At 67.1% G+C, this 90141-nt stretch carries 88 protein-coding genes and 1 riboswitch; of the genes, 27 read left to right on the top strand and 61 right to left on the bottom strand.

Annotated features, from left to right (window positions below; translation table 11 throughout):
* Positions 1-184: 184 nt before the first annotated feature.
* The 3 genes from UU7_RS15715 to pdxH are packed head-to-tail and all read right to left on the bottom strand — an operon-like array spanning position 185 to position 2023.
* Positions 185-994: a cobalamin-binding protein gene (locus UU7_RS15715; protein WP_007810022.1), complete on the bottom strand. Its 810-nt coding sequence runs from the start codon at positions 992-994 to the stop codon at positions 185-187.
* A gap of 4 nt (positions 995-998) precedes the next feature.
* A complete protein-coding gene (locus tag UU7_RS15720; protein ID WP_007810023.1) occupies positions 999-1439 on the bottom strand; it encodes a secondary thiamine-phosphate synthase enzyme YjbQ in 441 nt (146 codons plus the stop codon).
* On the bottom strand, positions 1436-2023 hold the full coding sequence (gene pdxH / locus UU7_RS15725; RefSeq protein WP_040673604.1) for a pyridoxamine 5'-phosphate oxidase: 588 nt from the start codon (positions 2021-2023) through the stop codon (positions 1436-1438). The genes UU7_RS15720 and pdxH overlap by 4 nt, the downstream gene beginning before the upstream one ends.
* 232 nt (positions 2024-2255) lie before the next feature.
* Between pdxH and UU7_RS15730 the strand changes: the two genes are divergently transcribed.
* The gene (locus UU7_RS15730; protein ID WP_007810025.1) at positions 2256-3086 is read left to right on the top strand and encodes a hypothetical protein; all 831 of its coding nucleotides are present in this window, start codon (positions 2256-2258) and stop codon (positions 3084-3086) included.
* A gap of 72 nt (positions 3087-3158) precedes the next feature.
* Here the strand turns inward: UU7_RS15730 and UU7_RS15735 are convergent, their stop codons facing one another.
* The 3 genes from UU7_RS15735 to UU7_RS15745 form a co-directional block, all read right to left on the bottom strand.
* A complete protein-coding gene (locus tag UU7_RS15735; RefSeq protein WP_007810026.1) occupies positions 3159-3362 on the bottom strand; it encodes a dodecin family protein in 204 nt (67 codons plus the stop codon).
* Between the two features lie 111 nt (positions 3363-3473).
* Entirely contained in the window at positions 3474-3818 is a 345-nt protein-coding gene (locus tag UU7_RS15740) for a YbjQ family protein (protein ID WP_007810027.1), read from the bottom strand.
* Between the two features lie 17 nt (positions 3819-3835).
* On the bottom strand, positions 3836-4669 hold the full coding sequence (locus UU7_RS15745; protein WP_007810029.1) for an SDR family oxidoreductase: 834 nt from the start codon (positions 4667-4669) through the stop codon (positions 3836-3838).
* A 134-nt stretch (positions 4670-4803) separates the two neighbouring features.
* Here UU7_RS15745 and UU7_RS15750 point away from each other — a divergent pair, with 134 nt between their 5' ends.
* From UU7_RS15750 to UU7_RS15775, 6 genes are all read left to right on the top strand, one after another.
* A complete protein-coding gene (locus UU7_RS15750) occupies positions 4804-5358 on the top strand; it encodes a shikimate kinase (protein ID WP_007810031.1) in 555 nt (184 codons plus the stop codon).
* Positions 5355-6443, top strand: a complete 1089-nt coding sequence (gene aroB, locus UU7_RS15755; RefSeq protein WP_007810033.1) for a 3-dehydroquinate synthase — start codon at positions 5355-5357, stop codon at positions 6441-6443. The genes UU7_RS15750 and aroB overlap by 4 nt, the downstream gene beginning before the upstream one ends.
* Before the next feature lie 123 nt (positions 6444-6566).
* Positions 6567-6827: a WGR domain-containing protein gene (locus tag UU7_RS15760; RefSeq protein ID WP_007810035.1), complete on the top strand. Its 261-nt coding sequence runs from the start codon at positions 6567-6569 to the stop codon at positions 6825-6827.
* 1 nt (position 6828) lies between these two features.
* Positions 6829-7896, top strand: a complete 1068-nt coding sequence (gene hemE / locus UU7_RS15765) for a uroporphyrinogen decarboxylase (RefSeq protein WP_007810037.1) — start codon at positions 6829-6831, stop codon at positions 7894-7896.
* A 23-nt stretch (positions 7897-7919) separates the two neighbouring features.
* Positions 7920-8270, top strand: coding sequence for a DUF3147 family protein (locus tag UU7_RS15770; RefSeq protein ID WP_007810040.1), 351 nt, complete (start codon positions 7920-7922; stop codon positions 8268-8270).
* 105 nt (positions 8271-8375) lie between these two features.
* Positions 8376-11231 carry a valine--tRNA ligase gene (locus UU7_RS15775; RefSeq protein ID WP_007810042.1) on the top strand — a complete coding sequence of 952 codons (2856 nt, stop codon included), beginning with the start codon at positions 8376-8378 and terminating at the stop codon, positions 11229-11231.
* A gap of 96 nt (positions 11232-11327) precedes the next feature.
* Here the strand turns inward: UU7_RS15775 and rimI are convergent, their stop codons facing one another.
* The 3 genes from rimI to UU7_RS15790 are packed head-to-tail and all read right to left on the bottom strand — an operon-like array spanning position 11328 to position 13080.
* Positions 11328-11810, bottom strand: a complete 483-nt coding sequence (rimI, locus tag UU7_RS15780; protein ID WP_040673594.1) for a ribosomal protein S18-alanine N-acetyltransferase — start codon at positions 11808-11810, stop codon at positions 11328-11330.
* Between the two features lie 2 nt (positions 11811-11812).
* Positions 11813-12304 (bottom strand): hypothetical protein, encoded by a 492-nt coding sequence (locus UU7_RS15785; RefSeq protein WP_007810046.1) that lies wholly within the window; start codon positions 12302-12304, stop codon positions 11813-11815.
* Positions 12301-13080, bottom strand: a complete 780-nt coding sequence (locus UU7_RS15790) for a CDP-alcohol phosphatidyltransferase family protein (protein WP_007810047.1) — start codon at positions 13078-13080, stop codon at positions 12301-12303. Before UU7_RS15790 ends, UU7_RS15785 begins: the two co-directional genes overlap by 4 nt.
* A gap of 111 nt (positions 13081-13191) precedes the next feature.
* On the opposite strand from UU7_RS15790, the gene UU7_RS15795 reads away from it, so the two are divergent.
* The 3 genes from UU7_RS15795 (at position 13192) to UU7_RS15805 (ending at position 16018) form a co-directional block, all read left to right on the top strand.
* On the top strand, positions 13192-13614 hold the full coding sequence (locus UU7_RS15795; protein ID WP_040673605.1) for a DUF4124 domain-containing protein: 423 nt from the start codon (positions 13192-13194) through the stop codon (positions 13612-13614).
* A 112-nt stretch (positions 13615-13726) separates the two neighbouring features.
* On the top strand, positions 13727-15424 hold the full coding sequence (locus tag UU7_RS15800) for a proline--tRNA ligase (RefSeq protein ID WP_007810051.1): 1698 nt from the start codon (positions 13727-13729) through the stop codon (positions 15422-15424).
* A gap of 270 nt (positions 15425-15694) precedes the next feature.
* A complete protein-coding gene (locus UU7_RS15805) occupies positions 15695-16018 on the top strand; it encodes an H-NS histone family protein (RefSeq protein WP_007810053.1) in 324 nt (107 codons plus the stop codon).
* A 281-nt stretch (positions 16019-16299) separates the two neighbouring features.
* Here UU7_RS15805 and UU7_RS15810 read toward each other — a convergent pair whose 3' ends face one another.
* The 28 genes from UU7_RS15810 to UU7_RS15945 all read right to left on the bottom strand — a co-directional run bounded on the left by UU7_RS15810 (position 16300) and on the right by UU7_RS15945 (position 50077).
* Entirely contained in the window at positions 16300-17583 is a 1284-nt protein-coding gene (locus UU7_RS15810) for a threonine/serine exporter family protein (RefSeq protein WP_007810055.1), read from the bottom strand.
* A complete protein-coding gene (locus UU7_RS15815) occupies positions 17580-18026 on the bottom strand; it encodes an NfeD family protein (RefSeq protein ID WP_007810057.1) in 447 nt (148 codons plus the stop codon). Before UU7_RS15815 ends, UU7_RS15810 begins: the two co-directional genes overlap by 4 nt.
* A gap of 10 nt (positions 18027-18036) precedes the next feature.
* A complete protein-coding gene (locus UU7_RS15820) occupies positions 18037-18987 on the bottom strand; it encodes an SPFH domain-containing protein (RefSeq protein WP_007810059.1) in 951 nt (316 codons plus the stop codon).
* A 100-nt stretch (positions 18988-19087) separates the two neighbouring features.
* Complete coding sequence (locus UU7_RS15825; protein WP_007810061.1) at positions 19088-22192, bottom strand: efflux RND transporter permease subunit; 3105 nt, start codon at positions 22190-22192, stop codon at positions 19088-19090.
* Complete coding sequence (locus UU7_RS15830) at positions 22192-23289, bottom strand: efflux RND transporter periplasmic adaptor subunit (protein WP_007810063.1); 1098 nt, start codon at positions 23287-23289, stop codon at positions 22192-22194. The genes UU7_RS15825 and UU7_RS15830 overlap by 1 nt, the downstream gene beginning before the upstream one ends.
* On the bottom strand, positions 23286-24437 hold the full coding sequence (locus UU7_RS15835) for a TolC family protein (protein ID WP_007810065.1): 1152 nt from the start codon (positions 24435-24437) through the stop codon (positions 23286-23288). Before UU7_RS15835 ends, UU7_RS15830 begins: the two co-directional genes overlap by 4 nt.
* Positions 24438-24643: 206 nt before the next feature.
* Positions 24644-25030 (bottom strand): hypothetical protein, encoded by a 387-nt coding sequence (locus UU7_RS15840; protein WP_040673596.1) that lies wholly within the window; start codon positions 25028-25030, stop codon positions 24644-24646.
* A gap of 224 nt (positions 25031-25254) precedes the next feature.
* Positions 25255-26640 carry a sensor histidine kinase gene (locus UU7_RS15845; protein ID WP_007810067.1) on the bottom strand — a complete coding sequence of 462 codons (1386 nt, stop codon included), beginning with the start codon at positions 26638-26640 and terminating at the stop codon, positions 25255-25257.
* A gap of 31 nt (positions 26641-26671) precedes the next feature.
* A complete protein-coding gene (locus tag UU7_RS15850; protein WP_007810068.1) occupies positions 26672-27001 on the bottom strand; it encodes a hypothetical protein in 330 nt (109 codons plus the stop codon).
* 135 nt (positions 27002-27136) lie between these two features.
* Entirely contained in the window at positions 27137-28483 is a 1347-nt protein-coding gene (locus UU7_RS15855) for a sigma-54-dependent transcriptional regulator (RefSeq protein WP_007810069.1), read from the bottom strand.
* An 85-nt stretch (positions 28484-28568) separates the two neighbouring features.
* Positions 28569-29804, bottom strand: a complete 1236-nt coding sequence (locus UU7_RS15860; protein WP_007810070.1) for an ABC transporter permease — start codon at positions 29802-29804, stop codon at positions 28569-28571.
* Between the two features lie 15 nt (positions 29805-29819).
* Positions 29820-31139 (bottom strand): ABC transporter permease, encoded by a 1320-nt coding sequence (locus UU7_RS15865; RefSeq protein WP_007810071.1) that lies wholly within the window; start codon positions 31137-31139, stop codon positions 29820-29822.
* Positions 31140-31200: 61 nt separating this feature from the next.
* Complete coding sequence (locus UU7_RS15870) at positions 31201-32433, bottom strand: ABC transporter permease (protein WP_007810072.1); 1233 nt, start codon at positions 32431-32433, stop codon at positions 31201-31203.
* Positions 32434-32444: 11 nt separating this feature from the next.
* The gene (locus tag UU7_RS15875) at positions 32445-33758 is read right to left on the bottom strand and encodes an ABC transporter permease (protein WP_007810073.1); all 1314 of its coding nucleotides are present in this window, start codon (positions 33756-33758) and stop codon (positions 32445-32447) included.
* A 58-nt stretch (positions 33759-33816) separates the two neighbouring features.
* Positions 33817-35010, bottom strand: a complete 1194-nt coding sequence (locus tag UU7_RS15880; protein WP_007810074.1) for an alpha/beta fold hydrolase — start codon at positions 35008-35010, stop codon at positions 33817-33819.
* A gap of 107 nt (positions 35011-35117) precedes the next feature.
* The gene (locus UU7_RS15885; RefSeq protein ID WP_007810076.1) at positions 35118-36332 is read right to left on the bottom strand and encodes an ABC transporter permease; all 1215 of its coding nucleotides are present in this window, start codon (positions 36330-36332) and stop codon (positions 35118-35120) included.
* An 85-nt stretch (positions 36333-36417) separates the two neighbouring features.
* A complete protein-coding gene (locus UU7_RS15890; RefSeq protein ID WP_007810078.1) occupies positions 36418-37737 on the bottom strand; it encodes an ABC transporter permease in 1320 nt (439 codons plus the stop codon).
* Between the two features lie 107 nt (positions 37738-37844).
* Positions 37845-39068 (bottom strand): ABC transporter permease, encoded by a 1224-nt coding sequence (locus UU7_RS15895; protein ID WP_007810080.1) that lies wholly within the window; start codon positions 39066-39068, stop codon positions 37845-37847.
* Position 39069: 1 nt separating this feature from the next.
* Positions 39070-40368, bottom strand: a complete 1299-nt coding sequence (locus tag UU7_RS15900; RefSeq protein WP_007810082.1) for an ABC transporter permease — start codon at positions 40366-40368, stop codon at positions 39070-39072.
* 128 nt (positions 40369-40496) lie between these two features.
* Positions 40497-41756 carry an ABC transporter permease gene (locus UU7_RS15905; protein ID WP_007810084.1) on the bottom strand — a complete coding sequence of 420 codons (1260 nt, stop codon included), beginning with the start codon at positions 41754-41756 and terminating at the stop codon, positions 40497-40499.
* Between the two features lie 13 nt (positions 41757-41769).
* Positions 41770-43092, bottom strand: a complete 1323-nt coding sequence (locus UU7_RS15910) for an ABC transporter permease (RefSeq protein ID WP_007810085.1) — start codon at positions 43090-43092, stop codon at positions 41770-41772.
* Between the two features lie 55 nt (positions 43093-43147).
* On the bottom strand, positions 43148-44386 hold the full coding sequence (locus UU7_RS15915) for an ABC transporter permease (protein ID WP_007810087.1): 1239 nt from the start codon (positions 44384-44386) through the stop codon (positions 43148-43150).
* Between the two features lie 5 nt (positions 44387-44391).
* The gene (locus tag UU7_RS15920; protein ID WP_007810090.1) at positions 44392-45705 is read right to left on the bottom strand and encodes an ABC transporter permease; all 1314 of its coding nucleotides are present in this window, start codon (positions 45703-45705) and stop codon (positions 44392-44394) included.
* Between the two features lie 100 nt (positions 45706-45805).
* A complete protein-coding gene (locus UU7_RS15925) occupies positions 45806-46525 on the bottom strand; it encodes an ABC transporter ATP-binding protein (protein ID WP_007810092.1) in 720 nt (239 codons plus the stop codon).
* 148 nt (positions 46526-46673) lie between these two features.
* A complete protein-coding gene (locus UU7_RS15930; RefSeq protein ID WP_007810095.1) occupies positions 46674-47945 on the bottom strand; it encodes an efflux RND transporter periplasmic adaptor subunit in 1272 nt (423 codons plus the stop codon).
* A gap of 185 nt (positions 47946-48130) precedes the next feature.
* A complete protein-coding gene (locus UU7_RS15935) occupies positions 48131-48712 on the bottom strand; it encodes a hypothetical protein (RefSeq protein ID WP_007810097.1) in 582 nt (193 codons plus the stop codon).
* 99 nt (positions 48713-48811) lie between these two features.
* Positions 48812-49018 (bottom strand): hemin uptake protein HemP, encoded by a 207-nt coding sequence (gene hemP, locus UU7_RS15940; RefSeq protein ID WP_040673598.1) that lies wholly within the window; start codon positions 49016-49018, stop codon positions 48812-48814.
* Between the two features lie 84 nt (positions 49019-49102).
* The gene (locus tag UU7_RS15945) at positions 49103-50077 is read right to left on the bottom strand and encodes a potassium channel beta subunit family protein (RefSeq protein ID WP_007810101.1); all 975 of its coding nucleotides are present in this window, start codon (positions 50075-50077) and stop codon (positions 49103-49105) included.
* Positions 50078-50262: 185 nt separating this feature from the next.
* On the opposite strand from UU7_RS15945, the gene UU7_RS18695 reads away from it, so the two are divergent.
* From UU7_RS18695 to UU7_RS15965, 4 genes are read left to right on the top strand one after another with little or no spacing between them, the layout of a single operon-like run.
* The gene (locus UU7_RS18695; protein ID WP_007810103.1) at positions 50263-50766 is read left to right on the top strand and encodes a hypothetical protein; all 504 of its coding nucleotides are present in this window, start codon (positions 50263-50265) and stop codon (positions 50764-50766) included.
* Positions 50767-50807: 41 nt separating this feature from the next.
* Entirely contained in the window at positions 50808-51479 is a 672-nt protein-coding gene (locus UU7_RS15955; protein ID WP_007810104.1) for a PspA/IM30 family protein, read from the top strand.
* A complete protein-coding gene (locus UU7_RS15960) occupies positions 51476-52093 on the top strand; it encodes an OB-fold-containig protein (RefSeq protein ID WP_007810106.1) in 618 nt (205 codons plus the stop codon). Before UU7_RS15955 ends, UU7_RS15960 begins: the two co-directional genes overlap by 4 nt.
* 33 nt (positions 52094-52126) lie before the next feature.
* Positions 52127-53806, top strand: coding sequence for a flotillin family protein (locus UU7_RS15965; protein ID WP_007810108.1), 1680 nt, complete (start codon positions 52127-52129; stop codon positions 53804-53806).
* Between the two features lie 67 nt (positions 53807-53873).
* Here UU7_RS15965 and UU7_RS15970 read toward each other — a convergent pair whose 3' ends face one another.
* The 12 genes from UU7_RS15970 to glyA form a co-directional block, all read right to left on the bottom strand.
* Complete coding sequence (locus tag UU7_RS15970; protein ID WP_007810109.1) at positions 53874-54380, bottom strand: phosphatidylglycerophosphatase A family protein; 507 nt, start codon at positions 54378-54380, stop codon at positions 53874-53876.
* On the bottom strand, positions 54377-55345 hold the full coding sequence (gene thiL, locus UU7_RS15975; protein ID WP_007810111.1) for a thiamine-phosphate kinase: 969 nt from the start codon (positions 55343-55345) through the stop codon (positions 54377-54379). The genes UU7_RS15970 and thiL overlap by 4 nt, the downstream gene beginning before the upstream one ends.
* Before the next feature lie 20 nt (positions 55346-55365).
* The gene (gene nusB / locus UU7_RS15980) at positions 55366-55809 is read right to left on the bottom strand and encodes a transcription antitermination factor NusB (RefSeq protein WP_007810113.1); all 444 of its coding nucleotides are present in this window, start codon (positions 55807-55809) and stop codon (positions 55366-55368) included.
* Positions 55806-56270: a 6,7-dimethyl-8-ribityllumazine synthase gene (ribH, locus tag UU7_RS15985; protein ID WP_007810115.1), complete on the bottom strand. Its 465-nt coding sequence runs from the start codon at positions 56268-56270 to the stop codon at positions 55806-55808. Before ribH ends, nusB begins: the two co-directional genes overlap by 4 nt.
* Positions 56271-56385: 115 nt before the next feature.
* A complete protein-coding gene (ldcA, locus tag UU7_RS15990; RefSeq protein ID WP_007810117.1) occupies positions 56386-57315 on the bottom strand; it encodes a muramoyltetrapeptide carboxypeptidase in 930 nt (309 codons plus the stop codon).
* Positions 57316-57390: 75 nt separating this feature from the next.
* Positions 57391-58482: a bifunctional 3,4-dihydroxy-2-butanone-4-phosphate synthase/GTP cyclohydrolase II gene (gene ribBA / locus UU7_RS15995; protein WP_007810119.1), complete on the bottom strand. Its 1092-nt coding sequence runs from the start codon at positions 58480-58482 to the stop codon at positions 57391-57393.
* A gap of 39 nt (positions 58483-58521) precedes the next feature.
* Positions 58522-58965: a hypothetical protein gene (locus UU7_RS16000; RefSeq protein WP_040673600.1), complete on the bottom strand. Its 444-nt coding sequence runs from the start codon at positions 58963-58965 to the stop codon at positions 58522-58524.
* A gap of 4 nt (positions 58966-58969) precedes the next feature.
* Positions 58970-59611, bottom strand: coding sequence for a riboflavin synthase (locus UU7_RS16005; RefSeq protein ID WP_007810123.1), 642 nt, complete (start codon positions 59609-59611; stop codon positions 58970-58972).
* Between the two features lie 131 nt (positions 59612-59742).
* A riboswitch (FMN riboswitch) is annotated at positions 59743-59911 on the bottom strand.
* Positions 59912-60019: 108 nt separating this feature from the next.
* Entirely contained in the window at positions 60020-61081 is a 1062-nt protein-coding gene (gene ribD, locus UU7_RS16010; RefSeq protein ID WP_007810125.1) for a bifunctional diaminohydroxyphosphoribosylaminopyrimidine deaminase/5-amino-6-(5-phosphoribosylamino)uracil reductase RibD, read from the bottom strand.
* 32 nt (positions 61082-61113) lie between these two features.
* Entirely contained in the window at positions 61114-61626 is a 513-nt protein-coding gene (gene nrdR / locus UU7_RS16015; RefSeq protein WP_007810127.1) for a transcriptional regulator NrdR, read from the bottom strand.
* The gene (locus tag UU7_RS17790) at positions 61626-62048 is read right to left on the bottom strand and encodes a four helix bundle protein (RefSeq protein WP_157582376.1); all 423 of its coding nucleotides are present in this window, start codon (positions 62046-62048) and stop codon (positions 61626-61628) included. The genes nrdR and UU7_RS17790 overlap by 1 nt, the downstream gene beginning before the upstream one ends.
* A gap of 30 nt (positions 62049-62078) precedes the next feature.
* Positions 62079-63332 carry a serine hydroxymethyltransferase gene (glyA, locus tag UU7_RS16020; RefSeq protein WP_007810131.1) on the bottom strand — a complete coding sequence of 418 codons (1254 nt, stop codon included), beginning with the start codon at positions 63330-63332 and terminating at the stop codon, positions 62079-62081.
* 271 nt (positions 63333-63603) lie between these two features.
* On the opposite strand from glyA, the gene UU7_RS16025 reads away from it, so the two are divergent.
* From UU7_RS16025 to pyrF, 4 genes are all read left to right on the top strand, one after another.
* Positions 63604-64500 (top strand): NmrA family NAD(P)-binding protein, encoded by an 897-nt coding sequence (locus UU7_RS16025; protein ID WP_007810133.1) that lies wholly within the window; start codon positions 63604-63606, stop codon positions 64498-64500.
* Positions 64497-65105, top strand: a complete 609-nt coding sequence (locus tag UU7_RS16030) for a TetR/AcrR family transcriptional regulator (RefSeq protein ID WP_007810135.1) — start codon at positions 64497-64499, stop codon at positions 65103-65105. Before UU7_RS16025 ends, UU7_RS16030 begins: the two co-directional genes overlap by 4 nt.
* A 145-nt stretch (positions 65106-65250) precedes the next feature.
* Positions 65251-66918 (top strand): energy-dependent translational throttle protein EttA, encoded by a 1668-nt coding sequence (gene ettA, locus UU7_RS16035; RefSeq protein ID WP_007810137.1) that lies wholly within the window; start codon positions 65251-65253, stop codon positions 66916-66918.
* A gap of 141 nt (positions 66919-67059) precedes the next feature.
* On the top strand, positions 67060-67878 hold the full coding sequence (gene pyrF / locus UU7_RS16040) for an orotidine-5'-phosphate decarboxylase (protein ID WP_007810139.1): 819 nt from the start codon (positions 67060-67062) through the stop codon (positions 67876-67878).
* Between the two features lie 35 nt (positions 67879-67913).
* Here pyrF and UU7_RS16045 read toward each other — a convergent pair whose 3' ends face one another.
* Positions 67914-68147 (bottom strand): hypothetical protein, encoded by a 234-nt coding sequence (locus tag UU7_RS16045; RefSeq protein ID WP_007810141.1) that lies wholly within the window; start codon positions 68145-68147, stop codon positions 67914-67916.
* Positions 68148-68341: 194 nt separating this feature from the next.
* Between UU7_RS16045 and UU7_RS16050 the strand changes: the two genes are divergently transcribed.
* Positions 68342-69091 (top strand): hypothetical protein, encoded by a 750-nt coding sequence (locus UU7_RS16050; protein WP_007810143.1) that lies wholly within the window; start codon positions 68342-68344, stop codon positions 69089-69091.
* A 46-nt stretch (positions 69092-69137) separates the two neighbouring features.
* Here the strand turns inward: UU7_RS16050 and UU7_RS16055 are convergent, their stop codons facing one another.
* From UU7_RS16055 to UU7_RS16075, 5 genes are all read right to left on the bottom strand, one after another.
* Positions 69138-69506: a hypothetical protein gene (locus UU7_RS16055; protein ID WP_007810145.1), complete on the bottom strand. Its 369-nt coding sequence runs from the start codon at positions 69504-69506 to the stop codon at positions 69138-69140.
* Positions 69507-69780: 274 nt separating this feature from the next.
* Positions 69781-70974 carry an acyltransferase family protein gene (locus UU7_RS16060; RefSeq protein WP_007810147.1) on the bottom strand — a complete coding sequence of 398 codons (1194 nt, stop codon included), beginning with the start codon at positions 70972-70974 and terminating at the stop codon, positions 69781-69783.
* Between the two features lie 64 nt (positions 70975-71038).
* Positions 71039-71320 carry a DUF427 domain-containing protein gene (locus tag UU7_RS16065; RefSeq protein WP_007810148.1) on the bottom strand — a complete coding sequence of 94 codons (282 nt, stop codon included), beginning with the start codon at positions 71318-71320 and terminating at the stop codon, positions 71039-71041.
* Positions 71320-71856 carry a peptide deformylase gene (gene def, locus UU7_RS16070; RefSeq protein ID WP_007810150.1) on the bottom strand — a complete coding sequence of 179 codons (537 nt, stop codon included), beginning with the start codon at positions 71854-71856 and terminating at the stop codon, positions 71320-71322. Before def ends, UU7_RS16065 begins: the two co-directional genes overlap by 1 nt.
* A 133-nt stretch (positions 71857-71989) precedes the next feature.
* Positions 71990-72784, bottom strand: coding sequence for a DUF4197 domain-containing protein (locus UU7_RS16075; RefSeq protein WP_007810152.1), 795 nt, complete (start codon positions 72782-72784; stop codon positions 71990-71992).
* Positions 72785-72957: 173 nt separating this feature from the next.
* Here UU7_RS16075 and UU7_RS16080 point away from each other — a divergent pair, with 173 nt between their 5' ends.
* From UU7_RS16080 to UU7_RS16095, 5 genes are all read left to right on the top strand, one after another.
* Complete coding sequence (locus UU7_RS16080) at positions 72958-75033, top strand: carbon starvation CstA family protein (RefSeq protein ID WP_007810153.1); 2076 nt, start codon at positions 72958-72960, stop codon at positions 75031-75033.
* A gap of 1 nt (position 75034) precedes the next feature.
* Positions 75035-75229, top strand: coding sequence for a YbdD/YjiX family protein (locus tag UU7_RS16085; protein ID WP_007810154.1), 195 nt, complete (start codon positions 75035-75037; stop codon positions 75227-75229).
* 106 nt (positions 75230-75335) lie between these two features.
* Complete coding sequence (locus UU7_RS16090) at positions 75336-75824, top strand: DUF2127 domain-containing protein (protein WP_007810157.1); 489 nt, start codon at positions 75336-75338, stop codon at positions 75822-75824.
* 477 nt (positions 75825-76301) lie between these two features.
* Positions 76302-77333 carry an RHS repeat-associated core domain-containing protein gene (locus tag UU7_RS17795; RefSeq protein ID WP_083846017.1) on the top strand — a complete coding sequence of 344 codons (1032 nt, stop codon included), beginning with the start codon at positions 76302-76304 and terminating at the stop codon, positions 77331-77333.
* Positions 77330-77842, top strand: coding sequence for a hypothetical protein (locus UU7_RS16095; protein WP_157582379.1), 513 nt, complete (start codon positions 77330-77332; stop codon positions 77840-77842). The genes UU7_RS17795 and UU7_RS16095 overlap by 4 nt, the downstream gene beginning before the upstream one ends.
* Before the next feature lie 484 nt (positions 77843-78326).
* Here UU7_RS16095 and UU7_RS16100 read toward each other — a convergent pair whose 3' ends face one another.
* The 6 genes from UU7_RS16100 to xerD all read right to left on the bottom strand — a co-directional run bounded on the left by UU7_RS16100 (position 78327) and on the right by xerD (position 87235).
* Positions 78327-79235, bottom strand: a complete 909-nt coding sequence (locus tag UU7_RS16100; RefSeq protein ID WP_007810164.1) for a DMT family transporter — start codon at positions 79233-79235, stop codon at positions 78327-78329.
* Between the two features lie 61 nt (positions 79236-79296).
* A complete protein-coding gene (locus tag UU7_RS16105) occupies positions 79297-80217 on the bottom strand; it encodes a glycosyltransferase family 2 protein (RefSeq protein WP_007810165.1) in 921 nt (306 codons plus the stop codon).
* Between the two features lie 67 nt (positions 80218-80284).
* Positions 80285-81025 (bottom strand): hypothetical protein, encoded by a 741-nt coding sequence (locus UU7_RS16110; protein ID WP_040673601.1) that lies wholly within the window; start codon positions 81023-81025, stop codon positions 80285-80287.
* Between the two features lie 29 nt (positions 81026-81054).
* Positions 81055-84972: a phosphoribosylformylglycinamidine synthase gene (gene purL, locus UU7_RS16115; protein WP_007810167.1), complete on the bottom strand. Its 3918-nt coding sequence runs from the start codon at positions 84970-84972 to the stop codon at positions 81055-81057.
* A 363-nt stretch (positions 84973-85335) separates the two neighbouring features.
* Positions 85336-86106 carry a DsbC family protein gene (locus UU7_RS16120; protein ID WP_193385091.1) on the bottom strand — a complete coding sequence of 257 codons (771 nt, stop codon included), beginning with the start codon at positions 86104-86106 and terminating at the stop codon, positions 85336-85338.
* 193 nt (positions 86107-86299) lie between these two features.
* Positions 86300-87235 (bottom strand): site-specific tyrosine recombinase XerD, encoded by a 936-nt coding sequence (gene xerD / locus UU7_RS16125; protein WP_157582382.1) that lies wholly within the window; start codon positions 87233-87235, stop codon positions 86300-86302.
* A gap of 31 nt (positions 87236-87266) precedes the next feature.
* Between xerD and UU7_RS16130 the strand changes: the two genes are divergently transcribed.
* From UU7_RS16130 to UU7_RS16140, 3 genes are all read left to right on the top strand, one after another.
* Positions 87267-87770, top strand: coding sequence for an RDD family protein (locus tag UU7_RS16130; RefSeq protein WP_040673611.1), 504 nt, complete (start codon positions 87267-87269; stop codon positions 87768-87770).
* Positions 87771-87825: 55 nt separating this feature from the next.
* The gene (locus UU7_RS16135; protein WP_007810176.1) at positions 87826-88593 is read left to right on the top strand and encodes a class I SAM-dependent methyltransferase; all 768 of its coding nucleotides are present in this window, start codon (positions 87826-87828) and stop codon (positions 88591-88593) included.
* 89 nt (positions 88594-88682) lie between these two features.
* Positions 88683-89936, top strand: coding sequence for a polyhydroxyalkanoate depolymerase (locus UU7_RS16140; protein ID WP_007810178.1), 1254 nt, complete (start codon positions 88683-88685; stop codon positions 89934-89936).
* Positions 89937-90141: the final 205 nt, after the last annotated feature.

The following is a 90141-nucleotide window of genomic DNA, read 5'->3' on the forward strand; positions in this document are numbered from 1 at the left end:
TGGGCCACGTTTCTCTGGCCAAACAGAGAAAGGTGGCTCGGCTGCCGTAGGCAGACGAAAGCTTTTCGCTCTGATGCACAAGGGCAGGTAAAAGCGTCCCTCGCAACAGCAAATGCAACCTTCGCGGACATGACAACCTGAACTGGCGGTCGTCGGCACCCACAGCCAGCAAACGGCGAAAAGCTCAGCGCAGCGCCCACGCGGCGATGATTCGATGGATCTCGTCCAGTCCGTCGAACAACGCCGCCGGTCCCGGCTGCAGGATGATCGGCGACTTGATCTCGTAAAGATCACCGTTGCGCACCGCGGGGATCGTGTCCCAGCCCGGTCGCGCCGCGACCTTCCCGGGGCGGAAGCGCTTGCCGCACCAGGAGCCCAGGATGATGTCCGGCGCCCGCCGCACCACTTCGTCGCCGTTAGGCAGGATGCGCTGCTTGGCCAGCGGTTCGCGGGCCAGTTCGGGGAAACAGTCGTCGCCACCGGCGATGCCGATGATCTCGTCGACCCAGCGGATGCCGGTGATGATCGGCTCGTCCCATTCCTCGAAATACACCTTCGGCCGCCGCGGCAGTTGCGCCACGGCGGCCCGGATGTCGGCAATGTGCCGCTCGGCGCGTTGCGCGTACGCCTCGGCCTTTTCATGCGCGCCGACCATCGCGCCCAGCCGCCGGATGTAGGCAAGGATGCCGTCGACGCTGCGATGGTTGCTGATCCAGACCTCCACGCCGCACTTGATCAGCTCGCGCGCGATGTCGGCCTGGATGTCCGAGAAGCCGATCGCCAGATCGGGTTCCAGTTTCATGATCTCGCCGATCTTCGCGCTGGTGAACGCGGAGACCTTCGGCTTCTCCTTGCGCGCGCGTGGTGGCCGCACGGTGAAGCCGGAGATACCGACGATGCGGTGCTCTTCACCCAGTGCGTACAGCACTTCGGTCGGCTCTTCGGTAAGGCAGACGATGCGCTGCGGGCAGTGGTCGGACACGCGGTGAACCATCCGTTCAATGCCCCAGCACGGTCACGGTGACCTTGCGCTGGTGCGGGTCGAGCCGGTGTTCCCACAGGTAGATGCCTTGCCAGGTACCCAGCTGCAGTTTGCCCCCGTGCACCGGCACGACCAGGCTGACCCCGGTGAGGATCGAGCGGACATGCGCCGGCATGTCGTCGGGGCCTTCCGCGTCATGTTCGAAGAGCGGGTCGCCATCGGGCACGGCGCGGGCGAACCAGCGCTCCAGGTCGCGGCCCACCGCCGGGTCGGCATTCTCGCCGAGCAGCAAGGAGCAACTGGTGTGGGCAGTGAAGACATGGGCGATGCCGAGCTGGACGTGGCTGGCCGCCAGCGCATCCGCCACCTGCGCGGTGATGTCGCTGAAACCGCGCCCGCGGGTATGCACGATGAAGCCACCCTGCGCCACGTGCTGCGCGGGCAGCGGCCGGCTCACGGATACAGCATCCGGCTGGTCCAGGTCTGGCCATGGCGGTCCCAGCGCACCCGCTCGTGCAGGCGGAACTCGGCGCCGTACCAGAACTCCAGCGTGTCCGGCTCGACCACGAAGCCGCCCCAGTGCGGCGGCCGGCTCACCTCGCGACCCTCGAACTGCTGCTCGTAGCGCGCCACGCGCTGCTCGAAGGTGTCGCGATCGGGCAGGGTCTGCGATTGCAGCGAGGCCCAGGCGCCGATCTGGCTGCCGCGCGGGCGGCTGGCGAAATAGGCATCGGACTCCTCTTCCTGCAGCTTGCGGGCGGCGCCTTCGACGCGAACCTGCACGCCTTCGCGCAGCTGCTTCCAGTGGAAGCACAGCGCCACCTGCGGGTGGGCGTCCAGCTGGTTGCCCTTGTCGCTCTGGTAGTTGGTGTAGAAGCGGAAGCCCCGCTCGTCGGCGCCCTTGAGCAGCACGATGCGCGAGGCGACCCGGCCGGAAGCGTCGACGGTGGAAAGGTTCATCGCCGTCGGCTCGCGGTCGCCGCTGGCCCTGGCTTCGTCCAGCAGGCGCAGGAAGGTGTCCAGAATCTCGGGTTTGAGCATGATGTCGAAACTTTCCTTTTGCATCGTGGCCGACACGCGCCATCATGGCGCGGATGAACCTGAGCGATGATAGTGCAATGTCCTGCCCCCCCAGTAGCTTTCCGGCCCGGCTGACGGCGCCGCCCTGCCCTTTCCGGCGTGAAGCAGGCAGGGACGCGCCCGTTTGGGGGATACTGGGCGATCACCGCCTGCCTGTGGCGGAAGTGCCTCCGGGAACCAAGGTATCTTGCGGATGATGTCCCACGCCGACCTGCACAACGAAGCCCTCGCCGGCCATCTGCTCGACCAGTACGCAGGGCGCATCGCCCGCTCGCGCCGCCCCTACATCCTTGGCCTTTCGGGCCTGCAGGGCAGCGGCAAGAGCACGCTGGCGCGGGTGATGAAGGCTCAGGCCGAGGCTCGCGGCTGGGCCACCGAGGTGCTGTCGCTGGACGATTTCTACTATGCCCGCAGCGAACGCGAGGCGCTGGCGCGCGAGGTTCATCCGCTGCTGCGCACGCGCGGCGTGCCGGGCACCCACGAAATCGAGTTGCTGATGTCGGTGCTGGCCGCGCTGCCGCATGCCTCGGAACGGTTGCCGGTGCTGCACCCGCGTTTCGACAAGGGCCGCGACACCCGCTTTCCGCCGTCGCGCTGGCCGCGGATCACCCGGCCGCCGAAGCTGGTGATCGTGGAGGGCTGGGCGCTGGGCATCCGTCCGCAGTTGCAGGCTGCGCTGGCCAAGCCGGTCAACGAGCTGGAGCGACGCGAGGACCCCGACGGCAGCTGGCGGCATTGGGTCAACAAGCAGTTGCGCGGCTACCAGCCGCTGTGGCGCAAGTTCGATGCCCTGATCGTGTTGCAGGCGCCAGGCTGGGAAATCGTGCGGCGCTGGCGTGGCGAGCAGGAGCAGGATCTGCTGGCGCGCCACGCGCCGCTGGCGATGGACGCCGCGGCGATGGAGCGGTTCCTCGCCCATTTCGAACGACTGAGCCGGCACGCGCTGGCCACCTTGCCGGTGCTGTCCGATACCTGCGTGGAGTACGACGACGACCGGCACGTGACGGGGTTGAGTCACGGCTGAGGCGGGAATCGGGAATCGGGAATCGGGAATCGGGGAAGCATCGCACTGCCCCGACCCTGATTCCCGCACCGATCAATCCACCACGAAGTTGATCTTCATGTTGACGCGCCACTCGGTCACCGTGCCGTCGTCTGCGGTGACCACCTTGATCTCGTTGATCCAGGCGCCCTTGATGTTCTTCACCGACTCGGCGGCTTTCTTCAGGCCGTGCTGAACGGCGTCTTCGACGCCCTTGGCGGACGAGGCGTTGATTTCGATGACCTTGGCTACTGACATGACGTCACTCTCCCATGGAGTCCGTGCGAGCGGCACGATGCGCTTCCCCTGTTCGAAGCGCCAGTCTGGACTGCCGTTGTCGGAAGGGACAAGCCGCAGTGCAAAATCACGTCACGTTGACGCCTCGACCTGCACGGCCGTGCCGTAGGCGAGCACCTCGGTCACGCCCTGGGCGACTTCATTGGCGTCGTAGCGCATCGCGATTACGCCATTGGCGCCCATCGCCGCGGCGTGTTGCAGCATCAGCTCGAACGCTTCCCCGCGGGCCTTCTCGCACAGCTCGGTATAGATCGAGATGTTGCCGCCGACGATGGTCTGCAGCGCCGCGCCGAGATTGCCCACCACGCTGCGCGAACGCACGGTGATGCCCCGCACGATGCCCAGCGAACGGACGATGCGGAAGCCGGGGATCTCGTTGGCGGTACTCACCTGATGGTGCGGAACGGTTCTGGCCATGATGGTGCTCCGTGGACTCAACTGTCGATCAGTGCGGCATAGCCTTCGCGCGAATCCGGCCACTGCGGCGCCCAGCCACTGGCACGCAGGCGGGCATTGCTCAGCCGCTTGCTGCCCACGCCCACCGGCGCGGCGCCTTCCTCGGGTGGTGGCGCATCGATCAGCGCGGCCAGGAAGTCGTACAACTCGTCCAGCGGCATCGGCGTGTCGTCGACGCCCAGGTACAGCGATTGCGGCGCCTCCAGCTGCAGCAGGTGGACGATGGCCGCGGCGGCATCGTCGACGTGGATGCGGTTGGCCCAGTGCGGCACTTCGCGGGGCACCCGCAGTTGCCCCGCGCGAAGCTTCTCCACCAGTTGCAGGCGCCCGGGCCCGTACAGGCCCGCCAGTCGCAGCACCACGCCGGGCACCGGCTGTTCCGCCAGCCACTGCTCGGCCTCGCACAGCACCGCACCATTGAAACCGAGCGGGCCGACGGAAGTGGCTTCATCCACCCAGTCGCCATCGTGCTCACCGTACACCGCGCTGGATGACACGAACAGGCATCGCTGCAGGCGACTGCCATCCAGCGCTTCGAGCAGATGACGCAGGCCATCCACGAAGACCGCCCGATAGCTGGCCCTGTCCCGCCCATCCGGCGCCGGCAGGTAGACCACGCGGGTGATGCCGCGAGGCAACACGCCGAGGCTGGCGGGATCAGTCAGGTCACCGCCCAGCCAGTGGACGCCCGACGCGCCGCGCGCCGGTGGATGCCGCCGCAACGCCCAGACGTCGTCGCCGCGCGCGCGCAGAAGCTGCGCCACGCGTTCGCCCAGGTCACCGCATCCGGCCAGCAGGATACGTTCGCTCACCACTACCCTCCCATGGATCTGTCGGGATGAATCGATCGGGCTGACTGGATCACGCCCGCGCTTGCGCACCGAGTATCGCAAATTGAAAGCGGCGGGCGAGTCGGACCCGCCGATCGGCCTGCTAGCATTCGGTCATGAATCCGTCGCACAACCTTTTCATCATCGGACCGACCGGCGCCGGCAAGACATCGATCGGGCGACGACTTGCCGCGCATTATGGCCTGACTTTCATCGATCTCGACCAGGAAATCGAGCGGCACTGCGGCGTCGACGTGAACACGGTTTTCGAGATCGAGGGCGAAGCGGGATTCCGCCAGCGCGAAAGCACGCTGCTGGAGGAAATCAGCGGCCGGCATGACGTGTTGCTGGCCACCGGCGCCGGCGCGGTGCTGGCCGAAGGCAATCGTCGCCAACTGGGCCAGCGCGGCTACGTGGTGTGGCTGCAGACCACGATCGCGCAGCAACTCGAACGGCTCGAACGCGACCATCGCCGTCCATTGCTGGCCGTGCCCGACCGGCAAGAGCGACTGCAGGCGATGGCCCGGGTACGCGAACCGCTCTACCGCGAACTGGCCGACCTGGCCGTTCCCGGCGAACATGGCAGCGTCGCCAGCGCCAGCGAACGCTGCATCGCGCTGATCGACCAGCACTGGCAACGTCCCTCCGCATTTCCCAGGCAGACCGCATGAACCCGGCAATCCAGCAGCTCCACGTCGCGCTGGGCCAGCGCAGCTATCCGGTGTGGATCGGCAGCGGCCTGCTCGACGACCACGCGCGCTGGCGCGCGACGCTGCGCGGCCGGCACGCGCTGGTGATCAGCAACACCACGGTGGCGCCGCTGTACCTGCCGCGGATCGAAGCGGGGCTGGACGGCATGCACTGGTCGTCCTTCCTGCTCGACGACGGCGAGGCGCACAAGACCTTTGCCAACGTCGGCCGCGCACTGGAAGCGTTGGGCCAGCTCGGTGCCACCCGCGATGCCTGCGTGATCGCGCTGGGCGGCGGCGTGGTCGGCGACCTGGCCGGCTTCAGCGCGGCGTGCTGGATGCGCGGCATCGACTTCATCCAGATGCCGACCACCTTGCTGGCCATGGTCGATTCCTCGGTCGGCGGCAAGACCGGCGTGAACCTGCCGGTGGGCAAGAACCTGGCCGGCGCGTTCCACCAGCCCCGCGCCGTGATCGCCGACATCGACACCCTGGCCACCCTGCCCGACCGCGAATACCGCGCCGGCCTGGCCGAGGTGATCAAGGGCGCGGCGATCGGCGACGAGCCGTTCTTCGCCTGGCTGGAGCAGCACGCCGACGCGCTGGCCGCCCGCGATCCCGCCACCGTGCAGGAGGCGATCGCGCGCAAGGTCGCCTACAAGGCCGGCGTGGTCGCCCGCGACGAAACCGAGCAGGGCGAACGCGCCCTGCTCAACCTCGGCCATACCTTCGGCCATGCGCTGGAAACCGCCGGCCACTACACCACCTTGCTGCATGGCGAAGGCGTGGCGGTCGGCATGCTGCTGGCCGCCCGCCTGTCCGAACGGCTGGACATGAGCGACGCGCACGACACCCGCCGCATGCTGCGCCTGCTGGAAACCCTCGGGCTGCCGGTGACGATTCCGCCCGGCATGGACCCGCAACAGCTGCTGGCGCTGATGCGGCTGGACAAGAAGAACAGCGCCGGCAGCCTGCGCCTGATCCTGTGGCGCGGCATCGGCCGGGCCGAGATCGTCGGCGGCGTGGACGAAGCCGACGTCATGGCGATCCTGACCGAAGCCGCTTAGGGCAGACGCCGTCCGCCCCCGCGTGTGACGACATGCCCCGGCCATCCGGCGGGTCCGCGGGCGCAAATCCTATAAACTGTGCCGTCCGGCTACGCGCCCGTTCGTGCTCGATCCCTGGAATCCATGCGCCTCTACCTGCAAACCGTGCCCGGCGCTGCCGAAGCACCCCGCTACGTCCAGATCACGCTGGAGCAGGACCTGCTCGGCGGCTGGACGCTGTATCGCGAGTCCGGCACCCAGGGCGGCCGCGCGACCATGAAACGCGAGCAGTTCCTGGAGCGCGACGAGGCCGTGAGCGCCTTCGAGAAAGCGCGCGATGCCCAGCTCAAGCGCGGTTTCCGCCTGATGTTTGCCCAGGGCCTCGAAGGCCCTTACGGACGTTGAAATGACCGAGTTGAAGAACGACCGCTTCCTGCGCGCACTGCGCCGGGAAGCCACCGACACCACGCCGATCTGGGTGATGCGCCAGGCGGGTCGCTACCTGCCCGAATACCGCGCCACCCGCGAGCGCGCCGGCAGCTTCATGGGCCTGGCGCAGAACCCCGAATACGCCTGCGAAGTCACCCTGCAGCCGCTGGAACGCTTCGACCTCGACGCGGCGATCCTGTTCTCCGACATCCTCACCATCCCCGATGCGATGGGTCTGGGCCTGTCGTTCGCCCAGGGCGAAGGCCCGCAGTTCGCGCGGCCGCTGCGCACCGCCGCCGACATCGCCAGACTCGCCGTGCCCGACATGGACGGCGAACTGCGCTACGTAATGGATGCGCTTCGGCTGATCCGTCGGGAGCTGCACGGCCGCGTGCCGCTGATCGGTTTCTCCGGCAGTCCGTGGACGCTGGCCTGCTACATGGTCGAGGGCCACGGCTCGCGCGATTTCGCCACGCTGAAGGCGATGTGCTGGAACGAACCGCAGCTCGCGCACCAGCTGCTCGACACATTGGCCCGCTCCGTCGCCGCCTACCTGATCGCCCAGGCCGAGGCCGGCGCCCAGGCGCTGATGATCTTCGACACCTGGGGCGGCCTGCTCGGCCCCGCGCCGTTCCGCGAATTCTCGCTGCGCTACATGACGCGCATCGTGACTGCGCTGAAAGCCGACCCTGCCGCGCGCGAGCTGCCGGTGATCCTGTTCTCCAAGGGCGCCGGCATGCATCTGGCCGAAATGGCCGACAGCGGCTGCGCCGCGCTCGGCGTCGACTGGACGATGGATCTGGCCGACGCCCGCCGCGCCGTGGCCGGCAAGGTCGCCCTGCAGGGCAACCTCGATCCGGCGATCCTGCGCGCCAGTCCCGAGGTGATCCGCCGCGAGGCCCGCGCCGTGCTGGACACCTACGGCAACCACCCCGGCCACGTGTTCAACCTCGGCCACGGCATCACGCCGGAGGTGAATCCGGAGCACGTGAAGGTGCTGGTGGACGAAGTGCACGCGTACGGGCGCACGCTGCGCGAAAGCTGAATCATGTTCCAGGGGGTGGACGGATGCTCTGGCTCGTCACGAAATACCTGATCACCGCAGCCGTCGTCGTGCTCGTCTCCGAAGTCGCCAAGCGCAGCGACCGCCTCGGCGGCCTGATCGCCGCGCTGCCGCTGGTCACCGTGCTGGCGCTGATCTGGCTGCAGGTGGAGCGCCAGCCGCAGGTAAAGATCGCCAACCACGCCTGGTACACGTTCTGGTACGTGGTGCCGACCCTGCCGATGTTCCTGGCCTTCCCCGTCCTGCTGCCGCGGATCGGCTTCTGGCCGACCCTTCTGGCCTGCGTGGTGATCACGCTGGCGTGCTTCTGGCTGTTCGCGCTGCTGGTGCGGCGGTTCGGGATCGAACTGCTGTAGCGGGACGCCCGAACGCGCTTGGGCCATCCGGCTCGCGCCCGTACAATGGCCCGTCCGTAGTCCATTCATACCGCGCGCCCCCGCGGCGCGCCATCGCGAGCCCCCATGGAAAAGAGCTTCGAACCCGCCCAGATCGAGTCCACCTGGTATGCCCGCTGGGAAGCCAGCGGCGCGTTCAAGCCGTCAGGCCAGGGCGAGCCGTACTGCATCCTGCTGCCGCCGCCGAACGTCACCGGCACGCTGCACATGGGCCATGCGTTCCAGCAGACGGTGATGGACATGCTGGTGCGCTACCAGCGCATGCGCGGGATGAACACGCTGTGGCAGGTCGGCACCGACCACGCCGGCATCGCCACCCAGAAGATCGTGGAAAACCAGCTGGCGGTCGAGCAGAAGACCCGCCATGACCTGGGCCGCGATGCATTCGTCGAGCGGGTATGGAAGTGGAAGGAGGAGTCCGGTTCCACCATCACCAACCAGATGCGCCGCATCGGCGCCGCCGCCGACTGGTCGCGCGAACGCTTCACCATGGACGAGGGCCTCTCTGCCGCGGTGCGCAAGGTGTTCATCGACTGGTATCGCGCGGGTTTGATCTACCGCGGCAACCGGCTGGTGAACTGGGACCCGGTGCTGGGCACGGCGGTGTCGGACCTCGAAGTGAACAACGTCGAGCGCGATGGCCACATGTGGTCGATCCGCTACATGACCGCCGACGGCGCCGCCTCCCTCGTGGTCGCCACCACGCGTCCGGAAACCATGTTGGGCGACGTGGCCGTGGCCGTGCATCCGGAGGACGAGCGCTACGCGCACCTGATCGGCCAGCTGCTGCACCTGCCGTTGACCGGCCGGCAGATCCCGGTAATCGCCGACGACTACGTCGACCGCGACTTCGGCACCGGCTGCGTGAAGATCACCCCGGCGCACGACTTCAACGACTACGCGATCGGCCAGCGCCACAAGCTGGCGCCGATCACCATCTTCACGCTGGATGCCAAGGTCAACGACAACGCCCCGGAGAAGTACCGCGGGCTCGATCGCTACGACGCGCGCAAGGCCGTGCTGGCCGACCTCGAAGCGTCCGGCCTGCTGGTCGAGACCAAGCCGCACAAGCTGCAGGTGCCGGTGAGCCAGCGTTCGGACGCGGTGATCGAGCCGATGCTGACCGACCAGTGGTTCGTCGACCTCACCTCGGATGTCCAGGCGGATGGACGTCCAGGCGGCCGCAAGGCGATCACCGAGCCGGCGCTGGATGCCGTGCGCAACGGCGACATCAAGTTCGTGCCGGAAAACTGGGCGACCACCTACACGCAGTGGCTGGACAACATCCAGGACTGGTGCATCAGCCGCCAGCTGTGGTGGGGCCACCGCATCCCGGCGTGGTACGACGAGGCCGGCAACATCTTCGTGGGCGAGGACGAGGCCGACGCGCGCGCCAGTGCCGCCACCGCGCCGGTCGGCGCGCTGCGCCAGGACGACGACGTGCTCGACACCTGGTTCTCCTCGGCGCTGTGGCCGTTCTCCACGCTCGGCTGGCCGGCCAACGGGCCGGTGCAGAACGAACGCGGCGACGTCGTGGCCAATTGGGAGCAGGACAAGATCTTCCTGCCCAGCGCGGTGCTGGTCACCGGCTTCGACATCATCTTCTTCTGGGTCGCCCGCATGGTGATGGCGACCAAGTATTTCACCGGGCAGATTCCGTTCCGCGAGGTCTACATCAACGCCATCGTGCGTGATGCGGAAGGCCAGAAAATGTCCAAGTCCAAGGGCAACACGCTGGACCCGCTGGACCTGATCGACGGCATCGCGCTGGAACCGCTGGTGGAGAAATCCACGAAGTCGCTGCTGATCCCGCAGGTACGCGCCAAGGTCGAGAAGCGCATCCGCAAGGATTACCCCGACGGCATCCCCGCGATCGGCACCGACGCGCTGCGCTTCACCTTCGCCGCGCTGGCCAGCTACAGCCGCACGATCAACTTCGACATCAAGCGCGCCGAAGGCTACAAGGCGTTCTGCAACAAGTTGTGGAATGCCTCACGCTTCGTATTGATGAATGTTGATCAAGTTGAACCGGACCAACGGAAGTGGAACAACGCGCGCTCGAATTTCTCGGATGGCGGACTCTTGATCAACCGTTGGATTCTGAGTCGGTTGCAGGCCACCATCAGAGAGGTCGAAGAACATTTTCGGTCCTATCGCTTCGATCTTGCAGCGCAGACCTTGTACGAATTTGTGTGGAACGAGTATTGCGATTGGTACATCGAACTATGTAAACCCTACTTTTCTGGTGACAAAGAAGGCAACAAGGACTTCGTCTCACAGACGGCCCTGCAGGTCTTGGAGCACACACTCAGGCTTCTCCATCCGATCATTCCCTTCATTACGGAAGAGATCTGGCAGCAAGTCGCGCCAAGGCTCGGTTTTGAAACACTGTCGATCTTTGATCAGCCATATCCAATTGCCGAGCTTCGTTTGGACAGCATTGAGGCAGACAGAGAAGTCAGCTGGCTCAAAGCTACCGTAAGCAAGGTGCGTCAGATCCGCTCGGAAATGAACATCTCGCCCGGCAAGACGATTCCCTTGCTGTTCGCCGACGGTGATGACGGCGATCGCGCGCGGGTGGCCAAGTTCGCCGCGCAGATCAGCTTCCTGGCCCGCACCGAAGCGCCGCAGTGGATCGAGGCCGGCGCCGACGAACCGGCGGCGGCCGCGGCGGTGGTCGGCACACTGCGGGTGATGATCCCGCTGGCCGGGCTGATCGACGTGGCCGCGGAAAAGGCCCGCCTGACCAAGGAGATCGCCCGCATCGAGGTCGAGATCAGGAAGTGCGAAGGCAAGCTCGGCAATGCCAGCTTCGTTGCCAACGCGCCGGCCGAGGTGGTGGCGCAGGAGCGCCAGCGCATCGCCGACTGGAATACCACGCTGGGGGCGTTGCGCGAGCAGGCGGGGAAGCTGCAGAAATGAGTCGCCAGGGAGAGCGGCGTCCGCGCTGACGGATCGGAGAAGCAGGCTTGGTGCCCGCCCTACGCGACTTCACGCATCTGGCGGACGTGCCCTCGTCTATTTCTCAATATCGTCCTTGACGATATTGAGCGCCATCACGATCGCATCCTCGCGTCCGTCGCGGGCCGGGTAATAGCGCGGGCGCCGGCCGATCTCGCTGAAGCCCACCGACTCGTACAGCGCCTTCGCCAGCGGATTGGACGGCCGCACTTCCAGGAAGACCCGCTCGGCACCATTCCAGCGAGCGATGTCCAGCAGCCGACCCAGCAGGTGCCGGCCCAGTCCGCGGCCGCGCCAGTCCGGTCCGATGCAGAGGTTCAGCACGTGCGCCTCGCCGGCGCCCATCGACAGGATGCCGTAGCCGGCGATCACCCCGTCCACGCACAGCACCCAGCACGGGTGACCGGCCTTGACGCAGTCGCCGAAGATGCCCGGCGACCAGGGGAATTCGTAGGAGGCCTGTTCCAGCGCACTGACCGTGTCCAGGTCGTCCAGGCGCATGCCACGCACCTGGATCGCCGGCTTGATCACCGCCACCACGATCAGTGCTCCGCCATGGCCAGCGCGCGGCGCACGCTGCGCAGCGCATTCCACAGCCGGCGCTTCGCGTCGGCACGACCCAGCACCAGGGCCGGTTCGTCCGCCAGCACGATCTGCGCGCGATTCATCACCGCGGCGGGCAGCGCCCGTCCCAGCGCATGCGCCTGCGCCTCGCCGAACACCAGATAGGCCTGCGCCTCGGGTACGTCCGCGGCGAGTTGCCCGTCGCTGACGACCAGGCGCGCGGCGCGCCCCAGCACGGCGCCGCAGGTATTCAGCGCGCGCCCGATCAGGTCCAGCTCACGCGTGTCGCAGCCCTGAGGCAGGATCACCACGCACGCCACCGGGCCGACCGGGGAACCCGCCTGCGCCGCTTCGGGCATCGGCACGGCAGCCGCAGGCATCGCCTTGCGCACCCACGGTGTCACGCCCAGCGCCCGCAGCACGCGGTCGCGATGGCTGGCGTCGACCGGCTGTTGCGCCAGGCCACTCATGCCGCGTTGCGCCTTGCGCGTCGATGCGTGGCCAGCCCCCAGATCGTCCACACCGGGCCCGACAACAGGTAGATCGTGAAGCCGGCGAACAGCACGCGCGCCGTGTCCAGGATCAGCAGGGCAATCAGCAGCACGGCAACCACCATCCAGGCGAACGGCACCAGCTGGTGCTTGCCCATCGGCAGCGACTTGAAGCTGAAATAGCGGAACCGGCTGACCATCAGCAGGCCGACCACGACCGCGATCACCGGCGTGACGAAACAGAAATCGCTGCCGGCCAGGCCGAACTTGTCCACGCTCCACACGAAGGACATGCACACCGCCGCCGCGGCCGGGCTGGCCAGCCCCTGGAAATAGCGCTTGTCGGCCACGCCCACCTGGGTGTTGAAGCGGGCCAGCCGCAGCGCGGCGCAGGCGGCATACACGAACGCCGCGGCCCAGCCCAGCTTGCCCCACAGCGGGCCAAACTCGCGCAGCGCCGACAGCGACCACGTATACATCACCAGCGAAGGCGCCAGTCCGAAGCTGACCAGGTCCGACAGCGAGTCGTACTGCACGCCGAACTCGGTCTGGGTGCCGGTCATCCGCGCGACGCGGCCGTCCAGGCCATCCAGCAGCGCGGCGACGAACACGGCGACGGCGGCCTCGGTGTAACGGCCGCCGATGCTGGCGATGATCGCGTAGAAACCCGCGAACATCGCCCCGGTGGTGAACAGGTTCGGCAGCAGGTAAATACCCCGGTGGCGGGGTGGCCGGACGGGCGAAAGCTCGCTCATGAATCAGGACCGTGACAGGATGCGCGCAGTGTAAACCATCGGGTGCTTGAGTCCGGACCGGTGGAGTGTTAACAAGGTAAACCTGATTATTCCCTGGAAATGGAGAACACCATGCGTCGTTCGCTGATTGCCGTGGCGCTGTTGCTGCTGGCACCACTGGCCACCGCTCAGGTCTACAAATGGACCGATGCCAGCGGCACCGTGCATTACTCCGAAGCACCGCCGGCGCAGGGCACCAGGTTCGAAAAGGTGACCACCACCGGCACCGCGCAGCCGCTGGCTCCGCCACCGACCAGCGAAACGGCCGGTGCGCGCGAAGCCCCGACGCAGCCCGCCCAGCCGGTGGCCGATACCCCGGAAAACCGGGCCAGCCTGTGCACCACGCTGAAATCCAACATCAGCGCACTGCAGGGCGGCGGCCCGGTGGTGATGCAGCAGAACGGCAAGTCGGTGGCGCTGGATGATGCCCAGCGCAAGCAGCAGGTCGCCTCGGCCCAGGCGCAGTACGACCAGTTCTGCCAGCAGGCCCGCTGAGCCGTGGTCGGCCCGGCGCCGCGAATCGGCGGCCGGGCCGGCATGACGCCTCGGGCGTGACTGGCGGCCGGCCGCTACACTAGGCGTTTCCACCACGCCGGAACCACCCGTCATGCGCCTCAGCCAATTCCATCTGGCCACCGTCAAGGAAGTCCCTGCCGACGCCGAAATCGCCAGCCACCAGCTGATGCTGCGCGCCGGCATGATCCGCAAGCTCGCCTCCGGCCTGTACACCTGGAGCCCGCTGGGTCTGCGCGTGCTGCGCAAGGTCGAGCGCATCGTGCGCGAGGAAATGGATCGCGCCGGGGCGCTCGAATTGCTGATGCCGACCATCCAGCCCCGCGAGTTGTGGGAGGAAACCGGCCGCTGGGCGAAGTTCGGTCCGCAGTTGCTGAAGATCCGGGATCGCAAGGAGCAGGAATTCTGCTACGCGCCCACCGCCGAGGAAGTGATCACCGATTACGCCCGCAACGAGCTGAAAAGCTACAAGCAGCTGCCGGTGAACTTCTACCAGATCCAGACCAAGTTCCGCGACGAGATCCGCCCCCGTTTCGGCGTGATGCGCGCGCGCGAATTCCTGATGAAGGACGCCTACTCCTTCCATCTCACCCAGGAGTCGCTGGCCGAAACCTACGCGGCGATGTACCAGGCGTATTCGCGCGTGTTCACCCGCCTCGGCCTGACCTTCCGCGCGGTGCAGGCCGATACCGGTGCGATCGGCGGCAACGCCAGCCATGAATTCCAGGTGCTGGCCGATTCGGGCGAGGATGCCATCGCGTTTTCCGACGGCTCCGATTACGCGGCCAACCTGGAGAAGGCCGAGGCGCTGGCGCCCGCCGCAGCGCGCCCTGCTGCAGCGGCCACGCTGCAGCGCGTGGACACGCCGACCCAGAAGACCATCGACGACGTCTCCGCCTTCCTCAAGGTCAGCCCGCGGCAATGCGTGAAGACCTTGCTGGTGCGCGGTCGCGACGGCCTGGTCGCGCTGTGCCTGCGCGGCGATCACGAGATCAACGAGGTCAAGGCCGGCAAGCTGGCCGAGCTGCCCGATGAGTCCGTGCTGGCCAGCGAGGAGGAAATCCTCGCCGCCACCGGTACGCGCCCCGGCTTCATCGGCCCGGTCGGCCTGCCCGAATCCATCCCCGTCATCGTCGATCGCGACGCCGCCGTGCTGGCCGACTTCGTCTGCGGCGGCAATGCCGATCGCACGCATTACAGCGGCGCCAACTGGGAACGCGATGCCCGCATTACCCGCATCGCCGACCTGCGCAACGTGGTCGAGGGCGACCTGTCGCCCGACGGTCATGGCGTGCTGCACATCGCCCGCGGCATCGAGGTCGGCCACGTGTTCCAGCTGGGCACGAAGTACGCCGAGGCGCTGGACGCCAGCGTGGTCGATGAAACCGGCAAGCTGCAGGTGATGACCATGGGCTGCTACGGCATCGGCGTCAGCCGCATCGTCGCCGCGGCGATCGAGCAGCGTCACGACGACGCCGGCATCGTCTGGCCTGAGGCGATGGCGCCGTGGCGCGTCGCCGTCTGCGTGATCAACCCGAAGCATTCGCCCGCCGTCAGCGCGGCCGCCGAAGCGCTGTATCAGGCGCTGGGCGAACGCGGCATCGAGGCCGTGCTCGACGATCGCGGCGTGCGCGCCGGCAGCATGTTTGCCGACATGGAGCTGATCGGCATTCCGCATCGGGTGGTCGTCAGCGAGCGCGGGCTGGCTGCCGGCACGCTGGAATATCGCGGTCGCGAGGACAGCGAAAGCCGTTCGCTGGGCGAAGACGAACTGTTTGCCCTGCTCGCCTGACCACGGCACGGGTACACCGACCGGAACGGCCGCCTTGCGCGGCCGTTTCCTTGTGCGCAACGGTGAAACGGGTCGCAAATCGCTTATTCGAGTGCGGCACGATTAACCGGTTAATGTGAAGGACGTTTCACAAAGCCGCGCGCTTTACAAGGATTCGGCGAATAAGCGAGAATAAGAATTGCAACAATTTCAAGTCACGCCGACGCATTCCCCATAATGCGTTCGGCACATAACCAGATCATTATTCACAAGCTCAACCGGGAGTCACTCATGGCCGTCGATATCAAGAACCTCAATCACAACCAGCTGAATGACCTCATTTCCAAGGCGCAGGTCCGCCAGAACGAGCTGCGCAAGGAAAAGGTGGTCAAGCTGCGCGAGAAAGTGCACGCGATGATCAAGGCCGAGGGTTATTCCTTCGAAGACATTTTCGGCAGCCCGCGCGGCAAGGCCAAGCGCAGCACCGGCACGGTCGCCCCGAAGTATCGCAACCCGGCCAATCCGGCGCAGACCTGGTCCGGCCGTGGCAAGCGTCCGCACTGGTTCAACGACGCGCTGAAGGCCGGCAAGAAGGAAAAGGATCTGGCGATCTGATCGCCGGTTTCAGCGGTAATCGAAACGCCGGCCTTGGGCCGGCGTTTTTTTGTGCTGAACAATGCGGTGTCGATTCACCACGCGGGGCATATCCGCGGTCCCTCCCCCTGCAACGCGGGGGAGGTCAGGAGGGGGCGTTCTTGATCTTGCTTGAGCCAGCAAGAGCTACCCCACCTCAATCCTCCCCTGCTCGCAGGGGAGGAGGCGATCGTGCCGTGCGGGTTTGTCTTCGGGGTGGGTCGCAGGCATTTCGATGTTTGCGACTTCGATCGACTTTTGATTTATAGGGAGCGTCTTGGCGAGATCAGCAGGTCGCCGAACATCAGTCCCGCCACCAGCGATACCAGCAGGGTGATCAGCAGCAGGCCGGTGTCGAGGCTCAGCGTGGTATCGCGCTCCATCAGGAACGACACGCTGCGGAAGCCCACGCTGCCGGGTACCAGCAGCAGGATGCCGGGCTCGCGGATGACCGCGCCCGGCCGCTGCGCGTAACGGGCGTAGACGTTGGCCATCGCGCCCAGCAGCAGGCCGCCCAGGAACACACCCACCGGCGCGCCGGACAGCGAGCTTGAGATCTGGCCGCCCCAGCGCGTGGCCAGGTAGCCGACCACCACCGCCACGATCACCACCGGCCAGTCGCGTTTGGCCGCCCGGAACAGGATCGCGAAGGCGATCGCCGCCACCAGCAGGGCCGGGTAATCGGTCCACGTCGGCAGCGCCGGCAAGGCGAAGTCGCGCGCCTTGATGCCGAACGCGGCGCACAACTGGGTCGCCGCGATGGTGCCGAAGGTGAGCTTGAGCAGGGTCGACATCGCGCCCCCCATGCGCGCCATGCCGGAGACCAGGTGCTGGCTGGAGATCTCGCGCACCGCGGTGGTCAGCGACATGCCCGGCACCAGGATGATCAGGCTGGCCAGCACCACCGACTTGATCGCCAGCGGCACCACGAAGGCGCTCACCACGATCGCCACCGTGGTCGCCACCAGGGCGCAGATGGCGTCGCTGGCCACCGCCAGTTGCGGCCGGCTGCCGGCCAGCAGGGTGATGCATCCGATGATCACGCCGATCACCGCCGCCACCACCAGATCGACCCAGGAACTGTGCAGGAACAGCGCCGCGATGCTGGCCGCCGACAGGCCGTAACTGACGATCGAGCCGATCTTCTCGCGCCGCGTGTCCGGCCGGCCCAGCTCGCGCATCAGGCGAAATCCCTCGCGCAGGTCCAGCTCGCCGGCGATCGCCCGATCGGCGATGTCGTCGGCCTGGCACAGCCGTTCCAGGTTCACCTCGCCCGGCGCCAGCCGCATCACCTGGGTGGTCTGGGCCACGCCTTCCTCGCCGCCCTGGGCCAGGTCGGAGAAGGAAATGATGATGGCGGTGGGACTGGACCAGACGTCGGCCGACAGCCCCAGGCGCTGGGCCACCCCGGCCACCGCCATCTCCAGCCGCGGCGCGGTGGTGCCGTACTGGTGCAGGCGCCGCGCCAGTTCCAGCGCGAACGCGATGCGCGTGGTGATGGCCGTGGTGGCGAACTGCTGCTGGCTGATGACGTCGCCCGCGCTCATGCCGTCGCGCGTACCTGCAAGGTGGTGCCGTCGACCGCCACCACTTCCACCACCGTGCCCGCAGGCAGGTCGGGGCCGCTGACCAGCCACTGGCCGTCACCGACCCGGGCCTTGCCGCGGCCGTTGACGATCGGCTCGATCAGCGGGTAACGCTGGCCGATCAGTTGCTCCGCGCGCCGGTTGAGACGCTCGCCGCCGGACACGCGACGCTCCAGCCGCGGCCGCAGCCAGCGCGCATAACCGACGCAGAAGGCGAACGCCAGCAGCCCGAACACGATCGCCTGGGCCAGCACTCCCAGCGTCGGGTCGGCCCACAGCACCACGCCCATCGCGGCGGCGGCCAGACCGATCCACAGCAGGAAGTAGCCCGGCAACAGCAGCTCGCCCCCGATCAGCAGCAGCGCGAGGATCCACCACAGGTAATGCGTCGACAGTTCCCACATGGTCTTGCCCTCAGCGCAGCGGCGGCTGGACGACGGTGGGCTTCTGCTGCTGGCCCAGCGACTCCTTCGCCAGCTCGGCGATGCCGGCCAGCGAGCCCAGGATGCCGGTGGCCTCGATCGGCAGCAGCAGCATCTTCTGGTTCGGCGACTTGGCCATTTCCTTCAGCGCCTCGACGTAGTTGTTGGCGACGAAATAATTCAGCGCATTGACGTTGCCGTTGGCGATCGACTCGGACACCATCGAGGTGGCCTTCGCCTCGGCCTCGGCGGAACGCTCGCGCGCCTCGGCGGCACGGAAAGCCGCCTCCTTCTCGCCCTCGGCGGCCAGGATCACCGACTGCTTCTCGCCCTCGGCCTTGAGGATCGCCGCCTGGCGGAAACCCTCGGCGTCGAGGATGTTGGCGCGTTTCTCGCGCTCGGCCTTCATCTGCCGCGCCATCGCGTCGACCAGGTCGCGCGGCGGCGAGATGTCCTTGATCTCGATGCGGTTGACCTTGACGCCCCACGGATGAGTCGCCTCGTCGACCACGCCCAGCAGCTTGGCGTTGATCGCATCGCGCTGGCTCAGCGACTCATCCAGATCCATCGAGCCCAGCACGGTGCGGATGTTGGTCATGATCAGCGCCAGCGCGGCGCCCTCCAGGTTGGCCACTTCATACGCGGCCTTGGACGCGTCCAGCACCTGGTAGAACACCACGCCGTCGACGCGCACCACCGCGTTGTCCTTGGTGATGACGTCCTGGCTGGGCACGTCCAGCACCTGTTCCATCATGTTGATCTTGCGCCCGACCGCCTGGTAGATCGGAATCAGGAAGTGCAGCCCGGGACTCAGCGTGCGGGTGTATTTGCCGAACGTTTCCACCGTCCACTCGAAGCCCTGCGGCACGATGCGCACCAGCTTGGCCACGCCGATGATGACGACCGCCACGATGACCAGCGCAAGCAGCTGTCCGATTCCCATTGCCCACCCCTTGTCCCCGAAGAAGGCCTGAGTATAGGCGAGCGGACCACTCCGCAAGCATCAACCGGTTCGCACCAGCCACGCCGCAGCTGCGGCGCGATCAGCGCTTCCTTTCATCGGCCGGCCCCTCCATCCAGTCGTACAGCACCGGCAGCAGCACCAGGGTCAGCAGGGTCGAGGTGATCAGGCCGCCCACCACCACCGTCGCCAGCGGACGCTGCGTCTCCGCACCGACACCGCCGGAGAGCAGCATCGGCACCAGACCGAGAATGGCCACGCTTGCCGTCATCAGCACCGGACGCAGCCGCAGGGCGGTACCGCGCAGCACCGCTTCGCGCACGGGCAGGCCCCGCTCGCGCTGCTCGTTCAGGAAGCTCACCAGCACGATGCCGTTGAGCATCGCCACGCCGAACACCGCGATGAAACCGATCGCCGATGGCACCGACAGGTACTGCCCGGTGAGCGCCAGCCCCACCAGGCCGCCGATGGTGGCGAACGGCACGTTGGCCAGGATCAGCACGGCGTACTTCACCGAATTGAACGCGGTATGGAGCAACACGAAGATGAAGAAGATCGTGGCCGGCACGATCAGTGACAGGCGCTTCAACGCCCGCTGCTGGTTCTCGAACGCGCCACCCCATTCCGTGTAGTAACCGGTCGGCAACTTGACCTTCCCGGCGATGGCGGCACCGGCCTCCCTGACGAAGCCGTCGATGTCGCGGCCCTGCACGTCCATCTGGATCACCGCGTAGCGCTGCAGCTGCTCGCGGCGGATGAACGAATAGCCTTCGGCTTCGCTGACCTCGGCCACCTGCGACAACTGCACCAGCGCGCCGCTGGCCGTGCGGATCGGGATGCGCCTGATCGCGGGCAGCGAGTCCCTGTCGGCCCGGTCCAGCCGCACCGCGATATCGAAGCGCTTCACGCCGTCGAGCAACGTCGTGACCGGCTCGCCGCCGATCCCGTTCTTCACCACGGCCAGGACGTCGTCGGCGTTCAGGCCGTAGCGCGCCAGCGCCGCGCGGTCCACCTGGATGCGGATCTGCGGCTTGCCGATATTGGCTTCCAGCGCCAGGTCGGCCACGCCGGGCACGCCAGCCAGCACGTCCTTGATCCTGCCGCTCAAGCGATCCAGCTCGCCCAGGTCCTCGCCGTAGATCTTCAGGGCCAGCGTGGCGCGCACGCCGGAAATCAGCTCTTCGATGCGCATCTGGATCGGCTGGGTGTAACTCACCACCGCGGTGGGCAGCGCGGCCGACAGTTCCTGCCGCATCGCCACCTCGATGGTCTCCAGCGTCTGTCCCTTGCGCCATTGCGAGCTTGGCTTCAGCGGGGTGTACACCTCCATGTAGTTCACGTCGGCGGTCTCGCCCTTTTCGGCCCGACCGATCATCGCCAGCGTGGTTTCCACTTCGGGAAACTTCTGTTTGACCAGTGCCGCGACCTGCCTGGAGATATCGATGGATTCGTCCAGCGAGGCCGACGGGATCGAGGTGATGCGCCACATGACGGCGCCTTCCTTCAGGTTGGGCATGAATTCCCTGCCGAGGAACGGGAACAGCGCGAGGCTGCCGGCCAGCACCGCCATGGCGATGACCAGCACGCGCCTGCGCCGCGCAAGCGACCACGCCAGCAGCGTCGCGTAATGCCGCTTGATGAAGGCGACCAGCCGCGTGTCCCTGTCTTCGCCGGGCTTGAGCACCAGCGCGGCCAGCACCGGGATCAGCGTCAGGGCGAGGATCAGCGAGCCGGCCATCGCGAAGCTGATGTTGAGGGCCATCGGCTTGAACATCTTGCCTTCCAGCCCCTGCAGGCTGAACAGCGGCAGGAACACCACGATGATGATGCCGATGGCGAAGGCGATGGGATTGGCCACCTCGCGCGCGGCCGCCAGCACCGCCGCGGTGCGATCCACCGGCAAGCCCTGCGCCTTGCGCTCGGCCATGATGCGGTAGGCGTTCTCCACCATCACCACCGCACCGTCCACCATCATGCCGATGCCGATCGCCAGGCCGGCCAGCGACATCAGGTTGGCCGACAGGCCCGCCTGGTCCATGCAGACAAAGGCGATCAGCATGGCCAGCGGCAAGGCGACCACCACCACCAGGGCGCTGCGCAGCTCGCCGAGGAACAGGAACAACACGAGGGCGACCAGGATCGAACCTTCCACCAGTGCGCGCACGGCCGTCTGGACGGCTGCGTTGACCAACTCGGTGCGCTCGTAAACCGGCTTGACCACCGTGCCTGGCGGCAAGGCCCGCTTGACCGTTTCCAACCTGGCCTTCACCGCATCCACCACGGTCTTGGCGTTCTCGCCGATGCGCGCCAGCGCCTGGCCCATCACCACTTCCCTGCCGTCGCGGGTGACCGCGCCCGTGCGCGGCGCGCCGGCTTCGGCGATGCTCGCCACGTCGCGCACGTAGACCGGGGTGCCGTCTTCGGTCTTGAGCACGATGTCGCCGATGTCCTTCGCGTCCCGCACCAGCCCCAGGCCGCGCACCAGGTACTGCTCGCGACCCACGTCGACGAAGTTGCCACCGACCTGGGCATTGTTCGCCTGCAGCGCCGCGATCACGTCCTTGAAGCCCAGCTGGTGCGCGATCAGCTTCATCGGATCGATGCGCACCTGGTACTGGGTCTCCTGCCCGCCCCAGGAAGTGACATCGTCCACGCCCGGCGCGGTGCGCAGGATGAGGCGGATGGTCCAGTCCTGCAGGGTGCGCAGGTCCATGTCGCTGGGCGCCCGCCTGAGCTTTTCATCGGCGCGCTCGACGGTGTACCAGAACACCTGGCCCAGGCCCGAGGTGTTCGGCCCCATCTCGGGCTTGCCGTAACCGGCCGGCAGGCGGTCACCCACCTGCTGCAGGCGCTCATTGACCAGCTGCCGGGCGAAGTAGATGTCCATGCTGTCGTCGAAATACACCGACACGTAGGACAGCCCGAACAGGCTCACCGAGCGGATTTCCTGCACCTTGGGCAAGCCGGCCAGCGCCGATTCCACCGGCGTGGTCAGCAGTTGCTCGACGTCCTCGGCGGCGAGGCCCGAAGCCTCGGTGTACACGTTCACCTGCACCGGCGTGACGTCGGGGAACGCGTCGATCGGCAGCTGGCGCACGGCCTGTACGCCGAGGAAGCCGATCACCGCGAAGGCGATCAGCACCAGCACCTTGTAACGCAGGGAGAGTTCGACCAGTCGTTCCAGCATCACTCTTCCCCCAGTTGCGAACGCAGCAGACGCGCCTTGAGTGCGAAAGCGCCCTCGCGCACGTACGGCGTGCCGGGCTCGAGCCCTGCGCTCACCACCGTCCAGCCATTGCGGGTATCGCCGGTGACGACCGGTACAGCCTCGAAGTGGTCGCGGCTCCTGGCGACGAACACGGTGGGCTGGTTCTGCAGCAACACGATCGCGTCGGATGGCACCGCCAGCGCCTGCGTGCCGGCGCCCACGGCGATGCGGGCATCGACCAGCTCGCCCGGGTGCAGCAGATCCCCGCGGTTTTTCAGTTCGATGCGCACCGGCACCGTGCGGGTCCGCTCGTCGGTCTGGTGCGAGCGCTGCAGCACGCGGCCAGCCAGGGCCGTGTCGTGCGCGAGCACGCGCACCGCATCGTCCGGCCGAACTCTCTCCGCCTCCGCGGGCGGGAGCTGCGCCTCCACCCACACCGAATCCTCCTGCACCAGCGTGAACAGGGTGCGCCCCGCCGCCACCCGCTCGCCGACCAGGAACTGGTCGGTGCTGACGCGCCCGGCAGTGGGCGCGAGCAGGTCGTAGCTGCCGTCGGCCCTGATCGAGCCGGCGCGCAACAGCGCGCCGATCTGCCGGTCGGACAAGCCGTAGGCGCGCAGCTTGGCACGAGCCTGGTCGCGGGCCACCCTGGCCTCGTTGTAGCGCCGCGCCGAGACCGCTTGCGGACCCAGCGCGGCAATTCGCTGCCAATCCTGCTCGGCGACGATCAGCGCGCCCTGCGTCTCGGCCACGGCCACGCTGGAGAGTTCCACCAGCGGCTGGCCGGCTTTCACCACGTCACCGAGCCTCGCCTTGCGGGTCAGCACCTGTGACTCCACCCGAGGCGCCACCAGCACGGTGGAATAGGCGTCGGCCTTCACTTCACCGGGCGCCTTGAGTTCGTCGCTCAACGTGCGGGGGACGGCCTTGTCGATCACGATACCGGCCTCCCTGATCGCCGCCGCATTCAACGCCAGCGGATCGGCCGCTGTCGGCTCCCGTGCCAACACGGGCGCATGCAGTGCGGCAAGCAAGGCGAAGCCGAGCAGGGCTCGGCCCAGGGGAAACGTCTTCATGGAGAAATCTCCTGGCCGCGGCCATCGACCCAATCGGTCAGCCGGCCCGCGGCGGTGAGGTAGTCGAACCAGGCCTGCCAGGCCCGGCTTTCCAGTTCGAGGCCGGACAGCGCGGTGTCCAGGCTTTGCTTGAGCTGCATGAGGTAGTCGGAGGTCCCGATTTCGCCGGCACGCCAGAGTTTTTCCAGCAGTGCCGTGCGGTCCTCGAAGGCAGCGGCGCGGCCGGCGCGGAAGGCCACGGCTGCGTTGCGCATCGCTTCATGGCGCGTGCGTGCCTCGACCCGTGCGGCCTCCAAGCCCAGCCGGCGCGAACGCGCATTGGCTGCCACGGCCTCGGCTTGCGCCTGGGCGGCCGCCACCTCGGCGCGCCCCGTGTTGAGTACCGGCAACGGGATCGATATGCCGAGGCCGACCACCCGATCACTGACCGGGCCATTGCGCACCTGGCCGCCGGTCAGGCTGATGGTGGGGTCGGGGATGCGGGCGCGTCGGGCCATGCGCAGGCCAGCCTCGGCGCTGTCCTGTTCCGCGCGTGCCTGCACCAGCTCCGGCAGCTCCTCGCTGGCCCGGGCCGGGGGAGCCTCCGCCAACACCGGCGGCAAGCCGTCCGGCAACGGCGGCAGGCTGGCGACCCGACCGGCGCCGATCGCCTGCAGCCCGGCGCGCGCCGCGGCTTCGTCCGCCACCAGCACGGCTTGTTGCAGCTGTGCCTCGCCCAGCGCCAGACCGGCCAGGTCACGCTCCGGACTGCTGATGTCGCCCACCTTCAGTCGCTGCGCCGCGAGTTCGTCGAAGCGTCGCATCAGCGCCAGCCGACGCTGGCCCAGGACGCTCCGGCGTTCGGCCAGCGCGGCGACCGACCAGGCCTTCAGCCAGCGAGCCGTCATGTCGCGGCGGACCAGGGTGTAACGGGCTTCGCTGACGCGCAGCTCGGCACTGCCCTGGCCGGCCCGGGCGCGTCGCTTGCCGGACAGGTCCAGCGTCAGGCTGAGCCCGGCGGTGCGCCGGTTGACGTCGGCGTGTTCGGCATCCAGCACCAGCTCGGGGTTGTACAGCGGCTGCGCCGCGGCATCGGCGCGTGCGCTCGCCGCATCCCGTTGCGCCCTGGCGGCCCGTATTTCCGGGTTGGTATCCCAGAGCCGCTGCACCGCGGCTTGCAGGGATGGAGGAGCCCTGCCTGCAGATGGTGATGCGGGCGTGGGCATCGGCCCCGGCACGGCGCCCAGTGCGGTGGCAAACAGCATGCATGCGGCGCCCGCGGGCACCGATAGAAAAGCGGACATGAAACGATCTCCTGAAACGGTCGCAGAGCGATGCGCCGCCATGGCGGCCACATCGTGGGGTCATGCGCGTTTCAGGCGATTGGAGGGCGTATCAGGGAACCGGCAAGGGCCGGCATGTGTTGCGGGGAGATCGCCGGCGCGACGAACCGGGCATCCATGGTGCCGGTGGGCAACCATGCGGTCATCGGCAGGGTCACCGCGTGCGCACACGTGCAATGACAGCCACCGGCTTCGCCAAGCACGCAATGGCTCGCATCGTCATGGGCCGATGCCTCGGCCATCGTCGCCACCAGCGCCGGCACCTCGGCAGCTGCGGTGGAAGCAGATCGCAGCTCGGGACCATCGGCCAGACAGATGGTGCCGGTCGCCAGCTTGATCAGCATGACCGCCAAGGCCAGCGTCCACAGGCCGCGATGGCGGCGCAGACGGGCAAGCAGCGGTGACGAAGCACAGGACATGGCGCGATGGTAGCGAGCCAACGCGCTGTTAGACAATTTCAGAAGCGGCTCGACCGCAATGACCCCGAGCAGGTGACGGAAGGCAGTCAAAGGGAAAGCCGCGCTTTTCCCGGAGGCCGGGCTGCGCCCGCAACCGGCAATGCCCGGGGACGCCCGGCGTCCTCGCCCGCCGTCCGGCCGGCCGCGACATCGTCTCCGGCGGTGCCTTCAACAGGGGCCTTGCGTCATTTCGACACGAGCTGCGGCAGGCGCAGGCTCACCCGCAGGCCACCGCCCTCGCGGTTGGCCAGCAGCACGCGGCCACCGTGCGCCTCCGCGATCTCGCGGGCCAGCGCCAGGCCCAGGCCGGTGCCGGAACGCTTGGTCGAGTAGAACGGCAGCAGTGCCTGGGCCAGCACCGTCTCGCTCATGCCGGGACCGCGATCGGCCACCTCGATGCGCAGCTCGTTGCCGACTTCCAGCAGGGACAGCGTGACTTCGTCTTCCGGGCCGCCGGACTCGTGCGCGTTCTTGATCAGGTTGATCAGCACCTGCTCGATCTGCACCGCGTCGAAATGCCCGGATTGCTCGGGCACGGCGGTGGCCAAGCGGTACTGGCAATGCAGTGCCAGGCCGTCCAGGAAAGGCTGCCACACCACGCTCACCGGTTGCGGCGTGGGCAGCTTGGCGAAGCTGGCATAGCCGGCGATGAAACGATGCAGGTGCAGCGCGCGTTCGCCGATGGTGGCGAACACGCCGGGCAGCCGATCGAGCTGGCCGCGCCGGGCCAGTTCCGCCCCGGAGTGCGACAGCGAGGTGATCGGCGCCAGCGAATTGTTGAGCTCGTGGCTGATCACCCGGATCACCCGTTTCCACGTCGCCACTTCCTGCCGCGACAATTCGCGCGTCATGCGCCGAAACAGGTGCAGCCGATGCGGGCGCCCCTGCAGACGAAACGCACGCTGCGACAGGTGGAAGATTTCCTCGCTGCCTTCCATCTCCACGCTGAGCAGGGCGTCCTCGCCGGTCTCCACGGCCTTGCGCAGGGCCTCCGGGGCATCCACCAGCAACGCGGCGAAATCCAGTCCGTGCAGGCTGCGGCCATCGTTGAAAAGATGTCGCGACGCGATGTTGGCGTAGGCGACCCGACCGGACGAATCGGTCAGCACCAGGGCCACCGGGGTGTTCTGCACCACCGTGTCCAGCAGCAATTCGCGCTGCACCAGGTGCTGGCGCTGCTCGCGCAGCGTCTGTCCCAACGCGTTGTGCATGCGGATCAGCTCACCGAGTTCGTCGCGCCGATCGATCGCGATGGAGAAGCTGAAGTCGCCGTCGCGATAACTGGCCACCGCGCCTTCCAGCGCGCGCAGCAGGCGGCTGACCGGCGCCATCACCCGACCGGCCAGCCAGAACGCCAGTGGCAACAGCACGATCGCGCTGGCCAGCAGGCCGCCATAGATGCCCAGCTGCATCGGCGCGCGGATGGACAAGGCCAGGTCCTTGCGCATCCACACCAGCAGTTGTGGCAGCGGCCACTGGGTCACGCCCGCGTAGATCGCGGCGCCGGCGAAGGCGGCTACCGCCAGCAGCAGGGTCAGCCGACCGCGCAGCGAATTCAGGCGACGCCACATCGGCCGTTCTCCTCGCGGGGAAAGCGCCCGATCAATGGCACCTGGCGTCGCGGGGAGTCATCGCGCAGTCCAGCGGCGGGCGTCCGCCCAGCCAGGCGCGCTCGGTGCCGAGCACCGCGTCGCGATCCATCGGCCGCGGCGGCGCCTTGTTCCACGCCTCGCCATCGTGACCGTCGCTGAAGCGGAACGGGCTGCTGTTGCCGTCGCCCGGCACCGCCAGCGAGCCGGCTCGATAGTCCGGCGAACTGCTGCTGGGCGCAGGCAGCAGGCTGAGGTCGGTGCGCAGCGTGGGTGGCGTCTGCGCCATCGCCGCCCCGCCGATCAGCGCGGCCGACAAGAATGTGATCAGGCGATATCGCATGACGTTCCCCCAACTGGATACCGATCGCCATCTTTCTACGCCTTCTGGTCAAGAGCAAGCATGCCGATCACGGAACAACGCTCGGAGTCGGTGAAGAAAACCACTTCCCGTGGTTTTCTTCCATCGCGCGTCCGCTCAGGCCGTGGTCGCCAGGCCGTAGCGCTCCATGCGCCGATACAGCGCCTGGCGCGACAGGCCCAGGTTCTGCGCGGCGCGACTGACCACGCCGCCGGCCTTGTGCAGGGCCGCCTCCACCGTCTCGCGGCTGGGCTCGTCGAGATTGCGCGCGGCCGCGGCGGTCACGTGCTGCGGCAGGTTGAGTAGTTCCGGCGTGATCAGGTTGCCACCGGCCAGCAGGGCGGCGCGCTCGATCGCGTTCTTCAGTTCGCGCACGTTGCCCGGCCACGGATAGCCCAGCAAGGCGTCACGCGCCGCTTCGCCCAGTTCGGCGCGGCCGTCCAGGAAGAATTCGGCCAGCGGCAGGATGTCGTCGTTGCGCTCGGCCAGCGGCGGCAGGTTCACCTCGATCACGTTGAGCCGGTAGTACAGATCCTCGCGGAAGGTGCCGGCCTGGATCATCGCCTTGAGATCGGCATTGGTCGCCGACAGCACGCGCACCTTCGCCTGCCGCGTCCTGCCCGAGCCGAGCCGCTCGAACTGGCCGGTCTCCAGCACGCGCAGCAGTTTCATCTGGCCCGGCAGCGGCAGGTTGCCGATCTCGTCGAGGAACAGGGTGCCGCCATCGGCCAGTTCGAAACGCCCTTCGCGCGCCTTGTTGGCGCCGGTGTACGCGCCGGCCTCGGCGCCGAACAGCTCGGCCTCGATCAGCTCGCCCGGCAACGCGCCGCAATTCACCGCCACGAACGGCCCGCGCTTCACCGCCGAGTTCGCGTGCATGATCGCCGCGATGCGCTCCTTGCCGGTGCCGTTCGGACCGGTGATCAGCACCGACACGTCCGAGCGCGCCACCTGGCAGGCCAGGTCCAGCGTGCGGGCCATCGCCTCGGAGGCGAACACCAGGCTGTCCAGGTCGTATTTCTTCTGCAGCATCTCGCGTCGCTGGCGCCGCTCGCGGCGGCCCCGGTTCACCTCGCGGGTGGACTCGGACAGTTCCAGCAGGTTCTCTACCGTGGCCAGCAGCTTGTTGTCGTCCCACGGCTTGGCCAGGTAATCGGCGGCGCCGGCCTTGACCAGTTCCACCGCGGTTTCCAGGTGCGTCCACGCGGTCAGCAGGATCACCGGCAAGTCGGAATGCTGCTCGCGAATCGCACGGAACAGCTCCACGCCCTCCTCGCCCGAGGTGGTGTCGGCGGTGAAGTTCATGTCCTGGATCACCACGTCGACCGCTTCGCGCTGCAGCAGCGCCAGCCCCTCGTCCGGGGTCAGCGCCACCAGCGCGCGGATCTCGTGCAACGACAACGCCAGCGACAGCGCCTCGCCCACGGCCGGGTTGTCGTCGATGATCAGTACGGTACGTGTCATCTTTTTTCTGCACATGCGGACATGGATGCCGCTCCAGCGATAAAGGTTGCCATGACCATGGTCATGCGTACACCCGGGACCGGCTTCATGCCGACCGGGTCGCCACCACCGGCGGCACCGCGGCGGCGCGACGCGCAGGCGCCAGCACCGCCAGCTGACCCAGCACCAGCATCAGCGCCGCGCCGAACGGCAGGTAGATCCACGGCAGACGCGACAACTCGTAGTGGCGCATCAGCCACAGGTTCACCGCATAGGCCAGCAGCATGCCGAGCACGATGCCGGCACCCACCACCAGCAGGTTCTCGATCTGCACTTGGCGCAGGATGTCGACGCGGCGCGCGCCCAGTGCGCGGCGGATGCCGATCTGCCGCGTGCGCTGCTGCACCCAGTAGCCGGTCAGCCCCATGATGCCCACCAGGGCCACGATCAGCACCACCAGGCTGACCCCGGACAGCAGCCACACCGCCGCCTTCGACTTGGCCAGCATGTTCGCGCGCATGTCGGCGTACATCTGGTAGGTGGGCTCGAAGCCCTGGATCATCTCCACGCCCAGCTCGCGCGTGATGGTGGCCTTGACGGCCTGGCGCACGCGCTCGGCATCGCCTTCCACCCCCGCCCGCACGGCGAACACCGGCATCGGCCACTGCCCGGGCACGCCGGGGAAAAGCATGCTGTAGTCGATGTTGCTGCGGTTGTCCTGCTCCAGCTTGTTGCGCATCAGGTGCTCGACCACGCCGACCACGGTGCGCCGCGCCGCATCCGCGTCCCGGCCGATCCGCACCACCTTGCCCAGGGCATGGCCATCGGGAAACAGGTGGTCGGCGAGAGCCTGCGTGATGATCGCCGGGCCACTCTGGTTGATGCCGATGTCGCGGTAGTCGATGCCCTGCTCGGTCGCGCTGAAATCGCGGCCGGCGACCAGCTGCAGGTCCAGTGCCTCGCGCAGGTGATCGCCGATGTAGACCGCCGCATCGGCCTGGATGCCGGTCCCCTCGCCGATCACGTCACCGTTCATCTGGGCACTGGTCTCCATCGGCAGCGAACCGGCCAGGCCCACCGCGGCGACGCCGGGAATGGCTCGCAGCGACGCCTGCACCTCGCGCAGCCGGCTCGGCGGCCACGGCTTGCCGCGCGAGGCGATGTTCCACGCCACGACCAGCTTGTCCGGCTGGCCGATGCCGTCCGGCGCCAGGATCGGCACCAGTCGCTGCTGCAGCAGGAACAGCGCATTGCAGGCGATCGCGCAGGCCAGCGCCACCTGCAGCAGCACCAGCAGCGGCATCAGGCGATGGCGAAAGAGCGGTTGGATGATGTGTCGCATGATGATCGCGTTCCCCTAGCCCAGCTTGATCTGCATGGCCGGCGGCTGGCGGCACACGCGCCAGGCCGGCAGGATGCCCACCACCAGGCCGACGACCAGCGACAACAGCAGCAGCGCGGCGAATGCCGAAACACTGAAGTGCGCCGCGTCGGCATAGGCCACCGGCTGCATGCGCACGATCCACAACCCCAGCCAGGTCAGCGGCAAGGCCAGCGCGCCGCCGATCAGGCCGAGCACGCCGGTCTCGACCAGGTGTTGCGCGAACACGTCGCGCCGCGACGCGCCCAGCGCACGGCGAATCGTCACGTCCGCCTGCCGGCGCAGGAAGCGCGCCGCCAGCAGGCCGGCCACGTTGACCAGGCACAGCAGCAGGAAGGCGCCGGCCAGCGCCAGGTTGAGGCCGACATCGTCGGGCACCACGTGGTTCATGCTCATCCACGACGGCACGCCGTACAGCGCGACCTGCGGCGGATACACGAAGCGCCCGGCCGCATGCTGCGCATCGGCGTAGCCCGCGACGAACCGGTCATACGCAGCCACCGTCGCCGGCGTATCCAGCGCCACCCACACCTCCAGCCAGCGGCACTTGTCCACCTCGGCCGACTGGAAGCTGACGACCGCCGCGCCCTTGCCGCATTCCCCCGCGGTCAGCGGCCCCACGCCCGCGGCCAGCGCCGCCTGCGCCGGCACGAAGAACTGTTCCGGCTGGCCCAGCACGTTGCCCTGGTTGCGCTGCACGTCGAGGAATTGCGTGCGCGGCTTCCACGGCGCGCTGACCCCTACCACGCGGAAACTGCCGCTGCCCAGCGACACGCTGCGGCCCACCGCGTCCTCCGTGCCGAACAGCTTCTGCGCCAGCTCGCTGTCGATCACCACCACCGGTGCCTGCGCCGCCTGCTCCTCGGCGGTCCACGGCCGGCCATGGCGCAGCGGCACGCCGAGCATCGCCAGCAGCGGACCGTGGGCCAGCAGTCCCTGCACCTGGTCGGACTGCTTGCCGTCGGGGCGACCGACCAGCGTATAGCTCTGCGCCAGCGCCACCTGCTGGCGCGCCCGCTGCGCATCGACCAGCGCCTTCGCATCCGTCAGGTTCAGATAGGCATCCGGCTTGTCGTAGTCGTTGTTGTTGGCGTCGACCGCTTGGCGGGCATCCATCGTCACCACGTGCAGATACGGACTGATGCCCGGCAACGGCTCGCCGGACAGCGCGCCGAAGATGGTCAGCGCCGTCATGCACGAGGCGATCCCGATCGCCATGGTCAGGACCAGCAGCAGAACCATCGACGGCCCCTGCCGGCAACGCCGCCAGGCCAGGTCAAGGTAGTAGCGGAACATCAGCCGATCCCCCGCTTGCAAGGCGCTTGTCGTGGCAGTGCCATCGTGAACAACTCCATGCTCATGTCGAACGCGTCGCCACGACGGGCGGCACCGCCGCCGCGCGCAACGCCGGCCCCAGCACCGCCAGCTGGCCCAGGCCCCACAGCACCAGCGCGCCCATCGGCAGATAGAACAGCGGCAGGCGCGCCAGTTCGTAGTGCTGCATCAGCTCCGCGTTCAACAGGAAGGCCAGCAGCATGCCCAGCGCGATGCCGACGCCGACGATCAGGAAATTCTCGGTCTGGAAGTAGCGCAGGATGTCGCCGCGCGTGGCGCCGATGGCACGGCGGATGCCGATGCTGCGCGTGCGCTGCTGCACCCAGAAATTGGCCAGCCCGGTAATGCCCAGCGCGGTGACGAACAGCAGGCCCAGGGCCGAAGCCAGCAGCAGGCCGATCATGGTGGTGTCGCGCTGGAAGTAGGCCGCCCGGATCTCCTCGTAGGTCTGCGTGCGGGCGGCACTGATCAGCCGGTTCGCGTTGAGCTTCAGCAATTCCGCCGAACCTTCCTGCAGAACCCGCGCCCGATCGCCGGGGGCGGTGCGCAGCACGTAGAGCACGCCGGAGCCCGGCGGCAGCTGCGGCCAGATCATGCTGTCCTCGTCCACCCCCGGCGAGCGCAGGTTCGGGCGCAGGAACCGGTCGACGATGCCCACGATGCGAATGTAGTTGTCGCCGTCGTACATGCTCTGGCCCAGCGCCTGCTTGCCCGGATACAGGTGTTGCGCCAGCGCGCGACTGACGATGGCCACCGCGGGCTTGCCCTGGCTCACGTAGTCTTCCGGCCGGAAGTCGCGTCCCGCGACCAGGTGCAGGCCCAGCGTGCCGACCAGGCCGGGGGTGCCGTCGTAGACGGCAGGTTGCATGCAACCGCTGCCTTCGATCGTATTGAGCTGCATCGCCCGATCCAGCGCCTGCTTGCTGGGGCAGATGCCGCTGGACGACTCGCTGCGATCCAGCGGCAGCGAATAGCTGACCGCCACCGCCGACTGCACGCCGCGCACGCCACGCAGGGCAGCCAGGTCCGCGGCATGCCGCGCCTGCGGATTCTCGCCCTCCTCGATGCTCGCGCTGGGGATCACCGACAGCTCGCTTTCGGCGATCCCGGTCGGCACGCTGATCCGCTGCAGGCGGTTGGCGATCATGAACACCACGTTGCAGACGATCGCGCAGGTCAGGGCAGCCTGCAGCACCAGCAGGGTCGCGGTAAGTTTGTGTCGACGCAGGGTCGAGAGTATCGGGCGCAGTTCCATGCTGGATGTCCTCACAAGGCCTTCAGTTGCAGTGCGGGCGGCACGCGACACGCGCGCCATGTCGGCAACAGGCCGGCCAGGAGGCTGGCGGCGACCGCCAGCGCGAACGTGCCCAGCAGCATCGACGTGTCCATCTGCGCCAGTTGCGCATAGTCGTCGGGGCGATGGCGCACGCTCCACAGGCCGAGCTGGGCGATCAGCAAGCCGGACAGGCCGCCGGCCACGCCGACCATCGCCGACTCGATGCCCAGTTGCAGGAAGATGTCGCGCCGTCGCGCGCCCAGTGCGCGACGCACGCTGATCTCGCCGCTGCGGCGCAGGAACTTTGCCAGCAGCAAGGCCATGATGTTGACGATGCACACGAACAGGAAGCCCAGCGCCAGCCACAGCTGCAGGCGCACATCCGTGGGCACCAGGTTGCGGTGCGCCAGCCAGCCCATCAGGCTGTACAGCTTCGCCTCCGTGGGCGGGCGCTGGAAACGGCCCAGCGCCTTCTGCTGGGCAGAATAGTCGAGCAGGAACTGGCGATACGCCTGCACCTGTCCGGGGCTTTGCAGTTGCACCCAGAATTGCAGCCAGGACATGTTGGCGCTGGTCATGGAATCAGCGGCGTCGTCCTTGCCCCAGCCGGATTGATTCCCGTTGGTGGGCAACTTCAGGTCCACCGCGGCGGTCAACGGCAGGAAGAACTGATCCGCATCGCCAAACGATTGCGCCGACAGGTCGGCATGGAACATCGGCTGCGGCTGCCAGTCGGCGGTGACGCCGATCACGCGGAAGTCGTGTTCGCCCAGTCGCACGACCTGACCGATGCCGCCGCTGTTGCCGAACAGCTTGCGATCCAGCGTCTCGCCGAGCACCACCACATGCGTCCGTGAGGCATCGTCGGCGGCGGACCAGCCCTGTCCATGCTCGAACGAGATGCCGAACATCGCGAAGATGTCCGCCGTGGCATAACGCCCATCCACGCGGAACGGACGCACGTCCGCCCGCGCGGGGCGCACCAGCAGCGAGCCACCGGCCATCGCCGCCTGCCGCGTGGCGAGATGCGCCTCGAGCAGGGCCATCGCATCCGGCCAGGTGAGATTGTCGGTCGGGTCGGGGCCATCGCTGCGATGCTTGTAATCCAGCGGCAGCGGGTCGAGGTGCGGCGTGAACAACGTCGCGCTGCGCCCGGGCAGCGGATCGTTGGTCATCACGTGCAGCACCGTGATCATCGTCATGCTGGCGCCGATGCCCAGGCCGATCGCCAGCACCATCAACGCGGTAAGCACCTTGTTGCGCTTCAGGCTGCGCAGTGCCAGATCCAGGTAGTAGCCGAACATTCCCTTCCCTCGAGTTTCCCCACCCATGCCGACCGGCATGGGTGCCGTGCGTATCGCCTCAATCTCCGCGGGTGACCTCCGCCGGCGCCGCGTCGCCGAGCTTCTGCGCCAATGGCAGCGCATCCGTCACCAGGTGCATCAGGAAGCGGCCCGGCTGCTCCTGCATCACCATGTGCGCCGAGTCGGCAAACAGCACCATGTGTTTAGACGGTGCGTGGATGCGCCCGAACCATTGCTCGGCCAGTTCGTGCGAGGTGGTGTAGTCGTGCTGCCCGACGAACAGGATCACCGGGCAACCGAAGTCCGTCATGTCATCGAGATCCACGTCGAGCAGCGGCTGCAACAGGTGGTTGAGCGTGTACACGCTGCCCTTGCCGATCGCGTCGAGTCCGGCTTGGTCGTAGTCGGGCGAGAGACCCTCGGCATCGGCCTCATAGGAGAAGTCCTTGCGGCCATGAGTGAGGCCGCCGTAGTAGGTCTCCCACTTGCTGCGCGTGCCGATGCGCTGCAGCGTCATCGGCACCGTGCCCGGGTAGGGCATCAGCGCCTCCAGCTCGCGCACGGCCTGCGGGTTGTGGTCGGCCTTTGCCGCACGCAGGGCGAAGGCGAAGCCGATCTCCTCGTTCCTGCGCACGTTCACCACCTGGCCCACGCCGATATAGGCATGGAACCAGTCCGGATGCTGCCGGGCCAGCCGCGTGCCCAGCACCGTGCCCCAGGAATGACCGAGCAGGAAGATCTTCCGCTTGCCGTAATGCTGGCGCAGGTACTGCACGACCTGCGCCGCATCGTCGGTCATGCCTTCGATGGTCATGCCCGGCGACATCTGCTGCTCGGTGTTGGCAGCGTAGGTCTTGCCCGCACCGCGCTGGTCCCATTGCACGACGGTGAAGAAGTCCTCCCACGGCGACTGGAAGGTGTAGCTGGCCGGCATCGTCACCGCGGCGGGGCCACCGTGGAGGAACAGCAGGATCGGATTGCGCCGGTCGCGTCCGCGGATCGACAGCCACTGGTCGATGCCGCCGATGCGCAGCTTGATGCGTTCGTCCACCCCGTTCGGCGAGACGATCCTGCGGGTGTTGCCGATGATGCGGCTGACTTCGGCGCGCGAAATCATCTCCGCTGCAGCGCCGGAGGACGCGACAGGTGCGGCGGACGAGGCGGCCGTCGCCTGGACGGCCGATGCATCGCGCCACGGCGCGCCCAGCGCGGCCATCGCCAGGAGCAGGAATGCGGTACGGAACATGCTCATCGAAACTCCACGTCGAAACAAATTGAATGCCACGTCGAAACAAATTGAATGCGGTGGATCGCCGCCGAGCGGCGCCGTCATGGCAGCGTGCGAAGACAGCCACACGGTCACACGCTCCGCGTCGCCACGACCGGCGGCACCGCCGCCGCACGCAACGCCGGACCCAGCACGGCCAGCTGGCCCAGTACCCACAGCGCCAGCGCCGCCACAGGCAGGTAGTACAGCGGCAGGCGCGGCAGTTCGTAGTGCTTCATCAGCACCAGGTTCAGCGCGAATGCCAACACCATGCCCAGCGCGATCCCGCCGCCGACGATCAGGAAATTCTCGGTCTGGAAGTAGTGCAGGATGTCGCGGCGGGTGGCGCCGATGGCGCGACGGATGCCGATCTGCCGACGGCGCTGCTGTACCCAGAAACTGGCCAGGCCGACGATGCCCAGCGCGGTGACCATCAGCATCGCGAAGATCACGCCGACCAGCATCGCGGCCATCACGCGGTCGTTCTTGAAGACGTCGTGGCGCAGGTCGGACACGCTCTGGCTGGCTTCCCGATCGATCACCACCTCCGGCACCGCCTTGGCCACCGCCGCGAGTGCGTCGCGCATGACCCGCGGCATGTCGCCCGGATTGGCCCGCAACAGGTAGCTGCCGGTCAGGTAGGGACCCGGCTGCGCCGGCAGGAATACCGACCACTGGCGTTGTTCCGGCGTCCACCCGGTGGGATCGGGCCGGACCAGATCCTTCAACACGCCGACGACGCGGTAGTGTGACTTCAGTGACCAGAACTCCTTGCCCAGCGGATCGGCGCCCGGCCACAAATGCTCGGCCAGCGCCCGGGTGATCTGCACGCTGCCGCCGTCGGGCATGAAGCCGGTGAAAGCCCGAAAATCGTCGGGTTGCGGCGCGCGTCCGGCGACGACCTTGGCGCCGAGTGCCTCAAGACTGCCCGGACCGCCCACGTAGAACTCGATCACGCCGCCAAAATGCTCGCCGGCCGCGTCGGTCGAAATTCCAGCGGTACCACGGCGGCTGCCGAACGGTATGGAGTTGATCGGCGACACCGATTCCACGCCGGGCACGGCGCGCAACGCGGCGAGCGCCCGCGCGTCCACGTCGGCTGCCTGGGCAGAGTCGTAGCCGGTCAGCTGCACCGAAGCGAGCGCCGCTTCATCCGCACCACTGACGATGTGCATCGCCGAGACGCGCTGGGCAATGATGAAGCAGGCGTTGCACAGCACCGCGCACGCCAGCGCGATTTCCAGCGCGATCAGCGCGGTGGCGAGACGATGGCGGCGCAGCGCCGCGAGTATCGGTTGAATCTGCATTTCTCGTTACCTGATGCTTGGTGAGAACGGTCCTTTCTGAAAAATCCGGTCAGGGATGGCCGGGCTCTTGCGCAGGGAGGGCGCGCTAAAGCGTCTTCAACTGCAGCGCGGGCGCAATCCGGCTGGCGCGCAATGCGGGCAACAGGCCGGCCAGCAGGCTGGCGGCGACGGCGAGCGCGAAGGTCAGTCCGAACATGCCGGGATCGAGATGGGCGAGATCGGCATATTCCACGGGCTGCCGCCGCACCAGCCACAGACCCAGCAAGGTCAGCAGCCAGCCGCCGATGCCGCCGACGAGGCCCACCATGCCCGCCTCCACCAGACACTGGGCGAACACCGCGCCACGACTGGCGCCCAGCGCGCGACGCACGCCGATTTCGCTGCTGCGACGCAGGAACTTGGCCAGCAGCAGGCCGATCATGTTGAACAGGCAGATGGCAAGGAACGCAAAGGCCAGCCAGGTCTGCAGCTTCACGTCGCTGGGCACCACATGGTTGAACACCAGCCACTCCATCAGGCCCGGCATGCGGGTCTGGGTGGTGGCGAAACGCCCGAGCTGCTTTTGCTGCTGCGCATAGTTCGCGATGAAGGCGCGGTAGTCCGCCACCTTGGCGGCGTCATCCAGCTGCACCCACAAGCCGACCCAGACGCACGGCGCATCCTGCAGATGCCCCGGCCTGGGAACGGAACCCCAGCAGGTGAACTGCCAGAAGTTGCCGTCGTTGACGTCAAGCCCGCTGAAAAACGGCATGAACACGTCTTCCGGCTTGCCGTAGAACGACGAGGTCTGGCCTTCGGCGAAGCGCCCGGCGCGCACGTCGTAGAAGAGCGGCGAGGGTCGCCACTTCTTCATCACGCCGACGATTCGCACGTCGCTGTCTTTCAGGCGCAGGGTCTTGCCCACGCTGTCGGCGCCGCCGAACAGGCGGTCGTTGAGGTCGGAGGAAATCACCGCCACGCGCGCACGGCTGGCGGCGTCGGCTGCCGTCCAGGCGGTGCCGTACTGGAACGGCACCTGGAACATCGCAAAGAAGTCGGAGGTCGTGGCCAGCATCGGCACCATCAAGGGCGGCAGCGTGGTGTCCGGCGCACGCACCTTGACCTCGCTGCCCGCCATCAGGGCCTGCCGATCCGCGCGATGCGCGCTCCACAGGTCCACCGCCGAGCGGTAGTCGAGCATGTCCAGCGGCCCGCTCTTGGAGTAACCGGCCGGCGAGGCATCCACCTGCGGATAGAAGATGTGCTGGCTGCGACCGGGCAACGGATCACCGGACAGCAGGTGCGTCACCGTCAGCGTGGTCATGCTGGCGCCGATGCCGACGGCGATCGCCAGCACCATCAGCGCGGTGAGCATGCGGTTGCGCTTCAGGCTGCGCAGCGCGAGGTCGAGGTAGTAGGTAAACACCTTCGGTGTCTCCTTCGGAGGTGGGAATGGGGAATGGAGAATGGGAAAGGCCAAGGCGGGCGGCTGTCGCTCTACCGATTCCCGATTCCCCATTCCCTGCTTGCTGGTCACACCGAACGCGTCGCCACCACCGGCGGCACGGCTGCCGCGCGCAGGGCCGGTCCCAGCACCGCCAGTTGTCCGATCAGCCACAACGCGATCGCGCCCATCGGGAAGTACATGCCCGGCAGGCGCGGCAACTCGTAGCGGGTCATCAGGAACAGGTTGATGCCGTAGGCCAGCACCATGCCCAGCACGATGCCGATGGTGGCCAGCAGGAAGTTTTCGGTCTGGAAGTAGTTGAGGATGTTGCGACGGGTCGCACCCAGTGCGCGGCGCACGCCGATGGTGCGGCGGCGCTGCGCCACCCAGAAACTGGCCAGGCCGACGATGCCCAGCGCGGTGACGATCAGCAGCGCGGCGATGACGCCGACCAGGATGCCGGCCATCGCCCGATCGTTCTGGAAGAACGCGCCGCGGATGTCGTCCAGCGTGTCCTTCTTCAGGACGATGCGGTGCGGGTCGGCCTTGCGCAGCACCTTTGCCGCTTCCGAAAGCACCTGCTGGCGCTGGTCGGGTGCCGTGCGCAGCACGTAGCGCGACGCGCTGGCCGCGCTCAATCGCAGGGGGAAGACCATCGTCCACTGCGCCGCGTCGTCGCCCATGAACAGCGACGGCCGGATCAGCGACTGCACCACGCCGATCACGCGCACCGACGTATCGCCCATGTAGATGTTCCGCCCCAGCGCGCTCTGGCCAGGCCACAGGCGCTCGCCCAGGGCCTGGGTGATCACCACCGAGCCGACCTTGTTCTGCAGCTCGGGATTGCTGCGCATGTCGTCGTAGTCCAGGTATTCGTCGGCGGTGAAATCCCGCCCCGCCACCAGCCGGGCGCCGAAGCTCGCGATCAGGCCCTCGCCCATGTACATGGTGGCGTTGAGCGTGGGCAGTTTCTGCGCGGGATCGAGCTTGATGCTGGTGTTCGACGAGCTGTTGGTGAACGGCACCTGGTTGACCAGCGCCGCCGCGGTCACGCCGGGAACCTGCCGCAGCAGCGCCAGGTCTTCCTGGGCGCGCGACTTGCCGTTGGCGGGCTTGCCGATGTTGGCGACCTGCACCTGCAGCAGTTCGTGCTCGGCCACGCCGCTGGCCATCTCGGTGCGCTGCAGGCGCTGGCTGATCAGGAACACGGCGTTGCAGACGATCGCGCAGGTCAGCGCGATCTCCAGCACCAGCAGCAGCGCCGTGATCTTGTGCCGGCGCAGGGTCGAGAAGATGGGCAGGATGTCCATGTCAATTGCTCTTCAGTTGCAGCGCGGGAGGAGTCAGGCAGGCGCGCCAGGCCGGCAGCAGGCCGGCCAGCAGGCTGGCCATGACGGCAGCGACGAAGGTGGCCAGCAGCATCGGCAGATCCAGGTGGGCCAGCGCGGCGTAATCCGAGGGCTGCCCGCGCACCAGCCACAGGCCGAGCAAGGCCAGCAGCAGGCCGCCGGCGCCGCCGACCAGGCCCACCGCACCGGCTTCGACCAGCAGCTGGGCAAACAGCGATCGGCGCGAGGCGCCGAGTGCACGACGCACGCCGAGCTCGCCCGAGCGGCGCAGGAACTTGGCCAGCATCAGGCCCACGGTGTTGACCAGGCACACCAGCAGGAAACCGAACGCCAGCCACACCTGCAGATGCACGTCGCTGGGTACCACCTTGTTGTAGTCCAGCCAGCCCATCACGTCGCGCAGGCGCACATTGGGCGGCCGCTGGAAATGCCCCAGCGCCTTCTGCTCCCGCGAATAGTTCAGCAGGAATTCCCGATACGCGGTGGCTTCGGCCGGTGTGTCCAGCTGCACCCAGAATTGCAGCCAGGTGCAGGTGGCGGTTTTCATGTTCTCGCTCGATCCCTTGTCCCAGCAATCGGTGGAACCATTGCGGGCGAACTTCAGGTCGGTGGCGGTGGCCAGCGGCACGAACACGCCCTCATCGGCGGAGTAGCTGCCGGTGTTGAGATCGTAGAAATGCGGCGTCGGCCGCCAGCTGTCCAGCACGCCGACGATGCGAAACGCCACGTCGTTCATGCGCAGGGTCTGGCCGGTGCTGTCCTTGCCGCCGAACAGCTTTTCGTTGAGTTCGCGGGTGAGCACGGCCACATGGGCGCTGGCCTCGTCGTCGGTCGCGTTCCAGCCCTGCCCGTAGAGAAACGGCACGTCGAACATCGGAAAGAAATCGGCCGTGGTATAGCGCGCGTCCTCGAAGAACGGATCGATCGAGGATTGCGCCGGCTGGATCGGCACCGCGCCGCCGGTCATCAAGGCCTGGAAGTGGGCGCGCCTGGCCTGCAGCAGGGCCATGCCGTCGATCCAGCTGACCTGCTCCGGCGGCTCGTCCTGCGGCTTGTAGCCGTCCATGTCCTGCGGATCGAGTTGCGGATAGAACAGCTGATGACTCTTGCCGGGCAAGGGATCGCCCGACAGCACGTGCAACACGGTCAGCGTGGTCATGCTGGCGCCGATGCCCAGCGCCAGCGCCAGCACCATCAGTGCGGTGAGCGCCTTGTTGCGCTTGAGGCTGCGCAGGGCGAGGTCGAGGTAGTAGGTAAACACCTTCGGTGTCTCCTTCGGAGGTGGGAATGGAGAATGGAGAATGGAGAATGGAGAATGGGAAAGGCCAAGGCGGGCGGCTGTTGTTCTACCGATTCCCTGTTCCCGATTCCCCATTCCCCGTTTGTTGATCACACTGCCCGCGTCGCCACCACCGGCGGCACGTTGGACGCGCGGCGGGCCGGCACGAACACCGCGGCCTGGCCGATCGCCAGCATCGCCAGCACGCCGGTCAGCACGTACAGCACGGGGATACGGGTCATCTCGTAATGGCTCATCAGCCACATGTTCAGACTCAGCGCCAGCAGTACGCCGATCACCACGCCGGTGCCGGCGATCAGCAGGTTCTCGATCTGGAAGTAGTGCAGGATGTCGATCTTGCGGGCGCCCAGCGCGCGCCGCACGCCGATCTGCCGATGGCGCTGGCCGACCCAGAAACTGGTCAGGCCGACGATGCCGGCGGCGGTGACGCACAGCAGGATCAGCGCGACCACGCCCATCAGGATCGCCATGCCGCGATCGGCCTGGTAGGCCTTGTCGCGGATCTGGGCGAACGAGCGCACGCTGTCGTCATCCAGCACGCGCATGGGATTGGCCTTGTACAGCGCCGGCGTCACCGCGCGCATCACTGCATCGAGCTGGCCCGGCTTGGCCCGTATCGCGTAGCGCGAGAAGTTCGCGTCCATCCGGGTTGGCACCAGCGTCGCGTTCCATACAAAGCTGTTGGTCCAGGTGCCGGTACCGGGCACCTGCATGCGCTCGACCATGCCGATGATGGTGGTGGGCTTGGTCGAGCCGTTGACATAGATCACCTTGCCCAGCGCGTCGCCCTTCGGGAACAGCTTGTCGGCCAGTGCCCTGGTCAGGATCACCACCGACGGCTCGCTGTTGTCGCGGAAGCCCTGGTGCCCCACGTCGGCGGCGGTGAAGTTGCGCCCTGCCACCAGGCGCAGGCCCAGGGTGGAGAGCGCCTGGTCGTCGCTGAAGTAATACGTGGTGCGGGTGCCGTGGAAGCTGCCCTCGTTGGTGTCCCCGGGCTTGTGGTCGACGGCGCCGTTCCACGACGAGTTGAGCAGCGGCAGCGAGTTGATCGGCGCCACCGAGGCCACGCCCGGCAGCGCGCGCAGGGCCGCCAGATCGGTCAGCTGCAGGCTGTCGAGCTTTTCCACGCTGGCGGCATCGTCCCCGCTCGGCGCGCCCACCCATTGCTGGCTGACCAGGAACAGGTTGCTTTCGTCCAGGCCGGTCGGCCGGTTCACCCGCTCGATGCGCTGGCCGATGATGAACACCGCGTTGCAGACGATCGCCAACGTCAGCGCGATCTGCAGCGCGATCAGCACCACGCCGGCCTTGTGCTTGCGCAGTGCCGCGAGGATGGGATGCATGGTCATGAGAAATGTCCTTTCAATTGCTCTTGAGCTGCCACGCGGGTTGCACGCGTGATGCACGGAACGTGGGGTAAAGCCCGGCTAGCAGGGTGGCCAGCACGGCGACCACCAGGGTGACGACGAGCAGGGACAGGTCGAGCCGCGCCAGATCGGAAATGCTCTTGGGCAACACCATGCCCACGCTGGCCACGCCGACACCCGTAAGCAGCAGGCCCAGCACGCCGCCGGTCAGGCCGACAACGCCAGCCTCGGTGAGGAACTGCAGATAGATCGCCTTGCGCGGCGCGCCCAGCGCGCGACGCACGCCGATCTCGCCGCTGCGGCGCAGGAACTTGGCCAGCAGCAGGCCCACCGTATTCACCAGGCAGACCAGCAGCAGGCCCAGCGCCACCAGCAGCGACACCTTGGTGTCGCTGGGTACGACCTGCTCATGGTCGAGGAAAGCCGGCAGGTCGCGCAGCTTGTTGTTCGGCGCCCAGGTGAACCGGCCGGCCGTCTGCTGCGCACGCGCATAGCCGTCCAGATACTGGCGATAGGCGGTCACCGCGGCAGCGTCTTCCAGCTCGGCCATGTAGGCAATCCAGATGCAGCTGGATTGCTGCAGGCCGACGAAGCCCGACTCCTTCGGCGTTTCGCTGCAGTTGGTGTTGCCGTCATTGGGGATGCCCACGGCGATGGCGCGCTCGAAGGGAATGAACACGTCCTCGACCTGCTCGCTGAAGCCGCCGGTGTTGACCACGTCGTAGAAGCGCGGCTGCGGATTCCAGTTGTCCAGCACGCCGACCACGCGGTAGTCCTTGCCCTCGATGTTCACCGTCTTGCCCACGCTGTTGACCGCGCCGAACAGCTTTTCGTTGAGCTTGCTGCTGATCACCACCACCGCCGCGCGCTGCGCGTCGTCCTGCGCATCCCAGCCGCTGCCGTACAGGAACGGCGCGTCGAGCATCGGGAAGAACTCGCTGTAGACGGCGTGTCCGCCCACGTTGAGCGGATGCTTGCCGGCCTGCGCCGGCACCACCGAAGGCGAGATCTGGTACATCGCCGATTGACGCTTCGCGCGGTGGTCGCGCATCAGCGCCATCGCGTCGGTGTAGTTCATCGCGTCCTGCGGCTCGTTGTCGTCGCCGCCGCGGTGCCCCTTCGGCCCCCATGCGTCGATCTGCGGCACGAACAGCTGCGACGACTTCCACGGGATCGGATCGCCCGACACGGCGCGGAACACCGACCAGGTGGTCATCGACGCGGCCACGCCGAAGCCGATCGCCAGCACCATCAGCGCGGTCAGGCCGGGACTTCGTTTCAGGCTGCGCAGGGCCAGTTCGAGGTAGTAGGCAAGCATTCCGTTCACTCCGAGGTTTGTCTTCTCCCCTGCCCTGCAGGGAGGAAATGAGAACTCACACGCTCCGTGTCGCCTCCACCGGCGACACGCGCGAAGCACGCAGCGCCGGGGCCAGCACCGCGCCCTGGCCAAGCACCAGCAACGCCGCCACCCCGGCCACCACATAGGCCAGCGACAACCGCGCCATTTCGAACTGGGTCACCATCCACAGGTTGATGCCGATCGCCAGCACCGCACCGGCCAGCACGCCGCCAATCCCGATCAGCAGGTTTTCGGTGAGGAAGTAGCTGAGGATGTCGCCGCGGGTGGCGCCCAGCGCACGGCGCACGCCGATCTGCTTGCGCCGCTGGCCGACCCAGAAGCTGGTCAGGCCCACGATGCCGGCGGCAGTGATCGCCAGCAGCACCACGCTGATGATGCCCATCAGGATCGCCATGCCCACGTCACGCTCGTAAGCCCGCTGGCGCACTTGGGCGAAGCTCATCACGCCATCCTTGTGGTCGATGATGCGCATGCGGCTCTGCGCGAACAGCGCCTTCGGCGCATCGCGCATCGCGGCCTCCAGCTGGCCGGGCTTCGCGCGGACCAGGTAGTAGGTGTAGTCGTTCAACAGCCGCGCCGGGATCAGCACCGCGTTGTACGCATACGGGCCGGCCCAGCTGCCGGTCATGTGCGCCTGCAAGGTGTCGGTGACGCCGATCACCGTGGATGGCGCCTGGCCCATCGACACATAGATGGTCTTGCCCAGCGCCGATCCCTGCGGGAACAACCGCCGCGCCAGGTCCTTGCTGATGATCACCTGGGCGGCGTGCATCGCGTCGCGGGGCTTCTGCGCGGCGACTTCGCTGGCGGTGAAATTGCGTCCCTCGATCAGGCGCGTGCCCAGCGTGGCCAGCGTGTGGTCGTCGGAAAAGAAGATCGCCGAGTCGGTGGTCATCCTGGGCTGGTCAGGTTGCAGCTTGATGTAGTTGTCCCAGCCGGTGCCACGCAGCGGAAAGCTGTTGGTCGAGGCCGCGTCCTGCACGCTGCCGAGCTGGCGCAGGGCGATCAGGTCAGCCTGCATCTGCGCGTCGATGCGCTGCGTGTCGGACTTGTCGGCCCAATCGCTGCGGATCACGAACAGGTTGCTCTCGCTCACTCCGCTGGGACGTGACATGCGCGTGATGCGTTGCTGGATGATGAACAGCGCATTGCAGACGATGGCGAGGGTCAGGGCGATCTGCAGCGCGATCAGCACGGTGCCGGCCTTGTGATGGCGCATCGCGGCGAGGATGGGTCGGATCTGCATCGTCATCGCCCTCAATTGCTCTTCAGCTGCCAGGCCGGCTGCACCTGCGCGGCGCGCCAGGTGGGATAGAACGCGGCCAGCACGGTGGCCGCGATCGCCACCAGCAGGGTCGTCGCCACCAGCGACAAGTCGAGATGCGCAAGCCGGGCGATCTCCGGCTCGAACAGCAGGCCCACGCCGAACATGCCCAGTGCGGTGAGCAGCAAGCCGAGCACGCCGCCGGCCAGGCCCACGGCGGCCGCCTCGATCAGGAACTGGCGGTAGATCTCGCGCCGCGGCGCGCCCAGCGCGCGGCGTACGCCGATCTCGGCGGCGCGGCGCATGAACTTGGCCAGCAGCAGGCCGATCGTGTTGACCATGCAGATCGCGAAGAAGCCCAGCGCCACCATCAGCGAGATGCGGCTTTCCGGCGGCACTACCCGTTCGTAGTCGAGCCAGTCGTTGACGCCGCGCAGGCGCACGTTCGGCGCCCAGTGGAAGCGGCCGGCGCGCTGCTGCTCGGCGGCGTAATGGGTCAGGAATTCGCGGTAGCCGGTCGCGGCGGCCGGGTCGGGCAGCTCCACCCACACCGGCACCCACACGCATTCGCCGTGCAGCCAGGCTTCGCGGCCGACACCGAAATCCGTGTTGCTGCCGCAGTTGTTGCGCCCGGAGGTGTCCATTGCCACATCGATCGCGCGGGTGAACGGCAGGTACAGCTGCACCGGATCGCCGAAGGCGTTGTGGCTGAACAGGTCGTAGAAGCGCGGCTTCGGATCCCAGTGCGCAGTCACTCCGACGATGCGGTAGCTGTGCCGATCCATGGTGATCTCGCGGCCCACGCTGTTGGCGCCGTTGAAGAGCTGCTGGTTGAGCTCGTGGCTGATCACCGCCACGGCGGCGCGGCCGTCGTCGTCACCGGCACGCCAGGCGCCGCCGTACTCGAATGGCACCTCGAACATGTTGAAGAAGTCGGCGTTGGTGGCGTAGCCGTCGGCGATGAATGGCAGACTCTGGTTGCCTTCGGGCAGCACAGACGGCGCGACGTTGAAGAACAGCGTCTGGTGGGCGGCCTTGTGCGCAGCGACCAGGGCAGTGGCATCGGTATAGGTGAGCGCCTCGGGCGGCTCGCCGTTGTCGTTGTACTGGGGGCCCCGGTTGTCGACCAGCACCGTGTACAGCTGCGAGGACTTGCCCGGGATCGGATCACCCGACACCGCACGGAACACCGACCACGTGATCATCGACGCGGCCACGCCAAAACCCACCGCCATCACCATCAGCGCGGTGAGCATGGGGTTGCGCCGAAGACTGCGCAGGCCGAGTTGAAGGTAGTAGGCGAACATGCTTGGGTTCCGGGAATGAAGGATGGGAAATCGGGAATGGGAAAGCGGCGGCCTCGCGAGCATCTGCCCTCAACGATTCCCCCTTCCCATTCCCTGCCTCTCAGCCATGCGCCCCGTCAGCGACCGCGTGCACGCTGTGGAAGCGCGGGTCCTCGGACAGCTCGACCACCTGGCCGTCGATGATGTGCACGTTGCGCTGGGCGCGGGCGGCCAGCTCGGGGTCATGCGTGACCATCACGATGGTGGCGCCGTCGCGGTGGATCTCCTCGAGCAGTTCGAGCACGCCGCGGGCCATCTGGGTGTCCAGGTTGCCGGTCGGTTCGTCGGCCAGCAGCAGGCGTGGGCTGCCGGCCAGCGCACGGGCGATCGCCACGCGCTGTTGCTGGCCGCCGGAGAGTTCGGCCGGGTAGTGCTTGGCGCGCGAGGCGAGGCCGACACGCTCCAGCGATTCCATGATGCGCTGCTTGCGTTCGGCCGCCTTCATGCCGCGATAGCGCAGCGGCACCTCGATGTTGTCGAACACGTTGAGGTCGGGGATCAGGTTGAACGCCTGGAAGATGAAGCCGATCTTCTCGTTGCGGATCTTCGAACGGGCGTTGTCGTTGAGGTTGCTCACCTCGATGCCGTCGAGGTGGTACTCGCCGCCGGTGAAGGTTTCCAGCAGGCCGGCAATGGTAAGGAAGGTGGTCTTGCCCGAGCCGGAGGGACCGGTGACGGCGACGAACTCGCCCTCCTTCACGTCGATGTTGAAATCGCGCAGCGCATAGGTCTCCACCACTTCGGTGCGGTAGACCTTGGACAGGTGGGTCATCTTCAGCATGGTTACGTCCTTTGGTGGTGGTGGTGATGTTCTGCCCCTCCCCCTGTTTCGCAGGGGGAGGCTGGGAGGGGGTGACGCTTTTGATCTTGCGTGATGAAGAGCGACCCCACCCCAGCCCTCCCCTGCACGCAGGGGAGGGAGAAAATCGTCAGTTGCTGATCGCGACCGTGGCCGCGCTCTTGAAGCTGTCGGTACCGGAGATCACGATGCGGTCGCCTTCCTTCAGGCCTTCGAGGATCTCCACCTTGTCGATGCTGGAGGCACCGACGCGGATCGGGGTTTTCTTGGCGATGCCGTCGCGCACCAGGTAGGCGTAGCTGCCGCCGGATTCGTCGACGAAGGAGCCGCGCTGCACGGTCAGCACGTTGTCGCGCTTGTCCAGCAGCACGCGCACCGACAGACGCTGGTTCTGGCGCAGCTGCTTCGGCGTCTCGCCCTCGAAGCGCAGGCGGGCGGCGACCTGGCCGTTGACCACTTCGGGCGAGATCGCGCTGACCAGGCCCTTCCAGGTGTGGCCGTTGCCACTGATCTCGCCGGCCATGCCGATGCCCAGGTCGCGGGCGAAGCTTTCCGGCACCTGCATCTCCACCTGCAGCGCGGACAGGTCGATCACGCTGAGCAACTGGGCATCCTTCGCCACGGTGGCGCGCTCGGCGATGAACAGCTGGCCGACCTGGCCATCCACCGGCGACTTCACGTTGAGGTCGTCGACCTGGCGCTGCAGGTCCTTCACCAGCAGCAGCTGGCGCTCGTGCGCAAGCTTCTTCGACTGGATGTCGAAGTTGAGGCTGGCGTTGTCCATGCCCAGATCCGCCTGCGCATGCTGCAGGGTGATCTTCGCCTTCTGCAGCGCGTCCTTGGCACGGTCCACGTCCATCCCCGGCACGGCACCCTTGGCGAACGCCTTCTGGTTGCGATCGAGATCGCGCTCGGCGGCCTGCTCGTCGATCTTGCCGTTGTCGAACGCCTTCTGCAGTTCGCCGCGCTTCTTGCGCGCGTCGATCTGCGCGCGCTGGTAATCCACTTCCATCGCGTCGGCGTTGCTCTGTTCCTGCGCCAGCTTGTTGGTCAGCTCGGGGCTGACGATGGTCGCCAGCACCTGGCCGATCTTCACCGTGTCACCGGCGTGCACCTTCAGCGTGACCGCACCACCGGAAGTGGCGTACAGGGTCGGGCTGACCGCCGCGACCACCTTGCCTTCGGCGGCGATGTCGCGCACGAACGGGCCGCGTTCGACGGTGGCGAACGCCAGCCGCGAACTGCTCACCGACGCGGAGGCCGAGAACATCCGGCTGATCCCTGGCGCCAGCCAGGCCAGCAGGGCCAGCACCAGCACGCCGGCGCCCAGCAGGATCAGCCGGCGTCTGGGATGGGTTTTGACCTGGACCAGTTTGTCCTGCGCAGAAGTGTCGCGAATCATCATGCCGTTCCTGACCGCGGACAGCGCGGTTGCAGGCAGGTCGATGCAATCCACGTGCCACCGTCGACACGAAGAAATATTCGAAATTCTTCAATGACTTCCGCAACACCACGCGACCATCTCCGGTGTCCGCGGACACTCGACGGACGGTCGGACGAACATGCGGGACCCGCGGCTTTCGCGAGCTAGTCGCTGCTGGCCAGTTGCAGTGGCACCGCCTCGGCCTGTGCGATCTGGCCGGCGACTTGCCGGCCCAGCGGCGAGATCGGCAGGTACGATTCGGCGCCCAGCACGACGAGGCCGCCCAGCCTGCGGGCGTGGAAGCGCAGCACCTTCGCGTACACCGGACGCGGCTGGCGCAGCCGGCGCGAAGGTCGATTTCCCGGCGTCGCCCAACCGTGATCGAGCAATCGATCCCACGCCAGGTAGTCGGTGTCCGGCAACAGATGCAGGCGGGCACAACCGCGGCCTTCGCGATCCAGGCATTCGATCCACTCGCGCGGACCTTCGCTGGTGATCGTGCCGGCGGCGGCCAGGCTACGCGTCTGCAGCAGCGGCGCCAGCTGCATCAAGTCGACCAGCAGGCCGCGGGGCCATTCGCGCAGCGGCGCGCCGTCGGGCCGCATCGGCACGTAGAGCACGCTGCCCAGCTCGGGCAGGCGCTCGACCAGCTGCGCCGGCGTCGTGGGCAGGCAGCGCCAATGGATGGCCGGGGCCGGCTTGACGCGCCGCAGATCCTGCAGCCGATGCGCTGACGGAACGAACATCGATCACCTCGGGCGGAATGGCCCGGCGGGCGCCGCAAGCGACGCGCTGGCTGAGGCTGGGAAGATGGGCGCCGCCCGCCGGACGCGGACGACGCGGGACTACTTGGTCAGGATCAGCTTGTCGTTGCGGGTGAGGCGCAGGTGGTACTCGCTGCCCTGGTGCTGGATCACCAGCTCGCGCTCGCCTTCCAGCAGCGTGTGGCTGGAAACACGCCGCGCAGCCGCCGGCGACGTGGCGGGCAACGCCAACACCGGCCGCTGGATCGACCGGGACGGCATGGAGTGGCTCAGTGACGGGACGGACATGGGCAAATCCACGAAAGAAGGGTGACGGCTTTGATGATAATGATTCTCATTATCCTGTCAACCGCCCTGCCCACCCGCGTGCACTCAGGCGGCTTCGACGATCGTCCTGATCCGCTGTGCCAGCGTTGCGTCCAGCTTCGGCAACACCTCCAGCGCGCCGAGGTTCTGTTCCAGCTGCTCACGCCGGCTGGCTCCCAGCATCACCGTGGACACGTGCGGATTGAGCAGGCACCAGGCGATCGACAGCTGCGCCAGGCTGCCACCCAGCTCATCGGCGATCGGCTGCAGGGCGCGCACCTTGCGCAGCCGCTCGTCACCCTTGCCCAATACGCTTTCGCGCAACCACGCGTAATCCGGCTGCGCCAGGCGCGAGTCCACCGGCACGCCATCGTTGTACTTGCCGCTGAGCAGGCCCGAGCCCAGCGGCGACCAGATCGTGGTGCCCATGCCATAGGCCGCGTAAAGCGGCGCGTACTCCTCTTCCACCCGCTCGCGATGCAGCAGGTTGTACTGCGGCTGCTCCATCACCGGGGCGTACAGGTGGTTCTCGCGGGCGATCCGGTGCGCCTCGTGGATCGCCTCGGCCGGCCATTCGCTGGTGCCCCAGTACAGCACCTTGCCCTGGCGCACCAGCGTGTCCATCGCCATCACCGTCTCGGCGATCGGCGTGTCCGGATCGGGGCGATGGCAGAAGTACAGATCCAGGTAATCCACGCGCAATCGCTGCAGCGCCTGCGTGCAGGCTTCCATCACGTGCTTGCGCGACAGCCCGCGCTGGGTTGGCAGCGGCTTGTCCACCGCGCCGAAGAACACCTTGCTGGACACACAGTAGCTGTCGCGGGGAAAGCGCAAGTCGGCCAGCACGTCGCCCATCACCTGCTCGGCCACGCCGTTGTTGTAGGTCTCCGCGTTGTCGAAGAAATTCACCCCGCGATCGTGGGCCAGCGCGAGCAGCTCGCGCGCTTCCCCGCGCCCCACCTGCTTGCCGAAGGTGACCCACGCACCGAACGACAGCGCGGAAAGTTGCAGGCCGGAAGTGCCGAGGCGACGGTATTGCATGGGAGGACTCCTTCATGGGAAAGGCCGGTATGCCGAACGGGCAGCATGACGAACCTGACGTGAAGTCGTCCAGCGGGCCCACGTGAGCGGACGCGGGAGCCCGTTCGCCGCGTCCCCTCTTTACAAGCCTCGCGGGGAGGGGCAGTATGCATGTGTATACGATTGCATACGAAGGTATTCAGACCATGTCGATCTCGATTCCCCTTTCGGTACGGGTTCCGCAGGAAGACTTCGAGTGGCTGACCGCGCTGGACGTGCCCGGTACCAGCACGCCCTCGGACAAGCTGCGCGCCATCATCCAGCGCTACCGACGCCAGCTCGACGGCAGCGATTCCTACGAGTTGACCCTGGGCTGGTTGCGCGAGCTGGTACAACCGTTCGCCCGTGGTGTGGCCGGGTTCGAGCATCGCCGGGAACTGCGCTCCGACATCGTCGCCACGATGCTGGAATGGGTGCCGCAATTGATGGCCCTGCTGGCATCCGAACAGATCGACGCCGATGCCTCGCCCGAACGCGCGCGCAAGATCGAGGACCAGCTGCTGCAACGCAGTACCGCCTTGATCAGCGCGCTGCTGAGATTGGGCGTGGCGCCCGATGTTCCCGCTTACGACAGCGCGGCGATCGACCGGCAGCTGCCGAAACTCGCCGCGCTGGTCGATGCCGTCCGCGCCGCCCGCCAGGCCACCTGACTGCCCGTCCCTCATCTCACCCGGAACGCAAGGAGAAAGCCATGACCGATTCACTGCAGGATCGCGTTGTCCGTCTGATCAGTGGCAGCGCGCACGCGCTGCTCGACCGGGTCGAAGGCCTGGCACCCGAGGCCACCCTCAACCAGGTGTTGCGCGAAATCGAACAGGTGCTCGGCGAAGTGCGCGTCGAACTCGGCCGCATCGAGGCGGCCAAGCACCAGCTGGCGACCCGCATGGGCAAGCTCACCGGCGAACACGAGGAACTGGCCGCCCGCGCCGAACTGGCCGTCCAGCAGCAACGTGACGATCTGGCCACGGCCTGTCTGGAACGACAGACCCTGATCGAGGATCAGTTGCCGGTGCTGCAGCAGAACCTGGAGACGCAGCGCGAACGCGCAGCGGAGTGCGAGGGCTACTTGCGCGCACTGATGGCGCGCAAGCAGGAGCGCGAGGCCATCCTGCGCGAATTCCTCGCCTCGCGCCGCCAGGAAAATGCGCCAGGCCAGGCACCCGACCATGGCGGCCGCGAAAATCGCGCGGCCCGCGCCGAAAACGCGTTCGACCGGATCATGGCCCGGGAAACCGGCGTGGTAGGCTTTGCCGCCGCACAGGGGGATGCGATGAAACTCAAGGAAATCGCGGATATGCAGCGCAAGCAGCGTATCGATGAGCGCCTGGCCGCGCTGAAGATCCAGCTGGGCGAGGACCGGTGAATCCGTTCGTGCTGCCGGCATCGCTGCCCTTCGTCGCCGCACTGGGCGTGCTGTTGCTGCTGGGCCTGGTCGAGGGCTTGTCCCTGCTGTTCGGCGCCAGTGCCTGGCACTGGCTCGACGGCATGATCGAGCACGAGCCACCCGATGGATTCCTGGGCTGGATGCATGTGGGCCGCGCGCCGCTGCTGGTCCTGCTGGCGCTGTTGCTGACCGCGTTTGCACTCATCGGCTTCGCACTGAACTTCATCGCGATGGCTTCGTTCGGCGCACCGCTGCCGCCCCTTCTCTCGGCGCCCGTGGCGCTGCTGGCCAGCCTGCCGGCGGTGCGCGCACTGGGAACGCGCCTGGCCCGCTGGATGCCGCGCGAGGAAACCTATGCGGTCACCTTTGACAGCCTGGTCGGCCGCGTCGCCCACATGCTCGGCCACGCCCGGCCGGCGTACCCGGCCCAGGCGAAGGTGGCCGACGGCAACGGCCATACGCTCTATCTGATGGTCGAGCCCGATGAAACCGTCGACGAACTGGCCATCGACAGCGACGTGCTGCTGGTGCGCCAGATCAGCGGCTCGCGCTTCGCGGCCATCCCCAATCCTCGCCCGGATCTGCTGGGCTGACATCCGATCAACCGCTTCAAGCAAGGAATCTTGATGAACAACCTGATTGACGTCTCCATCCTCGTGGGCATCCTGCTGCTCGGCCTGGTCGTGGTGGGCCTGGTCATTGCGCGGCTGTACCGCCGCTCTTCCAAGGAAATGGCCTTCGTGCGCACCGGCATGGGCGGCCAGAAGGTGATCATGGACGGCGGCGCACTGGTGCTGCCGGTGTTCCACGAGATCATGCAGGTCAACATGAACACGCTGAAGCTGGAAGTGGCTCGCGCCGGCAAGGACAGCCTGTTCACCCGCGACCGCATGCGCGTGGACGTGGTCGCCGGCTTCTTCGTGCGGGTGATTCCCAGCGTCGAAGGCATTGCCAACGCCGCACAGACCCTTGGCCAGCGCACCATGGCGCCGGACAGCCTGCGCGAGCTGGTGGAAGACAAGTTCGTCGACTCGCTGCGTGCGGCCGCCGTGTCGATGACCATGCAGGAGTTGCTCGACAAGCGCCAGGATTTCATCCAGGCCGTGCAGCACGCGGTGGCCGAGGATCTGCTGAAGAACGGACTGGAGCTGGAGAGCGTCTCGCTGACCCGGGTCGACCAGACCCCGATGAACTTCTTCGACCCGAACAATGCGTTCGATGCCGAGGGTCTGACCAAGCTCACCGAAGCGACCCAGCTGCGCGCCAAGCAACGCAACGAGATCGAGCAGAACACCTCGGTCGAGATCGCGCAGAAGAATTACGAGGCGATCAACCAGCGCCTGAGCATCGACCGCGAGCAGACCTTCGCCACGCTGTCGCAGCAGCAGGAAGTGGCCACCCGCGCAGCCCAGCAGAAAGCCGAGGTGGCGGCCATCGAGGCACAGCGCGACCGCGAGGCACAGCAGGCGACCATCGAGGCCGAGCGGCTGGTGCGCGAGGCACAGGTGGAGAAGGAGCGCGCCATCAAGCAGCGCCAGATCGAGGCCGAGCGCGACGTCCAGGTGGCGCAGATCGAGCAGGTCAAGCGCACCACCCTGGCCGAGCAGGAAAAGATGACCGCGATCGCCGAGCGCTCCAAGGCGCAGTCCGAGGCCGAACGCGACGCCAACGAGGCACGTGCGCTGGCCGCCCGCGCCGAAGAGCAGGTGAAGACTGCGCGCGAAGTGGCGATCGCCGACCGCGAGAAGCAGATCGCCCTGGTTGCCGCCGAGCAGGAAGCACAACAAGAGGCCATCGGGGTGAAGGTCGCCGCCGAGGCGGAGCGCGACGCCGCCGACAACCAGGCACAGGCCGTCCGCATCAAGGCCGAGGCCGACCGGGTGCGTTTCGAGGTGGAGGCCTCCGGCATCCGCATGCGCAACGAGTCGCTGAACACGCTCGGTGCCGAGCAGGTCATGCTGCAGATCAAGCAGGCGCTGATCGCCGCCCTGCCCGGCATCATCGAGGCGTCGGTGAAGCCGATGGAAAAGATCGACGGCATCAAGATCGTGCAGGTGGACGGGCTCAATCGCGGCCATGCCGGCAACGGCCAGGCTTCGGCGACGGGTACGGGCACCGGCAACCTGGCCGAACAGGCGGTCTCCGCCGCGCTGGCTTATCGTGCCCAGCAGCCGATCCTCGATGCCGTGCTGGGCGAGATCGGCATGAAAGGCGATTCGCTGGCCAACCTGGTCAACGGCGTCAAGGGCGACCTGACCGCGTCAACGGTGGCGCCGACAGGGCCTGCCCCCGATTCGACGCACTGAGCGTTCGACGCCGGAACGGACGAGGCGATCCTTCGCTCGTTCCGTACCGGCGTCGCGGCCCTGCGGATCAGTTCAGCAGGAAAAACGCCAGCGCCAGCACCATGGCCGCAAACACGCCGGCGATCACGTCGTCGATCATCACGCCGAAGCCGCCTTTCACGCGACGGTCGAGCCAGCGGATCGGCCAGGGCTTCCACACGTCGAACAGACGGAACAGGACGAAGCCGATGACGATCCACCACCACGGTGCAGGCAGCACCAGCAACGGCAACAGCGCGATCCACTGGCCGATGAATTCGTCCCAGACCAGGCTGCGGTGATCGTCGACACCGAGCGCGCGGCCCGCCGCGGTGCATGCCCATACGCCGAGCGCGAAACCCGCCAGCAGGATCACCACGTAGATCGGCAACGACAGTTCGCGCAGCCACAGCCACGGCAGCAGCGCGGCCAGCGAGCCGAACGTGCCTTGCGCCACCGGCGCCAGGCCCGAGCCGAAACCGGAGGCCAGCCAGCCGGCGGGCGTGGCCAGCAAGGCGCGACGTTGCCCGCTGCTCAAGGTCTTCTTTGCGCTCACGCGAAATGCTCCCAGCCGGGCCGATCCGTGTTCATCCACTCGCCATCGAGTCCGCGCACGCGCACGCCGGCGCCTTCGACGATGCGCCCGATCCGGGTCGCGCCACAGCCCAGCCGTGACAGGTCGGCCTGCACGTCGGCCACCCGTGCCGCCGGCACGGTGAAGCAGAGTTCGTAATCGTCGCCGCCGATCAGCGCGCACTGCAGCGCAGCCGCTTCGTCGTACAGCGCCATCAGTGCCGGGGATCGCGGCAGCAGTGCCGCGTCGATTTCTGCGGCAACGCCGCTGCTGCTGCAAATGTGGCCGAGGTCGGCGACCAGGCCGTCGGAGACGTCGACGCAGGCGCTGGCCTGGCCACGCAGGGCGACGCCGGCGGACAGGCGCGGTGTGGGCCGGTTGAGCCGTTCGATCAGGAAGGCACGCAGGCCGGCGCGGGTGTCGTCATCGGACAACGGTTGCTGCAGCGCCTGCAGACCCGCCGCGGCATCGCCGAGCGTGCCGGTCACCAGCACCGCGTCGCCGACGCGTGCGCCGCCCCGGGTCAATGCCTTGCCCGGCGGCACGAAGCCATGCACGGTCACGCTGATCGCCAGCGGACCGCGCGTCGTGTCGCCGCCGACCAGGGCGAGTCGATGTGGCCTGGCCAGCTTGGAGAAGCCCTCGGCAAAACCTTCGACGAAGTCGGCGTCCGCCCTGGGCAGGGTCAGCCCCAGCAAGGCCCACGCCGGGCTTGCGCCCATCGCGGCAAGGTCGGAAAGGTTCACCGCCAGCGCCTTCCAGCCGATGTCGGCAGCGGCCGTGCCGCGGGGGAAATGCACGCCCTCGACCAGGGTATCCAGCGCCACCGCAAGATGCTGCCCCACCGGCGGCAGCAGCAACGCGGCGTCGTCGCCGATGCCCAGCTGCACGTCGTCACGCGCCTGCGCGGTGAGTTCGCGGATGCGTTCGATCAGTCGGAATTCCATCGGCCGGCCCCGGCAGGCGCTCAGCGGCCGTGCTGCTTCTCGACCACGCGCAACTCGCCGGCCAGCTTGTCCAGCACGCCGTTGACGTAGCTGTGGCCGTGGTCGGCACCGAAGCGCTTGGTCACCTCGATCGCCTCGTTGATGACCACCCGGTACGGCACGTCGGGGCGGAACTTCAGTTCATACGCGGCCAGGCGCAGGGCCGCGCGCTCGATCGGATCGACCTGGGCCACCTCGCGGTCGATGTGCGGCCGCAGAACCTCGTCGAGCGCGTCGACGTTCTTCTCCACACCGTGCAGCAGGTCCTCGAAATATTCCAGGTCGGCCACTTCCATGTCCTGTTCGTGGCGGAACTGGTCGATCACCGCGTTCATGTGGCTGCCGCTGATCTGCCACGCATACAGCGCCTGCAGCGCGCGGCGGCGAGCGCGCGAGCGCGCCTGCATGTCGATGCCCTGGCTCATCCGAGGTTCCCGTACAGGTTGACCATTTCCAGCGCGGCGATCGCGGCGTCGGCGCCCTTGTTGCCGGCCTTGGTGCCCGAGCGCTCGATCGCCTGCTCGATGCTGTCGGTGGTCAGCACGCCGAACGCCACCGGCACGCCGGAGCTGGTCGCGGCCTGGGCCAGGCCCTTGGCGCATTCGCCGGCGACATAGTCGAAGTGCGGAGTGGAACCGCGGATCACCGCGCCCAGCGCGATCACCGCCGCGTACTGGCCGGAGTTGGCCAGCTTGTGCGCGGCCAGCGCGATTTCCCACGCGCCCGGCACGCGGATCAGGTCGATTGCATCGTCCTTGACGCCGTGGCGCACCAGCGCATCACGGGCGCCGGCCACCAGTGGTTCCACCACGAAGCCGTTGAAACGGCCGGCGACGATGGCGAAACGGCCCTTGGGCGTGGCGAAATCGCCTTCGATGATCTTCATTGCAGATTTCCTTGGTTGGACGCGCGGCCCAGGCAGACCGGGCATTTTACGGGTTTGCCGACGATCCTGCCCGTTTGCCTCCTCCCCGGCCCGGCTGGAGAGCGTCGGGATGGGATCAGGCCCCGGGCGGCAGGTGCGGGTAGCCGCCGAAGTGGAGCCGGGCCTTGCCGCCCGAGACGCGCAAGCGCGCCGGCGCGCCGAATGGCAAGGTGAATTTGTCCGGCTCGTGTCCGGTCGGCAGGCCTCCGATCACGGCCACGCCGCTGGCCCGGCGGATCTGTTCGAAACTTTCGGCCAGCCCGTAACCGTTGTCGTAGCCGCTGGGACGGCACTGGCTGAAGTCGCCCAGCACCAGCGCCCGCTGGCGCCCCAGCACCCCGGACAGGTGCAGCTGGTACAGCAGGCGCTCGATGCGGAACGGCGGCTCGCCGACGTCCTCGACGAACAGGATGCCGCCGTCGATGTCCGGGAAATATGGCGTGCCGATCAGGCTGCACAGCACCGCCAGGTTGCCGCCCCACAGCGGGCCCTCCACGTCGAGCTCGGCGTCGGGCGCCGTGTTCCACTCGAGCTGCGCCGAGGGCGCCCGCACGGTGTCCCAGAAATGCCGCCAGGTGAACTCGCTGGGCGTCGCCGCGCCGAAATCGGCGCCCAGCATCGGCCCGCTGAACGTGCACAGCCCGCTGCGCGCGTACAGCGCCAGCTGCACGGCGGTGAAATCGCTGTAGCCGACCAGCAAGGTGTTGCTGCCCTGCAGGCGCTCGCGCAGCGCGTCGTAATCCAGCCCCGCCAGCAGACGCGTGGCGCCGTAACCGCCGCGGATCGCCAGCGCGATGTCGGGCAGCGCGTCCAGCGTCGCCAGCGCATTGAGGTCGGCCGCGCGTTCGGCGTCGCTGCCCGCGTAGCGTTGCTCGGTGCGATCGAGTACTTCCAGTCCGTCTACCGTGCAACCTGCGGCCTGCAGGCGTTCCACGCCGCGCGTCATCGCGGCGCGATCGTGCGGGTAGCCGGAAGGGGCGATCAGGCGGATGCGGATTGCGGACATGGGCATGGTCGAGGAAGGAAAGCTGGATTATGCGGTCGTGGTGTGGGCATTGCGTGGCAGGACGCGGCGCGTTTTCTACACGTATTCGACAACTTCCAGGTCGAAGCCGGCCAGGCCGACCAGCTTGCGCGGCGTGCCCAGCACGCGCAGCTGGCGCACGCCGAGATCACCCATGATCTGCGCGCCCAGGCCCAGCTGGCGCCACTCCTGCTGCTGCGCATCTTCCGGCGCCTGCGTGCTGGGCTGGCGCTGCAGCCTTGCCAGCAAGGCTTCCGGCGTGTCCTCGCCGGACAGCACCAGCAACACGCCGCGATCCTCGTCGGCGATCCGGCGCAGGGCCGAGGTCACGGTGAGGCCGAGGTCGTCGCGCTTGAGATGCAGCACATCCGACAAGGTGTTGCGCACGTGCACGCGCGACAGCACCGGCGCGCCGTCATCGACGGTCCCGCGCACCAGCGCGTAGTGCAGGCCGCGGCGGATCACGTCACGATAGGCGATCAGCCGGAACATGCCGAACTCGGTCTCGACCATTTCGTCATGCACGCGCTGCACGGTCTTCTCGGTCTCCAGCCGGTAGCGGATCAGGTCGGCGATCGAGCCGATCTTCAGTCCGTGTCTGGCCGCAAAGACTTCCAGTTCGGGACGGCGCGCCATCGAGCCATCCTCGTGCAGGATCTCGATCAGCACCGCCGAAGGCTCCAGCCCGGCCAGCGCGGCCAGGTCGCAACCGGCCTCGGTGTGGCCGGCCCGGGTCAGCACGCCGCCGGGTTGCGCGGTGAGCGGGAAGATGTGGCCGGGCTGGGCCAGGTCCTGCGGCTTCGCGTCGTTCTTCACGGCGACCTGGATGGTGCGCGCGCGGTCATGCGCCGAGATGCCGGTGGTGACGCCTTCGGCCGCCTCGATCGAGACGGTGAAGTTGGTGTGGTACGACGAGGTGTTGTCGCTGACCATCGGCTTCAGGCCCAGCTGGCGCGTGCGCTGCTCGGTCAGGGTGACGCAGACCAGTCCGCGCGCCTCGCGCACCATGAAGTTGATGTCTTCGGGCCGCACCATTTGCGCGGCCATGATCAGGTCGCCCTCGTTTTCGCGGTCTTCGTCGTCGAGGATCACCACCATGCGACCGGCACGGATGTCTTCGAGGATTTCGGGGATGGTGTTGAAGGGCATGGGGTACTCGAGCCGGGACGGCTTCAGGCTGGGAAGGGATCAAAAAGACGGCGGGCGAAGCATCTTCGGAAGGTGGGCAGAAAGTGCAACCAGGAAGGCCCTGGTGTTTGCTCCCTTTGGCCACCCGCCCATTGCATTGCAGTGTCGCGGCGGCTCTCCGTCGAGACTGAAGGTGTAAGTCATCCCGTCAAGGATGCCAATGCCGCAGCCATGCTCGAAATCATCAAGGCTGGCGGCCAAATCCCCCAGGCGCCGCGCCGCCGTCATGTCCAGTCGTGTGGTCAGTATTTTTTCGTGCTGCGACATGCCTGCAGGCGGAGGGTCCTTGTAGCGAACCGCAAGGACATTTCCCTTCAGGGAGATTGTTTCGGGGGCCCATCCAGGCTCGCCACCGCGCATGACGAGGACGAATTCGTGTGCGCAGACCATCGAGCTCCCGAACAGAAACAGAGCAAGTGTCAGGAAGACCTGGCGCATCTCCATGCCCTCACGCAAAGCCGTGCTGCTTGAGGAACGCCTCGTCCAGCCGTGGCGTCCCGCCGCTGGCCAGCAGCCGTTCGACATAGCGCGCGATCACGTCCACTTCGATGTTCACCGCGTCGCCGGCGCGGCGCGCGTGGAACGCGGTGTGCTCGACCGTGTGCGGGATCAGGTTGACGCCAAATCGTGACCCGGCGACTTCGTTGACGGTGAGGCTGGTGCCGTCGATGCAGACTGAACCCTTGGCCGCGATGTAGCGCGAGATCGCCGCCGGCACCTCGAACGTCCAGCGCTGCGAGCGGCCATCCGGGGTGATCGACACCACCTTGCCCAGCCCGTCGACGTGGCCGGACACCAGGTGTCCGCCGAGGCGGTCGGCCAGCCGCAAGGCCTTTTCCAGGTTCACCGGATCGCCGGCCTTCAGCTGGCCCAACGAGGTCAGCGACAGGGTTTCGTTCGAGACGTCGGCGCTGAAGCCGCGCGGCTCCAGCGTGATCGCGGTGAGGCAGACGCCGGAGACGGCGATCGAGTCGCCGAGCTGCACATCGGCGAGGTCGAGGTCGGCGGTGTCGACATGCAGGCGCACGTCGCCGCCCCGCGGCTCGAGCCGCGCGACGCGGCCCACGGTCTGGATGATGCCGGTGAACATCAGCGCGCCTCCGGCGGGAGGGCGGTGGATCGCATGAACGCAATGGCTTTCATGAAACGTATCCCGCATGAAGTTAAGCGAGTACGCCACAAGGCATCAGGCCAGACGCGCACCGGCAGGGGCGCGCGTCGTGCCGTCTTCTCTTTATCCGGACTGTGAGGAAACGGTCGCCCGCTTCCAACCGTCGGCTCCGGAGTCTGACCGGATCTGCTGACCTTCCGGCCTGGCCGGAAGCGCTCGCGGGCTCGTTCCGAAGAACCTACCGCCGGTGGGGAATTTCGCCCCGCCCTGAAGACGCTGTGCATGGTTGCCGGCCGAGGCCGACGGCGAATTCTAGCACCGCGACGTGACGCGACCGCACGTTGCCGCGGCGAATGCAGTGTTCACCCGGGTGCCACAACACCTGGCTCAGGCTGGTCGCAGCTGCAATCGCCAGTCCGCGCCCAGCAGTTGCTGCTGCCGCAGCGTGAGTTGCCAGCGCTGCGCCATGTCGGTGAGGGCAGGCAGTTGCAGCAGCGGCCGGGCCCTGTCGCCCAGCAGGATCGGCGCGACATACAGCAGCAATTCGTCGACCAGGCCGGCGGCGAACAGCGCGCCGCACAGCGTGGGGCCGGCCTCGACATGCACCTCGTTGCAGCCGCGGCCGGCCAGCAGACCGAGCACGGCGTGCAGGTCGATCATGTCGCCCCGTGCCGCCACGGCCATCCGCTCGACCCGGGCGAAACGTCCGTCCGCACAAGATGCCGCGGCGCCATGCAGGACGAGGGTCGGCGTCGACCCGTCCAGCACGTGGCTGCCGGGCGGCGTGCGCAGCTGGCGATCGAGCACCACGCGCAGCGGCGGGCTGAACTCCTCGTCGTCGCCCAGTCGCACGGTAAGTCGCGGATCGTCGGCCAGCACGGTGCCGCTGCCGGTGAGGATCGCCGAGCTGCGGGCGCGCCAGCGCTGCACGTCGGCACGCGCGGCCTCGCCGGTGATCCATTTCGATTCGCCGTTGGCCAGCGCGGTGCGCCCGTCCAGGCTCATCGCCAGCTTCACCCGCACGAACGGACGGCCACGCTCGATCCGGCTGAAGAAGCCCGCATTCAATTCGCGGGCCGTCTCGCGCTGCAGGCTCGTCTCGACCATGATGCCGGCCGCGCGCAGCCGGTCGATGCCACGGCCGTTGACCTGCGGAAACGGGTCCTCGCTGGCGATCACCACGCGGCGCACGCCCGCGGCGACCAGCGCCTCGGCGCAGGGCGGCGTGCGGCCGTGATGCGCGCAGGGTTCCAGCGTCACATAAGCGGTGGCGCCGCGCGCCGACCCGCCCGCTTCGCGCAGCGCGAAGACCTCCGCATGCGGCTCGCCGGCACGCTGGTGAAAGCCCGTGCCGACCACGTCGTCGCCATGCGCGATGACGCAGCCGACCCGCGGATTCGGCTGGGTGGTGAACAGGCCACGTTCGGCCAGGCGCAGGGCGTGCGCCATGTGGGCATGATCGACCGCCGAAAAGGACTCCGTCACTTGCCTTCGCGCTTGCCGCCACCGAGCAGGGGCAGCTGCAGATCGGCCAGTCCCGGCAGGTCGCGCTCCAGCCGCTCGATCTCCTCGCGGAACGCCTGCACGTCCTCGAACTTGCGATAGACCGAGGCGAAGCGCACGTAGGCGACCTGGTCGAGGTTCTTCAGCTCGCGCATCACCAGCTCGCCGAGCTGGCGCGAAGGTACTTCACGCTCGCCGCTGCGGCGCAGGTCGTTGACGATCGCGCGTACCGCGGCGTCAACGTCGTTGCTGGACACCGGCCGTTTCTGCAGCGCGCGCTCGAAACTCACCCGCAACTTGCGCTCGTCGAAGGGCTCACGCCGTTCGCCGCTCTTCACGATCGCCGGCAGTTTCAGCTCGGCGGTTTCGTAAGTATTGAAGCGCTCCGCGCACTGCGGACACTCGCGCCGGCGACGCACGGTACTGCCATCCTCGGTCAGTCGCGAATCGATCACGCGGGTGTCTTCGTGCTGGCAGAAGGGGCAGTGCATCAGGGAGCGGGGAACGAGGAACGGGGAACGGGGAAATGGGAGGTCCCGGACAGTTTGCCTGACAGCGCCTTTTTCAGGGACTGAAGTTGACGGGCTATCGAACGCAATGCCGTCAACGGCGCTGCGGCGTCCCGTGCCGCGACATAGCCAAGCCGCTCCGCCAAGAGCATCTGTGTTTCCAATTCGGCCAGTGATCCCGATGACATCGACAAAAACCTCAAATAATCGCGGATCGAACTACGCGCGTTGCCTTCAGCGATGCAGGAAGCTACTGAAACAACCACTCGCTGCATTTGTGCCGTCAACCCAAAGCGCTCATCTGACGGAAATCCACGAGTCACCGAATAAACAGACTCCGCCAACTTCATGGCGTCCTGCCAAACCCGCAAGTCTCGATAGTCGCAAGCCACTGGAACCTCCATGTTCCCCGTTCCCCGTTCCCCGTTCCCGAGTCAACCGTAGACCGGAAACTTCTTGCACTGCGCCGTCACCGCCTCACGCACGCGGGCGATCACCGCCTCGTCGTCCGGTGCGTCCAGCACGTCGCAGATCCACTGCGTCAGTTCGATCACGTCCCCTTCCATGTAGCCGCGGGTGGTGACGGCGGGCGAACCGACGCGCAGGCCGGAGGTGACGAAGGGCTTGCGCGGATCGTTCGGCACGGCGTTCTTGTTGACGGTGATATGCGCCTTGCCCAGCGCTTCCTCGGCCGCCTTGCCGGTGACTTCCTTGCCGATCATGTCGACCAGCATCAAATGGTTCTCGGTGCCGCCGGAGACGATCTTGTAGCCGCGCTCGATGAAGGTCTTCGCCATCGCCTTGGCGTTCTTCACCACCTGGGCCTGGTAAGTCTTGAACGCCGGCTCCAGCGCTTCCTTGAACGCCACCGCCTTGGCCGCGATCACGTGCATCAGCGGACCGCCCTGGATGCCGGGGAACACGATCGACTGCAGCTTCTTCTCGATCTCTTCGCCGGCGCCCTTGCTCACGATGATGCCGCCGCGCGGACCGCGCAGGGTCTTGTGGGTGGTCGAGGTGACCACGTGCGCATGCGGCAGCGGGCTCGGGTACACGCCGGCGGCGACCAGGCCGGCGACGTGGGCCATGTCGACGAAGAACAGCGCGCCGACCGAATCGGCGATCTGGCGCATGCGCGCCCAGTCGACCACCTGCGAGTAGGCGCTGAAGCCGCCGACCAGCATTTTCGGCTGGTGTTCGGTGGCGAGGCGCTGCACTTCGTCGTAGTCGATCAGGCCATTTTCATCGACGCCGTACTGCACCGCGTTGAACAGCTTGCCGGAGATGTTGACCTTGGCGCCGTGGGTCAGGTGGCCGCCATGGGCCAGCGACATGCCGAGGATCGTGTCGCCCGGCTGCAGCAGCGCCAGGTAAACCGCCTGGTTGGCTTGCGAGCCGGAGTGCGGCTGCACGTTGGCGTAGTCGCAGTCGAACAACTGCTTCAGGCGCTCGATCGCCAGCTTCTCGGCCACGTCCACGTACTCGCAGCCACCGTAGTAGCGCTTGCCCGGGTAGCCCTCGGCGTACTTGTTGGTCAGTTTGGAACCCTGCGCCTCCATCACCCGCGGGCTGGCGTAGTTCTCCGAGGCGATCAGCTCGACGTGATCTTCCTGGCGGCGGCCCTCATCGGCGATGGCCCGGGCCAGTTCGTCGTCGTAACCGGCAATCGTGCAGTCCTTGGGGAACATTCTGACCTCGTGAGTGGCGGGCGGGGAAGTCCGAAAGTGTAGCCCCCACGGGCGTTTCCGGCCACTGATGGCGACCGGCACGGGCATGGCTTGAATGATCGAATGACAAATATTGAAATCTGTCAGTCGATTGTCTAACATCGGCACGCGTCGTACGCAGCCCTCGGGCCGACCCCCCAACCGGCAACGGCCATCCCCCGCACCCGCGATGACGCCCGACAGCCAGCGCGACTTCGCTGGACACCCTCCATCCTTTCTTCGAGGACATCACATGTACGCCATCATGGGCATCACCGGCCAGGTCGGCAGCGCCGCCGCGAAGTACCTGCTGGAGCGCGGCGAACGCGTGCGCGGCATCGTGCGCAACAAGAGCAAGGCCTCGGCGTGGGCCGCCCGCGGCGCCGAGCTCGTCGTCGCCGACTGGTCGGATGCGGAGGCACTGGCCGCGGCCTTCACCGGCGTCGAAGGCGTGTTCGTGATGCTGCCCGCCAACTTCACGCCCGATGCGGACTTCGCCGAACCACGCGCCCTGATCGACACCCTGACCGCCGCCCTGCGCAAGGCACAGCCGCCGAAGATCGTGGCGCTGTCGTCGATCGGCGCCCAGCAGGAACGCGACCTGGGCCTGATCACCCAGCTGCACGTGCTGGAACAGGCGCTGGACGCGCTGCCGATGCCGCGCGCCCACGTGCGCGCCGCCTGGTTCATGGAAAACCTGCGCTGGGATGTGCCGCTGGCGCAATTCGAGGGGCGGCTTGCCAGCCACCTGCAGCCGCTCGACCGCCCGATACCGATGGTCTCCACCGACGACGTCGGCCGCACCGTCGCCAGCACGCTGGAGGAAACCTGGTTCGGTCGCCGGGTGATCGAGGTGGAGGGTCCGCGACGCTACAGCCCGCTCGACATGGCGCAGTCGCTGGCCGCGGTGCTGGAGCACGACGTGGAAACGATCGCGATACCGCGCGAGCAATGGGTGGCCCGCTTCGTGGACGAAGGCATGCCGGCCGATCGGACCGCACCGCGCATCGCCATGCTGGACGGCTTCAACAGCGGCTGGATCGGCTTCGAGAAGCGTTCGACGGAACATGTCTGCGGCCGCATCCCGCTGGGTTACGTGGCGGACGAACTCGTCTGCGCCACGTTCGATGTGCTTGAATCGGCGGCATGAACGACTCCGTCCTCACCCCCGAACGCATCCTCGCCGCCGCCGAGGATGTCCTGCGCCGCTATGGTCCCGGCAAGGCCACCGTGGTCGACGTGGCACAGGCGCTCGGGGTCAGCCACGGCAGCGTGTACCGCCACTTCGCCAGCAAGGCGGCACTGCGCGAGGCGGTCCTGCGCGGCTGGCTGGCGCGCTCGATGGCGCCGCTGCAGGCAATCGCCAACAGCCGCACGCCGCCGCCGGCGCGCCTGCGCCAGTGGTTTACCACCCTGCGCCAGGCCAAGCGTGACAACGTGCTGGGCGACCCCGAGCTGTTCGCCACCTACAGCGCGCTGGCGGCGGAAGCGGGCGACGCGATCGCCGAGCACAAGGAGCGCATGCAGCAGCAGATCGCCTCGATCCTTGCCGCCGGCATGGCCAGTGGCGACTTCCGTGAGCTCGATCCGCCCGCCGCCGCGCGGGCCCTATTCGACGCCACGGCGCGCTTCCACTATCCGGGGCTTTCCCACCTGTGGAACCAGCCCGGTGAGGATGTGGCGTTTACCCGACTGCTCGACCTGCTGCTGGCCGGCCTGGCCCCGGCACCCACTCCGCCACGACGGCGCAAATAGCCGGTTGGGCCGGACCGGGGGTCGGAGCGCCTTTTCGTCGGAATGAAAAGGCACTCCGACCCCTCCTCGCCTATAATGCGCGGTTTGGTGAATTCCCTTTCCGCGCCTGCCTGTCGGTGGCGCGGCGCACGCTTTCGGAGGTTGCATGAGCTCGCAGTACATCTACACCATGAACGGTGTCAGCAAGATCGTTCCGCCGAAGCGGCAGATCATCAAGGACATCTCGCTCAGCTTCTTCCCCGGCGCCAAGATCGGCCTGCTCGGCGTCAACGGCGCGGGCAAGTCCACCGTGTTGAAGATCATGGCCGGCGTGGATACCGACTTCCAGGGCGAGGCGCGGGCGCAGCCGGGCACCAAGATCGGTTACCTGGCGCAGGAGCCCGACCTGAATCCCGAGAAGACCGTGCGCGAAGTGGTCGAGGAAGGTGTTTCCGTGATCCTCGACGCGCAGAAGCGGCTGGAAGAGGTGTACGCCGCCTACGCCGAAGACGGCGCGGATTTCGACAAGCTGGCCAAGGAACAGGAACAGCTGGAAAACCTGCTCGCCGCCAACGACGCCCATGCGCTGGAACGCCAGCTGGAAGTGGCCGCCGACGCACTGCGTCTGCCCGCGTGGGATGCGGTCATCGGACCGCTGTCCGGTGGCGAGAAGCGCCGCGTGGCGCTGTGCCGCCTGCTGCTGTCCAAGCCGGACATGCTGCTGCTGGACGAACCGACCAACCATCTGGACGCCGAATCGGTGGACTGGCTGGAGAAGTTCCTGCACGACTACCCCGGCACCGTCGTCGCCGTTACCCATGACCGCTACTTCCTCGACAACGCCGCCGAGTGGATCCTCGAACTCGACCGCGGCCGCGGCATTCCGTGGAAGGGCAACTACACCGAATGGCTGGAGCAGAAGGATGCCCGCCTGAAGCAGGAAGCGAACCAGGAAAAGTCGCGCCAGAAGGCCATCGCGAAGGAGCTGGAGTGGGTGCGTTCGGCCGCCAAGGGCCGCCAGTCCAAGGGCAAGGCCCGCCTGGCCCGCTTCGAGGAGCTGAACTCGGTCGACTACCAGCGCCGCAACGAGACCAATGAAATCTTCATCCCGCCGGGCGAGCGCCTGGGCCAGGAAGTGATCGAGTTCAAGAACGTCACCAAGTCGTTCGGCGACCGCGTGCTGATCGAGGACCTGTCGTTCAAGGTGCCGCCGGGCGCGATCATCGGCGTGATCGGACCGAACGGCGCCGGCAAGTCCACCCTGATGAAGATGATCATGGGCAAGGAGACGCCGGACTCCGGCGAAGTGAAGCTGGGCCACACCACCAAGCTCGCCTACGTCGACCAGTCGCGCGACGCGCTCGACCCGAAGAACAACGTGTGGCAGGAAGTGTCCGGCGGCTCGGACATCCTCACCATCGGCAACTTCGAGATCCAGTCGCGTGCCTACATCGGCCGCTTCAACTTCAAGGGCACCGACCAGCAGAAGATCGTCGGCAGCCTGTCCGGCGGCGAGCGCGGCCGCCTGCACATGGCCAAGACCCTGCTGCAGGGCGGCAACGTGCTGCTGCTCGACGAACCGTCCAACGACCTCGACGTGGAAACCCTGCGCGCGCTGGAAGACGCGTTGCTGGAATTCCCCGGCAGCGCGATCGTGATCTCGCATGACCGTTGGTTCCTCGACCGCATCGCCACCCACATCATCGCCTTCGAGGGCGACTCGCACGTCGAGTTCTTCCCCGGCAACTACAACGAGTACGAGGCCGACAAGAAGCGTCGCCTCGGCGACGAAGGCGCGCGGCCGCATCGGGTGAAGTACAAGAAGCTGGCGTAATGCCCTTGCTCCCTCCCCTGCTTGCAGGGGAGGGCTGGGGAGGGGTCAAGCTCTTGATCTTCCCCGCCAGCCCGGGCAACCCCCTCCCAGCCTCCCCCTGCACGCAGGGGGAGGAGCAAACCTCGGTGACCGGAGACCCCGATGCACTTCATGCAGTCCCTGCAGCAGGCCTGGAAAGACCACGACTCACTGGTCTGCGTCGGACTCGATCCGGAACCGGCGAAATTCCCCGCGCACCTGCGCGGCACGCCCGACGCGGTGTTCGCGTTCTGCGCCGCCATCGTCGACGCCACCGCCGACCTGGTCTGCGCGTTCAAGCCGCAGATCGCGCACTTCGCCGCGCTGCGCGCCGAGGACACGCTCGAACGGCTGATCGCGCACATCCACGACAAGCATCCCGGCGTGCCGGTGATCCTCGACGCCAAGCGCGGCGACATCGGCAGTACCGCGCAGCATTACGTCAGCGAAGCCTTCGAGCGCTTCGCTGCCGACGCGGTGACCCTGAACCCGTACATGGGCCGCGATTCGATCCAGCCGTTCCTCGACCGCGCCGACAAGGGCGTGATCCTGCTCTGTCGCACTTCCAACCCGGGCGGCGCGGATTTCCAGGCGCTGGATTGCAGTGGGCAACCGCTCTATCTGCGCGTGGCCGAGACCATCGCCCGCGACTGGAACGCACACGGCAACTGCGCCCTCGTCACCGGCGCCACCTGGCCGGAGGAACTGGGCAAGGTGCGCGCGGCGGTCGGCGACATGCCGCTGCTGGTGCCGGGCATCGGCGCCCAGGGCGGCGACGTGGAAGCGGTGTTGCGCCATGGCCGCACGGGCGACGGCACGGGTCTGATGATCAGCTCGTCGCGGGCGATTCTTTACGCGGGACATGGCGAGGACTTCGCGCTGGCCGCGCGTGCCGCCGCCAGCGAACTGCGCGACACCATCAATCGTCATCGGCACGATTGAATGAGGCATGCGCCGGCACGTCGCCGGCGCATCGGTCACACCGCGGCGGACTTCGCCGCGTGCTGCATCTTCGTCTTCAGGTCGAGCGCGTCCGCCGCATCGAGCAGCGCCCGCGCAAAACTGCGCACCTCGGCTGGCCGCAGGGCATACCAGTTGCCGCTCTTGCCCACCTCGGCCGCATTGCGTCCCGCGCGTGACACGCAATGCGGCCGGAAGATCACCATGCCGGTCAGCGACTCCGAACTGATGTCGGCAGACACGATCTGCATGTGTGTTTCATCTTCTTTCTTCACCGGATTTCTCCCGGGCGGGATTCCGCCCCGGCTCACTCTACGCCATCGCACGTTCCTGCGATGTTTTCTGATGGCACCTGGCGTTCGCCAGCGCTGTAGGCTTGGTTCCTGCCGGTGGCGGCCACCGGCCGCTCCACCGCGCAGCCCTCTTTCCCCAAGGAACTCAACGCATGTCCGACCGGAACGACATTCCCATGGAAGACTGGAATCGCCTGCAACATGAAGTGGCCCGTTTGCGTGTACTGGTGATCGTCGCCCTGCTGGCGGTGATTGCCCTGGCCGCCATGTCCCTGCTGCGCAAACCGGAGGCGCCGGCCAAGCCCGACGCGATCATCCGCACGCAGGGCCTGGTGATCACCGATGCCCAGGGCCACGACCGCATCCTGATCGGCGCACCGGTGCCGGCCAGCAAGGACCGCACCCGCAAGGATGATGCTTCGGACGGCATCATCTTCCTCGACAGGACCGGTGCCGACCGTCTCGCGGTCGGGCAGACGCCGACCCTGCATATCGATGGCAAGACCTACAAGCGTCGGGGCGACGACAACAACTACGGCATGACGCTTTACGACACCAAGGGCAGCGAGCGCGGTGGCATGGCTTCGATGGGCAGCGGACGCGTCGGCATCGCCCTCGATCGGGCCACGCCCCCGTACGAGGCCATCGGCCTGATGGTGGACGACCAGGACAATTTCGCCGGGATGTACATCAACTACGGCGACCCCAAGGCCCGGGGAGCGGCCTTTGAAATGGGTACCGATGCCAAAACCGCCCATGTCCAGTTCAACGGCATGGATGGACTTGCACGCGCACAATTGAATCTCGATGACGCCAGCAAGCCGGCGTGGCAGTTCGATGATGCCGCCTCGGCGAAGGCCGCCGCGGAGAAGGAACAGGCCGCGCAGGCCGAAAAGCACTGAGCAACGCGACGGCGGGCCATGGACGGCCCGCGTCCCCGCCGCGAGCTCAGCGCATGTGCACCCAATACACCCGGGTGCCGTTTTCGGCATCTTCGGCGCGAAGCCCGGCACGGCCTTCGACCACGATGCCCCAACGCGAGCGCATGCGGCCTGCCTGCAGGTAGTCGATACGGACATTCTCGGCCGGGGAAATGACGAAGTTCGCCGCGATCACCAGCACACCCTCGCCTTCGTACAGCAACGACGCGGGACGGCCCACCACCGCCCCCCAGCCCACGTGCAGTTCGCACGGAACGGGCTCGAACGCGCCCCGATGATCCAGCCCCCATCCCGCCGTCTTGTCGAGCAGGGACTCCAGGTCGGGATGGTCCCAATTGACGACATGGCGTGACGGCGGTGGCTTGGCATGTTTCATGGTGCCGATGTTCCAGACCTCTCCCGGACGTTGTGCGGTGCACCCGCCAGCGCTCTTCGTTCCTTGCAGCGTCGGATCGGGCGCTGTCAGGGGCGGCAAGCACTGCACTTCCGGAAAGTACCGCGGGCCTGGTCAAGATGGCGTCCACACCCGCACACCCTTGAACAGCCACGGACGCGATGCGGCAAACATCACGCATCTCGCCGCGACCACGCCGCACTGCGCCCGCTCGGCGCGGCCTGCGTCATGAAGTTCCGCGTGGTGGCGTCTGCGCTCAGTCGACCGCCATCGCCACCGGGGCAGCTGCCGCCGTACGCGGGCGCAGCAGCCGTGCCCGCAACCAGCGCTCGCATGGCAGCGACAGCCAGCGCTCCACCGCCTTGCCAAGCAGCCAGCACAGCGGCAGCGCCAGCAGGTACCACAGGTGCCCCCAACGCGGATCGCCGCCGGCCAGCCGGAAAATCCGCACCACGGCGAACACCACGAACATGTGGCTCAGATAGATCTCGTAGCTGAGCCGCCCCCACGAACGCAGCCAGCCCAGCCCGCGCCACGGTTGCCACGGACCGCGCCGCTGGCGCTGCTCGCAGGCCAGCAGCAGGCACAGCGCCGAGACCGCCAGCAGCAACAGGTAGCCATCGCGAAGCAGCTGCCACATCGCGGCCCCGAAGATCGTTGCCGCGATCAGGCCGACCGCGCCGAGCCAACCCAGCAGCCCGCTGGTGCGTCGTGGCGGCAAGCGCCAATGCGCTGCCAGCAGCGCACCCAGTACACCGATGGCGATCGCCGACATGCCGGGCAGGTACGCCTTCTCCTGCCAGATCTCGTTGCCACGCAAGGCCGCGTGCGTCCACGGCATCGACAGCGCCAGCGCGCCCAGCACCAGCATCAGCACCCCACGCCGACGCGTCGCCAGGCAGACCAGCGGGAAGCCGATGTAGAACACTTCCTCGATCGACAACGACCACAGCACGTCCCAGTTGCCGGGCAGGTAACCGGTCCGTCCCTCGTACCAGTTCAGATGCAGGCCGAGCGCGGCAACGATCGCCCGCGGCAGCGACTGGCCCTCGCGATGGATCACGTAATCCTGCACGCCCAGCAGGTGCAGCACGCTGAGCACCAGGATCAGCGCCAGCAGGCAGGGCACGATGCGGGCGAAGCGCCGCGCGTAGAACGCGCGCAGGTCGATCCGCTCCAGGCTGCCCCGGCGACGCAGCGCATTGCCCGCGATCAGGAAGCCGGAAATCACGAAGAACACGAACACGGCCTCGTAGCCGTTGTAGTTCAGGCGGCTCAGCAACCATGGCGGCAGCACGTCGGCCAGCGCACTCTGCTTCAACGGAATGCGCAAGCCCAGGTGGTTGAGCACCACCAGCACGATCGCCAGCCCGCGCAGCAGATCAATGCCGGGGTTGCGGGCGCGTGTCGCTTCGACGGCATTTCCGGAAGAGGCTGGCACGGTCTGCATGGATGAAGCCGCATCGAGACGATGCCGCATCATCGACGAGCGCCGGGGCCTCGGCAACTGCACCTCAGTCGATGACGCGTATCCCTTTCCAGAAGGCGACGCGCCCCGCGATCTGCGCGGCGGCTTCCTTTGGGTGCGGGTAATACCATGCGGCCTGCGCATTGACCGCGTCACCGACGATCACGTCGTAGTAGCTGGCCGTGCCCTTCCAGGGGCAGACGCTGTGATGATCGCTCTCGCGGAAGTATTCATGCCGCAACGACGCAGCGGGAAAGTAGTGGTTGCCTTCGACCACGACGGTATCGTCGGTTTCGGCCAGAACGGCGTCGTTCCAGGTGGCTCTCATCAGTCGTCTCCCAGCTCCTGCCCCGGAAACAGCACATCGGTGTAGCCGAAGCGGCTGAAGTCGGTGATGCGCGACGGATACAGCCGGCCGATCAGGTGGTCGCATTCGTGCTGCACCACGCGGGCGTGGAAGCCTTCGGCGCGGCGGTCGATGCGTTCGCCTTGGGGGTCGATGCCCTGGTAGCGGATCAGGCTGTAGCGGTTCACCGCGCCACGCAGGCCCGGCACCGACAGGCAGCCTTCCCAGCCCTCCTCCATGTCCTGCGACAACGGCGTGATCACCGGATTGAGCAGGATCGTGCGCGGCACCGCCGGCGCCTCGGGGTAGCGTTCGTTGTTGTCGAAACCGAAGATCACCAGCTGCAGGTCGACACCGATCTGCGGCGCCGCCAGCCCCACGCCGTCGGCGGCGTGCATGGTGTCGAACATGTCGACGATCAGCGCATCGAGCTCGGCCGTGCCGATCATCGCGGCGGGCACGCTCGGCGCGACGCGCAGCAGGCGCGGATCGCCCATCTTCAGGATTTCACGAATCATCGGAGCCTCGCCTTGAACGCTGTTACTGGATGATTTGTGGTCGATGCGATGTCGATGCAAGCGGCGATGCCAATGCTGCAAGAGCGAAAAGCCAGGCAAAGCCCGTACCGGTTTGCCGAAGCCGCAAGCGGCTTCAGCCGCCGAACACCTTCTTCAGCAGATCGGTGGTGCGCGCGCCGGGGTTGTGGCGGATCGACTGCTCCTGTTCGCCGATCGTGGTGAACAGGCCGTCCAGCGTCTTCTTCGTGACGTAGTCGTCCAGGTCCAGCGCGTTGCCGTTCCTGCTCGACTTGCCGCCACCGAGCGACCCCAGCAAGCCGCCCAGTTCGCCGCCCGCGCTGCCCGAGGTGAACGACTTGTACTTCTGGGTGACGCCGACGCTGTCGGTGGCCCTGGCCACGATCGGGTGGATGCGCGCGGTCAGCGCGTCGCCGGCGACGCGACGGAAGAAGTCGGTGGCCGCATGGTCGCCGCCGGCGAGGATGCCCCGCGCATCGCTCAGCGTCATCTTGCGGATCGCGTCGCCGAAGATCTCGGCCACCTGGGGCACCGCCTTTTCCGCCGCCCGGTTCATGCTCAGCTCGAACGCATCGACCCTGGCGCCCTGGCCGAGCTGTCGCGCCAGCTTGCCGGCCTGTTCCAGCTTGCCCGGCAACGGAATGCGCACCTTGCTGTTGTTCCAGAAACCGCCGTCGCGGCCCAGGCTGTTGATCGCATTGGTGGTGCCCTTGGCCAACGCCTCCTTGAGGCCGGCGGCGATGTCACTGCTCGGCAGGTTGCTGCCCAGCTGCGAGGAGGTCGAGCCGTGGGTCGACTGCTTGACCTTGTTCAACAAGTCCTTGAACTGGCCGGCACCCATCGCCGCCAACGGCACCATCGCCGCAGCGAGAGCCAGTCCGAACACGCCGTGGCGAATGGCGATACGCATGACCAATTCCTCGGGATCGACAGGGCGATCAGTGTAGCCCTGCAATCCCGCCCATGGCGTGATCTCCATCGCCACGCCATTCGACCAATGGCTAATGCCGCTTTGCGGGTTTTGGGATTGACCCCGCCGCCCGACGGGCAGACCCTTGGGCGACCACCGAGGAGAGCCCAGCCATGCAAGCCACCGTCATGCCCAAGCCCAGCCCGGCCAGCAAGATATTGTGGGTCGCCATCGCCATCGTGGGCGCGTTCTGCCTGGGTGTGGTGGCGCTGCGACGAGGCGAGCCGATCAACGCGATCTGGCTGGTGGCCGCCTCCATTGCGATCTTCGTGATCGGCTACCGCTTCTACGGCAAGTTCGTCGAGCACTCGGTGCTGAAGCTGGACCCGACCCGCGCGCCGCCCTCGGTGCTGCGCAACGACGGCCTCGACTACGTGCCCACCGACAAGTGGGTGGTGTTCGGCCACCACTTCGCCGCGATCGCCGGGGCCGGCCCGCTGGTCGGTCCGGTGCTGGCCGCGCAGATGGGCTACCTGCCCGGCACCTTGTGGATCCTGTTCGGCGTGGTGTTTGCCGGCGCGGTGCAGGATTTCATGATCCTCGGCCTCTCGCTGCGCCGCGACGCCCGCTCGCTGGGCCACATGCTGCGCGAGGAGCTGGGCCCGGTGCCCGGCCTGGTGGCGATGATCGGCGTGCTGGTGCTGATGATGATCGTGCTGGCGGTGCTGGCCCTGGTGGTGGTCAAGGCGCTCACGCACAGTCCGTGGGGCACCTTCACCGTGGCCGCCACCATTCCGATCGCGTTGCTGATGGGCGTCTACCTGCGCTGGTTCCGGCCCGGCCGGATTCTCGAAGTCTCGATCATCGGCCTGCTTTTGCTGCTGGCGTCGATCTGGGCCGGCCGCTTCGTGGCCGAGTCGGCCACGCTGGCGCCGCTGTTCGACTTCGACGCCAAGGCGCTGGCCTGGTGGCTGATCGGCTACGGCTTCTGCGCCTCGGTGCTGCCGGTGTGGCTGCTGCTGGCGCCGCGCGATTACCTGTCCACCTTCCTCAAGATCGGCACCATCGCGCTGCTGGCGCTGGCGATCTTCCTGTCCGCGCCGATGCTGCAGATGCCGGCGGTGACGCGTTTCATCGACGGCAGCGGCCCGGTGTTCGCCGGCAACCTGTTCCCGTTCCTGTTCATCACGATTGCCTGCGGCGCGGTGTCGGGCTGGCACTCGATCATCGCCTCGGGCACCACGCCCAAGCTGCTGGCCAACGAAAGCCAGGCGCGCATGGTCGGCTACGGCGGCATGCTGATGGAGGCGTTCGTGGCGATCATGGCGCTGGTCGCCGCCGCCTCGCTGCACCCGGGCGTGTACTTCGCGATGAACGCGCCGGGCGCGATCATCGGCACCACCGTGCAGGACGCCGCCACCACGATCAGCCAGTGGGGCTTCGTGGTGACTCCGGACGAATTGATCCAGACGGCCAGGAACATCGGCGAGAACAGCATCCTCAGTCGCGCCGGCGGCGCACCCACGCTGGCCGTGGGCATGGCCCAGCTGCTGCACAACATCATCCCCGGCGGCGGCATGATGGCGTTCTGGTACCACTACGCGATCCTGTTCGAGGCGCTGTTCATCCTCACCACGGTCGATGCCGGCACCCGCGTGGGCCGCTTCATGATCCAGGAGATCACCGGCCTGATCCACAAGCCGCTGCAGGAAACCGACTCGTGGACCGGCAACCTGCTGGCCACCGCGATCTGCGTGTTCATCTGGGGCTACTTCCTGTACCAGGGCGCGGTCGACCCGCTGGGCGGCATCAACACCTTGTGGCCGCTGTTCGGCATCGCCAACCAGATGCTGGCCGCGATCGCGCTGATGCTGGCCACCGTGGTGGTGGTGAAACTCAAGCGCGAGCGCTACGTGTGGGTGCCGGGCATCCCCGCGATCTGGCTGATCATCTGCACGCTCACCGCGGGCTGGCAGAAACTCAGCGGCCCGATCAGCTTCACCGCCGCCGCCAACAAGTATTCGGCCGCGATGCAGCAGGGCCAGTTGCTGGCCCCGGCGAAGACCCCGGCCGAGATGCAGCAGATCGTCACCAACAACTACGTGGACATGGCGCTGACCGGCCTGTTCATGCTGCTGATCGTGGCGATGGTGGCGTTCTGCCTGCGCGCGCTGGTCAGGGGCTGGAAGGCGAACCACCCGACCGCGCACGAGGAACCGTACGTGGCGCTGACCAGCGTGGCCGGCTGAGATGGACGCGACCTTCCGGTCCGTGCGCAAGTGGGCGGTGCAGACCGCCCGCCTGTGCTGCGGCGTGCCCGACTACGACGTCTACGTGAAGCATCTGCGCGAGCATCATCCCGAGCGCAAGGTGCCCAGCTACGGCGAGTTCTTCCGCGAACGGCAGGAAGCCCGCTACAAGGGCGGCGGCGGGCGCTGCTGCTGATCCGCCACGATCCTGATGCCCTGCCGGTGATCGCCGTGCCAAAGCGCACTGGCGATCCCGGCCCAGGCGAGGACAATGGGCGGATTGCCTGTACCGCCTGGCCTCCATGTTCCCACGCAAGCATCCCTCGCCTTCCGCCACGCCGTCAGAACATCACGCCGGCCTGCGCATCATCGCCATCTACGAGATGGTCAAGACCGTCTGCCTGCTGCTGGTGGCGATGGCGGCCTTCCACTTCTATCACGAGCAGAACTTCGACCGGCTGGTGCACTGGCTGGGGCATCTTTCGCTGGCCGACAGCAATGGCCTGCGCTGGAAACTGGTGGAGTTGCTGCAGGACTTCGGCCCCAGCAGGTTCGTGGCGGTCGGCGCGGTGGCGCTGGGCTACGCGGTGCTGTTCGCGATCGAGGGCGTGGGCCTGTGGCTGGGCAAGCACTGGGCCGAATGGTTCACCGTGATCGCCACCGGCTCGCTGATTCCGCTGGAACTGTACGAGACGCTGTACCACTTCGGCTGGCTGAAGCTGGCCACCCTGCTCGGCAACGTGGTGATCATCATCTATCTGGTGCGCATCGCGCTGCAGCCTCGCAAGTAGCGACGGGCTCTGGTGGATTGGTTTGCGGTTCTACCCAGCAACACTTCACTGAGTGACTCGATCAGAAGCGTTTCGTCCTCCTGCGGAGGGCGAGTCACTTCTCTTGAATCGCCAAGAGAAGTAACCAAGAGAAGGCGACCCTCCTCGGCGCTTGCCGGGCTTCGCCCGCCAAGTCCGTGACTCGCGGCCGGGCTTTTCGACAGGACTCCTGTCCTGGCGAAAAGGCGCCGGCATCCATGCCGCCGCCCCTGCGGGCCTGTCGCCCACGACTCACCGCCTCACAAGGGAGTGAAGTACAAGGGCAAGATCCGCGGCAAAGGCCAAGCACGCTCTATCGAGATGCTACGAAAGTAGACCTGGATCACCCCGCGCTTGCCTGTGCTCGTGTTCGTGCTTGCATGCGTCCTTGACCTGAGCAGATTGTGGCTGTCAAATCCAACATGCTTGCGCAATGCAGCGACAATCAGGGGCAACGGAATGTTTCGTTTTTGCAAGCGCTGCACCAGCCTTGTCTGGATTCTATTACTTGCAGTTCCGCTGTACTGCGCGGCGCAAACGAGCGGCGGAAATGCCGCCGAGCAAGCCGCCGCGGCTGCGCATGCCGCCATGGTGGCTGGCACGACATCGGCGCCGACCGGCACGGTGCATTATTACTACACCGATCCGCAGGGCACCGTACTGGCGGAGACCGATGCCAGAGGCAACATCGTGGCGACGTACGATTACACGCCATACGGCACGGCGGTTACAAGCAACGGCATGAGCGGCGCGCCGAACGGGCCGGGGTATACGGGTCATGTGAACGACCCTGATACCGGGTTGGTGTACATGCAGGCGCGCTATTACGATCCGGCGGTGGGGCGATTCCTCTCACCTGATCCTGCGGGCCGGAAGGCTGGGTTTAACGACTACGCGTACGTCGGCAATAATCCCATTAACAAGATTGACCCGACCGGCATGTTCGAATGTAACAACAAGGCATCTTGTGATGCAGGGACGAAGCTTCGAGGCGACTTCCAGAAAGCTCAACAGCACTACAAGAGAGGTAGTCCTGCGTACAAATCGCTCGCGGCAGGTATCACGGCTTTAGGGACCGCGAACGATGGCGGCGCCATACACGTCGTTACCGTTAACCAGCCAATGTCGACCGCGCTCGGTTGGGGATCTGCTCCAAAAGGTCAGACACCAACCCTCACGCTTAATCTGGCGCAGCTCAACGCGCAGCCGAAAACTCAACAGGGCGAAGCGAACTTCGCAGCCACTGGAAGGCATGAAATTCAACATGTGATGGATGACATGCTGGCTGGCGACAAACCCCGTGATCCGGTGAACGAGTTCTGGCACGAGGTTCGTGGGGTACGTGCTGAAACACCAATATGGGAAGGGATGGGCCAGAGTGACCCCTTGTGGGGAACTTGGACCACAAGTGGCGGATTGAACATGCAACAGGTGTATAGCGAAGCCGAGACTTCAACCGTCAGTTATTGTCCGGGTGGTAAATGTCCATGAAAACCCGATGGATTTTTGGCGTACTTTGGTGTCTCGTTTCAGCGCAGGCCGATGCAGCATGTTTTTGTGACGGCGCTAAGCTTGTTTCTCTCGATCAGTTGCTCATGAACCAGAACCGGTTTCTCAACAGACGGATTCAGACACATGCAGTCCTGACCACCGATGCGAAGGAATACACGCGCATCTGGCTCGCTGAGAAGTCGAACTTCACAGTTCTAACCACCGCCGATGAGGAGTCCACTGTCTACAGTCAAAGACACGGTTTTTCAACCCGGCCGCCATTCAATGTGACCAGTGATCTGTTTGAAAAACTGCGAGCCATGGAAGGGGCGAAGTACAAGAAAGACATGAGCAAGATTCAGTATTATCGGCAAGATGTCCTTGCATGTGGACGATTGATCAAAGAGCAGGGTGAACTTCGTTTTGCCTTAGACGACATGCACATTGACCGATCGTATCTGCTGCCGTGGAGAAGCAAAAAGGGAAAGCTTGGCGACGGTACGAAGTGAAACCTCTCGTCATGTATCACCGGTAGTCACCGAGAATGTCAGCTTCTCGTAGTTAGCAAAGGTGGTGGTCCGAAGAAGCCTTAGAGCCTTAGGGTCAGGTCTTGCTTTGCCACATTCGCGAAGACTGTGGGGCAAATTTTTGTAGCATCACGATGGAGTGCGCTTGGCAGTTGCCGTTGCGGTTGCGGTAGCCGTTGATCTTGAACTTCCCCCCTTGTGAGGCGGTGAGTCGGGGACGACAGGCCCGCAGGGGCGGCGGCATGGATGCCGGCGCCTTTTCGCCAGGACAGGAGTCCTGTCGAAAAGCCCGGCCGCGACTCACGGACTTGGCGGGCGCAGCCCGGCAAGCGCCGAGGAGGGTCGCCTTCTCTTGGTTACTTCTCTTGGCGATTCAAGAGAAGTGACTCGCCCTCCGCAGGAGGACGAAACGCTTCTGATCCAAAAACACCAAGACGCGGTGATCGCCCAGATCCACCGCGCCCCCTCACACCTCGTGATGCACCGCCTCCGCCGGCAACGTAATCGCCCCCCCCTTCGGCGGCAGCAGCTCGACCAGATACATCGCCACCAGGATCAGCCCGCCGCCAACCAGCATGCGCCAGCTCAGCACGTCGCTGCCCAGCAGCACCGCGAACGCGGCGGCGAATACCGGCTCGGTGGTCATCACGATCGCGGCGCGGGCAGCCGGCAGGTGCGACTGCGCCCAGGTCTGCATCAGCATCGCGCCGGCGCCCGCGATCAGCGCCATGTACAGGATGGCCAGCCACGCGCCGCGATCGGGTGGCAGCACCGGCCCGTGCGGCGCAGTGGCGAGCAGGCAGACCACCGCGATGGCGACCATCTGCACCGCCGACAGCCCGAACGCGTCGCCCGGTCGCGACCACTGGCCGAGCAAGACGATATGCAGCGCGTACAGCGCGGCCGAGGCCAGGGTCAGCCATACGCCGAGATCCACCGACACGCCGTTCAACGACAGCAGGCCAAGACCCAGCGTGGACAACGCCACCGCCAGCCACACGATGCCGGCCATGCGCTGGCCCAGCAGCAGCATCGCCAGGATCGGCGTGAACACCACATACATGCCGGTGGCGAAGCCGCTGACGCTGGGCGCGATCAGCGACAGGCCCCAGGTCTGCAGCAGCTGGCCGCAACCGTAGACCAGGCCCAGCAGCAGGCCACGCAGCAGCTGGCCTCGCCCCAGCCGCCACACCGGCCGGGCGAACAGCGCCAGCATCGCCACCGCGGCGATGGCGAAACGCACGGCGAGGAAGTCCGCCACCGGCATGCGGCCGACCACATCCTTGATCAGCACGAAGGTCGAGCCCCACACGGCGGTCATCGCGATGAGGCCGAGCGTGGCCAGCAGGGTGTGGTGGCGGTGGGTGGCGGACATCGGGAAGGCGGGGCGGCAGTGAGGCGGGCACGTTAGCGCAACCGGCGCGCGGTGTCGCGGCCTACTCGTTGTCGACCGGCACTGGCCGGCGGCGGGCCTTCAGCAGCAGCAACCGCCACAGCTGTCCGGGAATCTGCAGCAGGAAGTGGGTCCAGATGCCCAGCCACACGGTCACCGAAACCAGCCGGTTGTCGGCCGCCGGATCGTGCTTGCGGAACCACTGCCACATGCCCCGATGCTTGTGCCGGCTGACGAACACCGGACGGTGCCGGCTGGAGCTGCCCTTGCCGTGGTGTATCCGGATGTCGCCGGCCAGCAGCACCTGGTAGCCGATGTCGCGCACGCGCCGGCACAGGTCCAGGTCCTCGCAGTGCAGGAAGTAGTCTTCGTCGAAGCCGCCCATCCGGCGGAACAGCGCGCGCGGCATCAGCATCAGCGCGCCGGACACCGCCTCGGCCTCGATCAGCCGGGGCGGGATCTCCCCGCCGACGTTGACCTTCTCGCCGGCCCGGTTGAACAGGCTGTTGAGCGAACGCTGCAACAACGGATCGCGCCGCCAGGATGCCGGATCGGCGCGCCCCTCGGCATCGCAGACCACCGCGCCGATCAGCCCCACCTTCGGCTTGCCGGCGAGCAGGCCGACCAGTCGCTGCAGGTCACCTTCCTGCAGGACGCAGTCGGGGTTGAGCACCAGCAGCGCATCGCCCTGCGCCTGTTGCGAGGCGAGGTTCACCGCGGGGCCGAAGCCGAGGTTGCGGTGGTTGTAGATCACCTTGAGCCGGCTGTCGTGCGCATGCGCGCGCTCGATCGCCTCGGGCACGCCGTCGTGCGAGTCGTTGTCGACCAGCAGCAGTTCCAGGGCCAGCGAACTGGCCAGGATGCTGCGCACGCATTCGCGCAGGGCCGGACCGCTGTCGGCGGATACCACGACCACGCTGAGCGGCAGCGTGAACGGCGAGCGATGGAATGCAGGGGTATCCATTCGGCAAGTATGCGCGGTGACGCGTGAACGTAAAACCTCGAAGCGTCGACAGCGCGCGACTCCGGCCTCAGCCTTCGTCGTCCCGGCCGAGCACGGCCGGCAAGGCCAGTGGCATCGCATCGTCGCCGCGGCCGAGCCAGGGCTGCTCGCCATCCCAGCCGACCAGTTGCCAGCGCCGCAAGCGGTATCGCCGATCGCGCTGGCGATCCCACAACAGCAGCGAGCGTTCGTCGCGCAGGCGTGCGATCAGCCAGCGACCGGAAACGCTGAAGGCGACCGCGTCGCCCACGTCATCGATGCACTCGCCGGTGGCGAGCCGGCAGTGGCCATCGCTGCACACCACGTTGCCGCCCAGCGGATCGGACGGATGATCGGCGACGGGCTGCCAGCGCACCGGCTGCAATTCGATGATCCGCGCCGGCGGTCCGCTGGGTGCCAGCGCCAGTTCCGGCCATTCGGGCGATGGCGGTGCCGGCGGAGCGCGTCGCAGTTCGCGATCGAGCCAGGCCTCGAGCCCCGCCAGCAGGGTGTAGCCGGCCAGCGCGCCAAGCAGGGCCGCGCCCCAGGCCATCGCGTCGCCACCCAGGCTGCGCTGCAGCGCGAACAGCATGCCCGGCAGTCCCCAGCGCAGCGCGCGACGGATCATCGCGGCGTGCGTCCCGGCAAGGCGATGTTGCAGCAACACCGTCGAGGCGGCGAGCGACAGCAGCAACGGCAGGTCCAGCCACCACGGCAACACCGCCAGCACGGCCATCCACGCCACGACCGACAGCAACGCCCGCGACGCGGGCCAGCGGCGCCAGGCCATCGCTCAGCGCCTCGTCAACCGCAGGAGGTTCAGCCGCACCACACGCGCGCGTTGCGGAACATGCGCATCCACGGCGAATCCTCACCCCAGCTGTCCGGATGCCAGCTCAGCTGTGCGGTACGGAACACGCGCTCGGGGTGCGGCATCATGATCGTGACGCGGCCATCGGCGGCAGTGAAGCCGGCCAGGCCACCGGGCGAGCCGTTGGTGTTGAGCGGGAAGCTTTCGGTCGGCTTGCCGCGGTTGTCGACGAAACGCACCGCGCCGTTCGACTTCGACGGACTGCACACCTGGGGGAAGCTCACCCGGCCCTCGCCGTGCGCCACTGCCACCGGAATCCGCGAACCGGCCATGCCCTTGAAGAACAGGCTCGGCGTGTCGAGGATCTCCAGCGTGACCAGGCGCGACTCGTACTGCTCCGACGCATTGCGCAGGAACTTCGGCCAGTGCTGGGCGCCGGGGATGATTTCCTTCAGCTGCGACAGCATCTGGCAACCGTTGCACACGCCCAGCGCGAACCTGGTCGGGTCGGCGAAGAACGCGCTGAACTGCTCGCGCAGCATGTCGTTGTAGAGGATCGAGGTGGCCCAGCCGCGACCGGCACCGAGCACGTCACCGTAGGAGAAACCGCCGCAGGCCGCGAAGCCGCGGAAATCCGCCAGCTTCACCCGCCCGCTGGCCAGGTCGGACATGTGCACGTCCACCGCGTCGAAGCCGGCGCGGGTGAAGGCCGCCGACATTTCCACCTGGCCGTTGACGCCCTGCTCGCGCAGGATCGCGATGCGTGGACGCTCGCCGCTGGCAATGAACGGCGCCGCCACGTTCTGCGCCGGATCGAAGCTGAGCTTCGGGCTGATGCCCGGGTCGGCATCGTCCATCCGCCATTCCAGTTCGGCGTCTGCGCTTTGCGGGTTGTCGCGCTGGCGCTGCATCGCGTGGCTGGTCTCGTTCCACGCCTTGAACAGCGTGCTCCAGTTCCACTTGAACAAGGTCTCGTCGCCGAGGAACAGCTTGATGCCCAGTTTTTCCTTGGGCCGCCCGATGCGGTAGCCGATGCCGGCCAGGCCGTACTTCACCAGCAGCGCCTCGAACGCCTCGCGGTTGGCCTCGGCCACCTGCACCACCGCGCCGAGTTCCTCGTTGAACAGCGCGCGCAGGGTCGCCTCGGCCCAGCCGTCCAGATGGATTTCCAGGCCGCAGTGGCCGGCGAAGGCCATCTCCATCAGGGTGGTGATGACGCCACCGTCGGAACGATCGTGATAGGCCAGCAGGATGCCGGCGGCGTTCGCTTCCTGGATCAGCTCGAACAGTGCCTTGAGGCGTTTCGGATCATCCAGGTCCGGCGGCACGCCACCGGAACGGTTGAATACCTGGGTGAGGCAGGAACCGCCGAGGCGATCGCGACCCGCGCCCAGATCGATCAGCCACAGTTCCGAATGCCCGCGATCCAGCCGCAGTTGCGGCGTGAGCGTGCGGCGCACGTCGGTGACGCGGGCAAAGCCGGTGATCACCAGCGACACCGGCGACACCGTGCGCTGGTCGGTCTGGCCGTCGTGCCACACGGTCTGCATCGACAGCGAGTCCTTGCCGACCGGGATCGAGATGTCCAGTGCGGGGCACAGTTCCATGCCCACCGCCTTGACCGCGTCGAACAGCGCGGCGTCTTCGCCCGGATGATTCACCGCGGCCATCCAGTTGGCCGACAGCCGAATGTCGCCGAGGCTGGCGATCGAAGCGGCGGCCAGGTTGGTGATCGCCTCGCCCACCGCCAGTCGCGCCGCATCGGCGCTGTTCAGTACGGCCACCGGCGCGCGTTCGGCCATCGCCATCGCCTCGCCGGCGTAGCCGTCGAAGTCGGCCATCGTCACCGCGCAATCGGCCACCGGCACCTGCCACGGGCCGACCATCGGATCACGATGGTTGAGGCCGCCGACGGTGCGGTCGCCGATGTTGATCAGGAAGCTCTTGCTGCCCACGGTAGGCAGGCGCAACACGCGCAGCAGGGCCTCGTCCATGCCCACGCCGGACAGATCCGGCACCAGATCGATGCGCGGCTTGATCCGCTTCGCATCGCGATGCATCCGCGGCGGCTTGCCGAACAGCACGTCCATGGGGAGGTCGATGACGACCTCCCGGGAATCGGGAATCGGGAATCGGGAATCGTCAGAAGCGACAGCGGCACGCGTCACCAGCAGGCGGCGTTCGACGGTGGCGTCACCGACGACGGCGTACGGGCAGCGCTCGCGCTGGCACATGGCCTCGAATTCCGCGAGGTTCTCCGGCGCGATGGCGAGCACGTAGCGCTCCTGCGACTCGTTGCTCCACACCTGCATCGGCGACAGCGAGGGGTCGTCGCAGGGGATCTTCGACAGGTCGATCACGCCGCCGACGCTGGCATCGTTGAGCAGCTCGGGGATTGCGTTGGACAGGCCGCCGGCGCCCACGTCATGCACGCTGACGATCGGGTTGGCGTCGCCGCGGGCGCAACAGGCGTCGATCACTTCCTGGCAGCGCCGCTCCATCTCGGCGTTGTCGCGCTGCACCGAGGCGAAGTCCAGCTCCGCGCTCGACGCGCCGCCGGCCACCGACGAGGCCGCGCCACCGCCCAGGCCGATCAGCATCGCCGGGCCGCCCAGCACGATCACCTTGTTGCCCGGCTGCACCGGGCGCTTCAGCACGTGGCCAGGGCGCAGGTTGGCCAGGCCGCCGGCCAGCATGATCGGCTTGTCGTAGCCGCGGCGGAAACCGGGCTGGCCGGGCAGCTCGGCTTCATAGCTGCGGAAATAGCCGCCCAGACAGGGACGGCCAAACTCGTTGTTGAACGCGGCCGCGCCCAGCGGGCCGTCGCGCATGATCTCGAACGCGCTGGCCATGCGCGGCGGCAGCGGCCGCTGCACTTCCCACGGCTGCGGATGGCCGGGAATGCGCAGGTCGGAGACCGAAAAACCGGTGAGGCCGGCCTTCGGCTTGCCCCCGCGGCCGGTCGCGCCCTCGTCGCGGATCTCGCCACCGGCGCCGGTGGCGGCACCGGGCCACGGCGCGATCGCGGTGGGATGGTTGTGCGTTTCCACCTTGATCGCGAAGTCGATGCGTTCCTCGTGGCCCCGCCACACGCGATCGGCCGGATCGGCAAAGAAGCGGCGGCCGGTGCTGCCTTCGATCACCGCGGCGTTGTCCGAATAGGCGGACAGCGTATGTGCGGGCGACTGCTGATGGGTGTGCTTGATCATGCCGAACAGGCTCTTGTCCTGTTCCTCGCCATCCACCGTCCAGCTGGCGTTGAACACCTTGTGCCGGCAATGCTCGGAGTTGGCCTGGGCGAACATGAAGAGTTCGGCGTCGGTGGGATCGCGACCCAGCTCGGCGTAGCGATCGACCAGGTACTCGATCTCGTCGTCGGCCAGCGCCAGGCCCAGCCGCCGGTTCGCCTCGGCCAGCGCCGCCTGCGGATCGGCGCCGAGCGTGACGTGCACCAGGTCGCCGGGTGTCCCGGCCAGGAACAGGCCCTGCGCCTCGTCGATGCGGGTCAGCACCGACTGGGTCATCGCGTCATGCAGCACCGCCAGGATCGCGGCGTGATCGGGCGCATCCTCCGCCGGCAGCCCGGCGACCAGCCAGGCCTGCCCGCGTTCCACCCGACGCAGGTTGAAGCCAGGCACATCGAAACCGGCGCCGTGCAGGATGTCGGTGGCCTTGCTCGACCACGGCGAAATCGTGCCCAGCCGCGGCACCACCCACAGCGTGGCCGGCTCCGGCGCGGCGTCCTTCGCCTCCAGCACGGCCAGCAGCCGCTGGCGCAGCTCGCCGGTGGGCGCGCTGTCGGCGTCGATGAAATGGACGAACCACGACGCCTGCACGCGCACGCCATGATGCAGGGCATCAAGGTGGGCATTGAGGCGTTCGAGGCGGAACGGCGAGAGGGCGTTCTGCCCGTCGAGTGCGATCATGCGGGGAACGAAGCTATGCGAGGGAATTGCCCATTCTAGCTCAAGCCGTCTTCGGCTACGCCGAGACCCCCCTTCCAGCTCAAGCCGTCTTCGGCTGCGCCGAAGACACATTCGCCCCTCCCCCTGCTAGCAGGGGGAGGTTGGGAGGGGGTAGCCCCGGCTACCCAAGCCGTCCCAGCGAAGCCGCGCCCCTGGCTTTTGCCCCTCCCTCCCTTCGCGCAGGGGGAGATTAGGAGGGGTCGCTCTTGATCCTGCCGCAAAGAGCACCCCACCCCAGCCCTCCCCTGCTGCGCAGGGGAGGGAGCAAGGCAGGGAATCACACATTCGCTCCACCCTGCCTTGCAGGGGAGGGAGCATCGGGAATCAACCGCCCTGCTTCAACGCCTGCAGCAGCTGTTCGGGCGTCACGTAGCCACCCAGGGTGCGGCCGTCCGGGCCGTAGATCGCCGGGGTGCCGTTGACGCCCAGCCTCACGCCCAGGTTGAACTGGTCCTTGACCGGGTTCACGCAGGTCGTCGGCGCGGGCGGGCGCCCCTGTTTGGCCGCGGTGAACGCTGCCTTGCGGTCCTTGGCGCACCATACCGACACCATTTCGGTATAGGTCGGCGTGGGGCCACCGGCGGTGGTCACCAGGCCTTCGCGCGGCCAGGCCAGGTATTCCACCGCGATGCCTTCCTTGTTGAAGTCCGCGATGTGTTCATGCAGCGCACGGCAGAAGCCGCAGTTGACGTCGGTGAACACGGAAATCGTGTACTTCGGGTTGGCCGGCGCATAGACGATGCGCTCGGATTCCGGCACCTTGGCCAGTTCGGCCTTGCGGAAGCGCGCCCAGGCGTCGTCGCTGGCATTCTGCTTGCGGCCCAGGTCGATCAGGTCGCCGTGCATCATGTACTTGCCGTCGGCGCTGATGTAGAGCATCTGGCCCGAGGCGATCACCTGGTAGAAGCCCGGCATCGGCGCCGGCTCGATCACGTCCACGTTGATGTTCGGCGCCAGGCTGCGGATCGCCTTCTGCACCATCTCGCGCACGGCCGGCGTCACCGCCGCAGTGGCGGCCGCCGCCGGCTCGTTCTGCACGGCGCAGGCACTCAGCGAAAGACCACCCAGGCACAGCGCCAACACAAGATTCTTCAGCATCACCAGCCTCGTTCATCGATCCGTCGCGGGGATCGACGGTATCGCCCATTCTCGCACAGGCCGAGGGCTCGTCCGGGGATGTGCGACGGTATGGCAGGGCCCGGGTTGTGCCGGAATCTCCCCGCGAGCCAGCCACGCCGGCACCGCGCCATTGCACTCCCCGACCCAGGCATCTCACGGCAATCCGCCATCACCCCCGCGGATGATGCTGCGCATGCAGCCGCTTCAATCCTTCCTTCGCCACCAGCGTGTAGATCTGGGTGGTGCTGAGCGAGCTGTGGCCCAGCAGCATCTGCAGGGCGCGCAGGTCGGCGCCGTGGTTGAGCAGGTGGGTGGCGAAGGAATGACGCAGCACGTGGGGCGAGATGCGTTTCGGATGGATGCCGATGCGCAGCGCGTAGCGCTTGACCAGGGTCCAGAACATCTGCCGGGTCATGCCCTCGCCGCGCTGGCTGAGGAACAGCGCCGCCGGCTGTCGTCCCTTCGCCAGTGCGGGACGGGCATCGGCCAGGTACTTGCCGATGTGTGCCAGCGCCTCTTCGCCGACCGGCACCAGGCGATCCTTGCCGCCCTTGCCGGTCACCCGCAGCACGCCCTGGCGGGAATTCAGCGCGGCCAGCGGCAGTTCGACCAGCTCGGATACGCGCAGGCCGGAGGCGTACATCAGTTCCAGCATCGCGCGATCGCGCAGACCCAGCATGGTGGTGCTGTCCGGCGCCTGCAGCAGGCCGTCGATCTCGCGTTCGGCCAGCGCCTTGGGCAGGCTGCGCGGCAGCTTCGGACGTTCGATCAGCAAGGTGGGATCGGCGAAGCCGGGCTCGTTGCGGACCCGGAACGCGTAATAGCGGCGGAACGCCGACTGCCGTCGCGCCAGCGATCGCACCGCCACCGCCTGACTGCCGTGATAGGCGGAAATGTCCTCGCGCCGCGCCGTGGCCAGCTCGCGACCGTGGCTGGCCAGCCATGCGGCCAGCGATTCCAGGTCGCGCCGATACGCTTCCAGCGTGCGATCGGCCAGGCCGTCCTCCGACCACACCCGCTCGACGAACGCGGCGATGCTGCGGCGGTCGGCTTCGGCGATACTGTCGCGGATCATTTCCTTCTCCATGCGCACGATGCTGGCCATTGCGCGCGCCCGACGCAAGCGACCGGACACGATGCCCGCAGATTCCACCGCCACCCCTGCCCCCTGCCCGCTGTGGCGCCGCCTGCTGGCGCTGGTCTACGACCTGCTGATCGTGGTGGCGATCGTGATGGTGGTGGGCCTGCTGTGCCAGCTCGCCACCGGCGGCAAGCTGATCACCACCGGCGCGAAGACCGTGATCCCGCTCTGGTACCAGTGCCTGCAGGGCCTGGTGGTGGCGGCGTACTTCATCAGTTCGTGGCGGCGCGGCGGACAGACCGTGGGCATGCGGCCGTGGCGCATCCGGGTGACCCGCGACGATGGCGGCACGGTGACCTTGCAGCAGGCGGTGATCCGCCTGCTGGTGGCCGGTGCGCCGATGGTGCTGTTGCTGCTGGCGCCCGCGTTCGGTCTGCGCACCACGCTGTGGACGCTGCTGGTGGTGTGGGCGGGCTGGTTTGCCGTGGCGCTGTTCGATCGTCGCCGGCGCGCCGTGCACGATTTCGCGGCGGGCACCGAAGTGCGGCGGCTCGATTGAGGCCGCAGCGTCCGGCTTCACGCCGTGCTCAGCCCGGGAAAGGTTCAATCCGCCGATGACCCGAAGCCGAGCCGACACCAGCCGCAGCGATGCCGACCTGGTCCGCATCAACCGCGGCTTCTACGAATCGCTGTGGTCCGCGGCCAGGCTGATCGGGCCGGAACGTTTCAATACCTGGCCGCTGTCGCGCGAGTTGGCCGAGGCTGCGCCGCGCCGGCTGGAAGTGGCGCCGGGCCTGCGCCCGCGACTGCCGCTGGCCGGCACCTGTTTCGTCGACCTCAGCCATGCCGCGCTGCGCCGGCTGCGGGCCGGCGGCGGCAACGCGATCCACGGGATGATCGGTCAGCTGCCCTGCGCCGACGCCAGTTTCGACCTGGTCTGCGCGCTCGACATCCTCGAACACGTCGCCGATGACGACGGCGCACTGGCCGAACTGGCCCGCGTCGCCGCACCGGGCGCCAGCGTGCTGCTGTCGGTGCCGCTGCATCCGCAGGCGTGGACCGCCTTCGACGAGTTCGTGGGCCATTACCGACGCTACGAACCGGCGGAAATCCTGGCCCGGCTGGCTGCACATGGTTTCGTCCTGGAACAGAGCGCGGTCTACGGCATGCAACCGGGCTCCTCGCGCCTGCTGGCGCTGGGCCAGTGGTACCTCACGCACCAGCGCGAACGCGCGATGTGGTGGTACAACCGGGTCTTCATGCCGATCGGGCTGCGCTTCCAGAAACCGCTGCAATGGCATGCGGGACTGGGCGACACCGCTGGCGTCGACGAGGTGCTGCTGCGCTGCACGTATCGGCCAGCGACAGCGCCAAGCCACTGATTGGATTGGGAGCCGCCGCTGCGGCATCGCAACACGCACCGCCAAAACGGCGCTAAGATGGCTGCTTTCGTCCCGGCAATCCCCCTTCGATGCTCTATCAGATCCATGAGTGGCAACGTGCGTTCCTCGGCCCGCTGAGCCATTTCGCGCAGGCCAGCGCGAACATGCTCAACGACACCAGCAGTCCGTTTGCCCAGGTGCCGGGCGCGCAACGGCTGGCCGCCGGTTACGAGCTGATGCACCGGCTGGGCAAGGATTACGAAAAGCCGGAGTTCGGCATCCACAGCGCCACCGCGCATGACCACGAGATCGCGGTGATCGAACGGGTCGCGCTGGCCAGGCCGTTCTGCCAGCTCAAGCGCTTCAAGCGTTTCAGCGACGATCCCTCGACCATCGAGAAGATGAAGAACGATCCGGTGGTGCTGGTGGTGGCGCCACTGTCCGGCCATCACTCCACGCTGCTGCGCGATACCGTGCGCACCCTGCTGCGCGACCACAAGGTGTACATCACCGACTGGGTCGACGCACGCATGGTGCCGGCGGCCGAAGGCACGTTCGGACTGGACGACTATGTCGCCTGCGTCGAGGAGTTCATCCGTCACATCGGCGCTGCCAGCCTGCACGTGATCTCCGTATGCCAGCCGACCGTGCCGGTGCTGGCGGCGGTGTCGCTGATGGCCGCGCGCGGCGAGGATACCCCGCGCAGCCTGACCATGATGGGCGGCCCGATCGACCCCCGGCGCAGCCCCACCAGCGTCGACAACCTCGCCACCCAGCGACCGCTGTCGTGGTTCAAGGGCAACGTGATCCATACCGTGCCGCCGAATTACCCGGGGCGCGGACGCGAGGTCTATCCCGGTTTCCTGCAGCACGCCGGCTTCATCGCGATGAACCCCGGCCGGCACATGACTTCGCACTGGGATTTCTACCAGGACCTGCTGCGCGGCGACCAGGACGATGCCGAATCGCACCGCAAGTTCTACGACGAATACAACGCCGTGCTGGACATGCCGGCGGCGTTCTACCTCGACACCATCGAGAAGGTGTTCCAGCAGTTCCTGCTGGCACGCGGCCTGTGGGACGTGGCCGGTGAACGGGTCGATCCCTCGGCGATCAAGCGCAGCGCCCTGCTCACCATCGAGGGCGAACTGGACGACATCTCCGGCCTGGGCCAGACCGAAGCGGCACACGACCTGTGCAGCAGCATCCCGGCCGGGCGCCGCGCCCACCGGGTGATCGAAGGCGCTGGCCACTACGGCATCTTCAGCGGCCGCCGCTGGCGCGAAACGGTGTACCCGCAGGTGCGGGATTTCATCCGCAAGTTTGATCAGGTGGCGAAGTAGCGCTGGCAGGTTATCCGCTGCGCGGCGCGTTTCGTTGGCTTCAGAGTGATGGGCTTTCGTCCTCCTTCGGAGGGCAAGTTCTGTTCTCGCGTTATGCCCAGAAAAGCGAGAGCTCAAGTGCAGAGCGGTCGATCGCCTTCGGCGACCGAGTCACTTTCTCTTTGAGTGGCCAAAGAGAAAGTAACCCAAGAGAAAGGCCACCCCG

It is taken from the genome of Rhodanobacter spathiphylli B39 (assembly GCF_000264295.1).
Classification (GTDB): domain Bacteria; phylum Pseudomonadota; class Gammaproteobacteria; order Xanthomonadales; family Rhodanobacteraceae; genus Rhodanobacter; species Rhodanobacter spathiphylli.

What these genes read in the sequence shown, in the direction of transcription:
- hemE (WP_007810037.1), top strand. Translation starts at nt 6,829, where the DNA reads ATGACCGAGTTGAAGAACGACCGCTTCCTGCGCGCACTGCGCCGGGAA.
- UU7_RS15810 (WP_007810055.1), bottom strand. Translation starts at nt 17,583, where the DNA reads ATGAGCGCGGGCGACGTCATCAGCCAGCAGCAGTTCGCCACCACGGCC.
- UU7_RS16060 (WP_007810147.1), bottom strand. Translation starts at nt 70,974, where the DNA reads ATGCAGACCGTGCCAGCCTCTTCCGGAAATGCCGTCGAAGCGACACGC.
- ettA (WP_007810137.1), top strand. Translation starts at nt 65,251, where the DNA reads ATGAGCTCGCAGTACATCTACACCATGAACGGTGTCAGCAAGATCGTT.
- UU7_RS16075 (WP_007810152.1), bottom strand. Translation starts at nt 72,784, where the DNA reads ATGCGTATCGCCATTCGCCACGGCGTGTTCGGACTGGCTCTCGCTGCG.
- UU7_RS15925 (WP_007810092.1), bottom strand. Translation starts at nt 46,525, where the DNA reads ATGCTGAAGATGACCCACCTGTCCAAGGTCTACCGCACCGAAGTGGTG.
- UU7_RS15760 (WP_007810035.1), top strand. Translation starts at nt 6,567, where the DNA reads ATGCGCCTCTACCTGCAAACCGTGCCCGGCGCTGCCGAAGCACCCCGC.
- ribBA (WP_007810119.1), bottom strand. Translation starts at nt 58,482, where the DNA reads ATGCCCTTCAACACCATCCCCGAAATCCTCGAAGACATCCGTGCCGGT.
- UU7_RS15805 (WP_007810053.1), top strand. Translation starts at nt 15,695, where the DNA reads ATGGCCGTCGATATCAAGAACCTCAATCACAACCAGCTGAATGACCTC.
- UU7_RS16055 (WP_007810145.1), bottom strand. Translation starts at nt 69,506, where the DNA reads ATGAAACATGCCAAGCCACCGCCGTCACGCCATGTCGTCAATTGGGAC.
- UU7_RS15750 (WP_007810031.1), top strand. Translation starts at nt 4,804, where the DNA reads ATGAATCCGTCGCACAACCTTTTCATCATCGGACCGACCGGCGCCGGC.
- UU7_RS17790 (WP_157582376.1), bottom strand. Translation starts at nt 62,048, where the DNA reads ATGGAGGTTCCAGTGGCTTGCGACTATCGAGACTTGCGGGTTTGGCAG.
- UU7_RS15875 (WP_007810073.1), bottom strand. Translation starts at nt 33,758, where the DNA reads ATGTTCGGCTACTACCTGGATCTGGCACTGCGCAGCCTGAAGCGCAAC.
- UU7_RS15785 (WP_007810046.1), bottom strand. Translation starts at nt 12,304, where the DNA reads ATGAGTGGCCTGGCGCAACAGCCGGTCGACGCCAGCCATCGCGACCGC.
- UU7_RS15795 (WP_040673605.1), top strand. Translation starts at nt 13,192, where the DNA reads ATGCGTCGTTCGCTGATTGCCGTGGCGCTGTTGCTGCTGGCACCACTG.
- UU7_RS15815 (WP_007810057.1), bottom strand. Translation starts at nt 18,026, where the DNA reads ATGTGGGAACTGTCGACGCATTACCTGTGGTGGATCCTCGCGCTGCTG.
- UU7_RS16140 (WP_007810178.1), top strand. Translation starts at nt 88,683, where the DNA reads ATGCTCTATCAGATCCATGAGTGGCAACGTGCGTTCCTCGGCCCGCTG.
- UU7_RS15840 (WP_040673596.1), bottom strand. Translation starts at nt 25,030, where the DNA reads ATGTCCTGTGCTTCGTCACCGCTGCTTGCCCGTCTGCGCCGCCATCGC.
- UU7_RS15715 (WP_007810022.1), bottom strand. Translation starts at nt 994, where the DNA reads ATGGTTCACCGCGTGTCCGACCACTGCCCGCAGCGCATCGTCTGCCTT.
- UU7_RS16025 (WP_007810133.1), top strand. Translation starts at nt 63,604, where the DNA reads ATGTACGCCATCATGGGCATCACCGGCCAGGTCGGCAGCGCCGCCGCG.
- UU7_RS15850 (WP_007810068.1), bottom strand. Translation starts at nt 27,001, where the DNA reads ATGCGATATCGCCTGATCACATTCTTGTCGGCCGCGCTGATCGGCGGG.
- nrdR (WP_007810127.1), bottom strand. Translation starts at nt 61,626, where the DNA reads ATGCACTGCCCCTTCTGCCAGCACGAAGACACCCGCGTGATCGATTCG.
- def (WP_007810150.1), bottom strand. Translation starts at nt 71,856, where the DNA reads ATGATTCGTGAAATCCTGAAGATGGGCGATCCGCGCCTGCTGCGCGTC.
- UU7_RS16135 (WP_007810176.1), top strand. Translation starts at nt 87,826, where the DNA reads ATGACCCGAAGCCGAGCCGACACCAGCCGCAGCGATGCCGACCTGGTC.
- UU7_RS15955 (WP_007810104.1), top strand. Translation starts at nt 50,808, where the DNA reads ATGACCGATTCACTGCAGGATCGCGTTGTCCGTCTGATCAGTGGCAGC.
- UU7_RS17795 (WP_083846017.1), top strand. Translation starts at nt 76,302, where the DNA reads ATGTTTCGTTTTTGCAAGCGCTGCACCAGCCTTGTCTGGATTCTATTA.
- ldcA (WP_007810117.1), bottom strand. Translation starts at nt 57,315, where the DNA reads ATGTCCGCAATCCGCATCCGCCTGATCGCCCCTTCCGGCTACCCGCAC.
- xerD (WP_157582382.1), bottom strand. Translation starts at nt 87,235, where the DNA reads ATGGCCAGCATCGTGCGCATGGAGAAGGAAATGATCCGCGACAGTATC.
- UU7_RS15860 (WP_007810070.1), bottom strand. Translation starts at nt 29,804, where the DNA reads ATGCGACACATCATCCAACCGCTCTTTCGCCATCGCCTGATGCCGCTG.
- UU7_RS15920 (WP_007810090.1), bottom strand. Translation starts at nt 45,705, where the DNA reads ATGTTCGCCTACTACCTTCAACTCGGCCTGCGCAGTCTTCGGCGCAAC.
- UU7_RS16110 (WP_040673601.1), bottom strand. Translation starts at nt 81,025, where the DNA reads ATGGCCTGGCGCCGCTGGCCCGCGTCGCGGGCGTTGCTGTCGGTCGTG.
- UU7_RS15855 (WP_007810069.1), bottom strand. Translation starts at nt 28,483, where the DNA reads ATGACACGTACCGTACTGATCATCGACGACAACCCGGCCGTGGGCGAG.
- UU7_RS15800 (WP_007810051.1), top strand. Translation starts at nt 13,727, where the DNA reads ATGCGCCTCAGCCAATTCCATCTGGCCACCGTCAAGGAAGTCCCTGCC.
- UU7_RS15790 (WP_007810047.1), bottom strand. Translation starts at nt 13,080, where the DNA reads ATGAGCGAGCTTTCGCCCGTCCGGCCACCCCGCCACCGGGGTATTTAC.
- UU7_RS15865 (WP_007810071.1), bottom strand. Translation starts at nt 31,139, where the DNA reads ATGTTCCGCTACTACCTTGACCTGGCCTGGCGGCGTTGCCGGCAGGGG.
- UU7_RS15740 (WP_007810027.1), bottom strand. Translation starts at nt 3,818, where the DNA reads ATGGCCAGAACCGTTCCGCACCATCAGGTGAGTACCGCCAACGAGATC.
- nusB (WP_007810113.1), bottom strand. Translation starts at nt 55,809, where the DNA reads ATGAGCCAGGGCATCGACATGCAGGCGCGCTCGCGCGCTCGCCGCCGC.
- UU7_RS16090 (WP_007810157.1), top strand. Translation starts at nt 75,336, where the DNA reads ATGTTCCCACGCAAGCATCCCTCGCCTTCCGCCACGCCGTCAGAACAT.
- UU7_RS15880 (WP_007810074.1), bottom strand. Translation starts at nt 35,010, where the DNA reads ATGAGCATGTTCCGTACCGCATTCCTGCTCCTGGCGATGGCCGCGCTG.
- purL (WP_007810167.1), bottom strand. Translation starts at nt 84,972, where the DNA reads ATGATCGCACTCGACGGGCAGAACGCCCTCTCGCCGTTCCGCCTCGAA.
- UU7_RS15885 (WP_007810076.1), bottom strand. Translation starts at nt 36,332, where the DNA reads ATGCAGATTCAACCGATACTCGCGGCGCTGCGCCGCCATCGTCTCGCC.
- UU7_RS15775 (WP_007810042.1), top strand. Translation starts at nt 8,376, where the DNA reads ATGGAAAAGAGCTTCGAACCCGCCCAGATCGAGTCCACCTGGTATGCC.
- UU7_RS15935 (WP_007810097.1), bottom strand. Translation starts at nt 48,712, where the DNA reads ATGTTCGTTCCGTCAGCGCATCGGCTGCAGGATCTGCGGCGCGTCAAG.
- thiL (WP_007810111.1), bottom strand. Translation starts at nt 55,345, where the DNA reads ATGGAATTCCGACTGATCGAACGCATCCGCGAACTCACCGCGCAGGCG.
- UU7_RS16130 (WP_040673611.1), top strand. Translation starts at nt 87,267, where the DNA reads ATGCCCGCAGATTCCACCGCCACCCCTGCCCCCTGCCCGCTGTGGCGC.
- UU7_RS16080 (WP_007810153.1), top strand. Translation starts at nt 72,958, where the DNA reads ATGCAAGCCACCGTCATGCCCAAGCCCAGCCCGGCCAGCAAGATATTG.
- UU7_RS16105 (WP_007810165.1), bottom strand. Translation starts at nt 80,217, where the DNA reads ATGGATACCCCTGCATTCCATCGCTCGCCGTTCACGCTGCCGCTCAGC.
- UU7_RS15895 (WP_007810080.1), bottom strand. Translation starts at nt 39,068, where the DNA reads ATGGACATCCTGCCCATCTTCTCGACCCTGCGCCGGCACAAGATCACG.
- UU7_RS15905 (WP_007810084.1), bottom strand. Translation starts at nt 41,756, where the DNA reads ATGACCATGCATCCCATCCTCGCGGCACTGCGCAAGCACAAGGCCGGC.
- UU7_RS15930 (WP_007810095.1), bottom strand. Translation starts at nt 47,945, where the DNA reads ATGATTCGCGACACTTCTGCGCAGGACAAACTGGTCCAGGTCAAAACC.
- UU7_RS16085 (WP_007810154.1), top strand. Translation starts at nt 75,035, where the DNA reads ATGGACGCGACCTTCCGGTCCGTGCGCAAGTGGGCGGTGCAGACCGCC.
- UU7_RS16065 (WP_007810148.1), bottom strand. Translation starts at nt 71,320, where the DNA reads ATGAGAGCCACCTGGAACGACGCCGTTCTGGCCGAAACCGACGATACC.
- UU7_RS15735 (WP_007810026.1), bottom strand. Translation starts at nt 3,362, where the DNA reads ATGTCAGTAGCCAAGGTCATCGAAATCAACGCCTCGTCCGCCAAGGGC.
- UU7_RS15945 (WP_007810101.1), bottom strand. Translation starts at nt 50,077, where the DNA reads ATGCAATACCGTCGCCTCGGCACTTCCGGCCTGCAACTTTCCGCGCTG.
- UU7_RS15845 (WP_007810067.1), bottom strand. Translation starts at nt 26,640, where the DNA reads ATGTGGCGTCGCCTGAATTCGCTGCGCGGTCGGCTGACCCTGCTGCTG.
- UU7_RS15830 (WP_007810063.1), bottom strand. Translation starts at nt 23,289, where the DNA reads ATGAAGACGTTTCCCCTGGGCCGAGCCCTGCTCGGCTTCGCCTTGCTT.
- UU7_RS15910 (WP_007810085.1), bottom strand. Translation starts at nt 43,092, where the DNA reads ATGCTTGCCTACTACCTCGAACTGGCCCTGCGCAGCCTGAAACGAAGT.
- UU7_RS16005 (WP_007810123.1), bottom strand. Translation starts at nt 59,611, where the DNA reads ATGTTCACCGGCATCATCCAGACCGTGGGCCGCGTCGCGCGGCTCGAG.
- pyrF (WP_007810139.1), top strand. Translation starts at nt 67,060, where the DNA reads ATGCACTTCATGCAGTCCCTGCAGCAGGCCTGGAAAGACCACGACTCA.
- UU7_RS15965 (WP_007810108.1), top strand. Translation starts at nt 52,127, where the DNA reads ATGAACAACCTGATTGACGTCTCCATCCTCGTGGGCATCCTGCTGCTC.
- aroB (WP_007810033.1), top strand. Translation starts at nt 5,355, where the DNA reads ATGAACCCGGCAATCCAGCAGCTCCACGTCGCGCTGGGCCAGCGCAGC.
- UU7_RS18695 (WP_007810103.1), top strand. Translation starts at nt 50,263, where the DNA reads ATGTCGATCTCGATTCCCCTTTCGGTACGGGTTCCGCAGGAAGACTTC.
- glyA (WP_007810131.1), bottom strand. Translation starts at nt 63,332, where the DNA reads ATGTTCCCCAAGGACTGCACGATTGCCGGTTACGACGACGAACTGGCC.
- ribH (WP_007810115.1), bottom strand. Translation starts at nt 56,270, where the DNA reads ATGAAGATCATCGAAGGCGATTTCGCCACGCCCAAGGGCCGTTTCGCC.
- ribD (WP_007810125.1), bottom strand. Translation starts at nt 61,081, where the DNA reads ATGGCGCACGCCCTGCGCCTGGCCGAACGTGGCCTGTTCACCACCCAG.
- UU7_RS15730 (WP_007810025.1), top strand. Translation starts at nt 2,256, where the DNA reads ATGATGTCCCACGCCGACCTGCACAACGAAGCCCTCGCCGGCCATCTG.
- hemP (WP_040673598.1), bottom strand. Translation starts at nt 49,018, where the DNA reads ATGTCCGTCCCGTCACTGAGCCACTCCATGCCGTCCCGGTCGATCCAG.
- UU7_RS16050 (WP_007810143.1), top strand. Translation starts at nt 68,342, where the DNA reads ATGTCCGACCGGAACGACATTCCCATGGAAGACTGGAATCGCCTGCAA.
- UU7_RS15825 (WP_007810061.1), bottom strand. Translation starts at nt 22,192, where the DNA reads ATGCTGGAACGACTGGTCGAACTCTCCCTGCGTTACAAGGTGCTGGTG.
- UU7_RS16100 (WP_007810164.1), bottom strand. Translation starts at nt 79,235, where the DNA reads ATGTCCGCCACCCACCGCCACCACACCCTGCTGGCCACGCTCGGCCTC.
- pdxH (WP_040673604.1), bottom strand. Translation starts at nt 2,023, where the DNA reads ATGCTCAAACCCGAGATTCTGGACACCTTCCTGCGCCTGCTGGACGAA.
- UU7_RS16045 (WP_007810141.1), bottom strand. Translation starts at nt 68,147, where the DNA reads ATGCAGATCGTGTCTGCCGACATCAGTTCGGAGTCGCTGACCGGCATG.
- UU7_RS15770 (WP_007810040.1), top strand. Translation starts at nt 7,920, where the DNA reads ATGCTCTGGCTCGTCACGAAATACCTGATCACCGCAGCCGTCGTCGTG.
- UU7_RS16095 (WP_157582379.1), top strand. Translation starts at nt 77,330, where the DNA reads ATGAAAACCCGATGGATTTTTGGCGTACTTTGGTGTCTCGTTTCAGCG.
- UU7_RS15915 (WP_007810087.1), bottom strand. Translation starts at nt 44,386, where the DNA reads ATGACGATGCAGATCCGACCCATCCTCGCCGCGATGCGCCATCACAAG.
- UU7_RS15870 (WP_007810072.1), bottom strand. Translation starts at nt 32,433, where the DNA reads ATGGAACTGCGCCCGATACTCTCGACCCTGCGTCGACACAAACTTACC.
- UU7_RS16030 (WP_007810135.1), top strand. Translation starts at nt 64,497, where the DNA reads ATGAACGACTCCGTCCTCACCCCCGAACGCATCCTCGCCGCCGCCGAG.
- UU7_RS15820 (WP_007810059.1), bottom strand. Translation starts at nt 18,987, where the DNA reads ATGGGAATCGGACAGCTGCTTGCGCTGGTCATCGTGGCGGTCGTCATC.
- UU7_RS16000 (WP_040673600.1), bottom strand. Translation starts at nt 58,965, where the DNA reads ATGGAGATGCGCCAGGTCTTCCTGACACTTGCTCTGTTTCTGTTCGGG.